Origin of the sequence: Hungatella sp. SB206 (assembly GCF_051132295.1) — a bacterium.
GTDB classification, from domain to species: Bacteria; Bacillota; Clostridia; order Lachnospirales; family Lachnospiraceae; genus Hungatella; species Hungatella effluvii.
This window is the reverse complement of the sequence record NZ_CP096603.1, coordinates 1,034,215-1,149,557: the sequence shown is the minus strand read 5'-3', so window position 1 is coordinate 1,149,557 and position 115,343 is coordinate 1,034,215. Positions and strand designations below refer to the sequence as shown.

The following is a 115,343-nucleotide window of genomic DNA, read 5'->3' as shown; positions in this document are numbered from 1 at the left end:
TCCCAGCAACGTCCAGGTAAACGCTGTTGCGTGCGGCGCCATTGATACGGAGATGAACCGTTTCCTGGAAGAGGACGAACTCATTGCCCTGATCGAAGAGATTCCCGCCGGACGCCTTGGACAGGCGGAGGAGGTGGCCGATCTGGTCTACCACCTGGGATATAAGAATTCTTATCTGACCGGACAGATTATTGGGTTGGATGGGGGATGGATTTAGAGGTGTAAGGGAAAAGGAGTACGGCGGCATATTATTTGCGCGGTACTCCTTTTTTAGTATTTTTTCATGTTTTTCATGTAATACCTGGTATAAATTCCTCTTCCTCTTGCTGCTTGACTTTTAATACTCACAACCTGCGTATGAGTATTCCTTTCATGTAATCGGTTTCGTTATGTGTTTGGCAAACAATGTCCTTTTCAGCTTCTGTACAGCCAATCAGGATTTTTATTTCCGAATCGCGTTTCATTAAATCAACAATGCACATGATTGCATCAATTTGCTTTCTTTCATCTGTTCCCACCCATACATCGATGCCTCCTCCATCCATTGAAGATGTATTCTCTAAATAACCGTAATCAACTCTGTAAATAAAATCGGGAAACCTCGGATGAGCCGTTCCTTTTGGTCTATCTATAACAATTTTTGATTCACTCACGATTTTATCAATCGCATTCCAAAAACCATCACTTGTTTCCATCGTCCCACCTCGCAGCATCATGTTTTCTTAGATCACTACTTTTACGCTAACTCCTTCTTTAAGTAAACCATATCCACAAGCTGTATCCCATCCTCAAACATCGGATGGTCATAGTTGTCTGTAAAAAAGTTATGAATCCTGTGAGAAAGGCAAAAACCATTTTTTTCGTAAAAATGCAGAATAAAAGGAAGATCACCGGTTCCCACAATCATGGTCTTATACTTATCTTTATAAAATTCTGATATATACTGAATGAGCCTGCTGCCATATCCCTTACCGTGCCACGCTTCATATGTAGCGATATTTTTAAGTTCACATGTATCAGGGTTCTCACCCGTGACCACGCATATGCTTTTCAAGCCGTTATCGTACAGGGCAAACAGATCTCCTCGTTCCAGGTATTTATCTATCATGGACTCCCTCATAAACTCATTTGCTTAAGTCTCCAAGTATCTCCTTCTCTGCAAATAACGCTGTAGCCCCGCCCGTATGCCAGAACACCACATTACTTCCGGCCGGAACCTTTCCGGTCCTGATGTAATCCAGCATGCCCGCAAAGGCTTTTCCCGTATAGACCGGGTCTGTGAGAAGCCCTTCCTTCACCGCCAGAAGCTTAATCGCCTCGGATGCCGCCTCGTTGGGAATCTCATAGCCAGGCAGATAATAGTTTAAATCGGTGCAGATATCCCGCTCCGCATCCACCGTGATTCCGGCTCCGATCAGCTTTAGGCTCTCATTGGCCAGAACGGCCGTCCGCTTCGGATACTCCGGGTCCTTGGCGCTGACATTGATGGAAATGATCCCGGTCTCAGAACCGACCAGGTTCCGTCCTGCAGCCAGACCAGCCATCGTACCGCCGGTTCCGGTGGCATGGAAGACGTAATCGGCCTGGATATCCATGGCGGACAGCTGCTTCTCCAGCTCCACGTATCCCTCGATAAATCCCACAGATCCCACCGGGCTGGCTCCGCCCATGGGTACCTCATAGCAGACGTGTCTGCCGGCTTCCTTATTTAAGCGGGCCATGTGTTCTCTCGCAAGAGTGACGGCCCGGTCTTCCGCCTCTTCCTCTGTCTCTCCCGCCTGAATCTCCACGATGTGGACCTCGGCGTCCATGATGCGGTCCAGAAGCAGGTTGGCCCTCAGATCATCCTCATCCGGCTTCACGATGGCGACCAAATACAGCACCGGTTTTAAACCGCAGCGCCGACACGCGGCCGCCGTCTGCATAGCATGGTTTGACTGAGTTGCCCCAAAGGTGAAGACGTACTCACAGCCGCGGCTCATGGCGTCCCCCATCAGATACTGGAGCTTGCGCACCTTATTTCCCCCAAACAGACTCATGCCGGTAAAATCGTCACGCTTGATATAGAGGTTCACTCCCAGTTCCTTTGAAAGCCGGTCCAGCCTGTAAAACGGCGTTGGGAAAAATCCCAGTTCCGCTTTGGGAAGTTTTTCAAATAATTTCTCCGCTTCTTTTGCTGTCATACTCATTGCTTTTTTGCTCCTTCCATTCTGGCAATAATCTTTTTAAAAGATACGCTGAACATGGCCACGGTAACACAAACAGCGCAGAAATCCGCGACCGGTTCGGCTAAGAACACGCCCATAGTCTTATTCTCCATAAAACGCGGAAGAATGAAGATCAGCGGGATCAGTAAAAATACCTTGCGCAGCAGCGCCAGAAATACGGATACCTTGGCATTTCCCAGCGCAATAAAGGTCTGCTGGCAAGCCACTTGTGCACCGAACATCAGGGAAACCGCCATATAAATCCGGATCGCCCAGCGCGTATATTCCGTCAGCGCGGCATCGCTGGTAAAGATCATGATGAAAATCTGCGGGAAGAACATGGACAGCGCCCACAGAAGCGTGGAATAGCCAATACAGCAGAGGAACAGGATCTTAAACGTCTTCTTCACGCGGTCCGCGCTGCCAGCCCCATAGTTAAAGCTGACGATGGGCTGGGAGCCCTGGGTCAGTCCCTGAAGCGGAAGCATGGAAAACTGCATGACACTGCTCAGTATCGTCATGGCGCCTACCGCCACGTCTCCGCCGTAGCGAAGCAGGGATGAATTGAAGCAGACGGACAGGATGCTTTCCGTAAACGCCATGATAAACGGCGATGTTCCCAATGCCATACAGGGAAGAATAATGCCTGCCTCCAGCTTCAGGCTCTTCTTTTTGATGCGCAGCGAGCTCTTCTCCGAAGTGAGGAAGCGCAGCACCCAGATGGAGGAGACCGCCTGGGAAAGGATTGTCGCCAGCGCGGCCCCCTTCACGCCCATATTCAGACCGAATATAAAGACAGGGTCCAGAATGATGTTGCAGACAGCTCCGATCAGCACGGTATACATGCTGGTCTTGGCGTAGCCCTGGGCAGTGATAAAGGCATTCAGCCCCAGCGCCAGCTGTACGAAAATGGTTCCCAGCGCATATATCTTCATGTAATCCCAGGCATAGCCGATCGTATTTTCACTGGCCCCGAACAACAGCAGGATGGAACGCCCGCAGAACAGGAAGACCGCAGTCAGGATCAGGGCAAGCACCACCAGCATCGTGGTACAGTTACCCAGGATCTTCTCCGCCTTCTCTTTCTCATTTCTCCCCATCATGATGGAGGAACGCGGCGCGCCTCCCATACTGATAAAATAGGCAAATGCGGTGATCGCCATGATGACCGGCATCGTAACACCGACTCCCGTCAGGGCTGCCGCTCCGACTCCGGGAATATGGCCGATATACATACGGTCTACCATGTTGTACATAACATTGATCACCTGTGCCGCAATGGCAGGCATAGACAGCCGAAAGAGCAGCTTTCCGACGCTCTCGGTCCCCAGTTCATTCTCTTTTCCTTTTTTCGGTTCCATTTATTTCATTCCTTTCAAGATATTGTCAAGATTCTGATTGATTACCTTAGTCGTACGCGCCATGGCCTCCATATCTTCCCGCGGTACGCCATCATACAGCTTTCCTGCAAATTCCTGGCGGCATTTTCTGAGTCTCGTCACAATGTCGTCGCTTTTCTCCGTCAGGGACAGATGAATGAGTCTCCTGTCCTTTAAATCCTTTCCCGCCTTTAGATAGCCTCTCTCGCATAGTGTCTCCACGGATTTCGCCACAAGCCCCTTGGAAATATTGCGGAAATGAGCGATATCCGACGCGCTGTCATAACCGGGATTGTTGGCCAGAAACATCAGTACCACGATTTCGTTGGGGGTAAAACAGTATTCCGCCACTTCCAGTGCACACAATTTTCTGTATACCTTGTCTATCTTTGCATAGTAGGCAAAGTAGCCCTCATCTTTCTGCTCCATGATTTCACCTTTCTAATATTGTTCATTTTTGAACTGTTCACTTTTGAATTATATACAAGAAATTCTCTTCTGTCAAGGAAAAAGACCCCGCCTTCCCGATACGGCCCATAAGCGGGGCTTCCATCGGGAAGACAGAGTCTTCCTGCCATTGCTGTTTTATTGTATTTCGTCCATTTCCACTTCCGCGCTCGGGACGTTTACCTTGACGCTGCGGATTCCGTTCCGGCAGCTGGCCTTCGCGGTGTATGCCTGGGATTCCAGAATCATCTGCCCGCTCTTTTCAAGGAGCCGGAAGCAGTATCCCCCCTTCTGATCCTGGTAAATCTCAAATTTCGGATTCTTCTGTGCCAGATATCCTCTGACGGTCTGGTCTTCAATCTCCGCCGCCTCTGCGCACCGAATCACACTCTCGATGCCGTCCACGCATGCGTCCTTTTTCGTATAGATCTCCGAGGTCCCGATCGTCTCCCCGTTGGCGGCCTTTAAATGAAAATCGTAGCCGGTATTTTTCCTGTAGATTACAAATTTCCCCATTGCTGGACCTTCTTTCGTCCTTTTTTATGGGGATTATAGCATACGTGAGCGAAGGCCGGCATCTATTTACAGAAAACATCTTATTTTTACCGTTTTGTTATCTTCCGGTCTCCCGGTACAACTGTCACTCGGTGACAGGAATACCACCTCTGTCGATTCCCCATACCTTTCGCATTTCCATCAGCCGGTCAACCTGACTTCCGTTCAGAGTTCCGCTGCTTCCCAGCATTCTCAAATACAGCTGAATTCTGGCGCACTGTTCCACGGATTCCATGAAATAAAAAGACTGGTACACATCTTTCCCCCAACTCAGCGCCCCATGATTAGCCAGAAGCACGGCATTGTAATCATGAATAAACGGGGCGATGGATTCCGGTACTTCTTCCGTTCCCGGAAGGGCGTACGGTGCAACCGGGACCACCCCCACTGCCATCACGGCTTCCGTAAGAATTGCCCGGTTTAAGGGAATCCCTGCCGCCGAAAACGCGGTCGCAAACGGAGGATGGAGATGCGTAACACCATGAATCTCCGGATCCTCCCGGTAGATTCTCAAATGCATCTTCATCTCTGAGGAAGGTTTCCCCTCTGTCAGCACTCTGCCGTCCAGCGATACCTTCACCATCATATCGTCCGTCATATACCCTTTGGAGACACCGGAGGGAGTAATCAGAATCGTATCCGCTGAAATCCTGCAGCTGATATTGCCGTCATTGGCCGCAACATAGGCACGCTCATAAGAACGCCTTCCTAAGTCTGTCAGTACGCTCCTGGCTTCTTTTTCTGTCATATACCCCATACTTACTGCCCTCCCATTTCTATTACAGCCTTATTTCTTCTGAATCGTCCGATCAGCTCAATGGTGAACTGGATCATATAGCCATTTACCAGCATGGAGACCACCGTGGCGCCTCCCAGCTTTCCTCCCAGAAGAAAACCGGTGATGGAAAGCAGAATATCGATGGTTATTCTTGTCACATTGACATTCTTTTTAAGCTTTCCGGATAAATACATCATCATGGCATCCATTCCTGCTTCGCCAAGCCCCGCCGCCACATACGTTCCGATCCCCACCCCCATGAGAATCAGACCAGCCAGCAGGCACAAGAGGCGCCCCGACGCAGTTCCTCCTCCCGTACAAATCGCCGGAGAAAACCACTTGATAAATGCACCTACCAGCACGCTGTTTAAAATAGAACCGATTCCGATCCGTTTCCTGTCGATAAAGAACAGAAGGATGATGATGGAAATCATCAGCACCTGGGATGTAGTCCCCAGAGACAGGTGCAGAACGCGTCCCAGTCCCGCCTGAAACAGTGACAGCGGATCCAGCCCAAAGTCTGCCTGGACAAACAGATCAATGCTGGCTCCCATCATCATGGAACCAACGATGACCATCAGAATTTCTTTCCATTTTTTAATCATATCATGTCCTCATCGCGCAATGGCTTCGCCGCAGCGCCGTCTGATGGCAGCTTCGGCGTCCGGATATCCGGCGCACAGCGTTTCCATATCACCATGTTCGTAATCCTCCGGCAGATACGCCGGGGCCATCGTCGTTCCCGCCAGACAGTATTTCCCGCCGTGAGCCACAACTGATCCCTGCCATACGCCTGCCGGAACACGAAACTGCGGGACTTCCCCATCAGACAGACGTGTCCCCAGAACTTTGATCTCTGATGTTCCATCCGGATACAGGAGGAGAAGCTCCAGTCCATCCCCCATATAGTAATGGTAGATTTCATCGGTTTTCAGCCTGTGCATATGGGAAAAGGAGTATTCCGTCAGAAGATAGTAGATGGAGCTGTAAGACTCCCTTCCCGCAGCGTCCTTCTCACCAGCGTAGAGATACCGGTACATGCCGCCTTCTCCAGTGAGCGGTACGAGTTTCAGTTCCTTAATTATAGATTCTATCATTCGACCACAACCCACTTTCCATCCGAATCCGCACTCTCAAGCATCGCATTACAGAGCTTCACAATATCCCTTCCCTCAAAAAAGGTAGGATAAACCGGCGCTTCCGACACACACCCCCGCTTTACATCATCATAAAAGCTGTCCACAAGACTTCGGAAGGTATCCATAAAACCGTTGCCAAAACCGAATATCTCCGAGTTTACACCGCTTCCCTTGACAGCAGTGTTCAGGATATTGTTGTCCTCGGAATTCCACCACAGATTCTTCTTTTCTCCTGTCACCTCCAGGGTGATCCGGTTGATTCTGCCCTGGGACACTTCTGATAAGAGCACCGTTCCTATCGCTCCGTTGTCAAATTTCAAATTAATGGCTGCCGCATCTTCGGAGCAGACCTCAATCGTCTCCGTCCGTTTTCCATCTCCGGAATCCGGATACATGATACGGTCTTCCACATACCGGTTCGGGTAAAAACGCCCGAAGTTGGCGGAAAGCGCCTTCACCTTCCGGCCGGAAATATACTGGGCAATATCCAGCCAGTGCGTCCCGATCTCCGTCACTGCGCGCATCCGGCCCGCAAGAACCGTGTTGTATCTCCAGTCCACAGGCGCAGGAAATGCATTGAACTCCTGCAAATAGTTACCGTGGATCACATTCACACGGCCGAATTCTTCCGATTCCACCAGTTTTCTTGCCTTCTGACATGCCATATGGAATCTGACGTTAAAATTAATTGCGCAGACTACTCCGCACTCTTTCGCACGCCTGGCCAGTTCCTCCGCCTGGCTGTCCTCAAAGCACAGAGGTTTTTCACACAGTACGTTCTTCTTATGATCCAGAAGCTCCATAACCATATCGTAATGGAGGTTGGGCGGTGTGCACACATGGACGGTTGTAATCTCATCATCCAAAAGAATGGAAGAATCCGTTCCCCACTTTTCAATGGAGAATTCTTCGGCAAATGCCTTTGCCTTCTCCTCACTGACATCGACGATAGCTCCAATTAAAATTCCGCTGGCCTTCAGCGCTTCCGCATGGGTATGGGCAATGTTGCCGGCTCCCCAGATTCCTGTCTTCATATGATTCTGCCTCCTTATACTTCCACCTTAATAATGCTTTCCAGCGCAATTGTAATCTCATCTTCCACGGCCTTCGCCATCTTCTCCGGATAGTGATTAAACTCCTCGGAGCCTACGAATTCAAAGCATGGGCCATCTGCCGCTACAATACAGCCGGCTTTTATGCCTCTCACCGATGCGATAACGAAGAGGACCGATGCTTCATTTTCCATAGCCAGAACTCCGGCTTCCGAAAACAGTCGGTTATTTGTAGGCATCAGACCGGTATAGAACAGACCCGATGTCGTGATGATTCCGGTTCTCGCTTCCGGATTAATTTCCTTTGCGGCTTCCTGCATGGCCGCTACCACATCCATGGACGCAATCGCCGGATAGGAAATCGGAATAAACTGAGGCGTGATCCCGTCGTCCCGGCACGCGGCCGTGGCGATAATCAGCGATCCCTGGGGCATATCTTTCTGTAAAGTCCCACAGGTTCCGACACGGATAATAACTTTTGCTCCGCCCAGAATCAGTCCTTCAAAGCTTACAGAGGCTCCGTTTCCCCCCACGCCATGGGATGATACCGTCACAGGCACTCCCTTGTAGGTTCCGTTAAAGGTCCAGTATTCCCGGCTCTTTGCCACTACTTCCACGTTTTCCAGCCGTTTTGATATCTTTTCCGCCCGCGCGGGATCACCGCAGGCGATGACTCTCTCTGCAATTTTGTTATAGGGAATATCTATAATTGGTACAATCTTCTCCATTTTTTATCTTCCTTTCTCATCAGGCCGCTGCTGCTCTTCTCTTATCATTCATTTTTTTATAAGAGTAAATTACAAGTACAATTACTGTTACAATATACGGAATGGTGCTGACCAGCTCCGTCGGAATTCCCATATTCTGCGTTCCCGGATTGACCGCGAAGGCATCTGCAACTCCGAACAGCAGGCAGACAAGCAGTGTCGGCACCGGTTTGTTGCCTCCCAGCGAGGCGGCGGCAATCGCAATAAAGCCTCTGCCTGCCGTCATATCTTTTACAAAGTACGATACGTAACCCATGGACATGTAGGCGCCCCCCATAGCTGCCAGCATGCCGCTGATTGCCAGAGCAATATATTTCACCTGCAGCACATGCACGCCCACAGACTCCAGCGCTTCCGGATTCTCGCCGCAGCTTCTGATATGAAGCCCCAGGGAGGTCTTATATAAGAATATACTGAGTACAATGATCAGCAGAATAGCCACATATGTCAGTACATTGTGCCCGGACACCACAGTTCCCAGGACCGGAATATCCTTAATCACAGGAATATTCACCTGAGGAAGCACACCGCTCTTTAAAGACGAAGATATCCCTTTCTCCCCTACCGCCAGATACAAAAGAAATACGGTTCCTCCAGCGGCCGTCAGGTTATAGGCAATGCCTGTGATGGTCGGATCTGTTTTTAGCTTAGTAACAATAAAGCACATTAAAATTCCCAGCAATGCGCCTACGACGACGGCCGCCGTAAAGCCGAGAAATGCATTGCCTCCAAACGCAGCGCTGGCTACTACGCCAATCAGGGCGCAGGTCAGCATCATTCCCTCAATTCCAATGTTTGTAACACCTGCTAAATCAGCTACCAGATAAGACATGGACGCATACAGAATCGGTGTCGTCATGCGGATGATCGAAAACAGGAAGCTGACCGATGTAACAATCTCCAATAATTTCATTTTGCCCTCCTTTATGCGTCAGCCGCTTCTCTCGTCATTTTCACAGTCAGTTTCTTCTTATATCCGGCAAGGAAACCGGTAGCTGCAATCAGGATAATGATCACGCCCTGTATGATGGACACCACTTCATTCTGCACATCGGTTCCACGGCTCATGATATCGGATCCGATTCTTAAATAAGCGAGAAGAAACGCTCCAACCGGAACAAACTTCGGGTTGTTTCTCGCAATGATAGCGATGATCAGACCATCCCAGCCATATCCTGACCGCCACTCCCAGTTAAAACGCTGCTGTGATCCCATCATATAGGCTGCTCCGCCCAGACCGGCAATGGCTCCTCCAATAATCTGGGACAGGAGTATCGTCCCCGTCACTCCGATGCCAGAATACTTCGCAAAGTTTTTGTTCTCCCCACACATGCGGATAGCATATCCCCATTTTGTATGGTACAGGAACAGCCATGCAGCAATCACAAGGACCACCGCGATCACAAGTCCGAAATGAATTCCTCTGGTAAATTCAAACAGCCTTGCCGTCTTCGCAAATTTCAGGGAAGCTACGTGTGTGCTCTTTGGGTCCTTCATATAAGTCTTTAAGAGGAAATCACCAATATAGAAGGTAATGTAATTTAACATCAGAGAGGAAACAATCTCGTTTGCCTCAAACTTCAGTTTTAAAATCGCCGGCAGAAATGCGATCAGTGCTCCGGCGGCAAGTCCTGCAAACAGGGCAGTAAAAGCATGAATTCCAGGTCCCATCTTAAGCAGGGTCGCCGCCAGGGCAGCCGCAAGACCTCCCGCATAGAACATGCCTTCCACTGCAAGATTGTAAACCTTCGTCTGGAGAATGAATGTAACCGCCAGTCCCGTGAACAGCAGCGGAGTCATAAGCTCAATAATATTGGCAATATAACGGAAAGAAGTAAGCGGGGCCACAAAGAATTTGTAGATGGCCTCCAAAGGCTGACTGCTCACCAAAAAGATAATTACCACCGCAAATACAACGGCAATTCCGACAGCCAGAAGGGTTCTTAACAGTTCAAACCGGGACATGATTTTATTCTTATTCTTCACAGCAGGCCCTCCTTAAGTCTTCCTCCGACTGTTGCTTCACGCCGAGCATATAATATCCCAGCTCTTCTTCAGTCATTTCCTTGGCCTGGGGGAAGTATCCTGATATTTTCCCCTGGCACATGACAATAATGCTGTCCGAAAGTTCCAGTATTTCATTCAAATCCGCGGAAACCAGAAGGACCGCGCAGCCTCTGTCACGGATTTCCACAATTTTTTTGTGAATAAACTCAATCGCGCCCACATCGACGCCGCGCGTCGGCTGATCTGCAATCAGAATCGATGGTTCTGCAGAAAACTCCCGCGCTACGATCACTTTCTGCATATTTCCGCCCGACAGCATGCCAATCTCATCAAGAGGACTTCCGCAGCGAATATCGTAATCACGAATCCCTGCCTCCACCCAGCGGTCGATCTTCTTTTTATTCAGAAACAGCCCGGAATTCACTTCCTCGGAATCACAGATACTGGAGATCATATTTTCCCGAATAGTCACGTGTCCCGCGGCCCCATAGACCATGCGGTCCTCCGGAATATAGGACATCCCCTTTCGCCTGATCTCCTTGACGGAACAGCCCGCCGTCTGGTCCGTACCGATCATCACTTCTCCATTTCGTTTGTCCAGATGCCTCATACCGGTAATCAGTTCCACCAGTTCTTCCTGGCCGCTGCCCTCCACTCCGGCAATTCCCAGAATTTCTCCTGAGCGCACGGAGAAAGAGACACGGTTAAGCACCTGTCTGCCCACCTCATTTTTACAGCTTAAATTCCGGACAGACAGTCTCGTTTCCTTCGGTTTCGCCGGTCCTTTTTCCACCTTCAAAATAATGTCACGGCCCACCATCAATTTCGAGATGTCCTCCACTGTCAAACCTGTAACATCATAAGTACCCACGCCTTTTCCATGGCGCATAATGGTGATCCTCTGACAAATCTCTTTTATTTCATTCAGCTTATGAGAGATAAAGATAATGGTAAGGCCCGATTCCTTCAGCTTATTTAACTGCTCAAACAGTTCCTCCGTCTCCTGAGGTGTCAGCACCGCCGTCGGCTCATCTAGAATAAGCAGCTTAACTTCACGGTACAGCGCCTTTAAAATCTCGACCTTCTGCTTCTTTCCAACCGATAAATCACTGACGGCTGCCGTCGGGTCTACATCAAACCGGAAACGCTCCGAAAGTGCTCTGGTAATTTCAACTGCCTTTTTCCGATCCAGAAAACCGTTCTTTTTCGGTTCCTTTCCCAGCACAATGTTCTCTGCCACAGTAAGGGAAGACACCAGCTTAAAATGCTGGTGCACCATCCCGATACCGAGACGCAGGGCATCATCGGAGGAAGCGATCTTCACCGGTTTTCCGTCCAGCTCTATCGTACCTTCATCCGGTTGTTCTATTCCGAACAGGATCTTCATGAGCGTCGATTTTCCGGCTCCGTTTTCCCCCATCAGGGCATGAATCTCTCCTCTGTTTACAGAAAAATCCACATGAGAGTTGGCCAAAACTCCGTTGCCGTATACTTTTGTGATGTTCTTCATGCTTAATATTTCTCTGGCCTGCTCCATCCGTATCACCCCTTTTTCGCTTATGGCTGAACTTCGCCCTTTAATGATGCGATTTCCTCATCTGTCATATCGAATGCGCTTCTAATTGTAGTTTTTCCGTCAATGATATTCTGCTTCGCTTCCGCTACCTTTTCTCTCGCTTCCGCAGGTACGTTCTTCTGATACCAGCTGTTGTCCGTGATTTCAATACAACCGTCGGACAGTCCATACGTCTTTACTGTGCCGAATTCCAGTTTTCCGTCCAGATAATCGCCAACTGCCTTGTCGATGGAGATATCAACCCGTTTTAAGATAGATGCATAGATGGCATCCGCCTTCTTTTCGTCACTGGAGAACAGTTCTGACTGATCTGAATCCGTTCCAATTGCATGATTGCCGGTCTCCTTGGCCGCATCCAGAACGCCCAGACCTGCGCCGCCTGCCGCCTGAAATACGATGTCGGCTCCAGCATTATATAATGCAATACCGATCTCTTTTCCCTTGGCAGCGTCCGTAAAGCTGTTCATATAGCCTGTGTTAATCTTGATATCCGGGTTTACCACCTTCGCGCCTTCTATGTAGCCTACCAGCCAGTCATTAATGAGGGGAATGTCAAATCCGCCGGCAAATCCCAGCTGTCCTGTCTTTGAAGCAGAGGCGCCCAGCACACCCGCCAGATAACCGCCTTCATAGCACTTATATGTCATGCAGTAAATGTTGGAATTAGCTCCGTCGGAGAAATCTACACTCTCATCATATAAGATAAACTTCTGATCCGGATACTCCTCTGCCGCTTCCTGAAGCGGCTGGGATATATTGACGCCGCCCGTGATAATGATGTCCCAGCCTTCATTAATAACGTCTTCCAGTGTGGCGGAATACTTGGTGATATCCGTTCCCATCTCCACAACCTTTGTGCTGGCACTGTAGTTCTCTTCGATCAGTGCCAGACCGGCATTGGCGGAATCAAAGAAAGATTTGTCTCCCAGAGTACCCGGAACGAGCAGAAGCACGCTTAAATCCCCGTTTTTCTTTTCCTCTCCGGCAGTTGTCTCTGCCGATACGCTCTCCCCAGCCGTATCTGATGTCTTTGCGCCGCCGCATCCTGCAAGCAGTCCTGCCGTTAAAGCTGCCGTTAAACAGATTGCCCATACTTTCTTCATGATTGTTCTCTCCTTCTCCTTTTGCTGTATCTTATCAGACACAGTGAATACGTTTGTTGTTCTTTCTGCATTCTTCCGTAAATTCTGTCACATACTCTTCTTCCGAAGCATCTACAATCAGCTCCGTAATCTCTTCCAGGTCACAGACCTTGTAAAAAGCTCTGCTCGCCAGCTTGTGATGATCCATCAGGAAATACACTTCCTCGCTGGCCTTAATCATCGCCTTCTTAACCTCTGCCTCATCTCTCGTGGCATCGGAAATACCATGCTTCTCATCCACCGATTTGGAGGAAAGAAATGCCTTGTCCACGTAATAATTATCCAGCATACGGACCGCCTCGATCCCTACCAGCGACATAGCGCTCTTTCTCAAACTTCCTCCGATCAGGATCACGTCAATCTTCTCTTTGTCCTTCAGCTTCATGCATATACTGATGTTATTGGTGATCACCGTGGCGTGCACCTCTAAGTAATCCGCCATGGCATACACCGTGCTGCTGGCATCCATGAAAATGGATTCTCCTTCACCCACCAAAGATGCCGCGTATCTGGCGATCCTGTCCTTCTCCTCTGCATGAAACTTCACCCGCTTGTCCACCGGATCTTCATACGTGCCTCCCGGTATGCTTCTCGCGCCTCCCAGCACTCTCACCAGGCTGTTGTCCTCTTCCAACTTCTTTAAATCTCTCCGGATTGTCATCTCAGATACCAGCAGCGTATCCTTTAGATAAGTGATGTCCACGAACTCATTTTCCTTCACGTAATCCAGAATAAACTTTTTTCTTTCTTCTGCGGTAAATGTCTTCATACCTGCCTCCATTCATGTAAACGCCTGCATTTTGGCGTTCCCGGTAGAAATGAAAGGCAGCTTTCTTTCACCTCTTCCCTATTTTTTCATTAGTATCTCTAAATTGTCACGGAAAGGAGGATACACGATTCCTTTCTCGGTTACAATGGCCGTAATATACTCGGCCGGTGTTACATCAAATGCCAGATTGTATGTCTTCACTTCCTTCGGGGCAATGTATTCCCCGTTAATGCGAAGGACCTCCTCCCTGCTTCGCTCTTCGATCGGGATCTCTTTTCCGGTTGGACACTCCATATCAATCGTGGTTGTCGGCGCCGCGATATAGACCGGTACGTGAAACTGATTGGCCAGAACGCTGACACTGAAGGTTCCTATCTTGTTCGCCGTATCTCCATTAGCAGCTACACGGTCGCAGCCTACGATAAGAGCATTGATTTTCCCCTGTGATAAAACTACTGCGGCCATATTGTCACAGATCAGCGTCACATCCACCCCGTGTTCTACCAGTTCAAAAGCGGTTAAATTGGCTCCCTGGAGCCTTGGTCTCGTCTCATCTGCAAAGGCCTTGATATTCATTCCCTTCTCCTGAGCCATATAGAATACAGACAGTGCGGTTCCATATTCCGATGTTGCCAGACTTCCCGCGTTGCAGTGGGTGAGAACAGTGTCCCCATCCTTTAAAAGGCTGAGCAGATTCGTTCCAATGTTCCGGTTTGTCTGCTTGTCCTCTTCATGAATCGCCACAGCTTCCGCTTCCAGTCCCTTCCTTACAGCCTCAAGAGGCTGTCCTTCACTGGCAAGCGCTTCTGCTCTCTCTACCATTCTGTCTACGGCCCACATTAAGTTCACCGCGGTAGGACGGGAAGACTTTAAGTATTCTCCCTGCTCCCTGTAAAAATCCATAAACGCAGCCGTGTCCGTTCCATCAAAGGCATTGGCAGCCAGCACCATACCGTATCCGGCCGATACGCCGATAGCCGGTGCGCCTCTGACAATCATGGTCTGAATCGCCTGATAGACATCCTCCAGGGTTTTACATGTTGCATATGTAACCGTATTTGGCAGGAGTGTCTGATCTAACAGAAGCAAATTCCCTTTCTCCCATTTTAATGTGATAATTTCTCTCATGTTATTTCTCAATTCCTTTCCTTTTTGTTTGTTTCCAACATCTATAACGAGATATTACCACATTAAATGTTTGAAGTCAACATTTATTTTGTTATTTTTAAACATAATTTTACTGTAAGGGGGTGGCCTATTGGGATATTTTACCCCGTTTCTACAAAAATGGCAAGTTTTTTTGTTTGATTACCTCAAATTGGCAGGATTTGGTTGTTATTTTTTAACATTCATGTGCGAATAGACATCAGGCCAGAGATCCCGTTCCCTTAACGCGAAAAGAGCTGGCTGCCGAGAATCAATCTTTTGATTCTCAACAGTCAGCTCTTTACACTGATTCTACTTTTTCAATGCGGTCTCTTAAACCTCCGGCTTCTCCACCTGAACGATGGCAGCCTTCTGCATCGGAATTCTGCAGTTCTTGTTATTGCCGAACTCTACGATCACGGTATCATCAGTCATATCGATAATAACGCCATAGAAACCACTGGTAGTCAAAACGCTGTCACCAATAGCAATGCTTGAAAGCAGTTCCTGCTGTTTCTTCTTTTCCTTCTTCTGCGGTCTGATTGCAATAAAATACATAAAGCCGAAGATTACCGCGATATAAATAATCCAGAATCCCATGCCCATGCCGCCGCTGGTTGCTAATGCCATAAATCATTTCCTCCTTATATAACGATCCGCCGCCTCGCTACGGTATCATTGTCCTTACTTCTCTGCTTGTACCGCCGTCATGCCGGCAAGCTTTTCCGCTTTATACTCTGCATAACGGTGCTGTTCGATTGCGTCGCGAATCTCTTCCATCATTGTATTATAAAAGTACAAATTATGCAAGACACATAATCTCATCCCGAGCATTTCTTTTGCTTTTAACAAATGCCGGATATAAGCTCTGCTGTAGGAACGGCAGGCCGGACACCCGCAGCCCTCTTCGATGGGGAGGTGATCCAGCTCATACTTGGAATTAAATAAATTCCGTTTGCCCTGATTGGTATAGACATGGCCATGGCGGCCGTTTCTGGATGGATAGACACAGTCGAAGAAATCCACACCCCGATCCACCGCCTCCAGGATATTGGCCGGCGTTCCGACGCCCATTAAATAGGTTGGCTTATGTTCCGGAAGGTACGGCACGGTTTCATCTAAAATACGGTACATCTCCTCGTGGCTCTCGCCGACCGCCAGGCCGCCCAGCGCGTATCCGTCCAAATCCATGGCGGAAATGGTCTTCGCGTGTTGGATGCGGATATCTTCATACGTTCCGCCCTGGTTGATGCCGAACAACAGCTGTTCCTGATTGATGGTCTCCGGCAGACTGTTAAGTCTGGCCATCTCCACCTTGCAGCGCTCCAGCCATCTGGTGGTCCGGTCAACGCTGTTCTGCATATATTCCCTGGTCGCCGGGTGGGGCGGACACTCGTCCAGCGCCATAGCGATGGTGGAACCCAGATTCGACTGGATCTGCATACTCTCCTCCGGCCCCATGAAAATACGGTGGCCGTCGATATGAGACTGGAAGTAGACGCCTTCCTCTTTGATCTTCCTTAAACCGGTTAAGGAAAAGACCTGAAATCCGCCGGAATCCGTGAGGATCGGACGGTCCCAGTTCATGAACTTATGGAGTCCGCCGAATTCCCGGATTAACTTATCACCGGTTCTCACATGAAGGTGATACGTGTTGGACAGCTCTACCTGGGTCCTGATCTCCTTTAAATCATCTGTGGAAACCGCTCCCTTGATGGCGCCAACCGTACCGACATTCATGAATACCGGAGTCTGGATGGTTCCGTGCACGGTGGAAACCTCCGCCCGTTTTGCACGGCCATCCTTAGCAATAATTTTATAATTCATTCTGATTCCTTACTTTGATTTTTTTTGAGCTCTTCGCCGCTGCCTTAGCCGCTTTTTCAGCAGCCTTTTTCTCTTCCATATGCTTATTCTTGTAGATCGTCATCACATACCATAAGGAACCTGTGATGCAGACGGAAGAATACGTACCGCATACGATACCAACCATCAGAGGAAGTGCGAACTCACGAATCGAGGACACACCGAGAATAAACAGCACGAATACCATGACGAACGTGGTCAAAGAAGTATTGATACTTCTTGTAAATGTCTGTGTAATACTTAAGTTTACAATCTCGGAAAGCTCCATCTTGCTGTTCACCTTTAAATTCTCACGGATACGGTCGAAGATAACGATGGTGGCGTTGATGGAATAACCGACTATAGTCAGCATACATGCGATGAAGGTGGAGCCGACAGACCATTTTAACAGAGAATAGAAGGTCAGCACAACGAACACGTCATGAAGCAGCGCCAATACGGCACTTCCTGCAAACTTGATATCTTTGAAACGGAACCAGATATACAGCAGCATACAGATGGTGGCGATGATAACAGCGATAAATGCATCCTGCTTCATCTCCTTGCTGATCGCACCGGAGATGCTCTCCGCCGTAATCTTCTCGGCTTCTACGCCGAAATTATCTACCATTGCCTGGTCTAAGTTCTGTCTCTCCTCAACGGATAACGTCTTTGTCTTAATGATTACTTCGTTGGTTCCCGCAACCTTCTGTGTCTGAACCTGTGCGTCGCCGGTGACATTTTCAACAACCGGAACCACCTTGGAAGAGATGTCCTCCAGTGACATATCCTCGTTAAATGTTACATTTGTAGAGGTACCGCCCTTAAACTCCATGCTGTAGTTTAAGATATCGCCGGTCTGTGTCTTGTTGACCACAAGGCCGCCAAGACCGATTACGATTACCAGTAAAGAGACTGCAAACCAGATCTTCCTCTTTCCAAGGAAATCGATGGTCTTCTTGTCCGTCTTCGTTCCGTAGAACTTCGGATCCTGAAATCCCAAGTTAAACAGGGCATTCAGAATGAACTTGGTGATGAACAGCGCGGTGATCATGGATAACACGATACCGATGGCCAGCGTGGAAGCGAAGCCCTTAACGGTACCGGAACCTCTCCAGAACAGTACGCCGGCTGCAATTAAGGTGGTCACGTTGCCGTCGATGATGGCGGACAGCGCTTTGTTGAAGCCGGACTTGATGGCGGACTGAACCGTCTTTCCAAGGCCGATCTCTTCTTTGATACGTGTAAAGATAATAACGTTGGCATCAACCGCCATACCAATGGAAAGGATGATACCGGCCACACCCGGAAGTGTCAGGGTCACACTGAACGCGGAAAGCAGGATCAGGATCAGGCCTACGTATAAGGAAAGTGCGATCACGGCCGCAAGACCCGGCACTAAATATACAATAATCATGAATACGGCTACGATGCCGAATCCGATTGCCCCCGCCTTTAAGCTGGTGGAAATAGCTTCCTGGCCAAGCTTCGCGCCTACAACGTTGGAACGAAGTTCTTCCAGCTCCAGGGAAAGAGAACCGATACGGATAGTGGAAGCCAGCGTCTCCGCCTCTTCATAGGAAGTCATGCCACTGATCTGGCACTGGCCCTGTGTAATTGGCTCATTAACAACCGGGTTGGAGTAGATCTTGCCGTCATAGATGATGGCGATTCTCTTGCCCACGTTCTTTGTCGTCGCATCTGCGAATACGGTTTTTCCGTCGTCGGTAAAGGTTAAATCAACCATATACTTCTTAATACCGTTTTCATCGGTGATAACCGGCTTCGCGGTGGCAACCTGGTTGCCGTTTAAGATGGTCTGCCCGGCTTCGTCAACGAAGATCAGGGAACCAGGCTTGCCCAGCTCTTCCAGGATCGCGTTGGCATCCGATACGCCCGGAATATCGACGTTGATACGGTTGCTGCCTTCCTGATAGACCTCAGCCTCTGTACTGTAGTTCTGAACCCTCTGCTGCAGTTTGTAAATGGTATCCGACATATCCTCGGCACTGGGGTTCTCTTCCTTTGCCTGGTACGTAATGCTGACACCGCCTGCCAGATCGAGGCCCAGCTTAATGTCATTCATGGTAGTATATCCGAAATATCCGAACAATCCTACCAGAGCCAGAGCAATAATCAGCCCGATCAGGCCTTTGCCTTTGTTACTTTTCATGACTTTTCTCCTTTAATTTTAGTCTTCAGCCAAAGCCGCTTTAATCATGATGGCGCATTCGATCCTCTTCTTCTGCATTGCGCAGCCGATGTCATACGCATCGGTAATGCTCCCATGGAAATTATAAGAATTGGCCGCGCAGCCGCCGCTGCAGTAGAATCTCGCGAAACAATCCCTGCACTTGTCCTTCGCATAGACGTTGCAGAGCTTGAATTCATCGCGGATACGTTCGTTGGTCACACCTGTATCGACATTGCCGAGAAGGAATTCTTCCTGGCCGACAAACTGGTGGCAGGGATAAAGATCACCCCACGGAGTCACCGCTAAGTACTCCGTTCCGGAACCACAGCCTGAAAGCCTCTTGGCAACACATGGTCCCTGATTTAAATCGATGTTGAAATGGAAGAAATTAAAGCCCCGGCCCTCTTTTTTCCGTTTGATGTACTCTTCGGCAAGATGGTCATACTCTTCCATGATCTGCGGGAGATCTTCCTCCCTGATGGCATACTCTTCCTCCGGCTTTGCCACCACCGGTTCGATCGACATACTGCGGAAGCCCAAATCTGCAAATTCCGTCACGTCTTTGGAGAAATCCAGATTATGACGGGTAAATGTTCCGCGGACGTAATAATCCCGGTCGCCTCTCATCTCGGCAAACTTCTGGAACTTGGGCACGATTAAATCGAAGCTTCCCTTACCGCCCCGGAACGGACGCATCTTATCGTTGACTTCCTTGCGGCCGTCGAGACTCAATACGACGTTGCTCATCTCACGGTTGCAGTAATCCATGATTTCGTCGTTTAACAAAACGCCGTTGGTCGTCATGGTAAAACGGAAGTTCTTATTATATTCTTTCTCTTTTGAACGGCCGTATTCAACCAACTGCTTTACAACTTCCCAGTTCATTAAAGGCTCGCCTCCGAAGAAGTCCACCTCTAAGTTTCTGCGGTTCCCGGAATTCGCAATCAGAAAATCCAGCGCCTTCTTTCCCACCTCGAAACTCATAAGCGCCCTGCGGCCGTGGTACTCGCCCTCTTCCGCAAAGCAGTACTGACAGGCAAGATTGCAGTCATGGGCAATATGGAGACAGAGCGCCTTGACTACGGTCTTACGCTTCTTGAAATCCACCACGTAATCGTGATACTGGTCCGTGGTTAAAAGCTCTTCCGCGTCGATTAGGTACTGGATCTCATCCAATGCCTCCTGAACCTCGGCTTCTCCATATGTAGGGGATAGACGCTCCATCACTTCCCGCGCCACTTCTTCCGAAAGCTTCTCTGGTTCGGCAAGCTCCGGTACGCGCTCCGCCACAATCGCGACCGCGTCATACATCACTGGATCGACGCTGTGAACAGAACCGCTGTTGACATCCATGATAATATGGAAGCCATTATTGATATATTGATGAATCACTGAAATGTTCTCCTTGTCTTAACAATATTTTAACGCCATAAACGAGTTTTGGGCAGACAAGCGAAGTAACCCCTACCGTCCTTACGACCGTAGGGGTCTTTTCACTCATCTGCCTCATATTCCGGCATACTATCTATTGCTGTTCTCGCAGCTCTGGTTGCCCACCGTACAGGATGTCTTGCAGGCTGACTGACAGGAAGTCTGGCACTCGCCACAACCGCCTTTTTTCATAGATTCCTTTAATGTGCTGGAATTTAATGTCTTAACGTGTTTCATTCTTACACCTCCTGTATTTACCTAATTCTTTGAGATTATACCACATGTTTTTAAGGAGTGCAAGGTAAAACGCCCCCGGGATTACGGGGATTTCTGAAAACAGGCAAGACAGATTCAGCACCATCACACTCCCCCATCACTCTTTAACCACACGAAACGCCTCGTCCAGCGCCTCGGCTCCATGAAACCCGACAAATTCCTCCGGCACGGGCATTTTCGTCATATGCCCCACGAGTTCCACCCATTTTTCCATCTGGAACACGTAGCTGCTGTCCTTCCAGATCGCCTCCGCCTCCTCTTTGGAGATATCCATATATTTCAACAGATCCTCCGGGAAGTTCTGTTCCTTGCCGTAGATCTGAAATTCCGACTCAAGAATCCACGGCCCGTTGGCTGCGGCCCTCTCATACGCATGTTTCTGATCCGCGTCAGAGTAGGCCACCATCAGTAGGTCTCCGTCAAACTCATCGTAAAGAATCACCTCCGACTGAAAGATGCGCGCCACCGCCTTCGCCGCCTCTTTGGTACAGTTCTGCTGGAGTGACGGACAATCGATCCCCAGCCACTTGCTTTCCGGCGTTCTGACCGCCAGTGCGTCCCCTGACAAAGGATAGGCCCCATTACGGATCTTCTTCACTTCCCTGAGCTTCTCTGCGATCTCCTCATCACTCATGGCATGATCCATCAGCACGAGACAGCTGGTCATATAGACATTATCGCCGTAGTATCCGTGAAATATCTTCTCTTCCATGGATCTGCAGATTCCCACCGATGTATCGGCGGCCCGGAAGGAATCCCGTACTGCTCTTGCCGTCTGCAGGCTCACATCATCTTCACGTTCCGGCGTAATGCTCAGGGAATAATACCGTTTCGGTCCGTAGACATCGAGTCCGATCACGTGCCGGACACCATCCCCGTCTTTACTCCGTATTTCACGGCTCACGATCGTCCACTCCCCGGATTTTTCCAGGTTATAATCGATCACCTCCACCTCCGAATCGAAGGCCGCGGCGCCACCGTAAGTCTTGGCAATATATTCCGCCTTTGACTTCGGCAGCATCTCCGTTACGTCATACCCCTCATATGCACTGGACAGCCCGCCTGTCACACTGACCTGTCCCCAGTCCGAACGCAGGGCATCGAAAGAATTATACTGGTCCTGACTGATCTCCCAGCCGCCCCCGGGAAGAGTGATCCGGTAGAACATTGACGAAGATACAAAGGAGCCATCCTCCGTAACTGCATCAAATACCGCGTCATCCGGGATAACCACGAGCAGCTCACTGCCGCTTACTTCTCCGGAATCAGCCGCCCTCTCTCCGGAGCCTGTCATCGGTGCTCCAAAAACTGACGTTTTTATTCCTCCGCTCCCATTCACACCATTCAGCGCCCCTAAAATCATGGCGCCTGCTGCCACCGCCGCCACACCGCATATCGCCGCCGCGGCCTTCCCCGGAATATTCCATCTCACCGTAAGCGGCACAGACTTCTTTTTCAGGCGAAACGCGGGATTGTTGAATCGGCATCGGGCGTCACAGACACGCATCAGCGCCTCGGCCCCCTCCATTCCTCCCAGCGCGCCAAGAGGCAGCAGCAGGCCTTCCCCCTCTTTTTCCGCAAGATACAGCGTCTGTTTTGTGTAAAATACACCGGTGATGTTCTCATAAGGATGAATCACAGCCGCGCGTTCCGTAATTTCTATCAGACCTCTCCGTCCTGCTGCCACCATCTGCTCCCCAATCATGCGGTACGGAAACGTGCCCAGCTTCCTTAAGTGTTCCATCTCCCTTCTGCTGACGCGCAAAAGGCCATACTCTGCCTTCACTTCCTCAATCTGCCTGATATACCGGCAGGGTGCAAATCTGCTGTCCGCGCAGATATCGGCCGCCTCCTGAAAGGAAATCCGCATCTTCCCCATTTCCTTAATCCGGCGCTCAAAATCCGCCCGCCATGCGATTGCCTCTTCTTCTCTTCCCAGCAGACGCTTCGGCACCGCCCAAAAGCGCATCATATCGTAAAATACGAAAAGCGTTTCCAGCTTGTAAAGCCGCTCTATGGCGCCGTACAGAATATATGCTTCACACGCACCGCTCCTGGCATGGATTATCTCTTCCTTCACGGTCATCTCCACAGGTTCCTTCAGACAGGAAAAATCATTTCTTCCCGGCCCTGCTTTTCGCATTTTCACATACGTTCCGTGAAACCAATGGATAAACTCTTTGTACTCTTTATCACTCAGCTCATAAGTCAATTTATCGTTCATGTAAAATCCCCCTGGTAAATTAACTTCATTATAAGCAAAAATCGGGGCAAATGCCATACTTTCTTCCTATCGTTTGCCAGAAATGCAGAATCTCCCACACAAAAGGGCCAGTTAAGGAAGAACCGGCAGCTGAAGCTCCCGCTGATATTCTTCCAAAACTGGTCCTGTCTTCTTTTCGATTATTTCCGCACGTTTTTCAGCAAAGAGAGGATTTCCTCCCTCTCCGGCATGGATGGTGCCGTCCCGATCCGACCAACCGACAGAGCGGCCGCGGCGCTGGCGAATACGACCGCCTGCGTCAGGTCTTTCCCCTCGGATAACGCGGCTAACAGCCCGCCATTAAAGGCGTCCCCGGCCCCTGTCGTATCCACTGCCGTCACGCAGAAGGGCGGAACCATCTGTCCGGCTCCATTAACAGAGAGGTAGGCACCTCTGTCCCCCATGGTGATAATGACATGACGGACGCCCCGCCTGTGAAACCACTGTGCGGCCTCTTCTGCGCTCTCCCCGGAGCAGACGGGTATTCCCGTGTAATACTCTGCCTCCACCTCATTCGGCGTCACGATATCGATCCATTTCCACACATGTTCCGGAACCGCAGCCGCCGGAGCGGGATTTAAGATGACGCGCTTCCCGTTCAGGGCCGCATGTTCCGCCACGTCATACACCGCGCCGCTGTTCGTCTCCAACTGCATCAGCACATAATCGCAGCCTTTTTCATCGGTCAGACGCTTCACCGTCTCCACCTCCGGCTCCGAAAATGTGAGGCAGGCTCCCGGCACCACCACGATCTCATTCTGGCCGCTGTCCTCTCCCACAAGGATCAGCGCACAGCCTGTATCGCACTCCTCTGTCACAAATACGCCCGACCGGTCCATGCCCAGCTGTTTCATGGTATTCTCCGCTATTTCGGCAAAGTGGTCCGTCCCCAGCTTTGTGACAAGCTTCACGTCCGCTCCCGCCTTATGTGCAGCCATAGCCTGATTGAAGCCCTTGCCTCCCGGACCGATCTTAAATCCATGCCCCATCACCGTCTCCTTCGGTGCAGGCAAATGGGGCGCCCGTGCCATGATATCTGCCACAAAGCTTCCAAAAACCAATGCTTTCCTTCCCATACCGGTTCTCCTGTCACTCTTCCCTGAGAAATTTTACTTCCTGTCTCCATTTTTACATTCCTGAACCAGAATGCCCTTGATCAGCTCCGTTCCGCGTTCCTTCGGACAGCTGCATAGAATCCGGACCGCCTGCATCAGGAGTCCAAGTCTCTCTTCGGGCCGGTCCGCAAACTGGTCCTTCACCCGGCAATAGGCGTACATAAAACGGCTGCATTCCGGTTCTCCCATGCCGATATCCTCCACCGACATGATGACGATCCGTTCCCAGAGATACGCCTCCATCTCACTGCCGCTTATGAAAGCCTCGTACGCCAGCATCAGCGCTTCCCGCTCCAGCGCCCGGCGGATGCTCTTTTGAAACGCCGACTGAAGGAGCTCCAGATTGAGACCATGAGGCGATTCCATCTCATAGAAATGATTATAGGCGTCCGAACGGAACGGCCTCGGATGTTCCCCGCCGTAAATGGGCGTCAACAGCTCGATCAGCCGTTTTTTATACGGCTCCGCTCCCTCTGCCTCCGGCACCACTCTGCTCCCTCCATCGGGATACAGGAAATCCAGCGGCGTATGGCCCAGTTCCCTTCCCGCATGGTTGTGGTGATCCTTCGCAAAATCAGGAATCTCCGCGTACACGCCGGCCTGACAGGAATCCTGGACTCTTTTAATCTCCGCCTCCAGAGACGGCTCCTTCTCACAGGCGCACAGATACCGGATGGCCTGGATAAAGCTCAGCGCCTGCATCCCGCCTGCGTCCGGCATATACGGCTCCGTGTGATAGCAGATGCATCTCAAATTGTATACATAAGCCAGCGCTCCCGGCTCCGCCAGACCCACGGCACAGACCGCCGCCGTCTCCAGCTGCTTCCAAAGCTCCTCCAGCATGACCGGACTCGTTCTGTATAGATCAAAAGCGGTGGAAACCGCCTCATCCGTATCCCCCTTCAGGATATCGTTATACAGCTTTTCAAACGCGGCGCCCACGTTCATCCCGCCTCTCGTTTTGTATTCTGTTATTTTAATCCTGTCCATCTGTATCTCCTTCATCCTTCTCCGTTTTTTCTGCTCATCACGTTCTGGTGCTCATCCCCATTTACACCTTCTGTTACTCCTTTACCCCCTCTGTTGCTCCTTTTACATCCTCTGTTACTCCTTTTACACCCTCTGTTACCCTTTTACAACGCCGCTGCAGATGCTGCTCTCCACCTTCTCCTGCGCAATCAGATAAAAGACGACCGTCGGAATTATGCTGATTACAATCGATGCAAAGCTCACGGCGTACAGTGTACCGAAATCCCCCTTCAGGTTTAACAGCGCCACCGATATGGGTTTTAACTGCGGCTTCGTTATCAGGACATTGGCAATCGGCAGCTCGTTATAGATAAACAGAAACGATGTAATTGCACACGTGGAAAGGGCCGGTTTCGCCACCGGGACAATGACCCTCAGAAGCGTCTGAAACAGGGAAGCACCGTCTATCATGGCCGCCTCGTCCAGCTCCTTCGGGATTCCTTCGATGTACCCCTTCAGAATAAAAAACACCATCGAAAGATTGATTCCGGCATAAATGACCATCAGCACAAACAGATTATTCCTCTGTCCGATGGCGCTGACCATCTGGACAATGGGAACAATGGCGCTCTGAATCGGTATCATCATGGCCGCGATCAGGAAGAGCGTCACCCCCTCGCTTCCCGGTATCCGCTTCCTGGCCGTCACATAGGCGCCCATTATGGATACGCCCAGCATCAGGCAGATCGAACCGGCCGACAGGAGAAGCGAGTTGGCAGTGGCCCGCAGGATGTGGACCATCTTCTCCGCTGAAATATAGTTATCCAGCCCAAACCGCTGCGGCAGCGCGAAGAAATCGGCAAAAATGGTCTGGTCGTCCTTAAACGAGGACAGTATCGCAAAGTAAAGCGGAAAAATCGTGGTAATCAGCCATATGCCCGCGGCGCAGGCATAGATGAGCCCACCCGGTGTAATTTTTCTCTTTTTCACGGTTTTCCCCCTATTCTCCTGTCCGTTCAGCAAACACGCGGTTCGTCACGACCGTGATCACGAGACAGAGCACAATCATAATCACAGCGATGGCGTTGGCATATCCGAATTTACTGTAGGTAAATGCATTCTTATACAGCAGCGTATTAGGCACATCCGTGGCATACCCCGGGCCGCCGCCCGTTAGTCCCATGATAAAATCAAAGACCTTGAACGCGCCTGTCAGCACAAATACCACCACGATCTTAAAGGTCGGCTTCAGCTGAGGAAGCGTGATATAGATCAGGCGCTGCCACGGAGTAACGCCATCCATGGCCGCCGCCTCATACACGTCTTCTGAAATAGCCGCCATGCCCGAGGAAAAGATAATCATCTGAAATCCCACGTTGCTCCACATGTTCACCAGCGCCACTCCCCACATGGCGGTGTGAATGTCGTTAAACAGATTAAAATGCTCCGCGATCCCCAGCTCCTTTAACAGCACCGGGACAGGTCCCTGTCCCGGCAGCATGATAAAGGTAAACATCAGGCAGATGGCGATTCTATTGATCACGACCGGCAAAAAATAACACGTTTTAACAAATCTGATTCCAAAAAACTTTTTGCTCACCACCGTCGCCAGAAACAGCGAGACGGGAATTGTCACAAACAGGCCTGTCACACACAGGATTCCCAGATTGATAAACGCCGTCTTAGTCGTATAGTCCTGGAAAAATGTCACGTAATTTCCGATTCCCACAAACCGGTACGGATCGGCGGGAATTCCGTTCCATTCGAAAAACGATGTAAACACCATATTGCCGAGCGGATAGATAATTACGAAGGTGTAGAGCAGGATAACCGGAGCGATCATAAAAAATGCTTCCGGCCGGTACTTTTTGCCCCGGACTTTTATTAACAAATCGATCCCCCGCCTTTCTTACTGCGGAAACAGTTTTGCGTACTCTGTGTCGAGTGTCTTTGCGATATCTTCCACCGGCCGCTCCACAAACATGGTCTGAAGCTCCGTATTCGTAATATTAATCACGCTGGCATCATCCAAATAGGCTGCCATAATATCGGTTGTATCACTTCTCGTCGCATACCCCTCCATAAAGGTCTTCATGGGATTCGGAGACTTCGACGTGTCGTAATCGATATCCACTGGATAGACGCCTCCTCCGGCCACTTCCGCATATCCCTCAAAGGTCTCCTTGGAGAGCATGAAGCTCATCAGCTTACAGGCCGCGTCATACTCCGGCGTACCCGGTTCCGCGGAAATACAGAAGCCCTCGCTGGTGGAAGCAAACCAGATGTCCTTATTCTCCGGCGCGCTCTCGAGATACGGGAAATTGACGCAGTCAATCTGATCCGCAAAATCCATTCCGTTGAAACGGTCGAAGTAGTAGCTGGCCGTAAAAAGCATGGCGATCTTTCCTTCGCCGAAGGATGTGATATTATTCTCTACCTCATAGGAGATCGCATCCCTGCCGAATACGCCTGCATCGATGAATTCCTTCATTTTATTCAACACGGCCATCATCTCGGGATCACTCCACTTCACCTCATGGTTGATAAATCTGTCCCTGAATTCCAGGCCATTCATGCGAACCGCCAGTTCGCTGAAGAAACGGCCTAAATCGGCTTTCGTCTTTGCAGCCATGGAGAACGGAACGATCGATGGATCGGCTTCTTTTAATTTCTCCGTCATCGCCAGCACGTCTTCCCATGTCTTCGGTGTCTCGATTCCATGCTCTTTTAACAGCTTCGTATTGACATAGACAGGGGAACCGATAACGGAATTCGGCACTCCGTATATGCCTTCCAGCCCTTTTCGTTCAAAGGAGAAGGATCCGAAGACGCCTTCATCTGCAGGTCCGGTCCAGTCAGCAGATTCGATCATGGGCGTCAGATCCTTGATGACACCGTTTTTCGCCCAGTCGTAATGCGGGAATGCGTCGGAACAGATAAAAAGTGTTGGCGGGCTGCCTGCTGCGACAGACGCCTTTAAGCTGCTCTTATACGATTCCGCGTCGGCGATCGATACATCCTCCACCTCGATATCCGGGTTAGCCGCCCGGAATTCCTCCAGCTTCTCCATGTAATACTTGGCACGCGGCAGCTCCGGATTCGTAAAACGCGATAAATAGGAAATCTTCACCTTCTCCCCTGCAGCCTGGCTCTCCTTGCCATCCGCAGACGCTTTCGTCCCCTCCTCCTGCTTGGCCTCGCTGGAGACGGCCGCTGCCGAAGTGTCCTTCACTTCCGTGGTCTTCTGGCTGCATCCGGCCACCGCCGCTGCCATGGCCGCTGTCAGAAACAGCGCTGTCATTCTTTTCTTCATAAGTAATCCCCCTTCTTCTTCACTTGTTTGTTTTTTGCTTACTAAAGTTTATCATAAGCGGCGCTCCGCTCCCATAGTTCTTTTTGAGTTTTTATCTGGAAATTTTTGCACAGACGGCATCCCGCCGCGCTTCCCCTGCATACCTGCCGTCCGAAGCTCCGGGCCAGGCATGTAATATTTTGTCATTTCTGGACTTTTTTGCTTTTCCTGCGTCCATGTTGACTTTGCAAAACCCGTGCAGTATCATTTTCTTATTAACACTGTGTACCACGGATAAGGAGGTTTTCGTGACCGGAAAAGGATATTTTTCAAGGCTGGAGTCAAAATTCACCTTTATGTACACCATCATTCTCATCGTTGTCATCACCTGCATCGCGTGTTCCATCGGACAGTACAGCAATTCCATCCTGAAAAAGAAGTCGCTGGACAGCTGTATCCAGAAGCTGGACTTTGCCGGAGAACGCTTCGAACAGATACTCGACCGAATTGAAAATGAATCGCTGCTTCTGACCCTGAACCAGGCCGCCCGCTACGAGGCGGCAAAGAAAGGGGACAATTCCCCCTATGAGGAACACATGGAGGCTGCCTCCTTTTCCTCCTATCTCGTGGAATTTCTTTCCACCCAGAGCGCGGTGGAATCCATCAGCTACTACAGCTGGGATGGCTCCTTCTTTTATCAGGACAACTACGGGGCGCAGCCCTCTGTCAAAATCGAGGTGCCCCAGGAGGTCCGGGAGGAATTCTTCCATTCCTCCCAAAAATCTTTCTGGTATATCCACGAGCCCGCGGCCCCGTATCCAGGAGGCAATTTAACCTTTACCTGTCTAAAGAAATCCTATGCCTTCACCGGCGAACCTCTGGGATTTTTTGCACTGACCGTATCGCCGTCCCAGATCCGCGAGATCTACAACGGCTTCTTCTCAGAGGATGAAATCTTCATGATCACAGATAAAAACGGACTCATCTGCGCCGGTACCAAAGACGGCATGCAGGGAAATATGGTGACAGACGTCTTTGCGGACGGCGCTCTCTTAACGACAGGCAGCACCATCACACTGGATTCCACCAGGTATTTATGCACCTTCCAGCCGGAAAAGGACTTAAACCTGTTTGCCCTCACGCCGGAATCCCTGGTTTACCATGATTCCCGGTCTCTCGTGTCCGTTATCCTTGCCATCGGGATTATTTCCAGCATTTTTACGTTCTTTCTGTTCCGGTACTCCACCAGAAAGATCATGCTCCCGGTCAACCAGATCATCTCCAATGTCCGTTCCATGTCGGACGGCGACTATAGCGTGCGGATCTCCACCCAGGAGGGGCGTACCGATGAAATCAGCCTGCTGGCCGGGCAGATCAACCAGATGGCCAGGAACACCCAGGACCTGCTGTCCCGCGTCCACCGTGAAAATGAACGAAAGCGGCGCTATGAGCTCTCCTATCTCCAGCTTCAGATGCAGCCTCATTTCTTATACAATACGCTGGAAACGCTCTGCGGCATGATCGAGATGAACAACAAGAGCGAGGCCATCGGCCTTGTCAGCCTTATCTCCAGCTTCTACCGGGACACGCTGGGCAAAGGCAAGGAGATCATCACGCTGGAGCAGGAATTAAAGATCACCTGCGGTTACTTAAAGATTATGCAGAAACGGTATCCGGGCTGTTTCTATTTTGAGACCAGCCTGGAGCCGGAGGTTCTCTCCTGCAGCATTCCGAAGCTCACACTCCAGCCCCTGGTGGAAAATTCCATCATTCACGGGCTGCAGCTGTTCACCTCCGACCGGGCGGGTCTGATTACAATCACCGGATATCAGGAGGACTCCCTCATCTGCCTGCGGATCGCGGACAATGGAAGCGGAATGGACGAAGAGACTGTCGTCCGGCTGAACAGCCAGATATTCTCGGAGGAACGGAGTTCCTTTGGAATTCAGAGTATCAAGAAACGGCTGAAGCTGTATTTCGCCGTGGCAGACATCCTGGTTACTTCCCGGATTTCAGAGGGGACCGTCATCACGATACGGATCTCACAGCAGCCGGAACCTCCCCTTTAGAAAGGATTTATCATATGACCTATCAATTCTTAATCGTCGATGACGAGTACTTTGTCAGGCAGCGGATCAGGCTCTGTATTCCCTGGAAGGAGTACGGCTTCGAATGTGCCGGCGAAGCTGCCAATGTCGATCAGGCCCTTCGTTTTCTGGAGGCGACACCTGTCGATCTGGTTATCCTGGACATTTCCATGCCGGGCGCCAACGGGCTGGAGCTTCTCCGCATGATGAAGGAACAGAACAGCCAGATTAAATTCATCATCCTGTCAGGCTTCGCCACCTTCGAATATGCCAGACAGGCCATCGCCTGCAATGTGACCAATTACCTGTTAAAGCCGATCGACACGGACGAGCTGATCCGGTCCATCACGGAAATCAGGGAGACTCTCGATAAGAACAACCACATAAAGCAGGAGCGGCTGGCCTGGCAGGAGGCTAGACTCATCGCGGAACACGCCGAAAAGAACACATTTTTCCAGAACATCTTCTCCGGCCATGCCTCCGTCTCCGAGAGCGCCCAGTTAAGAGAATTCGGAGTGCTTCAAGACGTCCCCTGCACCGTTATCGTCTCAGACGGCCGGCCCAAGGTTATTCACAGCCTTTCCTGCCAGGAGCGCGCCGCCTTTCAGACAGCACTGGGCAACCTCTCCGGCTGCCTTCTGTCCGGCAAATCCGGATGCATCCAGGTGACGGATGCTTACAGCCATCAGGTCCTTATCCTGCCGCAGGCGCAGCTGTCCGCCGGACCGGATCATTTTCTGGAACGCTTATCCTCCGCTGCCCGGGAGAATTTTTCCAGAGACATTGTGTGCGGCTACGGATATGGTAATGACGGCCTGGCGCCCTCGATCCATTCCGCCTACCAGACTGCGCTTCAGTTCTTCACCTTCCGGACCGTCTATGAGTCGGATGGCGGCACCTTTCACACCCGCCTCCCGGAAAAACAGGCCCTGGAACAGCTGAACACCGCCATACGCGGAATCTCCTGCGGCCTTTTAAAGAAGGATCACGAATTCATTGTAAGCAGTCTCCGCACCGCCTTTCAGATCATCGGACAGGAGCAGTTCTCCCTGCCCGCGCTGGAATCCGCACTCTCCGCCCTGCTCTCTGCGGCCATCGAGTACGCGGTCCACAACGGAATCGGGCTCTTCGAGGAAGACAGCGGCTCCGCCTACACCGCGGCGGGAATCATCTACCATGGATGCAGCCTGGGAGAAATCGAGGAGAAGTTTATGAATCTCTTTCTCTCCCTGCCCGGCAGCCAGGAACTGGACGATATCCCCATGATTCAGCAAATCGTGGTCCAGGCGGCGGAACTGATCGAGCGCGAATACAGCAATGCAGACATGGGACTCCAGTATATCGCATCGGCCCTGTTAATCAGTCCCGCCTATCTAAGCCGCAATTTTAAGCGGATCCGGCAGTACTCCGTCATGCAGTACATTACGAAATGCCGCATGGAACACGCCTGGGACTTACTTGCAGGCGGCCGCCTCTCCATCGCAGCCGTGGCCGAAAAGACGGGTTACCAGGACGCCTTTTACTTTTCCAAATGCTTTAAACGGTATTTCGGAATATCGCCTTCGCAGGTTGACCGATAATTTTCTATGAATAACCCCCTCTCCCCCAGAATATACTGAACCAGAAGACAAGATTGGGGGAAAAACAAATGGAAAAATCAAAGCTGCAGGCTACCTTAAAAACCCTGCTCATCTCGTACATACTGACCGGAATTCTCCTGGTTGTTCTGGCCTTTGCCCTCTATAAATTCCGCTTAAAGGAGGGACAGATCCGCATCGGTGTCAACGCGGTCTACATCATCACCTGTTTAGTCGGCGGACTCATCATGGGAAAGAGCATACGGCAGCGCCGCTTTTTCTGGGGGCTGACGCTGGGACTCGTCTATTTCCTGGTGCTTCTAGCCGTCTCCTTCCTGTTAAACAAGGGGCTGAACGGAACGATGAACCAGATTCTCACCACCATGGCTATCTGCGCGGCCAGCGGGACCATCGGCGGGATGATCAGCTGATTATCCCCGTTTTGGAGAGATACGGGGCAGCGCATGAGCGAAACTTTACCGTTTCACTAAAAAAAGAGTGCCGGAGACATCGGCTTATGGAGCTTAATCTGCTCCACGGGCCGCGTCTCCGGCACTCTCTTTTTTTGTTATGGCCTGATATAGGCATACCCTTCGGCCTGCCTCGCCGCCAGTTCCACCACGCCGGCCGGAACCACGGTGATAAAATCAAAGATATCATCCTTCGTCATGGCGTTCCCTTTCAGGGCATTGCTGCAGGCGGCGAATACCACGCCTTCTCCTGCCAGGGCCTTCATGGCGTCTTCATGCTCCGGTGAAATCACTGCATACCCGCTCACCGCGGCCGAGTTGGCCAGCACTTCGATGGTGTAGCTCTCCTTCTGCTCATGATAGTAAGCGGTCATGTTCCTGACATTCCCAAGCACCAGGGGCCACCGGTCCATCTCATCGATATGATAAATCACCTTCATACTGCTGCCTCCCTACGCGTCAACGTTCTGCTCCTTCGGAAGATACATGTGCACCCGGTCGATCCGGTTCTTGTCCAGCCTGTCCACAACCAGGCGGATTCCGTCACAGACGACGCTCTCGCCTTCTTCCGGAAGGCGGTCCAGCTGCCCGATAATCAGGCCGCCGATCGAATCATAGTCCTCGGATTCCAGTTCCAGATCCAGCTGGTCGTTTAAATCATCCAGCTTCATGGAGCCTTCCACCACATATTCTCCAGGGCCGACTTCCACCAGCTCCTGTTCTTCATCCTCGTCGTACTCATCCCGGATCTCACCGACAATCTCTTCCAGTAAGTCCTCCAGCGTAATCATACCGGCCGTAGCGCCATACTCATCCAGGACGATGATCATGTTGTTGCTGGTCTGGCGCATCTCCACCATCAGCTCCGCCGTGTTCTTATACTCATATGTATAGAGCGGTTCACGGAGCAGGTCACGGACATGAAATTCTTCATTCCGATCGATGAGGAGTACATCCTTCATGTTGATGATACCGATTACGTTGTCCGTCGTCTCCTCGTATACGGGCATACGCGTATATTTTTCCTCACGGAAAATATCAATCAGCTCATCGTAGGTGGCGCCGACCTCCACCATGGCCATATCAATTCTCGGAACCATGATGTCCTTTGCCACGGAATCGCCGAAATCAAACACATTATTAATAATCTTCTTCTCTTCCGATTCGATCACGCCCTCTTCGTGGCTCACTTCCACGATGGTACGCAGTTCATCCTCGGTGATGGCCTCCTGTTTCCGGTTGGGGTCCACATGGACAAGGCGCAGAAATCCGGAGGACAGCACATTAACCGCATAAATCACCGGTGTCATGACTGTCATGAACATATAGATGATCTTCGCATATTTTAATGAAATCTTCTCAGAATACAGAGTGGAAATCGTCTTCGGTGATATCTCACCGAATACCAGAATAACCAGCGTCAGAACGCCGGTTGCAATACCAACCGCCTTATTGCTCCAGATATTCATGGCCAGTGTCGTGGACATGGAGGAAGCGGTCAGGTTCACAACGTTGTTACCGACAAGAATCGCGCTCAGCATCTTACCCTGATCCTCGAGAACCTTCGTCAGCGTAACGGCGCTCTTGTCGCCCGCCTCCGCCAGGTTTCTGATCCGAATCTTATTCACCGTGGTAAGCGCAGTCTCCGCGGAAGAGAAAAATGCAGACAATCCAATTAACAGAATCAAAATAAGCAACTGTATATAGTCACTTGAATCCAAAAAAATCAACTCCTATTGTTTTATATTTTACTGTTGATTCTACAATAGAAAAGCGGCCGTGTCAATAAGGCGGCCGCTTTATCCCTTAATTTAGCGTTCTTTCCAGGCTCTTATCATCTCCAGAACCAGCATCATTCCCGCTCCGAAGAAGATAAACATATCACCTAAGTTGAATACAACCCGTTTTAATCTGCCACACTGAATACTGAAATAGTCCACCACATAGTCTCTCACCAGGCGGTCGTATAAGTTGCTGACAGCGCCGCCAAGCGTCACTGATAAGGCAATCTTATCCGCGAGGTTTCCCTTCTTAGGCAGCATCCACGCGAGGCCGCCGCCGATGAACGAAGCCACGGCGAGAGGAACCATCTTCACATATTCCGGTCTCTCTTTTAAAAATCCAAAGGAAAACCCGGGATTGTGGTTCTTGTGCAACATAATTTTGCCTCCCGTTCCGTTCAGTTCCTTTGGAAAGGAGGATTCCTCCTGCTCTTCAATCGCCTTCTTTATACAGAGATCCACTGCTGCCAGCAGCACGATGATACCGATAAATACCATGACGCACACTCCTTCCGTCTTTATTATCTCCATTTTACTATGTTTTTTATCCATAGTCCAGTAATTCCCGCCCCTGAACCTGCATACATTACTAAAAAGAATGTGGGAGTTTTTTTCATGCCAGTCTGTGATTTTAATCCCGCCTCAGAAGAGTACGGGGACTTTATCATCCGTCACAACAACAGTTCTCCGGAAGATATTCGGCTTCAACAGGAGGCGGGCTGTATTGATTATGTAGATCAGGAATTTGCAGTTGTATATAGTCCACTGGAACCGCTCCTTCCTATCACCACAAAAAAATATACGTATTTTGCCATTCCTACGCTCTATACCCTGCTCGATACTACAAGCATGGAAGCCTCCGGCATTATCCAGAATTTTGAGCAGCCGACACTGAATCTCCGCGGGGAAGGCACCATGATCGGTTTCATCGATACCGGAATCGACTATCGAAATCCACTGTTCCGGCTTCCGGATGGCACCTCCAGAATTCTCGGCATCTGGGACCAGACACTTCCCGCACCCACGGGGACTACGGATGCTCCATTTGGAATACCGGCCACTCTGCCGGCCATGAGCTTCTCCTATGGACAGGAATTCCTAAAATCCCAGATCGACGAGGCGCTCCGTTCTCCTGATCCGCTCTCCATTGTTTCTTCTATGGATACGTCAGGACACGGAACCTTTATGGCAGGTATAGCGGCAGGGGGTGCAACTGCTAACGAGGACTTTACAGGCGCTGCCCCAAACTGTTCCATCGGCGTCGTAAAACTGAAACCTGCCAAACAGTACCTCCGCGATTTCTACTTACTTCCCGAAGATGCCATAGCCTATCAGGAAAATGATATCATGATGGGAATCAAATATCTGGAGCTGTTAGCCCTTCGGCAGGGCCTTCCCCTCGTCATTTATATCGGCCTGGGCACGAATTACGGGAGTCACGACGGTACTTCGCCTCTCGGGCTGGTCTTAAACAACATTGGACGCATCGTGGGGGTCTCCGCCGTTCTTCCAGCCGGCAACGAAGCTGGACTCCGCCACCATTATATGGGACGGCTGCTGAGCAGCCAGGAATACGAAGATGTGGAAATTCGGGTGGCCAGCGGAGAACGCGGCTTTTTTCTTGAGCTGTGGGCAACGGAGCCGGAGCTCTATACAGTTGGCTTTGTCTCCCCTACAGGCGAAGCGATTCCCCGGCTTCCGATCGGCCTCGGGGAAGAGATCACCGTCCCGTTTACGCTTGAACAGACTGTCATTACAGTCAATTACCGAACCTCTGATATCGGTTCCGGCAGTCAATTTGTCCTGATGCGCTTCGACGCGCCGACCGCCGGAATCTGGCACGTCCGCGTCTACAATTCCTTATTCATCACCGGAATCTTTCATATGTGGCTTCCCGTACAGGGTTTCATCAATGAGGATACCTTTTTTTTGCGTTCCGACCCTGACACCACGATCACGGAGCCGGCCAATGCGGCGGTTCCCATCACGGTCAGTACTTATAACCACACAAATAACAGCATCTACATCCACTCCAGCAGGGGATATTCCCGGGGCGGTTTAATTAAGCCGGACCTGGCCGCCCCTGGTGTCAACGTCTACGGTCCCGGACTGTCGCCGGGAGGAACCGGTGACACCTTCCCCATGACACGGCGCACCGGCTCCTCCGTGGCTGCGGCCCATGTAGCAGGAGCGGTGGCCGACCTCTTCACCTGGGGTATCGTCCGGGGCAACAATCCTGCTATGAGCGATGCCAGTGTACGCGCCTATTTAATCCGGGGGGCAAACAGAAATCCAGCCTACACCTATCCCAACCGGGAGTGGGGATACGGTACGCTGGATCTCTATCAGACCTTTTTACGTATCAGAGAGTAAATCAATAATAGCCTCTCATACGTATGAGAGGACCTCCGTTTTTATCGAGGTATGCTCTCGTAATGACGACGGAACCGATCTCGGGGTCCTTCGGGATTTCATACATGATATCCAGCATGAAATCCTCGATAATGCTACGAAGGGCCCTGGCTCCGGTTTCTTTTTTCATGGCCTGCTCTGCAATCCATTCCAGTGCGTCGTCTTCAAATACAAGCTTTACTTCATCCAGTTCCAGCAGCTTCTCATACTGCTTTAATATGGCATTTCTCGGTTCCTTTAAAATTCTCACCAACAGCTCCTTTGTCAGCGACTGCAGGGTAACCGTAATCGGCAGACGGCCCAGGAACTCCGGAATCATGCCGAATTTTCTCAAATCCTCGTTCACCACACGGCCTAAAATATTAGGATCCTTATCAAACTTATCCTTAAGCTCTGCTGCGAATCCGATGGAAGACTTATTCGTCAATCGCTCCTTAATAATGTCCTCCAGATCCGGGAACGCTCCGCCGCAGATAAATAAGATATTATCCGTGCTGACGGTGGTCATGGGTGTGAGGGCATTCTTCTGGTTGGAGCCAACCGGTACCTCCACATTGCTGCCCTCGAGAAGCTTTAAAAGCTCCTGCTGAACCGATTCACCGCTCACGTCCCGGCTGTTGGTATTTTTCTTCTTCGCGATCTTATCAATCTCATCGATAAAGATGATGCCGCGCTGCGCCCGGTCCACATCGTTGTCGGCCGCGGCCAGAAGCTTGGAGACCACGCTCTCGATATCGTCGCCTATGTAACCGGCCTCCGTTAATGAGGTGGCGTCCGCGATCGCCAGAGGCACGTCCAGAAGCTTCGCCAGAGTCTTTACAAGATACGTCTTTCCGCTTCCTGTCGGCCCGATCATCAGAATGTTGGATTTCTCGATCTGTACGTTTCCTTCGTCATCTCTCTTGTCGGAATCTACCAGGAAAACACGCTTATAGTGGTTGTAAACCGCAACAGAAATCACCTTCTTGGCCTGTTCCTGTCCGATCACGTACTCATCCAGTCTCTGTTTGATCACATGGGGCGCCGGTATATCCTTTAAATCAAACTCCGGCTTCTTCGCCTCGGGAGTCCTTTTTTTGATCTTCTGCTTCTTCGGAATCTCCACATCCTGATTATTCAGATTGCCAAACTCACTTAAGTTTAAGTTCATGTAAGGCATATTCTGAATCTTCGACAGGTCAAATCCTCCCTGTGTCACCGAGTCAAATGCCTTCTGCATACAGTCATGGCAGAGATTCATCCCGCCCATGGTAACCATGGGGCCGGTCTTACTCTCCGGTCTGCGGCAGACGTAACAGATCTTCTCATACTCGTCATCGTCCTTTACAGGCGTCTTTCCCGCTTCTTCCGAAACAGCCTTGCCGCCCTCGTCTCTGTCCTTTGTCTCTTCCAGATATTCTTTATCTTCCAAAATTTATTCTCCTTTTATATGTTAAGTTATATGTGATTGTTATATGTTGTCGTTATATGTTATCGCTATGTGTTATCATTATTCGTTATCGTTCTGTCCGCCGTATTTCACTGCCGGCGCACCTGTTCATTATAAATCATTTACTTTCATCCTACAAGAGCACTGCCGCATTTTAGACTTTTTTAACAACTTCCTTCCATTCTTTTCCGTAACATGGTAAAGCGCTGGGACAAAAAGTTCGACAAACCGGACGCGCGCCGGAGCACAGTCGCTTCAGCGGCCATATCTCCTTAGCGCGCAGTGTGCATCCCCGAAAGGTTTTATTTCATAAGACGAATTTTCCCAGCCAATCAAAAAAACGCGCGGGGAAGACTCTTTCAGCCTTCTCCGCGCGCCTGCACGCTGTCACTTTTCTGAACCATCCGGTCTCTCCCTTATCAGTTCACGGAATTTTCTGCCGGTTTCTTATCCAGTGTAATATCTACATTTCTCTCCACATACTGACCATTTTCCAGAGACTGTACCGTTACGGTAACGGTTGTTCCACCCTCATAGTATTTCAGCATGTTGGTTAAATCATCGTATGTTTTGATGCTCTGTCCGTCAAATTTTGTTATGATATCTTTTTCGCGGAGGTCAGACTTGGAAGCTGCGCCGCCTTCCACGATCTTATAAATGAAAACGCCCTGCGGCATGCCAAGCTGCTGGCTGGTTGCCGCGTCAATATTCTTGATCTGGACGCCTAAATATCCCTGCTCCGTGTCTGCCACCTGAGTCCTGGTCTTCCTTGTCATCAAAGTGTCAATAATATTTTGAGCTTTGGAAATCGGAATTGCATATCCCATGCCTTCTACTTCTGTCGAAGAGTATTTGGCTGAGTTAATACCAACTACTTCACCCTGCATATTTAAAAGTGCGCCGCCGCTGTTGCCCGGGTTGATGGCTGCATCTGTCTGAAGAAGATCCCTGCTCACGCCGTCTTCTGTCTGTACAGTACGGTCAAGTGCGCTGATATATCCGACTGTTACGGACTGACCGTAACCGAGTGCATTACCGATTGCCACAACGCCCTGGCCTACCTTGATGTTATCGGAGTTGCCGAGGCTGGCAATGGCGATCTGACTCAGTGTATCGGACGGAATGTCCTTAAGTGCTACTGCAATCACTGCTAAATCGCTGTCGGCGTCTGTTCCTTTGATCGCGGCATCCACAGGAGTCTGGTCGATAAAGGTTACCTTCAACTCCTCGGCACCCTGTACCACGTGATTATTTGTCACGATCAGAAGTTCATCATCATTCTTTCCTACAATAATACCGGAGCCGCTGCCTACGCCCTCTCTCTGCATCGGGCCGAAGAATGTCTGGCTCTCATAGATTACCTTGCTCGTAATGGCAACGACTGACGGCATTGCCTTATCAACAATCGCGGATACGTCCATATTGGCAGCCGTTCCACTTACCTGGCCTAATGTGCTGTCTGAAGATGCGGCCGCTGAACCATCTGATGACGGGAGCGTCTCAGCCTGGCTGATTTCCACCTGATTTCTCTGATTATAGCTGCCAGCCGCCCAGTTGATTCCAACCATGGTACTTCCGGCTACCACCCCGAATACCAGGGCTGCGCCCACAACCGCTGCCGCTCTCTTTGCAAAGCCTGATTTCCTCTTCGGCGGCTTCGGTCCTTCCGGAACGGGTCCCTGTGCCATTCTCTGATACTGGTGTTCCTGATAATGTGGAATTCCCTGCTGCCCGCCATAGGACTGCTGATTCTGTGACGTCTGCTGATAACCATAGGAGGAACGGTATGCGTTTTGATTTTGACCGTTCTGGCTGCCCTGATATGCGTTCTGTTCGCTCTGGCTGCCCTGATATGCGTTCTGTTCGCTCTGGCTGCCCTGATATGCATTCTGGCCGCTCTGGCTGCTCTGATATGCATTCTGGCCGCTCTGGTATGGGTTCTGTCCCATCGGCTGCGAAGGTCTGTATGCCTGCTGATTATGAGTCTGGTTCATTCCCTGACTCTGATTCATTCCCTGACTCTGGTTTTCCGTATACGGCTGCTGTCCATATACGGAACGGCTCTCCTGTCTTGTGTACTCCGGCTGAGTTCCTTTACTCTCATAGCTGCTTTCACGTGCTGCTTCTTCCGGATCCGGATCTCTCATTGTAAAGTTCGTTGTAATAGGTTCTTCTTTATGTTCTTCAGGAGTCGTACGGCCCAGATCGTTGTTTTCATTTTCGTTATACATAAAACTATCCCCTTTCCTGTTTCCTTTGTTTTCTTTTGATATTTGAAGTCTATCAATGAAATGTGACTATTTTGTGATAAAATTATATTGAATATGTGAAAATCGCAAAAAAAGACATCTTCCGGGCTTCTAAAGTCCTGAAAGATGTCTTTTTTAATGTCTTAAGTATGCTTTATGCTGCGTTTGGAGGTGGTACCGTGATTACATCATCGTTCCCTGAACCCCCCGGCTGTACGGTTCCTCCGCCTCCTGGCCCTGCTGAACCGCCCGGTCCCGGAGATGTCGTCTCCGGTGCGCTGGTGGACTCATGAGGCGCCGTCGTAGGCTTTACACCAGGTCCCGTGCTGGAATCTGACGATTCCGTGGTCTCATCTCCCGGTGAGGAAGGTTTAACCGCCGATGTCGTCTCCCCCGGTTTCGTCGGACTGGTTGGCTTCGTGCCATCCGCCGTGGTTTCTCCCGGTTTCGTCGAACTGGTCGGTTTCGTGCCGTCTGCCGTGGTTTCCCCTGGTTTCGTCGGCTTCGTACCGTCTGCCGTGGTCTCTCCCGGTTTCGTTGGCTTCGTGCCATCCGCCGTCGTCTCTCCCGGTTTCGTCGGCTTTACAGGATCTCCGTTCTCATCCGTCTCCTCAATCGATATGCCCTCTGATGTGGACTCCCGCTCGTCAATCTCATCGGATTCCTTCGTCGATTTCTTTGTCTCATCCGTCTCCTTCGTCTCTTTTGGAACGTATCCCTGATCCGTCGGAACATGATCTACACTGACTCCCTTTTTATACATACCGGAATCAGCCGAGATCTTTGCACTGATCTTCTTAACCAAATCGGTTGTCTGATACCCCTCTTCTCCATACAGGAATTTGTGGAGTTCCGTTACATTCGACTCCAGCGTCTGAGGAATAACACAGTCTCCCTTCTTACCCATAATCATGGAATCCCGGGCAAATGGGAAGCCGCCGGTTTCACCGATATGGTATTTGCCGATATCGAGAATCAAGCTGGTTAAATCGCTGAATGACAGTGATGTCTCGACCTGTTCCACTTCCATCAGAAGAATCCGGTTCAAAAGGCCGAGATCGGCCTGTTTTGCTTTTTCAAATGCCTTCTGAATAACCAGACGCTGGCGCTCAGTTCTGGCATAGTCCGTATCCATCAGACGGAGACGGCCATAAGCAACTGCCTGGATTCCATCCAGATGCTGGACACCCGCCGACTTAAGCTGAGTGGACGGCACGCCGGTCTTTTGTACAGTCTCAGTAATAAAGGAATTGATGTAGCGGAATTCTGCCTTACTGATATCGATTCCATCGATACCGCCCAGCATATTGATGCCATCTGCCACAGATTTCCAGTTAAAGGTCACATAGTCTTCGATATTTAAATCCAGGTTCCGGTTCAGTGCCGCCAGCGCCTGCTCGGCGCCGCCGTTCGCATAGGCGGAATTGATTTTATTATAAGTTCCGCCGCTGCTGGTGTTTAAATACGTATCACGGAAAACGGATACCAGCTTAATCTCTCCCGTATCGCGGTTGATGTTGCAGAGCATGATCACGTCGGTATTCGTTCCCTTATGTACGTTTCCATCTCTGCTGTCTACACCAAACACAGCAATTGTCATATATCCCTGCATATGCTCCGTCTTAGCGACAGGCAGTTCTGTATTCTTAACCTTGCTCTTGTCAAAATCATTGGAATGAATCAGGGAACTATTTAATCGCAGCGCATAACCATAAAACCCAATGCAAATCAGTGTCAGCACTTCCGCGACTGCCGTAACAATGATTCTTCTGATTTTTTTCTTCTTCGCTGCCTGTGCCGCCGAACGGCTTGCTGCTGTCCGGTTTGCTGCGTCCTGAGGCTTCCTTCCTCCCATTCCGCCTGAACCGCTTCCGCCGTCACCGATCTGAAGCGAGGTTCCCTGAAGCGTCTGACGCCTCGGCTCATAGCCGGAGGTTCCTGAGGATCTCCCGGCGCCGCCCTGAGGCTGTCCATTCCCGGAAGGTCTTCCAGTTGTTCTCGACATTCCGCCCTGAACCGGATTTCCTCCGTCCGGTCTTCCGCCTTCCTGTCGGGCCCTGCCATTTCCATTACCCGCCGCTTGGGCCTGTCTCATACCACCCTGGGTCTGTCCGTTTCCTGCATTCCTCGATCCGTTTCCTAAACTGCCCTGCGACGCACCGTTTCCTGCATTCCTGGCAGTTCCGCCCTGGGATACGCCATTTCCGGATTGCCTGACGTTTCCGTCCTGCATTCCGCCATTTCCTGCGGCTCTGGAGTTTCCTCCCTGCATTCCGCCATTTCCTGCGGCTCTGGAGTTTCCTCCCTGCATTCCGCCGTTTCCTGCGGCTCTGGAGTTCCCTCCCTGCATTCCGCCGTTTCCTGCGGTCCTGGAGTTTCCTCCCTGCATTCCGCCGTTTCCTGCGGTCCTGGAGTTTCCTCCCTGCATTCCGCCGTTTCCTGCGGCTCTGGAGTTCCCGCCCTGCATTCCGCCGTTTCCTGCGGTCCTGGAGTTTCCTCCCTGCATTCCGCCGTTTCCTGCGGTCCTGGAGTTTCCTCCCTGTGCACCGGCACTTCCTGCTGTTCTGGCGCTGCCGCCCTGCATTCCGCTGTTGCCCTGAACTCTGGAGTTCCCGCCCTGCGGTCCGCCGTTTCCTGATGTTCTGCCGGTACCTGCGGAAGGCCGGCCATTTCCCTGCGCACTCTCAGACGGGCGGCCCATGGGTCTTCCCGTCTGCTGTCTTCCATATGTGTCACCGTCCGCATCGCTATATCCTGCGGTACTTAAGTCATCATCCAGATAGTAAGCATCTTCCGAAGTTCCGTGTTCACTGTTTCTGGCCCTGCTCCGCCCATTCGGGCCGGAAGCTCGGTCTAACTCATCATCGTATTCCTTGCTCATGTAAATAACCTCATCCTCTGGTGCCTGCTGTACTGGCATTACATTGCAGACATTACTCAGTACGCATTTTTATTGATAAACCCTTTGAACACAGTAAGAAACAAAATCTTAAAATCAAATCCAAGGGTCCAGTTCTCGATGTAATATAAATCGTGCTCGATTCGTTTCGTGATGGAGGTATCTCCACGGTAGCCGTTGACCTGCGCCCAGCCGGTAATTCCCGGACGGACCTGATGCTTAATCATATACCGCGGTATCTCCTCTTTAAACTTCTCTACAAACAGCGGACGCTCAGGTCTCGGTCCCACCAGGCTCATATCGCCCATCAGAACATTGAAAAACTGAGGCATCTCGTCAATACTGGTCTTTCTGATAAACCGGCCGACCGGTGTCACACGCGAATCGTGGGGCGTCGTCCATTTGCTCTTCTCCTCAGAAGGCGCCTGAACCACCATGGACCGGAACTTGTACATCTTAAATGGTCTGTTATGAAGTCCCACCCGTTCCTGGCTGTAGATCAGCGGTCCCGGGGAAGTCAGCTTGACAAGCACGGCCGTCACCAGCATCACCGGTGAAAACAGCACAAGCGCAACAATGGCGCCGAAGATATCAACAATCCGCTTCATGATGGCGTTGACCGGATCGGTCAGCGGCACATGCCTGATGTTGATAACCGGCAGCCCCTGTAAATCCTCCGTATAGGGACGGGTCGGTATGATATTATTATAATCGGGAATAAATTTGGTATGGACACCTGATTTTTCACAGGAAGCCACGATTTTTTCCAGGTTTGCATATTCGTCAATGCTCAGCGTGATGGCAATCTCATCGAGAGAATTAAGCGCCAGAATCTCATCCAAATCGCTTACCGTGCCGATCACATGGATCGACTTATACTCGGTTCCCCATTCCTTATGGTCATCCAGGATGCCCTTGACCTGATAGCCCCACTCCTGATTCTGCTGCACCCGGTCGATAAAACCTTCCGCGGCGCGGCTGTAACCTATGAGCAGAATATGCTTCTGATTATAACCCTTGGAACGCATGGAATGAAGTACGTAACGGATCAGATTCCGCTCCAGCGTTTCCAGTATGATGTTAATCGCGAAGAAATAAAATACCATTCTCTTCGAGAAGTTCCAAAAGTATGGATTCTTGTTAAGAAGAAACAAGACCATGGTAACAAGCAGAAACCCAATAAGATTGGCCTTACAGATATTGGCAAACTCATATCGTCTCTGCTGCACCCGTTTCGGCGCATAGAGGTGGAATATGCCGTAAAGCAGCAGATATCCCGGTACGATTATGATGAGTGCAGCAAAATAATACTGCGGTGCCAGCAGCTTCTTTTCTGGGCTGAATAACCGGTTTCCCATAAGCAGGATAAACCACGCCAGAGCATAGGAGGCGATAATAACCAGCCCATCCAGCACTACATGAAATCCGTTCAGTTTTTTCTGATTGTCCTTTATCATAGCAGCATAACCTTCCTGTCGTACGACGAAAACCTAACTTGTCCATGATAATTTCTCGTATATTATACATGATAATGTACCATGATGCCATTAAATAATTCTTAAATCGCCGTAAGTTTTTTTAATCTTCTCTTGAGAAATTCCCACACATAGAGAAGTGTGCCGGTAAAAAGTTCCCATTCAATCTGCAGATAATTCCCGATATGTTCTGGCCGGAACGGCACTTTTTTACATTTTCCCAGGGTCTTAATTCCCTCGGAAAAGCCTTCCGCGTAATCGGCAGCAAAACCCATTTTTTTGAAAAACAGGTATTTAATACCGGTCCCAATCAAAAGGAACGGCAGATTAAACAACAGCTGAAGAAGCGGCATGTTCTTATAATTCAAATAGAGATTGTTTCTCGCCGCCAGTTTTACCTTAAAGGAATTGTACTTGGAACCGCTGGTTCCGCTTCCCACGTGGTAAAGTTCTGCGGCAGGGCAGTAAACATTGTCATATCCGTAGATCCGCGCCCGGTAGCCGACATCCACATCCTCTAAGTAGGCAAAATGTGACTCGTCAAAGTATCCAATCTCCTCGAAGACTTCCCTCCGGTAGATCGCCGCCGCCGCGCAGGCCGCAAACACCCGGCAGGTTTTTTTATATCCGGCAACCGGCTGTCCGACGCCCCTCTGGAACGCCCAGCCGAGCAGGCTGTACATGTCCCCCGCATCGTCCATTAACTCCTTATGATGCAGCTGGATGATCCGGCTGCTCACAGAAAATATCTTCGGAGACCGCTCGATCATCCGGATCATTTCCCGGATATAATCCGGCTTCGGCTCCGTATCGTTATTTAACAGGATGACGTAGGGCGTCTCCGCTTTTTTGATTCCAATATTGACTGCTCCCGGAAATCCAATATTCTCAGGAAGAAATACCGAAGGAATTCCACTCTCCTTCAGCCATTCAACGCTTCCATCCGTCGAACCGTTGTCCACCACCAGCACATCAAAGTTTTTCTCACTCTGTGCCTCCAGTGCTGCAAAGCACGGTTCCATAAATTTAAGGCCATTATAGTTTGGAATAACGACTGTTACTTTACCTGCCATCTTATACCTCCAGCCGATAAGGCTCCCCGATTTTCTCCTTACGCAGGTCGCGTAAGGCAAAGTTGGATTTACGAAGCGTCAGGTTAGGATTGTAATATGGATCCCCGTCCTTTAAAATATCCGGCCACCTGTCCGCAAACAGCTTAATCTCCCGGTTAAACCGTTCCACCTTCTTCGGCGTATCCTCCAGCCCCCGCGATTTGGACTCATAATGGTAGAAAAGCGCATACGGCGCATATACCACAAGCTTGCCCAGGGACCGGATCTTCATACAGTAATCGATATCATTAAATGCAACGGCTAACTCCTCCGTGAAGCCGCCAGCCTTTTCAAACAGTGATTTCCTGCTCATCATGCAGGCCGCTGTCACCGCGCTGTAATCCTGGGCACACATAGCCCTGTTGAAATAGCTGCTCTCCGCCCGGTGAAGGCCGATAAAGGTATGACCGGCGATGCCGCCGAATCCCACGACCACTCCCGCATGCTGAATCGTATCGTCGGAATAGAGAAGTCTGGCTCCCACGATACCCACGTCATCTCTCTGACAGAAGCCCAGCAGCTCCTCAATGCTCTCGGGATTAATCAGCTCCGTATCATTGTTTAAGAACAGGAGATACTCTCCCGAGGCCGCCGTCACCCCGAAATTATTGATTGCGGAATAGTTGAATTCCCGCTCCCATTTTACCACATGTATGAAATCAAACTCTTTCTGAATCCGCTCATAATATTGGAAGGTCTCCGGTTCCACGCTGTTGTTCTCCACGATAATGAATTCCAGATTTTTATAGGTGCCCTTCTCAATCAGGGAACGCATGCAGACATCGAGATCCGCGGTATGATCCTTGTTCGGAATGATGACTGAGACCAGAGGATTCCCGGTTATCTCGAATTTCGTATGGTAGATTCCGTAGTCCACGCCCTTTTCCACAGACAGCGCCCGGATTCCCATGCGTTCATAATGAGCCTGAATAGCCCGCGCCCCCGCCTCGAAGGCGTAGAGCTTGCTCTCCGGATTGCTGGAGGTGGAATTCTGATGGCAGCGCCAGTGATACAGCGCCTTCGGCACATGGTAAATCTTTCTGGCCTTCTCCGTGCAGCGGAAAATGAAGTCGTAATCCTGGGCTCCGTCAAACTCTTCTAAAAAGCCCCCGACTTCATCTAATAATTCCCGGTTTACCACGAATAAATGGCAGATATAGTTCACACTCGTCAGCAGATCCGGATTAAAATCAGGCTTGAAATGCGGTTCAAACAATTCCCCGCCGTCAATATCCAGCTTATCCTCATCCGTATAGACCACGTCGATCTCCGGATCACGGTTGATCGCCTTCACACACTCAAACAGCGCATCCGGCGCCAGCGTGTCGTCGTGATCGGCCAGAACGATGAAATCGCCCTTCGCCATATCGATGGCAGCGTTGGTATTTCCCGCGATTCCCTTATTTTCACCCAGAACCACGTAGCGGATTCTCTCGTCCTTCATGGCATACCGCTTAAGCACGCGCTCCGCGCTCTCGCCTCTGGGGCTTCCGTCCGCCACGCAGACCTCCCAGTGCTTATAGGTCTGTGCCCTTAAGGAATCCAGCATGGCGGCCAGATACCGCTCCGGCGTCTTGTAAGCCGGAATCACCACGGACAGCTTCGGCATATAATCGAATTCCACCAATTTCTGCGCCTCCAGCTCTTCGTCACTCGTCTTAGTCAGCTGGTACCATTCCGGATAATCGTAATCACTGTCAATCCCCTGAAGCTTGTGGCTCGATTTCAAAAGAAACGCTTTTAAGCCGTTTTCCTTCCAGAACTCGATGGCCGAATGGAGCGTCTCCTTATTCATCATACTCTTTAGCTTCGCGTGCTTCTTATGCGCGGAGCTGTTGTGCTTCTCGATGATCTCCGTGTTCAGCTTCACCCTGGAGGTCTTCCCGTCGCACCGAATCACCAGGAAACGGTCCTCATTATTATCTCTCACATAAGGAATGCGGATATCAAATCCGAAGTCCTTCTCATACACGGTCTTAAAATAATTCTGGCTGACGTCATCGCGGCGCACCGGGACGTACTTAAACTCCACGTTCTTCTGATTCTCATCCTGGACCAGGAATTCAGCCTTCGCCTCCGGGCTGCTTCCGATCACCCAGCCATTTAATACGATTGAATTTTCGCGGATACGCGCCACATCGATCTTGTATTTCATACGTTCTCTCCATCCTCTAAGGAAGCCGCGAAAAGGTCCGCGTCCTCACAGTTTTCCAGGCCGTCTTCCTCTTTTTCCGCCGCATTTCCCGCCGCAAAATTAAGCCTCTCTTCCTCAATGACGAGCGGACGCTTCATTACCCTCGCATTGATGGACAGAATGTATTCTCCCATAAGGCCGATAAAGAAGATCTGCACGGACCCGAGGAAACACATGCCTATGAGCACCGGCGCCATACCTGCCGGAAAACGGTCCCAGTACATCAGCTTCATGACCAGATAGACCACAGCCACCACCATGCTGATGAGAGAACAGATGCTTCCGAAAATAGTCGCCAGACGAAGTCCCGCCTTCGTATAGGAAGTAATACTGAGCATTGCCGCATCGTAAAGCTGGTAAAAATGATTTTTCGTCTCACCAGCCCGCCGTTTTGGCTGCTCATAAGGAATCTGTTTAATCTTGAAACCCAGCTCCGCGACGATACCTCTGAGGAACGGGGTCGGATCGTCCAGATTCCGCAGCACTTCGATAAAATCCCTGTCATAGAGACCGGAACCGGTAAACTGCTCGATCTGCTCCACGTCAGACAGCTTCTTCATCATCTTATAGTAACAGCCCCGCAGCCAGTACATCAGCCGGTTTTCCTTGCTGCTGGTCTTGATTCCTATGACAATTTTATATCCCTTTTCCCACTCATGGACGTACTGCGGAATCAGCTCCACCGGGTCCTGGAAATCCGCTACCATCTCGATCACGCAGTCTCCCGTGATCTGAAGCATCCCGTAATACGGGGAGTTAAACTGCCCGAAATTCCGTGCATTGAAGATCGCCTTAATCTTCGGATTCTCATCACACAGCTGTCTGATTAAGCTCCTTGTATGATCCTGCGAGTCATTGTCGATGAAAACAAGTTCGTAATCGTACTCCGGAAGGTCCTTCTGAAGCGTTTTAATGACCGCCTCGCTGATCGGTACGACATTCTCCTCCTCATTGTAACATGGAATCAATACGCTAATTTTCTTCATCCTGGTGCTCCATTTCTCTCTTTATCATTTCCGTAATGCCGCGGCCAAACGTATAGCGCTCTTTAAATCCGCCCGTCATGGCCTCCATGCGGCTGACATCCGGGCGTATGGACAGCGCGCCTTCCTTTGCCTGAACAAAGGTGCCGAACTCCAGCGTTCCGCGCTTTCCGGCAAGTTCAAAAACCTCTTCCACAAAAGATTTGAGTACCCTTGTGTCACGGCTGGCAATATTGACTGCCGCGCCCTTTTTGCAGGGCTTGTCCTTCACCTGCTCATACAGGCGGCCCACCGCCTCCACGGCATCATCGATGTACATAAAATTCCATTCGTGGCGGCAGGCGCTTAAACTCACCCGGCCTCCACGCGACAGTTCCCTCACAAGCGTGGATATGATGGACCACGGATGGTCCCCGTACCCATAAACGCTGAAGAATCGCAGATGGCAGAAATTCATGCCATACCTTTCACAGACCGGCACTGCCTGCCGGAAAAAATCCAGCTTGGCCTTCCCGTATTCATTGACAGGACTGCATTCCATCTCTTCCGTCATAACACCGCGGCCATCTTCGATCACTCCGTATTCCACCCGGGAGCCCGCATCCATGAATACGCGGCATCCCAGCCGGTGCGCCGCTTCCACACAGGCCAGAGATCCTCTTATATTCCCCGCCTGAACCTCCGGCGAGTCGATCTCTTCCCGGTTCACCCCGCCCCAGGCGAAATGAAACCACGCATCTGCATGGCCGATTTCTTCCACGCAGTCCGCCGCCTCTTCCATGGTTCCGTACACGGGAATCAAATTCCTGTGCTCCGGTAAATACTGTAATTTAGCCGATCCCGGCCGCACCAGGGCATAGACACGGTCTCCCTGCTCCAGAAACCACTGGGCCAGATGGCCCCCTAAAAATCCGGTAGCCCCGGTGATGACGATATTCTCCATAAACGTAATACGCTCCTTTGGTTATTCACAACATTGTCTCAATATGTCTGCTCCGCAGGGTCATAATTTCCACATTGCTTCCAAATCTTTCTCTTATGATTCCCGCAATCTCCTCCGTATATCCCGGAGCTACGATCAGAATGCCATCCACAGGCTCTTTTTCAAAATGATCCGGAGCTACGATGGGAATGTGAGATGCCGGAGCAAAGCGCCCCTGTTTAAAGGCTGCCGAATCGATCATATATTTCGCACGGTCCTTAAGCCCGGTGGTCGCCGCCAGGGTAAATCCCTGATGGCTGGCTCCCCAGATAGCCAACTTCCGGCCTGTCTCATCAAACTGATTTAAAATGCGGTCCACTTCCAGATTCAACTCCTGGCGGCTCTCCACAAAGCCTGCAATGGCAGAGGAAATGCCGCGGACTTCCGAATCCTCTACGACGTGATCCGCGTCCCCAGTCTTTCCAGTCGTCCTAACTTCCGTCTCGGCGCCCTCCGTCACCGGCCGTTTTTTCACAACCACCGACAGCGTATCCCGGTTCACCATCTCCTCTTCCAGCACATCGAAGCCTGCCTCCGCAAGAACAAAACGCAGGGTGTCGAAGGTGTAATAGGCGAGATGATCACGAATCAGCTCATAATATCCGTCGTATTTCAAAATGTATTCCAGACTCGGCACAGTCAGAAGTCCCAGACCGCCTTCCGTCAGATTGTTATAAAGACATTTCAGCATCCGGACCGGATGGGCCTGATGCTCCAGGAAATTAAAGGACAGAAATACATCGTAAGGCCCGTGACAGCCGTCTTCCGTATTCTCCAGAACCGTATTCTCATCTTCCGTAAACTGTCTCCAGACCTTTAAGCCCCGGCTCTTCGCCAGCTCCACCAGGTCTGCCTTATGCTCAATGCCATAAGCCTCCACCGGAAACTCCGTGAGTACGGACAAGAATTCTCCCTGACCGCATCCGGCCTCAATGAATTTCTTTCCCTCTAAATGATACGTCTCAATCAGGGCTTCGTACTGTCTTCTGCGCAGATTCACCATGGTGGTAGAAAATCCGCCGGAGCGGATAACGTCCTTATAATAGCCGACAGGCTCACAGTCAAACTGCACCAGACCGCAGAAATCGCACTGGTGCAGATGCAGGGATATCCCTTGGTCCTCATTTCTTCCTTCCGCATCAGGGATATCCTGTGCGGAGGCCGGCATGCCATCCAGAACAATCAGCGGTCGTTTTGGAAGTGCTTTCCCGCATGCAATACAAATCTTATCTCTCATACCATAAAAACTCCTGTTTGTCAAATATTTTTGTTTCATAGGAAGGTTCGTCCTATGAAACAAAAACCCTCCGGGGGCTGCGCACTCCGCACTAAGGAATTCTGGCTGCTGAAGCAGCCGCGCTCCGGCGCATGAGTCCGGCTTACCGGACTCTTTACTTTGAATCAGACGCTGTATTCCCTCCTGAAAGGGTATTTCCTGCCTCCAGTCTGTGGCTTCCATCAGCTTTTTCACGTCCGGAATCAGATTGGCCGGCCCTTCCGCATTCTGAGGCCGCCTGCCGTAGCTGTAGCATCCATGACAGCCGCACGCCTCATACATCAGACGGACGTAATCTCTTAAAGGCCTCGTCTCCCCACACTCTCCCGCGACGTTAAAGATACCTTCCGCGCCGCTTAACCAAAGGGCGGTGAGCGCTTCCAGCAAGTCTTCCAGATACAGAAAATTCCACATCTGCGTGCATTCGCCAAGAGAAAGGTATCCCCCTGCCGGAAAAGTCTTAAGACAGCTTTCCACCAGGGACCACGGATGATCTCCCGGTCCATAGATGCTGAAAATTCTGGCATGAATGTACCGAAAATGATCGCTCGTACGCTCTGTGCACGAGTCACCGTGACAATCATAGCCTTCCTGTCTCCAGCGGCTGACCGCTTCCATGGCCTGCCTGCCAAAATCCACCTTCGCTTTCCCATATTCCGATACGGGATTCAGCGGAGTGTCTTCCGTCATCGCTTCCCGGTGGATCCCGTACTCCGCCTGGGAACCGCTGAACAGAAAGGTCCGGCAGCCCAGCTTTCTCGCACCTTCCAGCGCTTTTAGGGAGTCTGACGCGTTCTTCTGCTGCACCTCCCGGTTCATCCGGTTTTCACTTCCTGCGCCGTCCCAGCCAAAATGAAAAAATGCCTCGCACGGCACCAAAATCGCGCCGTCCAGGCGGTCGGCCTCCTCTAAATTCATCTCAATCACATGGAGGCGTTCCCTTCCCGTATCGAGCCTTGCAATATTCTTTGACGCAGGACGCACGACTGCATAGACATCATGTCCCATTCCTATCAGTTTGTCAACCATGGGCGCGCCGATAAAACTCGTCGCGCCCGTCACTACTATATTCAACGTTTAAACGTCTCCTTACTCTTCACACTTTCGCTGCTCATTTATCACAATTTCATCATTCACTGATCCGCGGAATCATCATATTCTCATCCATCTCCTCATCCGGAAGGAATGGAGACAAATCTTCCAGCGGCGGAGACACCATGGTTCCATCGGGAAGGCGTTTCGCGGCTGATTTCGGTTCAAAATTCTGATCGCGGCTCACGAAGATCTCACAGATCACAGGACCGTCCGTCCGGAGGGCTGTCTCAATGGCCGAAACCAGTTCTCCGTTATGGCATGCCCTGCAGTAAGGATATCCGTAGGCGCCAGCCAGCTTCTCCATATCCGGGAAGCTTAAGTCGTGGCTGTCCACACCGATTCCCACCAACGGCTCGCCGAAGAAATTTTTCTGCGTCTGCCGGATCGAATGGTAGCCTCCATTATTAATCAAAAAGATCTTGATCGGCATCCGGTGATGAATGATCGTCTGAAGCTCCTGAAGATTCATCTGAATGCTGCCGTCGCCGGTGACCAGAATAATATCGCTGCTGACGAACTGCGATACAGGTTCCTGCATGTGGCCTTCCTGCGCATCCCGTTCCTGCATACGGCCTTCCTGCGCACCGTTTTCCTGCATATGGCCTTCCCGCACGCACCGTTCCTGCACGGCCATGCAGGCCCCGATGGCCGCCGGCAAATCGTATCCCATGGAGGCGATGGCTGAATTCGAGATAAACCGCTGCCCCTTTTTTATGATACACGCATGCCCTCCGACAACGCAGGCGGAACCGTTGCCTACAACGATCACCTGTTCTTCATTCAGACGGCTGCTCATTTCCTTCATGAACGCATAGACATTGGCGTCCTCGTCTTCCCCGTGGTCATAATGCTTCGGAAGGACAACCGGATATTTCTCCTTCCACATGCGGCAGGTCTCCGTCCATGTTCTGTCCTTAAGCCCGGTGCCGCCGGTAAACACAGGCTGTCCGGCTCCGTACTCTTCATCCAGAACCAGCTCCAGCTGTTCCAGCAAATCCTTCACATCCGCATGGACCGCCATGTCGATGTGAACGGATGGCTTCTTCAGCTCCTCCGGATCAATGTCGTTGACAATGGTATAGGCGGCTCTCGCCCATGTACTATAATTATATCCCACCTGGCGGATGCTTAAGCGGCTTCCGAGAGATAAAACCAGGTCACTGTTCTGTATGGCAAAATTGCCCGCGCGGTCTCCCATACCGCCGCCGCGGCCTGTGTAGAGCGGATGGTCATCCGGCATACAGTCCTCGCTGTCCCAGCCGGTCACGACAGGAACGCCAAGCTTTTCCACGACTCTGGAAAAGACAGCGAAGGCATGTCCGATTCGGATTCCATTTCCTGCGTTGATTACAGGCCGTTGGGAGTTTTTAATCTTTTCAATAATTTCTCTGGCCGTTTCCCGCGTCACGGATGGCGGAAGCACCTGACGCTTCTCGCCCTGCCCCGCATTGTCGGCCTCTATCTTTGGACACTGGCTCACACGTTCACCGCACGAATCGCCGTGACAATCGGAAGGCACGGCCCAGCCATCGCCTCCCGCTTCATAATCTTCCGGTGAGAAACCGATCAGTTCCTCTGTCTCAATATAAGCGCCCTGAACGTTCAGCGGAATGTCAAGCCACGCCGGACCCGGGCGGCCGGAATAGGCCAGATAGATGGCCTTCTCCAGGCAGTAGCGAATTCTCATGGGGTCGATGACCATCTCGCTGTACTTTGTCATACAGTCGATTGCCTTCGTGATGTCAAACTCCTGGTCTCCCATGGCTCTGATTCCCACTCCCGACCACCTTGCCGTCGTGTCGTACCGAACCTGTCCGGATAATACCAGCATGGGTATGGAGTCCAGCCATCCTCCCACAACCCCGGTGATAGCATTGGTGCCCCCCGGGCCTGTCGTAACACAGACGGCCGCTATGCGTCCCTGAACCCGCGCATAACACTCTGCCGCGATGGCGCATGCCTGCTCGTGATGATTATAAAGGCAGGTAAGTCCCTCCTGATGCCCCAGTGCATCATTTAAGTGCATCGCTCCGCCTCCGGTCACGGTAAATACCTGTGTGATACCAAAATCCACAAGTTTTTGGGAGATGTAATTGGATACTTTCATTCGCATGATGGATTCTCCTTACATAAAAAATAATAATTGTCTGTCTAAGTACGAAAATACCTCGCTAAGTACTCATAGTATACCACACCCCTTATAAAATGCATATTGAAGTTTTTCTTACTTTTTACCCCCTTTTCTCACCAGTCTACTACCTGGTCTACAATCTGCTGTTGTTCGGAACTCGTCCTTCTCAAGTAAATCCTCGTTGTCTCGATGCTTTCATGCCCCATTAAGTCGGCCAGAAGCGCGATGTCTGAGAATTTTTCCAGGAAATTCTTCGCGAACCGGTGGCGAAAGGAATGGGGATAGACCACCTCCACGGGGATCCCGTACCGGGCGGCAAATTTCTTCAGCTGCCCGGCAATTCCCCTCGTGGTGATACGGTCTCCCGAACGGTTTAAAAAAAGAAAACCACTCTCGATTCCACGGTATTTAATCCACTGCATAGCCTCTTCCCGCAGGGCGCTCGGTATGTAAATACGCCGAATTTTCCCTCCCTTGGAATAGAGATCCAAGTAGCCCGTCTGCACATGTTCTGCCTTAATCTGAACCAGTTCGCTCACCCTGGCTCCTGTGGCGGCCATGAAACGGATGACAAAATACCAGAACCATTCCCCGTCCCTTCTTAAGCACTCCTTAAAATACATATAATCTGCGTCGCTGATTACATTTTCCAGATACGTCTTCTGTTGTACCTTTACAGAAGATAATGCCAGTTTTTCCTTGCCGATTGCTTCCAGATAACAGTTTACTGCCCTTATCCGCAGGTTCACGGTTTTCGGTTTGTAGTTTTCAAGCAGAAACAGTTTGTACTTTTGGAGATTACTTTTCGTCACTTTGTCATACCGGCCGCAATACTGTTTCACCGCATATACATAGGCTTTTATCGTATTATCGGCCAGATTGCTTCTACGGAGGAACCCCTCAAATTCTACATCCATCTCCATATTCTGTTATCTCCTTCCATATCTGCCATCAACCCACACTTTCACTACCCACCTAGCGTACGTTATAATCGCAGAGTAATGCAACTATGGATTTTCGGCCACGACAAATCAAAGTGAGAAAAAAGGAGAGAAATTTTTTATGAAAAAGAATTTAAAAATGATGGCTGTATTATCCGCTGCGGCAGTAATGACCGTAGCAGCTCCAGAGATGGGCTTCACCGCAGGTTCTTCCATCGCATATGCAAAGACAATCGGCTGGGTAGAGGAAAACGGTTCCTTCAAATATTATGAAGAGGACGATTACTTCTTAACAGACACCTGGAAGAAGCGCGGCGAAGACTGGTATTACTTAAATGAAGAAGGCGAAATCGCCACAAATGCACAGATTGATGAATATTACGTTGATGAAACCGGTAAACGGGTTATGGACCAGTGGATCTCCATTGAAAATGAAGACGCATGGGACTCCCCTGACGCTGCCGAGTACCACTGGTACTATTACGGAAAGAACGGCAAGGCCGCAGTTTCCAAATGGCAGAAAGTCGGCGAAAGCTGGTATTACTTCAACGAAGACGGACAGATGATGACAGGAAAGGTAGAAATCGATAACGCGACATACTACCTGGGTGAGGCAAACGACGGCGTGATGAAGACTGGCTGGATTCAGCTGGAAAATGAAAGCGACGATCCTGAGATGACCCATTCCTGGTACTATTTTGACACAAACGGAAAAATGGTAGAAAATCAGGTCGATAAAAAGATCAGCGGCGACTACTATACCTTCGTAGACGGCGTAATGCAGACAGGCTGGTTTAAGCTTCCTGCAGAAGAGAATGCAGAAAATGCAACTCCTTCTGATGCTGCAGAAAATACAGCAACAACCGTGGCCGGATATCAGTACTATGAGCCGGAAAATGGAAAACGCGTAACCGGATGGAGAACCATCGAGGGCGTGGAAGGCATCAGTGAAGAAGGCGAACTTTATAACTTCTACTTCAAGAACGGTAAGCCGTACCATGCAGATAACGGACTTCAGTTATTCACTGTAGAGTCTAAGAAATATGCGTTTAATACAAAGGGTGAAATGCAGACTGGTTTAAAGGTTGTCAATCTGGAAGATGGAGAAGTTGCCAACTTCTACTTCGCAGAGGACGGTGTTATGAGAACCGGCAAGCAGGTTATTTACAATGAAGATTTAGATGAGAATCAGACATGGTTCTTCTATACCGACGGCTCCAGAAAAGGCCAGGGCTTCCACGGGATCCGTGACAACACACTGTACGAGTATGGTTTAAGAAAAGACGCAGACTCTGATTTAAGACTGGCTCCGATGAATTACGACGGAAATCAGTATCTGGTGAACACAAGCGGTTCCATCCAGAAGGCGTCCTCTTCCTCCAAATCCGCTACAAAGCCGGAACTTGGAAATGGCTTCAAAGATTATAAAGATTCTAACGGCAAGACCTGGGTTGTGGACGTAAACGGACGTATCCAGTAATGCTATAAAAAAGAATAAATAAAAAGCAATAAAAGTTTCATCCGTTCAAACCGGCAGGCTGCCCCTTGGGGCAGTCTGTTTTTTTACTGTATCAGTGATAAGTGTACACAGTTCTTACGTTTAAAATTAAAAATTACAAGATTGCATTTTTTGCTCCATATTTAGAGCAATAGTGTTAATAAAACATAAAATTTTGGAATTTTCTACAAAAAGACGATATTTCGCGTTACAATTTCATTTATTTTGCGTTATATATATAGAAGAGTACTGCCATTTTGACAGGAAAAGCAAAAAAGGAGGACGCTATGAGAGAGCTTTCCGTGTACTATTGTTCGAAGTGCGGGTATTATGGATACTACCAGCTTCCTAAAAATGCGGTATGCCCCAAATGCTCCGTGGACATGGTACCTTTGTCCATCAGTTTTCAGGACTTTATGGATTTAAGCTGTGAAGAGCGGGACGATTTACTGTCGAAACAGATTATTTCTGCTTCTTCTCCTTACGTCAAACGCCTGATGGCGCCGCACAAGGCCTATAATAACCGGGAGGTCATCGCCCGCATGAGCGATCGCATCGTCGAACTGGAAGCCGAAAATAAAAAGCTGAACGAGACCGTTGAATGGATGCATCAGACAATCTGGGATCTGGTGCGTAAAAACAAAGGAATCGAACCATCCGGCAAGTCTCCTATTCCACCCTTTGGTGAAAAAGCTTCCGGAGGCACTGATAATTCCGAAAATCCGGAATAGCGATAACAGAGAGTTTTATTGGGAGTGCGGGGCACTCCCCAATACCCTCGGTCATGCGATCCTGTCAGAACTTATGTAATGTTCGATCAGTCTGTTAAGTGTCTGGTTTAATTTCGATATCACTCTGCGCAGCTTAACATTTTCTTCCATTAACCTCATATTCTCCATTTCCATGAACCTCATCTTTTCAGTATCAGTCATGTGGAAAACCCTCCTTTTTTTGCTTTTCTTGTAACCACTATAAGACGTTTCCGGCCGTTTGAAAAGCAAAACATATCGCAATATTCGACAAAACGGCAGACTTATAAAAAGTCCGTAAACACGCGGCTAAGTCAAAAAAAACCAGCAGTACCATATGTATCCATCTTCTCCGAAAGGAAGTACCAGATATATGAAAAACGATGTCATTTACGATTTCGACAAAATTATTCTGATCGATCCAAACCCTCCGGCAAAAAATGTGCAGCAGGCCTGCTATGGTATGATTCCCAGAGCCTCCTACCGTCCCGGCGCTCTAAAAAACATTCTGGAAAACCGTTTTGAGAACAAACGAATCATACTCCGTGCCGCCGGAGATGAGCGGGTTATCAAAGAGGCGCTTTGGGTGTTGGGGGCATGTGGGTATTTCGATAAGATTGTGATTGAGGGGGAGGGGGAAGAGCGGTAAAGAGGGATGCGTGATGTGGTTTTTGGCGGGGTGGTTGATGTATGTGGTGATATTGTTTGTGGTAGATTTTTGATACATTTTTTTATTGATTTCCTGATTGATTTTCTGATTGATTTCCTGATTGATTTTCTGATTGATTTTCTGATTAATCCTCTGATTGATTTCCTAATATCGTTTCCGATGCATTTCCTAATAGAATCCCTGATAATATTTTCGACTCATTTTCAATTGCATTTTTTTATAATTTTTATATTTCCAAAATAATTCACTTGATTGCTTAGTGCTTTTGAGTACCTCTAAATCTATCCCAACCATTTGTCCTCCAACAGAGGACACCTCTGTGAATCATAAAAGGAGACTTTCTAACTCGGCCGCCCCCTCTGTTCCGTAACTGACTCAAACCATATCGTCAAATTTCCCTGTTATAGAAGGAAGCTGTTTATAGAAGCTAAACAAGTCGTTTAAGTCTTCCTTCCAGATCTGTAATACGACTCAAAATATCCGTTTTATAGGTCTGTCCGGTAATAGAACACAATAAACATTCCTTCTACAACATTATCTAAAAAATACTCATATACATTTTATAAACCAGTTGCTGTTTATTATTGTAACAATAATTATCCGTCAGATACGACCAGTCTGTTAATCAGAAAAGCACCTGAACTGCCGATTATTTTCATTATCCTTCGCTCACATTTCTTTACTTCATACCCCGTATAATTGTTTGTATTTTTCATTCAATTTTGTCCGCATATAGCATACATATGAGTGTCCGTCAGTTCCTCACAATCTGCTTCTGCAAAAATTCTTGTCAACGCTTCTGCAGCTGCGAAAACCAGCCACTACCATTCCTTCTTCTTAAAATCTTCACTGTGCAGATGCGGTATTCTGAGTGATCCTGAATATTATAAACTCAGCTGGCTTCACAGGAGCCGCGCCAATGATACAAATCAGGTGTCCATTATCAATCTCTTCCTGTGTCATGGTGCCACGCCCAATATTTACATAAAATGCCTCTTCCGGAGATGATCCGGCCAGGCCGCCGCTTCTCCATACCTCCCTCAGAAACACTTCTATTATTCCTTGTACCCGCCTCCATAGCTCTTCGTTATTTTCTTCAAATACTACCCAGTCCGTATTTTTCTTTATGGATTCCTCTAAAAATATAAAAAGTCTGCGCACGTTGACATATTTCCACGTTCCATCGCTGCTTGCAGTTCTTGCTCCCCATACCCGGATCCCCTGACCTGGGAACAGCCGGATCAAATTTACCCCCTTGGGATTCAAAATGTCCTGCTCACCTTTGTCAAACTGCACATCCAGTCCCACACAGGCCCGAACCACTTCATTGGCGGGCGCTTTATGGACGCCGCGGGAATTGTCACTGCGGGCATAGATTCCCATCACAGATCCGGAAGGAGGAATTGCTATATTTTTCTTATCGAGGGGGTCAAACACCGTCACCCATGGATGATAGAAAGCCGCATAGGATGTATCAAAATTTTCCCTGTGCCTGATGATGTCCTGTACCTCTTTTGCCTCCCGTGGAATATCGAGAACCGAAAATCTGTTCTTTCGTTCACACTGAGCAGTCAGAGAAAGCTGGACCTTCTGATCTGTGACACCAGGAACGGCCATAACAGAAACCATATCATTGTCCAGAAATGCCTGAATTCCGGTTCGATTTCCCGCTCCATCGTCATTTCCAATAAAATCGGAAGCCTCCATGTCCAGAATATTACCATTCGTGCCGCCTGAAAGCTTAACAGTCACGGTATCCTGAGCGGAAGACGCAAGACATTCAAAAGGAGGCCGAAGTACTTCCTTCCCTTTACCAACATATTCCACACAAATCAGATCTGATTTTGAAACCTGTGCTTCCACAAACTGTGGAATATTACTATTAAAAGAAAGATTCTCGTAGATTTCTACGAAATCGCCGGACCTGACCTCCAGCCTGAACTCACAGGTGGATATAATCTTATCCGGCAATAGATTCTTATCCGTTACATCCACATCAAATTCATGTTCAAAGGAAATAACATTGTCTTTACTCTCCACCACCCGATTATAAACCGTAGTATTTCCATCTGAAAACGCTACAATATCACCATCAAAAAATCCGACACTATTTTTAACCGAGTACCGCCTGCCCTCTGCCGCCTCCAGCACGTCAAAGACCTGAGTCCTTGCCTTGCTCGAAGGAGATATAACTATATTCAGCCCATTCCCCCACGCCCCCGGATTACTGGCTGTAAACTTCAGGACGTAATCTCCTGTATTTGGCACAGCTCCCTTCGCACAGGATGCGTCCGCCGGCGCGACCCTGGCCACAAAACAGCGGGACCCTCCATTGATAAAAAAATGCTCTACTGCATAAGCCAGAAAACGATAATTACCACATTCCCTTTCGGAAAGATAAGTTCCATAAACCTGCTTGAAATCCGAAAAATTAGTCGCCATCCGCGGTACGCCTCCGACCGGTCCTTTCTCCGCCACCCCAATAAAACCGGCGATACTGGTGCTGGCCCCTTCCACAGGTACCCCCCCTGAATCAAATTCCTCCACGTATACTCCAGGTGATAAATACTCCGCCATAGTCTTCTCCCTTCATAATATTTATCTGCTTTTGCTTTTCCAGCCTGGTTATCAGGTGTCTATTTCTTCTACATATTAATTGATTTTTTATAAGCGTACTTTTATTATAAATTTTTTCATTGTAATTAACAATGTATTTTTAGTTTTTTATTCTGGTATTGACATAATCTAAAAAATTTGATATTTTAGAATTAGAACATATGTTCGATCGCAAAGGAGGGAGACTTATGAATCATATAATCTATTGTCCGGTATGTCATCATCGCCTGTTTGACATTAAACCGCCGACCGCCGGAAGCATTGAGATCAAGTGCCCGCGCTGTAAAAAAGTACAGCACATCCATTTAATCGAACCGGATTCACAAAAAACAACTACAGAAAAAACTACCTAGCAAAGGAATAATTCATTACCAAATAGCAGGAGAAAACGAAAAGGCCACAGCGCCGCACTCGTTTTCTCCTGTTTTATTTGCACAACCAGGAAAGAAGGGGATCACTATAAATTATTACATTAAAATCGAACAGCAAAGTATTCCTGTCAGTGAGGAGATCTATAAGATTTGGCAGCATGGAGAGCGAAAGGATCGTTATTTCAGAGAAGGGGATATTCGGAATGGCGTCTTCTCCTACGATGCTCTGGATGGAGAAGGCCTAAACGGAAGTGAATTATTTGCAGAAAAAGACAGAAATCCTGTAGAACATCAGGCTGAACGCGACCTCCTGATAAACACGTTAAAACAGGCATTAAACACACTGAATAATGAAGACAAAGAACTTCTGGCACACATTTACTGCCAGGATGAATCGCTGCGCAGCATAGCACAGAATACAGGAGTTCCGTTTACTACGCTGCAGTATCGCCATAAAAAGGTTATTAAAAAACTAAGACTATTTTTCGAACAAAATTTCTTATTATTGGATTAATACTGTAACCCATCAGCATTTTGAGCTCGCCTTTTACCTGTCGTTCATATGAAGAAAGATCCACGTCGAAGAAAGGAAAATGTACAATCTCAGGTTCTCGCACACAGGTTTGTTAAAACAGACCTGGCCACTGGCAGATGGGCGTTAATCAGGTTCTCATATGGCCTTCCCCGCATTGTTGTGGCGCGTACAGGGCGTTGCTCCCCTATCACCCAGCAATATTCCGGGACAATTCTTTTTGTGAGTTTTGTCAATCCCATGCTTACTAATGACTTTGGTGATTATTCTCTCCGCGAAATCAAATCTGACAGGGCAGACGCTATAAAAACCGTCTGTCCTGTGCTTGCCCTCTCAGTCCGAAGTCTATATAAATCATAAAACTGCCGTAAATTACAAATGGAGTCCTCGCGCCTGCTTTTATATATCGTATGCCTCTGATTCCAGTCTCCAGAATTCTTCTGGTTCCAGATTCATAATTAAAGCAATTACTTGATCAATAACAGCATACTTCATCCCTGCACAGCTATACATATTCGTTAACCGGTTCATATTACGCAGTAAATAAATATCTGGTATTTCAGTTCTATTATATCCTGGGATGATTTCCCGCAGAAGCGAATCGGACTTGGAATCATCTGCAACAATTACCATCTTTTCCAGTCCAAAGTAATGTTCATCAAGATAAAAAGATTTAATCAGATTAAAAAGCCACCCCATGTAATCTTTTTCAAATGCATCGCTTTCAATTAATTCACAGTTATCATATCCTTCAAACATACGCGTCATATGATAGCCATCAACTATAATATCTTTATTCTTATCTTTAATTATAATTACTCTCCACTTATCAAAATCATTATCCACAAAATGGACTGATTCAAAAGAATCATCTAAAATCAGATGTGGAAACGGATTAATAATTTGGGTTAAATCCATTTCCTCTATATACATTTCATGATGAGGTTTATAAAGTTCAAATTTTTCCTTAATTTCTCCAAACAAAAATTCGAAATCAATGATCATCATATTATGATATTTTTTGATGCTTTTCTTAATACTATTAAGCGCAGATTTATCAAATCCTACCATTTCAAATTCATTAAATTCAAAATCCATCTCTGGGTTTTCACGTACAAACCCATCATCCTTTTGTTTAATGATACTGGCAATATCTTTATAATCAGCGTGATCATCTACATTTGCTACCACTTCAAGCACAGTCGGAAGGCGTTCCATAGGGCTTGCATGCTTTGAAAAAAACTGCACAAACTGGGGATCGAATGTATACACATAATCTGTAGCTTCATTCCGTCTTCGGATCCATCGCTTAAAAAATGGCTTCTGTGTCGATCCATTCAATTGAGTGAATACTGCTACGTTATCCACTCTACTATAAAACATTTGATAGAACATATTTTTTTCGGAAAGAATCTTTATCATCGAACGCTGTAAATAAGGATTTCTTTCCAACTCACTATCAAAATATTCATTCAGCAGCATTATAGTACTTCCTGTCAAATCAGAAGAAGTGAATACACTATGTCCCCGCGCTATAACAGACATCGTATCGGGTTTTAGAATATCGTCATCAAACAAATAATATTCCATATCTCTGAACCAGTGAATCTTTGAATCCATTACAATCCCGGTCACCGTACCGCCAACACCATACTGAAATGTTTGATTGTTCAGCATATAGCACTGCATCACTCCCATAACCATTCCTAAATAATAGTACTTATCTATACCTGCCTTATGAAATTCATTTACTATACCAGTCATATCACGGCTAAAATATTCTAAATCCTTACCATTTCCGATTTCTGCCTGGTTCACTTTATCACAGTGACTTCCATTGAAATAATAAATATCATTCTCATTCTGACCATTGGATTTTAAAAGTATAAACTCGATATTCGCGTTATTATAAGAATTCTCTATAAGTTGTATACATTCCTTAAACGGTACCTCATCAAGCAGTGTATGCAAATGTTCTTCTATCTCATTCCCAACATCAACGTCTCCAGCAAAGCATACTGCAATGTTATCTCTAAGCTGCCGAATCTTTAAATGCCCCTCTTTTACATAATATTTCTTATAAACTCTATGCTCTTCACCAAAAGTACTCTCTGGTGAAAAATCTTCTTCTTTTATTTTAGAAATAGCAGAGTCTGCCACCATATAAACTTTTTCTTCTTTCTTCCATGCTCTACAGTATGTCATTGAAATTTTAGCCAGTGAAGTAAAGGCAGCCTTTCATTTATTTTATTATATATTTTCTCACTCCATTACAGGCATAACAAATAAAACAGCCTATGGACTTCCACCACGAAAATCCCATATATCGGTATACCTTAAAAGTCATTTTCGCAGATTTGAGCTTACTCCCGGATTTTCCCTGACTACTTAAGCGATACTTCAGCAATGGCTCATTGATCGCACAGGCATATTGATATTTTTGCAGTATTTTCAGCCAGGTTATATAGTCCTCATGGCTATCTTCGTGCTCCATTGGAAATTCCTCTGCCACCTTCCGTTTCAATAATACAGAAGAACAATTAATCCAATTCTGTTTGAGCATCATACTATATGTGATCGTCTCCTTCACGGGAATTTCTCTCCCAGTGAGGTTTCCATTTATGTCAACCAATTCTCGTCCTGTCGAACAAAGGACTTTCTTCTCTTTTTTTATTAGAGCCAACTGCCTGCTCAATTTCTCCCTCTCCCACCAGTCATCAGAATCCAGAAATGCAACGTACTCCCCCATTGCCATACGTACCCCTTCATTTCTCGTCCTGGCCACCCCCATATTTCTGTCATTTTTAACATAACGGATCCGCTGATCAGAAAGATATTGTTGTATCACTCTTTCTGTTCCATCCGTTGCACAATCATTAAGAATAATCAATTCTAACGAAACATTCTGTACAAGAACTGACTCGATCGCCTTTGCTATGAACTTTTCACAATTGTAAGCAGGCATAATTACTGAAACAACTGGCTTTTCCATGTCAATACCTTTCTGTATTTATTCACATTAAATTATATCATCCTGGAGGGGATGTGCTCAACTTAAATTTTTTGTGGGGGTTTTTTAACGGATTTGAATGGTAATTTCCTATAAGCGCGATTATGGGAAGTACCACAGAAAGGGCTTAAATGGCTGATATCACGCAAGAAAGTACACAGACAGACTGTATTCGGGTTCTGCACTTTGTTTCCACTCTGAGCCGTGGAAGCGGCGTTATGAGCGTCATAATGAATTACTACAGGCATATAGACCGGGATAAAGTCCAGTTTGATTTTTTGCACTTTATTGCCTGTGAGGATTCTTATATGGAAGAAATCCGGGAATTAGGCGGAAAAATCTACTGCATTGACAAGCCAGGAAGTTCTTTCCAGTCTATAAAGCAGCTGAATTCATTTTTTCGGTTACATGCCGGAGAATATACCTGGCTGCATAACCATGAAGTGTATTTGACATTTTTGCTAAGGCCTATAGCTAAAAGATATGGATTGGAAAAGTTTATTGTTCACTGTCATGCTACGAAGTACTCAGATAAGACGCTTAATGCAGTGAGAAATCGGATATTGTGTCTGCCGATTCGTTTTATGAAAGTAGAGCGATTTGCATGTTCAGAAGCGGCAGGAAAGTTTTTGTATGGAAAGCGTCGCATGAATAAAGGAGAGATATTCATTCTCCACAATGCCATTGATAGTGAGAAATTTCAATTTGATCCGATTAAACGAAAACGAATAAAATTAGAATTGAAATCGCAGGATAAATTGGTTATCGGACATGTGGGACGGTTCGAAAGGCAAAAAAATCATGAGTTTTTAATTAAGGTGTTTGCAGAATACCAAAAACAGAGGACTGATAGTGTTCTGGTGTTAATTGGTGATGGCTCGCTACGAAATAAAGTTGAAATGCAGGTAAGAAATTTGGGATTAGAGAAATCTGTTCTTTTCCTAGGTCAGAGAGACGATGTAGCCGATTTATATCAAGGCATGGATCTATTTATTCTGCCTTCTCGATATGAGGGAGTTGGTGTAGTCCTTCTGGAAGCCCAGCTTGCGGGTTTGCCCTGTATAGCATCTGATTGTATACCCGAAGAAGCTTCTGCAGGACAAACCCTTTTTGTGCCTTTAGGTGATTCGATTAAAACGTGGACAGATACTTTGGTTAAAAAAACAGCTGTTACTGAATTGAGTGGTCAAATAGAAGTACGTCTGGCACAATCTGTAGCGGTTCAGCAATATTTAAAAAACTCAGGATACAGTATAAAGGAATCCGGCGTAGTTCTTCAAAATAAATATCAGGTAGGTTTTTAAGATGAGTGTACTGGTACTGATGTCCACCTATAATGGAGAAAAGTATATTCGAACACAGCTTGAGAGCATATTAAAACAGAATTATGAAGAAGTCACTGTCCTGATTCGTGATGATGGTTCCACTGATGCCACCCCTTCCATATTGGATTCCTATACGTCATTATACCCGCAGATTCAATGGTATCCAGGGCGTAATATTGGTGTTTGTCAAAGCTTTTTTGAATTAATACGTAAAGCGGACTTATCCTATGATTACTACTCTTTTGCTGATCAGGATGATCAATGGCTTCCGGAAAAAATCAGTCGCGCAGTTTCAATATTAGATACGTATCCACACGAAACCCCTGCGCTCTACTGCAGCGATAAAATCATTGTAGATGAACATTTGGTACCAATTAATGTGACTGTAAGCAGAGTTATGAAAAAAGCTACATTTGGCAACGCATTAGTTCAGGATATGTGCACCGGCTGTACCGCTGTGATGAATCGCAGGCTCCTGGAAATTATTCGGCATCAAACTCCGGAATTTGTCATTATGCATGATTGGTGGTTTTATCTTACAGCAACTTGTTTTGGCGAAGTTTACTATGATCAGGAGAGTTACATTAAATATCGGCAGCACGGCCACAACACGTCTGGCGCCATGTTATCGAGAAAAGATCTACTGAAGCACCGTATTAAAGAATTGAAAAAGCCCAGAGGTGAAATCTATCGTCAGGTAGAGGAATTTATTAGAATATTTGATCCGCAACTGAATAATGAACCTTGTCAGTATCATTCCTCTTCTCTGGTATGTAATAAAAATTTAGCTGAAAAATTGCTGAAATCCAGGGATTCTTTTATATACAGATTAAAGGTTGTATTTGATACTGGAATTTACCGTCAAAAATTCAGCGATACCATAATATTATATCTGGTGATCCTGATTGGAAAACTATAGGAGTGTACTATGTCCATTTTACAAAATAAAGTTGATATTATCATTCCGGTTTATAATGCATTTGAAGACTTAACCATTTGTTTAAAAAGTATTTTAGATGTTACGGACTTAGAAAATCATCGGCTGATTCTGATTAATGACTGCAGTTCAGATAATAGAATCCTGCCATATCTGAACACTGTACAGAGTCAAAACATAACGAAAAATATTCTTGTATTCAACAATACAAAAAATCTGGGGTTTTCCGGAACTATTAATCAGGGGATATTACAATCGGAAGAACACGATGTGATTCTTTTAAATTCAGATACAATCGTCACGAAGGATTGGATCAATAAAATAGTCACATGCGCATATAGTGATGAAAAAATCGGTACAGTAACACCGCTTTCCAATAATGCTACGCTCTGTTCTGTTCCGGAATTCTGTGAGGAGAATCCGATACCTGCCGGATTTACGGTAATCTCCTACTCAGAGGTGATATCAGAATGCAGTTTGCGGTTATACCCCAAAATTCCAGTATCCAACGGTTTTTGCATGTATATTAAGAGAGAATTGATTAAAAAAATTGGGTTGTTTGATGCAGATACTTTTCAAAAGGGGTATGGCGAAGAAAATGATTTCTCCTATCGGGCAGAGCAGGTTGGTTATCACCATGTGATTTGTGATGACTTATTCATTTATCATAAGGGCACTAGCTCATTTATAAGCGCAGAAAAGAAAAAGTATATTGATGACCATGAGAAAATATTGCGAAAACGGTACCCTGCGCAGGTTCAGAAATTTCAGGAATTTTTAAGCTCAGATCCTAACCGGATTATTAATGAAAATATCAAGTTGTATCAACTTTTACAAAATGGTCGAAAAAATATTTTATACCTGGTTCAGGCAGACTTCAGGGCTGATTCCGACGATAACATAGGTGGAACACAGTTAAATGTGAAAGACTTAACCTCAGCACTGAGAAGCCGCTATAACATCTTTGTTGTCGCTCGGGACAGGAATTATTTAAATGTAACGGCCTATTTGAAAGATGAAGAAGTTTTTTTGAAATATTATGTGGATTACGAACCGGTATTTCCGGAATTTCGGAGTGCGGCTTTGGGAAAAGTCTATGCGGCTGTTTTGGATGCCTTTCGTATTGATTTGGTTCATATCCATCATACAAAGGGACTTTCTTTGGAGATGTATTATCAGGCCTCCGACAGACAAATACCAATTGTCACCACACTGCATGATTACTATTATGCATGTCCATCCATAAAATTGTTGGATAGCGCGAATTCACTTTGCATAGGGAAAGAGTCCCGTTCGAAATGTACGGAGTGCATGAATGCTCAAAAGGGGTATTCTAAGCAGATTGATTTTATTTCTGTTTGGAGAGAAGAAAGCAGAACCGTATTTCAATTAGTAGATCAGTTTATTTCTCCCACTGATAGCGGAAAGAAAGTGATATGCCAGTATTTTCCCGAAATAGAACATAGGGTTACCGTCATAGAACATGGAAATGTAGAACTACTGCCGTGTCATGTGCAGCACCATATGCTGTCAGCCGAGATTAATATAGCCTTTATCGGCGGTCTGAGTCCGGAAAAAGGCTGCGATCTTGCAACAGAGATGATAAAGAATGGCCCGGATAATATCAATTGGTATGTGTTCGGCATGATGGGTTATAACTCTTTAAATCTCCTGGAAAAAGAAAATTATAAAAAGACCGGACCTTATCGTAGAGAAGAGCTTCCAGAATTATTTGAAAAACACAGAATAGATTTGGTATGCATACTGTCAGTATGGCCAGAGACATATTGTTATACTTTATCAGAAGCTTTACAGTGTCGGATCCCTGTTATTGTGACAGATATCGGAGCATTGGGAGAACGGGTAAGAGCAAACAGCTGTGGTTGGACAGTCCCCTTTGGAGCTACGGCGCAGGACATCCTTTCCCTGATCAGCCATATTAGAAACAATCAGGAAGATTACGAAGAAAAACTGGTCAATATTGAGAAAAACAGCTTAAAGACGATAGAGAAAATGGGAAATGATTATGCTGATCTCTATAACCGGTTCCTTCTCGATGAAAGAACAAAAAAGTTTCAGGATTGGGATAAGAAATATATTCTGAACGGATACTTATTGGCGAATAATTTATTGAGCATCAGCGGCGGTGATGAAGATGTATATAAAAGGCTGCATGAAGCTGAAAATGAATTGCTGAAAATCCACAGATCCGTTGCATATAAACTCGGATTAATTATATGCCAGATAAAAATCCCATTTAAAAAACAATTAAAAGCATTTTTATTCCGCTTTTATCAAAGGCCACAACATTAACAGGAGTCGTTATGATAAAACAAATTTATTGGTTTATAAAAGATATTGTTACAAATAAAAAAATGCTCTTTGCATTGGCTAAAAATGATTTAAAAGCTAAATTCGCAGCGTCTTTTTTAGGCGTTATCTGGGCTTTTATTCAGCCATTAGTGACAATACTTGTTTTTTGGGTTGTATTTCAGTTGGGGTTTCGTAATCCCCCTGTAGATGATGTACCCTTTATCCTATGGTTTATACCTGCATATTTAGTGTGGACGTTTTTTACGGAAAGCCTGCTTGCATCCACAAATTGTTTGATGGAATATAGTTACCTGGTTAAAAAAGTCAATTTCAGGGTCAGCATTATTCCCATTGTAAAAGTGCTGTCGTCTCTATTTGTGCATCTGGGTTTTATCCTGTTCATTTACTTTATGTATGGAGTATATCGAATTCCTGTCAGTATTTATAATGTTCAGATTATTTACTACTTATTTTGCACATTAGCTTTATTAATAGGCTTGGCCTGGCTGTTGGCAGCTTTGGCCCCATTCATTAAAGATACATCAAATATTGTAAATGTTATTATTCAGATTGGTTTTTGGATGACCCCCATTTTCTGGGATCCCGCGCAAATGGACCCGGTTATAAAATTATTTTTACAATTCAACCCCATGTATTATATTTGCCAGGGATACAGAGACTGCTTCATATACCAGGAATGGTTTTGGGAAAGAGGTGCTATTAATCTCTATTTTTGGATCTTAACCATAGGAATATTTGTTATTGGGGTTGTAACATTTAAGCGCCTGCGGCCATATTTTGCAGATGAAATATAGAGGTATAAGATGAGTAATAATATTTCAATAAAGATCGATAATGTCAGCAAAATTTACAAGTTATATGACAAACCCATTGATAAGGTGAAAGAAGCTTTAAGCCTGTCACGGAAAAAAAGATATGAGGAATTCTATGCGCTGCGTGATATAAGTTTTGAAGTTTATAAAGGAGAAACCTTTGGAATCATCGGCACAAATGGTTCAGGCAAGTCTACGCTGCTTAAAATCATTACCGGTGTCGTAAAACCCAATCAGGGGAACATACAGATTAATGGAAAAGTTTCAGCACTGCTCGAGTTAGGCGCAGGGTTTAATCCGGAATACACGGGTATGGAGAACATATATCTCAATGGAATAACCATGGGCTATTCCAGAGAAGAGATGGAACAGAAGATACCGGAAATTTTGTCTTTTGCTGATATCGGTGATTTTATAAATCAGCCGGTAAAAAATTATTCGAGCGGTATGTTTGCAAGGCTGGCCTTTGCTGTGGCAATCAACGTGGAACCCGAAGTATTAATTGTGGATGAGGCGTTAAGCGTAGGCGACGTCTTTTTTCAGAACAAATGTTTTAAAAAATTTGATGAGCTGCGGTCAAAGGGCATAACCGTACTATTCGTTTCACATGACCTGGGAAGCGTCAAACAAATGTGTTCTCGAGTCTTATGGATTGAACATGGCGTGCAGCAGATGTGCGGCGAAAGTGTTGAAGTATGCAATGCCTATTCAAACAGCATTCGGAAAAACAGCTTTTTCGTTGACAAAAGCAAATTATCAGACTTTTATGAAGTCCAACGGATGAATCTTCAGGCTTATCCTCCGGTTTCTTATGCGAAAGAAAGTAAATGTAATGATGCAGTGATGATAAAATCAGCTTTCTTTCAGAATTCCGATGGGGAAATTGTGACAGAACTGGAATCAGGGAAGAAATATACCTTTGTAGAGATCATAGAAAGTCTTCGGCAAATTGAAAAATGTATTGCCGGTTTTACGATCGAAACACTAAAGGGCTTATGGGTTATCAATTGTAATACCGCTATCTGTGCCCTAAAAGAGCCGTTTCGCGTAAATGCAAATTCAATTGTTCGGGTTGAATTCAGCTTTGTCATGCCGCCTATTATGAAAGGGAATTATATTGTTGGGGCGGCAGTTTCGGAAGGTGAAATAGAAGAATTTGAAGTATTGACCTGGCTGTATCAAGTACTGGATATTTCGGTAGTCAACCAGGGCGCCAATAGCGCCATCATTGACATAAATCCTGAAATTGATGTTTATTCGACAACTAACTAATGGATCGCAGATGTTTGATAAGGTGGTAATATGAATAAATATAATTTTGGTTATGATTTGACAACGGATCATTCTAATTTATGGGCATTCAAAAAAGTCAGCCCCGAAAGCCGGGTCTTAGAAATTGGGTCCTCTAACGGTCGCTTAACGAAACATTTAAAAGAAGATTTAAACTGTTTAGTAGATATTATTGAATATAATGAGGAAGCTGGTTTGGAGGCGCGGACCTTTTCCAGAAAATCGTTTCTGGGAAAATCGCAAGGCAATATTGAAAATCCAGCTGTAATCGATCGATTACCAGAGAACGAATATGATTATATCATTTTTTTAGATGTTCTGGAGCATTTGCATAATCCCCAATATGTTTTAAATGCACTGAAAGGAAAATTGAAAGAGTCCGGTCATTTGCTCATCTCTATCCCTAATATTGCACATAATTCGGTCATAATAAATTTACTTCATAATAAGTTCGATTATACAAAACTCGGCCTGTTGGACGATACCCATTTACATTTCTATACAAATTCGTCTGCTCGCCAATTGATCAAAAATGCTGGTTATTATATTTCAGAGGAAAGTGCTACTCAAAAGAGAGTTGGTGATATAGAAATTCCGTGCACTTACGAAGAAATCCCTAGGGAGATATCTTCCTTTCTGCGAACGCGGAAATATGCAGATGTATATCAGCTGCTTTTCGACGCAATAAAAACACCGATGGAGGCGGAGCCTGTTCTAGAGACACGTAACCTTGATTACACCTTATATAAAACACAGGTGTTTGCTGGAAAAACTGAAAAAGATGCAAATGTTTTTTTTACTGACCCTTCAAGCATTAGCATTAAAGTTGATCTAAGCGACTACGATTGCACGAAGGCTTTGCGGGTTGATCCCATCGAACATAACTGTATTCTCAGAATAGAAAAAGCAATAGGGTTTTTTGAAGGCGAGGAATATAATTTAGCGGTTGAATTAATGAATGGGATTGATTTACAGAATGGCGAATATCTTTTTGATCATGACGATCCGCAGATCTATTTTCGGTGTAAGCCTAAAACTGAAAAAGTGATTTTTAAACTTTGTTGTGCTGCATTTGATACCGATCTCATTCCTCATTTTAAGAAGTATCTGGGTGAAATGCTTGAAACCCGTTCAGAAAGAGATGATTTTGAGAAACAGCTTGTGACTGCAAAGCACATAATCCAGGATAATGTAAAAGAAATCACTTTAAGAGATAAAGCAATTGAGGAATTAAAGGAAGCAATTATTAATCTTAATAAGCAACTGGATATCATTAATAAAGTGAATCTGGAAATTAAAGAACAGAATATTTCGATTGCTAAATGGAATAATGAACTGCTGGCTGAAAACAACAGTTTAAAAGAAAATACAAATTAAATAATATGAAAGCATATGGAGGACTATTCCCATGCATTTTTATACTAGTATTAATAATAATTATTTACCCAAGGCACGGGTACTTGCTAAATCCCTAAAAAAATATTGCCCACATTCAAAATTTTCTATAGTTCTAGCTGATGATGTACCGGAAAACATAGATATCAGTAAGGAGTATTTTGATGAAATTATATGCATTGAAGATCTGGTCATTCCCGTTAAAAATCTCAACTTATGGATCTACATGCATACAGTCGTAGAACTTTGTACGGCCGTCAAGGGGCAGGCTTTAGTAAAGTTTTTGGAGGACGGCTCTGATAAAGTTGTTTATCTGGATCCGGATATTGCAGTTTTCGACGATTTGTCAGATCTGGAGAAGCTGTTAGATCAGTATGATGTGGTTGTAACTCCGCATCAAACAATCCCGGAAACAGAAAAGCAGGATGTAATTAATAATGAAATATGTTCTTTAAAGCACGGCATTTATAATTTTGGTTTCTATGCGGTTAAAAACAGCGAAAATGGACTTCAGTACGCAAGATGGTGGAGAGACCGCCTTGTCGATTTTTGCTATGATGATATTCCAAATGGACTCTTCACAGACCAGAGGTGGGGAGATCTTGCCCCAGCCATGTTTGATGGGGTTTATATTTGGAAAGATCCCGGCTGTAATGTATCAACCTGGAATCTTACCAAAAGAAACATTATCAAAAAAGACGATATTTATTATGTCAATGGAAGTAAGCTGAAATTTTATCATTTTTCAGGATTTGATTCGGGCGCTCAAAAAATCATGCTTGATTTGTATGGGAAGAATAATCCTTGCCTCTATGAACTGCGCCAGTGGTATATCGATGAGCAGAATCAGGAAGGCCAAAGGGTCTTTGGAATCGGTTACGGAAAATCAAAATATAATTATTATGATAATGGGGAGGAAATACCGAAAGAGGCCAGAAAATTAATGCGCAGCCGTATGGACCTCTTGGAATACTTTGGTAAAGTCAATCCATACGTGACAGAACAGGATAGAAGTTATTACTACTGGTATCAGGCGGAAATGACAAAACTCGCTAAAGTGTCGGTTACAGGAGAGGATATTTTAGACGCTGTAAAGGGGGATAAAGAGCTTCAGGATAAAATGAAGACAATTTTGGAAGATAATAAGAGGCTTGTATTGGAAATTGAAAATATAAAAAAGACAAAAACCTGGAAAATCAGAGGAGCTCTTTTGAAATTCATAGGGAGATAAAAGTATGAAAAAAAACGAAGGGGTAACAGTTATTGCCCAAGTTGAGAATGCAGATTTATCCACTTTAATTTGGCTGAATAATCTAGTAAGTAAATCTAATATTATTAAGAAGGCTTTTTTAGTATGTAGGGAGTTATCAATTGAAGCCCATACCCAAGATGACTTATTAGACGATTTGGATGTCATAACTAATCATGATAGTTGCCTTGATGAATATGAATATAACCCTTCAAATGACCTTCTGGTAATCAGCCCGTTTATAACCATCACTGATGACGCTATTAATACGGCAAGAACCCTGGCCTACGAAAGACCGGAAATAGGATCCGTATCTCCAGTCTGCTTTGAGTGTGAGGATAAACAGCTTCCGGACTGTTTTTGGGGACTGTCGAAATATATTGCTACGGAGGCTGATAGGGTTACTGCTCAATTTCTTTATCTGAAATCAGAGGCAGTTTTGCCGTTGAGAACTAGGCTCCGATTTATGGATTTTATCCCTCCCCATATAGAGGGACTATTAAAAGATATGACCATCCTGGGATACAAATGTATTGTTTGCGATGAACTCGTTCTGACTGCTCCTATCAGTTCACAGGACTTAAAACAAGAGGATTTCTATCGAAATGTAGAGTTACAGCAAAAAATTCATAATAAGCGAAAAAACCTGCTCTATGTGATACAGGCGGATTTTCGTACGGATGCCAGTAATAATATTGGCGGAACTCAGCTTCATGTAAAAGACTTGGTCTCAGCAGCCCGACGAGAATATAACGTATTTGTGGCAGTGCGCAATCATGAATTTCTGCAGGTCACCGCATATCTGCCGCATGATATACTCACGTTCAAGTTCTATATTGGTCTAGCCCCTGCATATCCGGAATTTTATAATACGAAACAGTCAAATGCATTCGAAACAATATTAAAAGGATTTCAAATTGATCTTATACACGTACATCATACATATACTCTGGCATCGGATGTGTTTTTCCTGGCAAAAAATATGGGGATTCCGGTTGTTTTAACGCTTCATGATTTTTATTATCTATGTCCTACCATTAAAATGTTTGATAAAAACGGCAGATGCTGCATAGGAAAGGACAGTGATGATGTTTGTAGGGATTGTCTAAAACATGTGATGGGGATTACTCCAGAAATGGCATACATGAAATATTGGAGAGACCATAGCCGAAAAATCTTGCATTTATGTGATATACTTTTAACCCCTTCTGAAAATGCCAAAAATATTATAGGAAAGTATTTTCCGGATATCCTTGACAAAATAAGAGTAGTTGAACACGGATATGATGGCGTATATGACGCCTTGAAATGTGATATTGCACCTGAATTATCATCCGAGTTTAAATGTAATATTGAAAAGATAGACAAAAATAATGGTTATTGTATCTCTGTGGAGGGCTGGGCTTATGTATACGGCCGTGATAATTCCGGTGCGCGTATTTTAGTAGAAGCAACGGACTCCCAAAATGATACTATATATATTCCTGCATACCGCTATGAACGACAGGATGTGGCCAGAGATTCTAAAGAATATTTAAAATCCGGTTTTCAGGCCTATCTGCCACAACATTGTTTCGCGGATGGAGAAGTAAAGGTGAAGCCGATTGTGGAGGTGGATGGGAGCCGGTATTGTGGACCAAATTGTCAAAGCGTCCATTACCATTCCAGCAGGGATCAAAATTTAAACATGGCATTTATTGGAGGTTTAAATCCTGCGAAGGGAAGCGGCGAGATTTTTAATATCATTACACAGGGGCCTTCAGATGTTAATTGGTTTATTTTTGGCGGAATTGATGATCCACGATTGGCAAAGCTAAAAATAAAAAATCTGGTTAAAACCAATTTTTATCAAAGAGATGAATTACAGACCTACTTGGATCTTCACAGCATTGATGTCATTTGTATTCTATCCTTATGGCCGGAAACCTTTTGCTATACTCTGTCAGAGGCGGTGGCTTATAAGCGTCCAGTCATCGTTACGGATATTGGGGCCTTGGGAGAGCGTACCAAAGCTATGGGATGCGGTTGGACTGTTTCCCTCCAAAATATAACGGAAGAAGTATTGCAAATAGTAAACCGTATAAAAGACAAGGGAAAGGAATTCGAAGTAAAGAAAACAACTGTAGAGCAAATTCAACTGCGCTCTTTATCAGATATGAATGCGGTATATTCCAAGTTATATTTTTCTCTTTTAAAAAAGGAAAGATGCATGAGGGAATATGACAGCAAAGCGCTTTATCTATCTTGGGAAAAGCCCAAAAAGGACGGTGAGAATCAAAAAAACAGACAGATCACCGCCGAAGAATATCAAAACTATATCGTACAGTTGGAGCAGGAAATAGAACGCATTAAAATCTCCCGTTCCTATAAAATAGCACAGATTTTATCTAAAATTTGGAGTAAATTCAACTTTTTACGTAGAATAAGAGGTTAAAAATGCATTTTTATACCAGTATTAATATCAATTATCTTCCCAAGGCAAGGGTATTGGCCAGATCAGTAAAGCGGTATTGTCCGGATGCATGGTTCTCACTAGTGTTTTCGGATCAATGGCCTGCAGATATTGATCCGGAAAATGAACCATTTGATGAAATTATACGAATTGAAAACTTGGGAATCCCAGTTGACAATTTACCATTTTGGATATATCAGCATACGGTTGTAGAATTATGTACTGCCGTAAAAGGACAGGCCCTGGTCAAGTTTTTAGAGGAAGGTTCTGAGAAAGTTCTATATTTAGATCCGGATATTGCTGTTTTTCACCCCCTTGATGAGTTGGAGCAGATGCTGGATACAAACGATATTATTTTAACCCCGCATCAGACGTTTCCGGAAAATAATAAGAAAGATATCATTAATAACGAGATATGTTCATTGCAGCATGGCGCTTATAATTTTGGGTTTTATGCTGTTCATAATACGGAAAGTGGAAGGAAATTTGCCAAATGGTGGAGAGATAGGCTGATCGATTACTGTTATAACGATATCCCTAATGGATTATTTACAGATCAGAAATGGGGGGATCTTGTACCATGTATGTTTGATGGGGTACATATACTTCGTGATCCCGGCTATAATGTGTCCACGTGGAATTTATCGAATAGAACTATTTCAAAAGGGGATAAGGGGGAAATATTAGTAAATCAAAGGCCATTACAATTTTATCATTTTTCGGGTTTTGATTCTGGAGCTCAAGCAGTAATGCTGGAGCTATATGGAAATGATAATCCCATTCTTTTAGGACTTCGCGAATGGTATATAAAGCAGCAGGATCTGGAAGGTCAAAAAATATATGGATCAGCAAAATCAAAATACAATTATTATGATAGTGGCGAAAAGGTTGATAATTTAGAACGAACGCTGTTACGGAATAGAAAGGATTTAATTCAGCAATATCAAAATACAAATCCATATATTACTGGACACAAGCAAAGCTATTATAAATGGTATAAAGAAAAAGGCTATAAAGCTAATTCTGAGGTTTCGGAATTGGAAAGAATTTATCATTCGCGCTCTTGGAAAATAGCCTGCTTTATTTCAGGTGCATATATTAAATGTAAAAAAATATTATATAGAGGCGGATCATCTGAAAAAAGGAGTACAGATATTGATGAGAAATAAAAACATAGAGGCTCTTAGAGGGGCAGCAATTTTAATGTTGCTTTTTTACCATTATTCTGTATCACTTGGATATTTTAAAACCCCATTTTTTGTTATGTTAGATGAAACAATCTGCCAATTTTCCATGATTATTTTCTTTGTAATCAGCGGATTTGGAACGTATTTGCACTATAAAAGGTCAGAAATTGATCAAGTGAGCATTACATATGGAGCTTACGTAAAACAGCGCTTTAAGAAAATTGCACCAGCATACTATTTTTGTATGATTTTTATTTTACTATTTACCACCGGTGGAGGATATTTATCTGCCAATGGATTGAAAGCGATTCTTATATATGGAACTTTTACACAGAATTTATTCCCGTCTGTGAGCGGAGATATAAATGGGGTGATGTGGACGATTGCATTGTTTATGCAATTTTATCTCATATCGTATCCCTTATATAGAGCAATTGAAAAATGGGGAATCAGAATATATCCATTTTTTGTAATTTTTTCAATTATATGCAGCAAAATATTGTGTTCATTTGTAGCGGCAAATTCATATCCGGATATGTATTATGTTATCGCATCAATACGACAAATATTCACAACAATAGATATATTTGTCTTAGGTATGATAACAAGCCGTTTTTTGAATAAGAAAAAATTACGGTTTTTTACTGACAGGACCGGCACCTCCGTAAGTATACTTATCATGGCAGCTTCCGTGCTTTTGTTTATTATCTGTTCATTTAAAATAGGGGCTTTATGGGGAAACGGTATTAAGTATTATCTTTGGAAACCGGCAGTAGCAATAGTGATTGCTGTTATAATAATCATCATATCGCCTCTCACATTTAAGTATGACACATTATTAGGCAGAACAATCCAATTTGTATCTAAAGTGGAGTACAACACTTACTTATGGCATATGGTGCTATTTCAAAATATAAAGAATACATCATATGGGTTCAATGCTATTGCGGAAAAGTATCCATTATTAACCATAATGTTTATGATGTTACTGGCTGTTTTAGTCGGTTATGTATCTACACTGCTGACTGAAAGTCCAAATTATAAAATGCTATTTACTGGTAGAAGTCCAAGCCATGGTTGCAGAAAGATAAGGGAAAAATAATGAAAAATTTATTAAAAAGCATATTTATAATTTTTATAATTTCTTGTTTTCCTATAATATTTTTATATGCAAATAATCCGAAAGAAATCTCTTTTTATGAACTGACAATTACGGCTCTCTGTTTTTATTGTGTCGGATTAATTATATGGTGTTTATTAAGAATTTTAACTAAAAATAGTAACAAGGCATTGGTATTAGCAGCAATGGCCATCATTGTTTTTTCTAATTATCACCATATGGAACTTGGGATTAGAAAGGTATTTGGTTTTATGGAATACTGGCATCTGGTTCCGATTATATGTTTTCTGCTCTTTGTTTTTTATAAATTTGTGAAGCATAATATGAAAGATACGACAGCAAATGCAGTGGTTTTAGTTTTTGCCATTTCATTCAGTGCTCTTTTTGCAGTAAATGTTATATTATGCCTTCCATACGCATATCAGTCACTGAAGGAACAAGAAGTCGACAATAACTTTAGCGTAATTATTGATGAAGCAACGCCAAAAAAAAATATTTATTATTTTGTTTTTGATGAATATAGTAACTTTCCAATTATAAAAAAATATTATGACTACGATAATTCGGGGTTTGAGACATATTTAAAGGATTATGGATTTTCGATCTCTTATGATAGCCACAATGAATGCTATTCTACAACTACTATACTTACCAATATTTTAAACTTAAATTACGTTTCCACTCCAGAAACAGCAGAGGACACGAAACTGAAAATGAGAGAGCAAGCCAAAATATATGATATTTTTAAGCAGGCAGGATATGAAATAATCGGGGTCGGTAAAACTGCTAACAGTATGGGAGTTGAATCAAAAAGTCAAAGCAATTCTAAAGGGGGCGGACAAACAGCAAAAGGGGAATCCTTCTTTCAAATATTAGTCCGGAATACTGTTTTTTATCCTTTTGTAAAAATAGATAACGATCAGAGGGCTAAGGATATCCTCAATGGAATCAACTATTTTAAGGATAAGGATAATTATAAAAACAAAACCTCCGTTTTGACAGTTTCATATTTTGAATCCCCACACGAACCATTTCTTTTTGACAACAATGGAAATGCTGTATCCCCTCAACACTATTATGACTGGGACGAGAAAAAATACTATCTGGATCAATATAAGTTCATAACTGATTGTATGAAAACTATAGTGGCTAATATCATAGAAAACGATCCTGACAGCATTATTTTCCTATCATCGGATCACAGCGCACGTTTCAGAGATGAATTTGAAGAAGAGGATAAACGCAACCCATTTCATGCGGTATATGCAGGCAAAAACAGAAAATTCAACATAGCAGGGAAATCAGGTGTTAATACCATGCGGACAATCATAGAGGAAGCACTCGATATAGACATGGGTGAAGTGGAGGTGCCTACCTATGATTAAATTTTTAAAAAAACACAAATCTATATCCATCCTTTTTATGTTGCTTATTATTTATTTGATGAATGCCAACGATCTCATTATAAATTTAGATAAAAAAAATGACAAGTTGTCAGAGATTTCATTTGAGCAACTCACTGCGCAGGATCAAGTAAATTTCGCATTAGATGAGCCTGTATTAATGGACGATATGTTAAAAACCATGTACATATCAGGTTGGGCCTTTTGTGAGAATGATTTAGTACGGCCGGAACGAGAAATATCTATAGTATTGGCTTCTGACAAGCACAGCTATTTAGTGAGTAACAAAGCAACTTTGAGACGGGATTTTTATGTGACTTTTACTGAACAGATTGATAATGTAATGTCTGGAATAGAAACAAAATTTTCAACAATAAATATCAAAAATGGTATCTACCGTTTATATATTTACGTAAGCGAAAATGAAACTCGTACAGGGCTTGCCTACACGGGAATGCAGTTTGAAAAAAAACACGGAACCCTTAAAAGAATAGAGAATAATTAAATTACTTTTATACGGAGGTATAACCATGAATTCAATAAGCAGAAAGCTAAAATTCACCTACTTTTTTACCCTTTTCACCCTACTCTTCAGCATGACCGCCTATGCCTACATCGACCCGGCGACCACTACCTACTTAATTCAGATTGTAGCCGGTGTCTTTATTGCGGCTGGCGCTACCATCGGTATCTTCTGGAAGAAAATAAAATTATTTTTCAGGAGAAAGAAAATGGAGCACTTGGAGAAGTCATTGACAAAAAAGGCAGAAAAGAGGGAAAAGTAAACTTAAGAGTATATGACCTACTATACGCCGCACGCATTGCGAAATCTTTAGATGATAAGGGAAGATCGGCTGCTACCGATCGTACAGGTATTAGATATGAACAATTTTTTAAACTTTACAGTTGGTATCCCATTAGGGTTTCTGATGTACTTTTGCTATTTAATGACAAAAAATTATGGGGTGGCAATTATTGTATTTACACTCCTGACTAAAATAATTCTATATCCATTAAATATTATGGTGCAAAAGAACTCAATCAAGATGGTGAAGATTCAGCCTGAGTTAAACAATATTACGGCACAGTTTCCAGACAACCCGGATCGTGCCTCAGAGGAACAGCTGAAATTATATAAGAGAGAAAACTATCATCCTCTGGCAGGCTTAATCCCCATGATGATACAAATCCCCCTGGTGCTCGGTGTAATGCAGGTTATATACAATCCGCTGCAGCATCTTTTGCGGCTTCCAGGAGGTGTGATTACGGCATTTTCCAGCCATACAATGGAACTTTTAGGGCTTACAGAGGCTGGTAGTTCCATTCAGGTGAAGGCGATCAATCTGCTCCAGCATTCGGAGTTTGTAGAGTCCTTTCGCAGTCTTAATGTTCCTGGTGTCGATTTGGATGCGGTAATCCAGACTATTCAGGGATTCGATATGACTTTCTTCGGAATCGACTTGTCAGCTGTACCGTCGCTTAGTAACTGGAATATTCTGTTGGTAGTACCTCTGATTGCTGGGGCCAGCTCATTACTTCTGTGTATTTGTCAGAATCATGTTAATGTACTGCAAAAAGAACAGGGATTTCTCGGCCGGTGGGGAATGGCCGTCTTTCTGGTCCTATTTTCCCTTTATTTCGCAATGATCGTTCCAGCGGGCGTGGGACTTTACTGGACAGCCAGCAATCTGTTCGCGATTCTTGCCATGTATCTGGTCAACTGGATGTATAAGCCCAAAGACTATATCAATTATGATGCATTGGAAAAGAGTAAAGAGGCTTTAGCTGAGAGTAAGGAGCTTGCCAAAAAGCTCCAGCTGTCCCGTGAGGACAAGATTCGCGCCAAAACCTATTACAAGGCTTTTTGCAAGGATGAGCAAAAAGAAGTTATATTCTACGCAGAAAAGAGCGGATTTTATAAATACTTTAAAAATGTAATCGAGTATATTCTCGAACATTCTGATATTAAGATTCATTATGTCACCAGTGATCCCAAGGATGCTATTTTTAACAAGATCCATCCTCAGATCATCCCATATTTCATAGATGATAATCGGCTGATTCCGATGTTTATGAAAGTCGATTCTGAAATTATGGTGATGACGACACCGGATCTTAATACTTATCATTTGAAGCGTTCCTATGTAAAAAAGGACGTGGAATATATCTATATGTTCCATGGCTTATTAAGTACTAATATGGTGGTAAATAAGGGAGCTTATGACCACTTCGATACGATTTTTTGTGTGGGACAGCACCAGATTGATGAGATTCGGGAGACTGAAAAAATGTATCAGCTGCCAGAGAAAAATTTAGTACACTGCGGTTATGGCCTTTTCGATGATATGCTGGCTGATTATCAAAAGATATCGAGATCGGAAAAAGACCATAAGGAGATATTGATTGCCCCATCTTGGCAGGAAGACAATATCTTGGAAAGCTGTATTAATGAGATGGCGGCCCAGCTTGCTTCTTCTGACTGTCACGTAACGATCCGTCCGCATCCCGAATTTATAAAACGTTTTCCTGCAAAGATGAACCGTGTCATATCAGAACTGGGCAACGGTAAATATGCCAATGTTGACATCGAGACCGATTTTTCCTCCAATAAGACCGTTTTTGATGCTGATTTACTTATAACTGACTGGTCCGGCATCGCATATGAATTCTCATATGTAACAAAAAAACCGGCACTATTCATCAATACAAAAATGAAGGTTTTAAATGAGGATTATATCCATTATGAACACCAACCGCTTGATATCACGCTTCGTGACAAAATCGGGATTTCATTGGAGAAGGACGAGATTTACAAACTGAATGAAGCCATCAAGAGATTGTTGGGAAGCGAAAGCGTTCACTACGAAAAACAGATTCAAAATCTGGTGGATACCTATGTATTCCATATAGGAGAAAGTGGAGAAATAGGAGGCCAGTATATTATTGATAAAATTATGGAGAAACGGCAAAAACACACATATTAGAAAAACGGAGGATAAAAATGCAAGCGATTATATTGGCTGCAGGAATGGGAAAGCGTCTAAAAGACCTCACTGCTGGTAATACCAAATGTATGGTGAAGGTCAATGGTGTTACCTTAATTGAGCGTATGCTAAGCCAGCTGGATAGTCAGCAGTTGAGTAAAATTGTTATTGTGGTGGGATATGAAGGGAATAAGCTCATTAATTATATTAGCACGCTGAACGTGGTTACTACAATAGAGTTTATTGAGAATCCGATTTACGATAAAACAAATAATATCTATTCTCTCGCGCTGGCGAAGGAGAAATTGCTGGAAGATGACACTCTGTTACTGGAATCGGACTTGATTTTCGAAGATGCAGTTCTTGATACGCTGGTAAAAGATCCGAGAGAAACCCTGGCATTGGTAGATAAATATGAGGGCTGGATGGATGGCACAGTTGTGAAAATCGGTGAAGACGATTCTATTAAAGAATTTGTTCCCGGTAAAAAGTTTAGATTTGAAGATATTCCATTCTATTACAAAACAGTAAATATTTACAAATTCAGCAGACATTTTTCTAAAACCCATTATGTTCCCTTTTTGGAGGCCTATTCTATGGCGCTGGGAAATAACGAGTACTACGAGCAGGTTTTGCGTGTGATTACCATGCTCGACGAGCCGGAAATAAAGGCGAAACGTCTCGATGGGCAATTATGGTATGAAATCGATGATATTCAGGATTTAGATATTGCCTCCTCTATGTTCGTTCCGGATGAGGAAGAAAAATTAAAACTGCTTCAGGTGAGGTATGGTGGGTATTGGAGATATCCTAAGCTGAAGGACTTCTGCTATTTGGTAAATCCATACTTCCCTCCGCAAAAGCTAATCGATGAAATAAAAGCGAACACAGAAAAGATTCTGACTCAATATCCATCAGGGGCATCCGTAAATTCTCTTCTAGCTGCCAAAAACTTTGGTGTTCATCAGGAACATATTGTAGTTGGTAATGGGGCGGCGGAATTAATAAAAGATGTCCTGAGTTTATTCTCTGGCAATATTGGTTTTATACGCCCTACTTTTGAGGAGTATCCCAATCGCTGTCAACCGGATAAATGCATTGTCTACATTCCTGATCCAGTAGATTTTACATATAACAGCAGTGATCTTATTACGTTTTTTGATAGCAAGAACCTCCAAATGCTGGTTTTGATAAATCCTGATAATCCATCCGGCAACTATATAAACAAAAGTGAGCTTTTAAAGCTCTGCAATTGGACTGGACAGAAGGATATCCGATTATTGATTGATGAGAGCTTCTGCGATTTCGCCGAGGAACAGGATAATACGCTGATTACAGAAGAGATTTTAAGGGAATACCCACATTTACTGGTAGTAAAAAGCATCTCCAAATCATATGGTATTCCTGGTGCCAGACTTGGCATTTTGGCTTCAGGAGACGAAGAATTTATCCGCACTATAAAAAATGGGCTGACAATTTGGAATATTAACTCTTTCGGAGAATTCTATATGCAGATAGCCGAAAAGTATAAGAGTTCTTATAAGTTGGCACTGGATAAGTTTAAGGACGAGAGAAAGTATCTCTGGGACGCGTTGAGGGAAATTCATGACATCTGCGTGTTTCCGTCTCAGGCAAACTTTTTTATGATTGAACTCAAGGGAGACATGACTTCAGCTAAACTGGCAATTATACTTTTGATAAAATACGATATATTCATAAAAGATCTGTCGAATAAGATACACTGCGACGGCAGACAGTTTATCAGGGTCTCTATAAGAAATCATGAAGATAATGAGGCGTTTATCCAGGCTTTAAGACAAGTAATGGATCACGAATGATACAAAGAGAGGGGACCGCATATGAAAGTTATATCCTTTGATAAGATTACAGAAATGGCTGTATCACCTTTACAATGTTATGAGTGGGTCTCTGAAACAATTAGTCATAAAAAGACAGCCCTGCTTCCTCCAAAGATCAGTCTAAAACCGGAAATACCAGGCGTTTTTTATAATACTATGCCGGCAATCCTTCCTCATGCAAACTGGGCTGGAGTGAAACTTGTTACCAGGTATCCGCAACGGGCTCCCAGCCTCGACAGTCAAATATTGTTATATAACCTGAAAACAGGTGAAAATTTAGCTTTACTAGATGGAAATTGGATTACAACTATGCGAACAGGTGCAGTTGCTGCGCATGCCATTAAACTACTTGCCAAAAAGGACTTTAAGGAAATCGGCATCATCGGGCTTGGCAACACGGCGCGGGCTGCTCTGAAAGTTCTTCTGGCACTATATCCGGAAAATAACTTCACTATTAAATTGAAGAAGTATAAAAATCAACACGAGTTATTTATCCGGCGTTTTCATGGGTATAGCAAAATTCAATTTGAAATTTTAGATACTTATGAGGAGGTTGTATGCAGCAGTGATGTCATAATATCTGCGGCCACAGTTTTTGATCACGACGTCTGCCCGGACGAATATTTTAAAGAAGGTGTTCTGGTTGTTCCCATACATACCAGAGGGTTCACAAATTGCGACCTTTTTTTCGACAAAGTATATGCTGATGATATCGATCATGTAAAGGGATTTAAGTATTTTGACCATTTTAAATTCTTTTCAGAAATTACTGATGTAGTGAACGGCATCACCCCGGGAAGGGAGGATGACAGGGAGAGGATTCTCGCTTATAATATCGGAATTGCTGTACACGACATTTTCTTTGCGGGCAAGCTGTATGAAATGATTGGTGAGAAATGCCAGGAGATTTCTTTGCATGCACCGGTGGAGAAATTTTGGATTTAACTTTAATGCCAGGTGAGAATAATCCGTTAATCATTAGTAGTCTGAGAAAGTTTTTTGTAATTTAAGATTTATAAGGTCTTCTATGATAAAATAAAAATCATAGGAGGCCTTTTATTATGGCGAGAGATTAAAAACGTACACAGAGTACAAATGACTGAAGGAAGCCGATGAATTGGCCAATGCCCAGAAATATGAGCGTTCTGCCAGGCGTCAGGGTTACCGTTCAGGACGCTATAAGAGGAATTTCCAGATAACTGCCGGAGAAGCGGAATCTAATGTCCCTAAGCTGTAAGGGGGCCCTTTTGAAACAGCCATCATTGAGCGCTACCGCCGCAGGGAATCCTCCGTAGAAGAAGCCCTGTTAGAAATCTACTTGGCAAGTGTCTCCTAGTACCATCAGTAACTTGAATAAAAAGGCTTATGAGCATATTTAAATATATCGCAGCCGCCCGTTAGAAAGCCTGGTTTATTGCTGAAAAGCTCCGAGAAATGAAATTCTCTTCCATTGCCAGGAAACTTGACAATGGCATCGAAGAAACGCTTTCATATATCTATTTTCCTCCAGCACTAGACGAGGATTCGTACCAACAACACTCTAGGGCGGTTGAACCATGAGATCAAGCGCAGTACGAAAGCAATTGGCGTATTCCCTGACGGACAGAGTGCCCTGATGCTTGTATGCGCCAGACTCCGTCATGTAGCCCGAACTAAGTGGTGAACCAAACGCGATATGAACATGGACCGTATCCGTGGGATGAAGGCGGAGGCAAATTCTAATGACATGGCCGTATGACTGCCGGCTGCCAGTCGGCAAAATTTAAATTTGCGGAAAACAACGCTTGACACTATCTAATTATACGGCATCGACATTTACATTCTATTATTATTTCTATCATACTGCAATAATAATACTTCCCAAAACGATTAAGACAATCCCTATAATTTTTTTTTGTGTAATACCTTCTTTCAAAAAGCAATAGGATAATACAAACGTCCATATATATGTAATCGAAGTTAAAGGAAGTACCACAGAATAATCCAAGAACTTCAAAATGTAAATATTCAATATTGCTGATATCAGATATAATAAACCACCTAAATAAAATGCTGGCGTTATAACTAATATTTTTATTTTTTTTGCATCTGATGCCTTTTTTAAATAGAAGCTTCCACAGGCACCTAAAATAGTCATGATGATTAAAACGATATAATACTTCACGACTCATCACCTCCTGCAATTAATATGACTCCAGAGATGATAATCAAGACACCGATACATTTGAGCAGAGTAATAGTTTCTTTCAGGACAAAGGCTGAAAGAACGATACTAAAAACATAATTTAGGCTTAACATTGGCTGTAAAACAGATAAGCTGCCAAAACGATAAGCTACCATCATAACAAGTGCGCCTAACCCATACAATAGGAAACCAACAAAAAGGAACGAGGTCTGCCCTCCGGTAGAAAGTTTCCAGAAAAGCTGTCCTAGACAGACGCAGACAGATGAGCAGCACATGAGAAGTATTCCAGTTTTATTTTTTTTAATTGATTCTATCATAGCAGGCTCTCACTTTTGTGGATTATATTTTCCAAGCATATTAGAAAATAGTATTTTTAACAGTTCTGAATTTCCTTTCAAAAAACTAATTTTAGTAGGGACTTTTCCTTTTATAGGGTAAGCTCTTGTCACTGGCACTTCACATACACGCAATCCTATCTGAGATGCTCTGGTCGACAAATATGCAAGTAACTCATATGTATTGAAAATATCCCGTAGTGGTTGTACCTTGGGATTGGTTAAATAATTTCTTGAATGTCCGCGAAACGCATTGGTAGTATCGGTAAAGTGATGGTGGGCTGTTAGTGAAATAACCGGAGCATGAAGCAAACGTACCGATAAATATCGAAGAAAAGGGGTATTAATTGCTTTTCCCCCTTTGATAAAACGTGATCCCTGAATAAAATCATAGCCAGCTTCTAATTTTTCTATAAATTTAGGTACATCCTCAATACTGTCTTTGTTATTTCCGTCTATAGTAATAATGCCTTTATAGCCTCGTTCCAGTGCCCACCAGATCCCCATGCGCAGTTGTGCCCCCTGTTTGCCCGGCCCTTTCTTAATGAGCAGAGTATTGACCCCCAATGCTTCCAGTAAGGTATTGTCTGTAGAACCATCAATTGATCCGCCATCACAGATAATAATATCGGCAATCGTATCAATCTTATATTTTCTGGCCCGCTTCAACTCATCATGTATTCTTTGGCCTTCATTAATAATAGGGATGCATATACAATAGTTTGATTTTTTTTGTACAAATTCCTCAGAAACAAAATTGGGTACACCTGGTATACTGTTATATTTCATAAAATACCTCTTTCACATAGGATAATGCATCAAACACTCGTTGCAGATCCTCCTGTTTTCCCATTTCTATAGATATAAATTTAGAGTATTGGCCCGCTAAAATACAAGCCAATTGCCTATGCAGTTTTCTTTTTTGTATACCAGCCAATCCTGGTTCGCTAATATGGATGTGGTTAATTAAATCTATATTATCAGCAATTATATCTAAAGGCTCTTCATTGTAAATCATAGTACCAATATCTAAATTGACAAGAAATCCTTCGGATTGTACCTCTTTTACCATTGAAAAGGCTTCTGCAGTCGAAGTTATGAAATTGGTATTATATATAACCGGATTAGCCTCCAATGCAATAACCGTATTTCTATTATGAGCATATTCTCCTATTGCTGAGAAAAAATCCACTGCTATATTATAATCACCAGAACAATTTATACTTCTGTTTTTAGGGCACCCAAAAACAAGATTATGGCATTCTAATGCAGCCGCAAAATCAATGGCCTTTTTTGTATATTCCATAAGCAGCTTTCTTTCTTTTACAGATTGAAACATTTTCTCTGTCTTTCCGTACCAGATAGATTGCATAGAGGAAATCTTCAAATGATAGGATTTTGATAAATACTCTTTGAAATCATGTGCTTCTTTTACACATTCGTATGGATTATTTGGAAAAACTCTGGTAGGTGCTATTTCAAGGCCCTGAATATTATTATCAAAAAGGTATTTGTAAATCTCCTGATCGTATTTTGAATCCCAACTAATGTTTGATATTGATAATTTTAACATGATTGCTCCTGTATAAATGTTTTGATTTCGGCTAAAACATTATCCTTATCAAAAATATAACCTCTTTTACCGCCCATAAGTGTATCATGCTTAGTCTTGAAATCATAATAAGGTGGATTATTTGATATTATATTCTGAAACTTTTTACCTTCCAAATAATGATATAACTCCGCAATGCCGATTGGTTCAGTGGCTAAATTTAAAAGATAAAGATCATTTTCTAATGCATACTGAATATGATTCCACAGATGTTTCAAATTGTAGAACTGAAATACACCACGGCTGTCCGTAAAATTAAGTGCAGAAAATCCCAGTTCTTTAAAAATAGTTCTAAGTGCTTCTTTTTCTTCACAAGATATGTCACTGCATTTATAAAATCCATTATTCTGCAATTTGTAATAGTTATTAAGTTCAGGTCTGACAGTTGCAAGTTTTCCAAACTTTTCATTTTGGATCATGGACGGAATATAATGTATATAATCATATATAAAATTCTTTTTTATATTTTTACCAAAGAGGCCTGGCAGTCTAATAATTAAAGTTTCTGGTAAATAATCTCTAACTTTCTGTTCCAGATAATAACGATTGGCTCCATAAGGTTGCAAATCTTCAGAAATTATGGGAGTATCCTCATTAACGTTTATTGGACTTTTATAAACATCAATAGTAGAAATCAATACTAGCTTTCTAGGCTGAATTTGCTGAATATTATAAAAAGCATTTTCAATATTGCTCAAATCTTTATTGGAGTCTTGATTTGCAAGAAATTTTTCAGCACGAATTCCAGCATAGATTAATAAATCAGGTTTACATCCATATGCATGTTTAATATTTTTAGAATTATACCTTTCTGTAAAATTATATTGGCAAGATAAATTGGAACCAACAAAGCCAGTATAACCAACTAACATCGTTTTCATATAGCAGATCCTCTTTAATTAGTGATTTTTTCAATGGATTCTATAATATATTTTTGTTTATTAAAATTTATTTTTAGTATTAAGGACATATACTTTATGATGATTGTTAATATTACAAAGAGACTCAAAAAAGCAAAAGACAGGAAAAGCATTGTAGTTGTCCAACCAACTACAGGACGTCCTCCAATATAAATACAAACTGTATAAATTCCTGTAAGGGTAGTAATAAGCATCATAATATAAGCAAAGATCATAGAAAAACGGTATGCAATATCTGTATAAAGTATCATAGCATCCAAAGCAGTATCCTTTTGCTTATGAAGGGTATCTTTATCTTGAAATGACAAATAGCTCTCATTATCATATGTAATTACATCCGTCTTTAAACCACAATTTGCATAAACAGCCTTCCGGTATGGAATTGTCCTACTCATGGAATGAACCCTGTTAATTCCGCGTCGTGACAAAATTCTGAAAGATTCTGTACGCAGAAGATACTGAGTGTGAGACAAACGATTAAAAACGGCATAAAAAATTTTTGAAGATGTACGTTTCCCATGAAGTGGTGCGGCTGCGACGATATCATAGCCTTGTAGAGAACGCTGGTAAACATCTATAATCAGGTTAGAAGAATATGATGCAAGCGGTAGATCAAATTCAAAGACAAAATCCCCGATAGCCAGATCAACGCCAGCATTCATTGATAGTTCAAGGCCCTGATAAAAACTCATATTTAATATGCTGATTACATTCCCTTTGACCGCAGATGCATATCTTTTTATTTCTTTTATACTCCCATCTGTAGATGCATCATTAACACATATAATTTCATACTTTTCAAAACTATTACGAAGAGTCTCATTAACTAATTCAAGAAAACGATATATCTGCGTTTCTTGATTATAGACATATACAACAGCCGATATAAAATTTTTTTCTTTATTTAGCAGCATTGTTAAGCACCTCATCCAAATCGTAGACTGTATTAATTTTTCCAGATAATACACTGATGAAAGTAGGATCTGTAGAGTATTGTTTTATCACAGTTGGACGCGAATCATCAATCTCGGAAACTTTTAAAATTGGCTTCATTGAGAAAAGGGAATGTGAGTATTCAAAACCATACTCTTTTTTTAAATATTTTTTCGCTAAACTAGACATAAATGGCCAAGCACTTTCTGGTTTAGCAGGACAATCATTACAATTTCCCAATTGTTTTGGAGAACATTTTTCTTCGCTTCGTTTTTGACAGTCGAAAGTGGGTACCGCCTCATAGCTGGTAATATGAGGCGTAAAAGTCACGGCAGTTAATGAATGATAACCAGTTTTTCCAAATGGCATAATGGAAAAAAATGGTCCATCCATAACAGTAATTCCTACATTTTTTAACTTTTCATTTACGTTACACAGAATAATTTCACATAATTCATACTTGATTTTAAAAGGTTCGTACCCTAGCATTCTGCTAATTTGATTTGTAGAAGCATAAGTAGCATTTAACAAAAAATCAGTTTCATATGTAGTTCCATTTTGCATATTTAATTTAAAATATGTATCTTGTTTAATTATTTCTGAGATACTTGCATTATAACAAATTTCTACGTTAGGAAATTTAGACAGTTGATTTAGCAAATATTCCTTTAGTATACCAGCATCATATGTATATTCTTCTGTCATAAACGCACCGTCGCACATTCCTGGATTAAAATATTTGTCGGGATTAACATCATCGCACCGAATGTGTGTGTTTTTACAAAAATTTCTAAATTGCGATGCATTCGTCCAAGAAAAATCTGCAGAAGTTGCGTAAATCTGATCAAACTTTGTTAGTACACAAAAGGAATAGTCTTCCATAAACCGATTAAAATAGTGAGCAGATTTTATAGCTGTTGAATAGGATCGTGGGTAATGGTATCCCATATGTACGCGAGCTTGATTTATGTAAGTTGCTCGACGAAAAGGGGTTGGATCATGTTCTAGCACTAATACCCTTTCTTTTTTATTACACATTTTCCCTAATGCATTAGCGGAATATAAGCCATATAATCCAGCGCCTAAAATTATTTTGCTATAACGCATTTATTACCTCCTGGTAAGTGAAACTTAAATATCTTATTTTCTGTGCTATTAATCGAATTTAAGCTAATCATATTGCATGCCAATAATAATGGTAAAAGAGGATATTGATACCTGGGACTTATATAGATAAGGCAATGGAGAAGCATAATTCCACAAAATGGCAATTGAAAAAACAATTTATCTGTTATTGATGATTTAAATGCAGTTGACAAAAGAAAAGTATTTAAAAGAACCAGATAAATTATATTGGATAAACTCCCCCAACTCCAGATAATGGCTGGTATGTTACCACTTAAAATTTGTTCAGGCGAATTAACAAAAATATATTGTAAATCTCTATATGTACCATCTCCACGTCCTAAAAGTATATACATTTTTTCAAGCACTAATCTTATAATAGTTTTTAAATCATATGAAGATATATTAATAAGAGCTTTTTGTAACATTTCTTTCTGCACATTGTCAACCGAATTACTATTTCTGACCTGGGTTAAGGTAAGCGCTGCCTTTTCAGACCATGATCCCCAATTTGTAATATCCGTTCCCAAATATAAAGGCCAGCCAAAGGTGGGCGTAGACATTCCTCCTAACAGTTGTTTTACATAATACAGATATCCGTATTTTACTAGGTTATAGAAAACTAACATCACAACTAGTTGAAGAATATCATCCATAAGTTTTTTCTTGCTTTCTATGTTGCAGATTATCAAAATTGCAAAAGTTATTATAAATATAGTTGTAATAGATCGTAGTTGTTCAGATAATCCTAAAAATAATCCTGATAAACTTATAAATAGCCACTTATAATGTGTGAATGCTGTTTTACATTTTATGTAAAATAATATTCCGCTAAAAAGAAATACTAAAAACATAGGTTCAGATAGCATGTAAACAGAATTTAATATATTTTCTGGCCAAACGGCTAAACATATTGCACCTATAAAAGATAACTTTTGCCCTACAAAATTATTACATATTTTGTAAAACAAATATGTATATAAAAATGTGAAAAATATATTAAGCATAAGAGGAGCGAAAACATTATTTCCCCATATTAAGTAACTTATAGAAAAAATTTTAGATATCAATAATTGATTCACAGCTACTGTTGCCATATAATTTTTTAGTTCATCTGAAATTGGATATCCCCTAAACAACGCCTGTGATATTTCCCAATACCCCTCATAATCGCTGATCTGCAAAACAGAAAAATTAGATATTAGTATATAGCGAGGTAAAAAAACAATAAGAAATAGCAGTAATACTAGTTTACATTCAGAAATACTTATATTTCTTGTATTAAAACTATGTGTTTTAAACCATCGAAATATAAGGAGTACTGCAATCCAAGCTATAAAATAGGTTAGGATACCATCAAGCCTGAGACAGCCCCCATCTATAATTGAGTCGTAATTTCTTTTAATTTGTATTATAATAATCCATAAAACAATCCATAAAGAAACTAATAGCGCTATTAATTTTTTTAAGTGTTGAGATAGTTTCATCTATGTAAGGCTCCTTTTTAATTAATACTCACCCTTCCAACTGACATGGCTAATGGTTATACATTCACAAATATTTTATCTAAAATTATAAGTAAAATATTAAATTTTATTATACAGATGACTTCTCCTTCATATATGCCGTAATTCAGAGTTATGGATTATCTCCATAACTCTTCAGTACAACATCTTTTTCTGGGACTTATATGATCAGAAGGAAGCTTAATTATAGAGATCTATATATATCTTTAATAGCCCCCAATTAGTAATTACAAAATATTTACTTCTGAATTTGTGTCCCAAGTAATCCCTTTACGTTTTTTATGCATTGTCCATTTTTTACCCCATTTTTTTTCAAAACGTTCTTTATTTTGATCATATATATCATGAAATTTTTTATCCTCTAACTTTTTAAAGGAAGCTCCTTCAAAATGATGAATAAATGCATCCTCTGCGATAGCTAACTCATAGCCCTTTTGCTTTACTGCTTCTGCATAATCATCATCTTCGAACATACCAACTTCATACATTTCATCTAATAGACCGCAGGAATCAATAACATTTCGCTTTATCATAGTACAGAATAATGCAAGAACATTAGGATTTTTATATTCGGAATTGAGATGATCAGTCGTATAACGATAAGCGAAACTGTACATTTCTTTTACAGAATGATAATTAACCTTTATTTTTGCTTCGTTACCAATAGAATTAGTAACAGGTCCACACATACCAAGCTTTGAATTGTTCTCTAAATGCTTTGCCATTGCAGTAATCCAGCCTCTTGTTACGACTGTATCATTATTAAGCAGCAAAACATATTCTCCAGAAGAAGCATTTATTCCAACATTGTTACCACCTGCGAACCCCTTATTTTCTTTGTTCAAAATCAACTTTACTCTGGCATCGTCCCTTTCCAAAGTTCTTAGATAGTCTGTGGTTCCATCTGTAGAACAATTATCAACCACAATTAATTCATAGTTGGCATAGGCCGTATTATGAAGTATACTGTTCATGCATATTTTGTTTATCTCTAGATTATTATAGGTTAAGACTATTATACTTACTTTAGGAACAGCACGCCTACATACTTCATAAAAATTTTCATATCTAATCTGCCAATCATTTTTTAATGCAAATGCCATTTTTTCAGTGTCGCTAGCTAAGCAATCTTTATTTTCCAGACAAATTTTAATGTATTCAAGGAATTGATGATTGTCATTTGATAAATAAACATATTTGTCCTTAAAGGGTTCCAGCTCAGGAATATCTGTTGCAACTATTTTTTTTCCAGCACTAAGATATTCATAAAATTTTACCGGATTAGTAGCTTTTATTAAATCCGTTGAAGTATCAAATGGAATAAGGCAGACGTCAAAACATTCTAAATATTTCGGTAATTCATTATAGGGTATTTCACCCAGTAACTTAATATTGTTATATTTGGACAACTGTTTTTCACCTGCTGTAACACGTCCAATAATTACAACATCACAGTCAGGCATATTTTGAGCCACATAAATTACCTTTGAATAATCAAACCATTCAGCAACAGCACCATAATAGCCAATAATTTTTCTTTCATTCTTATGTTCAACTGCCGCCTTATGGAAATGTGCATACTCGGTTCCATTTCTAATGATCTCAATATTTTTATTAAATTTTTTTGCTATATCATAAAGAAATTCAGAACTGGCAACAACATAATCAGATAATTCCAACAGTTTCTTACAGTTTTCTTTTACTAAACTTTCTGCTGGATTCAAAAAACCAGTGAAATCATCCATGTAATCAGTTATTATTTTAAATCCATACAAATTTCTTAAATGTTCAGCCGTAAAAATCCAATTGGGATAATCGACAATTACTACTGCATCACGTATACAATAAGTATTCATTATTTTATCTAATTTTTCATGAAGTAATGATAACTGTTCATGCCAATCAGTCAAATGTATTGCAGTCGACTGATCATTATATATATTAATTACATATAAATCATTACATATTCTAACTACTGAATCCGGATTAAAATGGTTGGCATTTACATAGAACACTCTATGCCCATTTTCTGCAAAACGACTTGCAAAATGCTGCGGCCTCTGATATCGATAATCGAAATCTATTACTCCCAATAAAATGACATCAAAATTTTCATAATCAGAGTTCAGAATGTTTTGCAATTCCTGATTAAAAACATCTTCCATAATTTTAATGCGAGAATTCCAAGTGTTTTGCAATGCAATTAATGGTCCATTTTCAATGGCTAAATCGTGGCATTTTTTTGTTACCATTTTATCTAAATAAAATAAGAACTCATCAACACCATTCGCACAAGCTATAAAATCACATACAAAATTATCCATTTCTTTCATGGAGGAGGTAACTACAGGAAGACCAAGTGCACAATACTCAAAAAATTTAATTGGTGATACACAATCCATTTTATCATTGATAATAAAAGGAATTGTTGCTACATCGAAATATTTCGCATAATCTGATAATTCTTTATATGGTTTTAAACCCAGCAAATGGACATTGGAGAGATTATCAATTTCTGATGTATCATAAATTGCTTTACCGATAAAAACAAATTCATAATTTGGTCTGGCAGCTGCGAGTTCTCTCACTAATTCATAATCCAGCCATTCGGCTAAATATCCATAATATCCTATTATTTTATGTTTTTTAGAAAGTATTGGCTTCATATCCTCTGGAACATAATTATTATGTATATTTAAAAAATCCTCTGGATTAACAGCATTAGGTAAATAAATAGGGTCCCTTCTATTTTCCAAGCAGTTTAACAACGGAGAAGCCACATAACTCACAAAAGAAGCTTGCCGAACTATTGTAGTGTGTAATTTATCATAATATTTATCGTAATATGGAAACAGATCCAACTTATCCAGTATATGGTACCATATTTGCTTGTTGGCAATTTGATTGATGAACGACAACGAACCTAACCAGGTTAGGAGAACAAAAACCTCTCTGTTATCTATAGCCTGCAATAACTCCTTTTCATGCACTATGAATAGACCAGGATAAGCCTCCCGATAAATATTCTGAAGGCTCGGATGCTCACAAAAAAAACATAACCAGCCATTATTGGCAAAGGCCTTCAACAACTGCTGTGGAGTCTGTAAAGGTTCCCAATATACAACATGCGGATATATCATAATCCTCATATCCTTATTAGAATTCAGTACTTCCTTAATAGCCATATATTCATTTGAATTCAAATCTATGTTTGATACCAAACGCTGTTGCTCTTCTTGAAGATGCTTTGCTAAAGGAGCATTGCTAAGCATTATATCATCAGTCACCTTTAGAGTAGAATTTATTTTAGCTCCACTAACTTCATCAAGAATACTTATCACATTCCAAATCGGGTTATACCTGCGCTCAGAGTCACCGCCTTTTTGACAGAGTTCAGATTTCAACCATTTACCGAAACTCTTCCTTTCATCTTTCGTGCCTTTCAAAAATTGATATTTAAGACGAAACATAAAATGAACAGTACGGAATGTTTTGGTAGAAGCCATATAAACACATTTTTGTTTTGCTCTATAAATAATGCTTTCTTTATTTTGAAGCTCTTTATCTAACTGTTTTTTTTCTAAAAGTAGAGTAGCATATTTTTCTTTTATGCTTTTTAGATCTTTAATTTCTTCCTTTAATAAATTATAGTTATTTCTATATTCTGCCAGTTCCTTTGCAATCTCCTCATTTTTTTCAGCGTAAGTAGCCAACTTTTTTTTATGACTTTGAATTTCATCTTGAAGCGAACTATTTGCCTTTGTAAGTTTTCCAATGGTCTCATTGTTTTCTTGAGTTAAAGAGGTCATTAATTTCTTCTGGTTTTGAATTTCCTCCTGAAGTAAACTATTTGTTCTGATTTGATCTGTAAGCTGTTTTGACGAGGTCTCAATTAATAATCCGCGTTTGTTGAACTCATCACTTACTAAGGAATAATCAGTATTTAATTTTTCTAGTGTATTTTTAAGTTCTGCTATCTGAACATTATAGTATTCTTCGATTTCCTTTTTTTGATTATTCCATTGAATTAAATCAGAATTTTTTATTCCTTTGTAGATATCATCAATTCTTGCAGTTATAATATCCTCCTTATGTGAAGAATATACCAGCAAAACTTGCTGGTCAGGATAAAGCGTACCCGGAATTTCACTTCCATTTACTGTTTCCAGATTCACCAATGTAAATTCACCTATCTGTAAAGGAATTATATTTGTATCAAATTTAAAAAAATGCTCATCAATAGTAAGTTGTTCCCGAAAAGGCATTTGTAGAATAAGATAATGCTTAGTGACCATTGCCATCTTTTCAGCCATATCCCATGGCGTATAAAAATGCTCTAACACATTAGAACAATAAACTATATCAATTTTTTTTCCTGTATCCAGAGTTGAAATATCACCCTGTTCAAATTGATAGATGGGATATTTTTTTTTCGCAATCTCTATGGCGCTATTAGCAAAATCCATACCACATACTTTCGTATTTAAATATTGTGACAGTATATTTACAGCCTCTCCACAAGCACATCCCATATCACAAATTATATATTTATTCATGCGTATAGATTTTACTAACCAGGCAGGAAGAAGACGGCAGGTTATTTCGGCAAAAAATTCTGTTTGTTCTTCTCCAGAATATTTATCCCAATCAGTCTGAAAACGCTTGTCCCAGTATTCTTCACTATTAATTAATTGATTCAAATCATTTCCTCCATTCTCTATATAGTCCTAATGAGCCGCTTTTTCTATTTTTATTCCATCAACTTCCCAGACATGTTTCAGACTTAAGATTCCAAATTCATTAATTACCGGCGATGTAATACGAAACTCAGAAACGCTACAGATTGTGTCATAAGGTGAATAATCGGCATTTTGAGCGCCGATATCCAAATAATATTTTCCCGGCAGCAGAGTATTATTTTCAAGGATAATTCGTGTGATTCCTGTTTCATTTGCAGTTATAACATGGTTGGAATCTAGCAATATGCTGGATCCATAACAATATACACCATCATCTCTGGTAATACCAATTGTAAAATTAGTAGATACCTGTGACTGATGGCTGATATAAGTCATTTCAATAATAATAGTTTCTCCGGTTCTAAAAACTTCAGCAATATCATTACTGGAATTCCTAATAAAAACATTTGTAAACTCAACAACCTTATTTCCTCTTCGTACAGCTTTAGGTCCACAAAATTCAGGAAGCTCCGGTAAACTTTTAACATCTTCTTTCGTTTCTGCTTCAGTTATTCTGACTACTGATTCTTCAGCTTTTTTCCCCTTTTTGGCAATCTTCTCCTCTTCAATCCGATCCAAACGTTTTTCTTCCATTAAGGTTAAATAATGATCGTCGACAAATTTAGGTATACCTTCTTCTCTAATTAATCCATTTTCAATCCAGATACATCGATCACAGATCTGCTCGATCTGCCCCATTGAATGAGATACTATAACTATAGTAGTACCGCTAATCTTGATATCTTTCAGCTTTTCAAAACATTTCGCCTGAAAGCTGACATCTCCTACTGCCAATATTTCATCAATTAATAAAATATCTGCATCAACATTAATTGCTACTGAAAAGGCCAGTCTCATATACATACCAGAAGAGTATGTTCTTACCGGATTATCAATAAACTCTTCTAACTCAGAAAAAGCTATAATATCATCAATTCGTTCATTAATCTCTTTTCTAGTTAGTCCGAAAATCGATGCATTGGTGTAAATATTTTCACGGCCGCTCATATCCGGATGAAAACCTGCGCCTAACTCCAGTAAACTAGATACTCGTCCTTTTACTTCAATGCTTCCTTCTGTGGGGTACATGATACGGCTTATTAGTTTCAGTGTAGTACTTTTACCGCAGCCATTCTTTCCGATAAGTCCTACAGCCTCACCTTTTTTAATATTTATGCTAATCCCTTTCAGAACCCAACGTTCTTCATAGTAGTTTCTTTTTCGAAACAGTAGTTTCTCCTTTAAACTAGTTCCTTTATCATAAAATACTTTAAATTTCTTTTTTACATTTTTTACTTCTATAACATTACTCTGTTCCATTTATAACTCCTCCACAAAGTTTCTCTGCAACCTAGAAAATACAGCACTGCCTATTAAAAGCATAAGAAGCCCCAGTATAAACGCATGTAAAAGTGTGGAAATCTGCGGAATGGTTTTATAATATAAAATATCTCTGTATACAATTATGATTGGTGTCATAGGATTCAAATTAAAAATTGGAAGCAATTGTTCTGGTACCAAATCTACAGAATACATGACAGGCGTAAGGTACATCCAAGCCATAGTTACAATTCCCAAAATGTATTCCAGATCTCTAAAATATACTGTTAATGCTGCTGAAAGCAATCCAATTCCTAACGCCAGAATATACTCTACTATCATGACCACCGGAAGATAAAGCAATGCGTTTAAATTGATACCAAAACCAGTTATAATTAGTACACAAAAAATAACGAGAAAGCAAAGAAGCATATTTACAAAGGAACTGGTAACATAAGAGATGGGTAATACTTGCCGTGGAAAATAAATCTTCTTAACCATATCCTGCTGACTTAAAATTGAAGTTGCGCCTCCGGTAATAGCAGAGCTGAAAAATATCCAAGGTACCAATGCCACAAATAAAAACAAATAAAATTTATCTATACCCGCTCGCATAATAACGGAAAAAACAACAGTGTATACCATCAATTGCAGTAAGGGATTAATAAAAGTCCATAAAAAGCCTAAGACTGAACCTTTATAGCGACCTCTCAAATCTTTTCGAACTAAACTAACTATCATTTCACGGTATGCATATAGTTCATTTAACAGCTTCACTTTTGCCTCCATTTATGAGTAATTTACAAATGACTTTCTAAAATATCTGCAATTCTTTTACATGCAAATCCATCCCCATAAGGATTGCTTGCATGACTCATTTTTTCATATTCTATATTGTTATTTAATAATAAGTTGAATTCCTTATATATCGTATCTTCACTAGTTCCAACCAGTTTTAAGGTTCCTGCTGAGATACCTTCTGGTCGTTCTGTTGTATCTCGCATGACAAGGACAGGCTTACCAAGAGAAGGGGCCTCTTCCTGAATTCCACCACTATCTGTCAGTATTAGATAGGATCGTGATAAGAAATTATGAAAATCCAGAACATCCAAAGGCTCAATAATATGAATTCGTTCATCGCCCCCCAAAATCTCCATTGCTGCCTGACGTACTGCTGGGTTCATATGGATTGGATAAATAACCTTAATATCTGAATTCTCATCTACTATCCGCTTAATTGCCCGGAACATATGATGAAGCGGCTGGCCTAAATTCTCTCTTCGATGTGCTGTAAGCATAATCAGCCGGCTTCCCTCTGCCCAGTCCAGTTCAGGATGAGTATACTTCTCGTGTACTGTCGTTTTCAGCGCGTCAATAGCAGTGTTACCAGTGACAAAAATATTAGCTTCTACCTTACCTTCTTTTAATAAGTTTTGCCTAGATTTTTCTGTAGGAGCGAAGTTAAACTGAGATACGATTCCGGTAGCTTGGCGATTAAACTCTTCGGGATAGGGGGAGTAAATATTATACGTTCGAAGCCCGGCTTCTACGTGTCCTACAGGAATCTGAAGATAGAAAGCTGCCAGGGCAGTTGCAAAAGTAGTAGTGGTATCTCCATGGACTAGCACCACATCTGGTCCTTCTTTCTCCAGAATAGGTTTGATTTTTTCAAGTATAGAAATCGTTACATCGAACAACGTTTGGCGATCTTTCATAATTGCCAAATCATAATCAGGATTAACTTTGAATGCCTCCAGAACCTGGTCAAGCATCTGACGATGCTGACCGGTTACACATACAATTGTTTCCACAGACGCTCTTTTTTTTAGTTCATTTACTAAAGGACACATCTTAATTGCTTCCGGGCGAGTTCCAAAAACTAACATAACTTTTTTCATTTTAAGACTCCTTAACTTCGTTTATTATTTGTTCTATTTGTTCTACTCTGGTGATCCAGCTGTTCTGTTCCAGAAAATTTTTATATTCTACTTCAGACTTAAATGGAACGTTCAGTTTTTTATGAGACATTGAGACCATTTCATCATAAGTATCGTATATGTATATTAGTTTTTTAAATTCTTGTATCTCGTTGCTATTTACAGCAAGTACCGGTTTATTATAGGCAAGGTACTCATATATTTTCACAGGATTAATTGTATCTAACAGTTCTGTTTGTTTAAAAGGATAGAGACAGACATCAAAAGAACAAATCCAGTCAGGCACCTCTTCCTTAGGCACTGTACCTGCATATTTTATATTTGGCATCTTGCATTTGGAAATATCACATGGTCCAACCAGAATTATGTCGCAATCGGGGTTCGCAACAGCCAATCTTTTTACAGCCTCAGTATCAAACCAATGACTAATTTTTCCTATATAACCAAATACTTTTCTACTGGTACGGTATACTTGTTGTGCATGCATTGGCTGCAGATATTGAAAACCATTTGGTACAAGGTACACATTAGAATATGCCTGCATTCGATCAAGAAATTGCCGGGCTGTTACAAAAATTAGATTACATTTTTTTAGTAATTGTTTTTCACAATTAGTAAGATATTTCCTTATGATACTATCAGAAGATAATTTAACATTATCATCCATCTTGTCATATACAAGCATCTTAGACACATCTAAAGGTAATAGTCTTTGCCATACCTCATAACCAATCCAGATCATATCACATGTTTTCAGAAGATTAGAAAGTTGTCTTCTTTCGAATATTGTATTTATACGTAGTGGATCCATAAACTGCATACGAAGTGGAAGCGAAAATCGCCCATCCAGTTTCAGTATATGCAGTGTAGGAGATATATCATAGCTGTCCGTATAACAACTAAGTGCTTTATTTTTAAGAGTGCCAATATAACTAATGGTTGGCTCTATATACCATACATCATGTCGTTTTGATAATGCCTCTGCAATTTCTTGGGGGCGTTGCTTTAAATCATGAAATGCCAACGGGGAAAAATAAAGTATCTTCATTTAAACTCTCTCTTATAATTTGCCAATTAAAATAATAAACTTTAGTATAATATTATCTAGCACTTTCTGACGGTATAACTTTGAGGTTAGTGTAAGCTTTATGCGGTATAAGAATTTTTGACGCGATTTAAGTAAATCCTTAATAAGCTTCATGTTTTCTATCGATATCTTAGGAAGATCGATATCTTGGTTATTGGAAGACAAATCATTATTTCCAAACACTGTTAAAAAATTAGACGCTTGATAGTAAATTTCACCTCTAGGCTTAAATAACTGCTGAAGTCTATAACGGAATAAATTGTTTTTGTTTATCATTGCACCAGAAGTATTGCTTCCATGTTGACGGTAAAGTATATAGCTTTCTTTATCATAATACACCTCGCCAAAACATGTAGCTGTTAGATAAAACCACCAATCATGCATAATTGTAAACTCTGGTATTCTTACACGCATAATATCTAATAATTTCTTATTCATTACAGCAGTACAACCAGTACACATGTCCTGTACTAACGCATTTCCAAAACTTGTTTTTTTCATTACTCGACTAACTGTAACTTTTATTGGCTGTAATTCTTCATCTACAATTACCTTGTCACTGCAATATAATACAGGCATACTTTTTGAATAGTCTTTTAATATAGAAACAGCCCTGCTAATTTTCCCAGGCAACCATTTATCATCCTGATCAGCAAAGGCGTAATAGTCTCTTTCTAAATTTGCTTTCAAAATTAAATCAAAAAAGCTTTTCTGTACCCCTATATTTTTCCCAGAGTACCAGGTAATGCTAGAATACTTTTTTGCATATGCACTCAGAATCTCACGCGTCGAATCGGTAGAACCGTCATCACGGATGAGGAGGTCTATCTCTTCGTAATCTTGAGCTAAAATACTGTCTAATTGAGTTTTAATATATTTTTCGCCATTATAAGTGGACATTAATACTTGGACCTTCATTTTTAATTAACCAGATACAAACGCTGCAGTTTTTTCGCCTGTTGCTGAAGCGTTATGCCTTTTTTATTCATTTTTTGAATTGCGTTATCAGAAACTATACTACGCGATAAAAGATCATTATCAAAAGTTTTAATTTTTTTTAAAGCACCATTAACCCAGGAAAACTTTGAATTTTTTAATGGCAGATACATTACATTTCCTAACGAAGACTCCTTCGGAACGTAATTAGAGACCATACACTGAATTCCAGCTGTCTGTGCTTCAAAAAGTACAATTCCAAGTCCTTCAAATCTTGATGGAAGTAGAAATAGATCTATTATTTGCAATAAATCTCCGACATCATCCCTTTGTCCTAAATAAACAACATTTTTTTCAACATTTTTTTCAACAACCAAATATTTTATCTTGGATTCCAGCGATCCCTGTCCCACCAATAGTAATATGCTTTCCGGCCTCCGCTTCTTCACCTCAGCAAACACCTCAATCAAAAACTCATGATTCTTCTGCCTCTCAAATCTCCCCACATGTCCAATCACAAACTTTCCATCCAGCCCCATCTCTTTCCTGAGCCGTTCCCTCACCTCAGGCCGGAAACGGAACTTCTCACAATCTATCGCATTGTGCATGATAAAAATCTTCCCGGCCTTCAGCATTTTCTCGCCATACAAGAACTTTCCTGCCGCTTCTGAACATGCAAATCGCTCTACTTTCATAAGACGAATCGGCAGACACAATATCCGATTTCTCACTGCATTAAGCGTCTTATCTGAGTACTTCGTAGCATGACAGTGAACAATAAACTTTTCCAATCCATATCTTTTAGCTATAGGCCTTAGCAAAAATGTCAAATACACTTCATGGTTATGCAGCCAGGTATATTCTCCGGCATGTAACCGAAAAAATGAATTCAGCTGCTTTATGGACTGAAAAGAACTTCCTGGCTTGTCAATGCAGTAGATTTTTCCGCCTAATTCCCGGATTTCTTCCATATAAGAATCCTCACAGGCAATAAAGTGCAAAAAATCAAACTGGACTTTATCCCGGTCTATATGCCTGTAGTAATTCATTATGACGCTCATAACGCCGCTTCCACGGCTCAGAGTGGAAACAAAGTGCAGAACCCGAATACAGTCTGTCTGTGTACTTTCTTGCGTGATATCAGCCATTTAAGCCCTTTCTGTGGTACTTCCCATAATCGCGCTTATGCGACCTAAACCTTCGGATAGTATACCACCTAATCTCTTATTAATCAACTTTTCAAACAAAATGTGTCAATTTACTTCTTACATTTTTTCCATTAACAACCATATGATCCTAAATCAATCCTTTATGCTTGACGCTGCCGCTTCCTCTCTGGCAGATTGTTCAGCCGGACTTTCCTTTACTCCCTCTGTACTTTCTTTCAAAAGCATAATTTTAGGAGTCATAAGAATCAATTTCAAATCCAGAAAAACCGAATACTTCCTTATATAAGTAAGATCGAGCTTCAACTTATCATACGCAGTCGTATTATACTTTCCATATACCTGCGCGTATCCTGTTAAGCCAGCTTTAACCTTAAGGCGATAGGCGAATTCCGGAATTTCTTTTTCAATTTCAGCAGCAAGCTCCGGACGTTCCGGACGTGGCCCTACAACTGACATTTCCCCCTTCAATATATTGATTAACTGGGGAAGTTCATCTAATCTGGTCATTCTGAGGAAACGTCCCACGGGAAGAATTCTGTCGTCAGATTCTGATGCCAATCTGGCGACGCCATCTTCTTCTGCATTTTGTACCATTGTTCGAAATTTATAGATCTCAAAGACCTTTCCGTCTTTAGTCAAGCGCAACTGCTTATAGAACACAGGCCCCCGGTCTGAGCACTTAATCATTAAGGAAATAACTGCCCAGAATGGGAAGGTAACAATCAACCCCAAAGAGGAAAAAAGTATGTCTATCAGCCTTTTAAAAAACTTCTGTTCAACCTTTAAATCCTCGTTCCTGGAAAGGTATAACGGCGAATCAAAAATATTTAACTCAGCCGATGAACTCAAAAGAATATCCGAGATTTTAGGAACCGTATAGCTCCTTATTGATGACCCAAAGCATTCCTTCATTAAGCAGTTTCTTTCATGTGATGGAACATCTCCGATAATTACAGCATCATAATCTTCTGCCATTTCCATAATCCGTTTTATACCAATTCGGATATGTACTGCTCCACATATCTGGTACTTATCTTCCCGTGAATTAATCTTTTCCTGTAAATGGAACGCCGGAATATCTCCATATACAAGCAGCATTCGCTTTTTAGGAAACATCTTCTCATATACAGATTGAAAAATCAGTGCCCATAAAACTATTAATATAACGTCAGTCAACGTCATAAGAAACATTACTCCTACCGGCGGAAAACCTAACGCAAGTAATGCGATCTGGAGGTACGTAATAATATTGACAAAGATAATTGACAGTATTTGTGAATATATCACATTACCTGTCTTGTAAAAGCCAATCTTCAAGCCTCCATAGGTTTTTAGGAAAAATAGTAAAAGAATTCCGTATACTGCTACCATTAACCAGTTGCCCCGTCTAAAAAATGGGGCTATTATAAGATTATTGTAATAACGGTGCCATACAATCCAATAGGCCCCAACTTCCAGCAGTACGATCACAGAAGATGAAAATAATTTTATCAGCCTCTTATATTGCTCGTAATTTCTCATTTTCCTTTATCCTTACTTCCAACCTGTCTGCAGTGTTCTCTTATCCCCAACTCTCCCAGCATTAAAAACATCCACATAATCGGAGTTGCAATCGGTAAGTTCAAATTGACAAATGCCTGCGTACTGTAACATATCACTGCAAAAAATGCCGCTGCGATATATTGATTTTTTCCAGCTTTACGAATAACTCGAACTATGAAAGAGATTATAAAGACAAGGTACGCAATTAATCCTGTTATTCCTACAGTAATAAGATAATGTAAATACTCATTATGAGCATTATCAAAAATCTGACCATATATATTCCCCTGCGTCTTATCTAATAAAACAATTCCAAAAGTATCAGGTCCAAAGCCAAATACTTTTTTCATCATTGGAAACTGTTCGAAGCATTCCATAGCATTACGCCATATGTAGCCTCTGTGAGTCCCCCAGTCATCATTAAACAGCAGGTATCCACCAAGAGCTCCATATCGTTCCGTATTCCCCTGGACGTTAACATCAAATAATGCATATCCAACTCCTAAAATACAGATTATCACTATCGCCAGCCAAATTATCCGCAGTACCCCACACCCGGTCCATTTCTTCTCATCTCCTTCAGAATCATGAATGTGGATATCTGCATCCTGGTTTTTCTTTTTTGTATTTGCATAATCTAGTCCATAAACAATAATACAAATAACCCAAAGGAGTATTACAATCGATAACAGTCCATCATATTTAACTATGATATTAAAGGCACTTTCAATCCCAAGTACCCTGTCACCCATTCCAGCATTGATCCAATCAATACATTGGATTACCGAAAAAAAGGCAGCAAGCATCATTAAGTATGATTTCACTTCCTTCTTATCTTTAAACAGATAAAGTGGAAGGAGGCCAAATAAAGCTGCTAATGATAAATAGGCATTATCACTGATTCCCATTACTAAGGCAAAAAAACTAATCACTAGGCTTGCAAAATAAAAACACTTTTTTTTCCATTTGTTTTCTGCAGCAAACAGTACTGCCGATACTGCTGTCACCATCCCTACCAGTGCTGTGTACGTATTAATGTTACCGATCGTTGAGGTAAACATAAATTTCTGTTCTTCCAGCATTCCCACTTTAAAATGTAAAAGGTCCATCTTAAAGTAATCAGTAATCCCAAATATACAGACGAGTAGATTTGCAATTAAGAATGCGTCCAAATACCATGTTTTCAATTTCCCTAATCTGGTAACACAAAAATACGCCACACCATACAAACAGAGTAAGAAGAGCCCTGAATATCGCCCTTCATTTCCCCAAAAAGATTCATATACGTAATCGGAACTTATCGTTGATATACCCGCGATGATTAGAAAGACCAGCAATGCGACATCAGTGACAGAAAATTTCTTTATGAACTCGTTCCACTTAAAAGAAGTAAAATACTGTTCCAACCTATTATGTTCTAAACAACCGGCAAAAATAACAGCCACCACTAAAAGGACCACCGAGCCAATATAAAAATAATATTTGGCCTGTAGTATATTATAATATCGATCCATTACAAAAAGCGGAAACAAACATAAAATCAAAAATGTAAAAGTATCTATTGTATGCGATAAAAGTGCAGAATCGCTTTTGCTGTTCTTTCTTTTATCAGTTTTTACTGACGACATAGTTATCCCTCTCCATACTGCATATTACCATAAATCATCAATTTATGGTTTACTTTTATTACACAGTATAACATTTTAACTCAGATACCGCAACCGCATCCCTCATGAAAAAGCTGGGATATTATTTAAGATTTTATGAATTTTTGCGACTTTTATTCCCAGATTTTCAACGTATTTCCGCACCTTCCAATGCTGCCCATAATTTCCCTTATAGGAAGTATAATTACCTCGTAATGCAATTAGGAATTTCAAAAAGTATTTCAAAAAGAAAAAGGAGAGTGCATTAATTATGAGAAAGCAGACAAAATTAGTTGCAGTATTATCTGCAGCAGCTCTGTTAGCTATCGGTGCCTCCATGACCTCCTTCGCAGCTCAGGGCTGGCAGGAAGAGAATGGTACATGGGTTTATTATGACAAGGATGGTTATCAGGTAAGTGATCAGTGGCAGAAATCAGGTAACAACTGGTTTTATTTAAACAGTGATGGAGAAATGGCCACTGATACAATCATCGAGGATGATGACTACACGTATTATGTAGATGCAAATGGATCAATGGTTACTAATCAGTGGATTCAGGTTGAAAATGAAGATAGCTATGGCGATGATGATCCTGATTACTTCTGGTATTATTTCCAGAGTAACGGTAAAGCATACAAAGCTCCGACTAGCGGAAAAACTTCCTTCAAGAACATAAATAGTAAAAAATATGCTTTTGACAGCGAAGGCAAAATGCTGTATGGTTGGGTAAATGAGTCTTCTGAACGTCAGACAGGTGATGATGCTTGGACAAATGGACTTTATTTCTGTGGCGATGAGAATGATGGTGCTCAGGCTAGCGGCTGGGCTCTGATTGATGTCGTAGATGACAGCCAGGATGATCCTGATCAGAGTTATTACTTCTACTTTGATGCCAGCAATGGAAAGAAAGTAAAAGCTACTGATGCCAGTGAATTAAAGAGCAAAACAATCAACGGCTTAAAGTATAGCTTTAATGAATATGGTAAGATGGTATCTGAGTGGGCAATGCCGAAGGCATCTGATGATGCAGCATCTGTTAGCAGCTATCATTACTTCAACTTACCAGAACAGGGCTGGAGAGCTAAAGGCTGGTTTAATGTAGTTCCTGAAGAAGATGTAAATAAGAGCGCTTATGATGATGACAGCACAAAGTGGTTCTATGCAGAGAATGACGGTGATATTGTTAAATCTAAGATCAAAACAATCAATAGCAAGAAGTATGCTTTTAACAATAAGGGTGAAATGCTTAGTGGCGTTCAGGCACTGGCTATGACTTCCAGTTCTGACATTGTTGGAAATAAGGCTATTGATGATGCTGATTTAGTTGATGATTTAAAAGATGGCTCTTTAACATTTGATGGTTATAACGGAAAGCCTTGCACGATTGGCACCGACGTATATGTTTATTACTTTGGCGCAGGTAGTGATGGTGCTATGAAGATTGGTAACCAGAATGTTGACATTGACGGAGATTCTTATGCATTTTCATTCGGCAAAACCGGTTCTAATAAGGGCCGTGGTTTAAATGAAGCTGATGATGTTCTTTATGTAAATGGTCTCAGAATTAAGGCAGATTCTGATATGAGATATCAGGTTTATGATCTTACAACAGGTAAGTTCTTAGATAATCCAAAGGCTGCTGTAGGAGTTGACAGTGCATATGTAGTAAATACTTCTGGTTCTATTATGAAGAATAAGAAGAACCTGAAAGATACAGATGATTATTATTACTGTACAGACTCTAAGGGACATGTAACTGGTTATGATGAGACTAAATGTGGTACTAAGAGAGATGATGGTACAGTTTATACCTGTAATAACCCAAAACATAAATAATATCTCTTTTAGTAAGATTTAGAAATTCTAATTGCCGAAAAGAGGCTATCGCATTATTCCGCGATAGCCTCTTTAATATTATAGAGAACACTTACTCATTTAATAATATATCTGGACTATTTCAGTCTACCCTAGCCCAATTTTCATCCACACAAAACCCATCAGGTGTCAGCGCCTTTGCAGCCATAGAACCGTTGTCTTGTAAATAATACCATTTTTTATCAGTATCCTGGAACCATCCAGTCTTCATAGAACCGTCCCGATTAAAATAGTACCACTTATCTGTTATAAATGCCCAGCCTGTTACCATGGATCCATCAGGACGCAATAAATACCATATGTCGTTTATTTGAGCCCAACCAGTGACCATATTGCCTGTATTATCTATATAATACCATATACCTACCGGATCCCATAACCAGCCTGTCTTGAATCGACCATTTGGATCCAGATACTGCCATAATCCATTATCGCTTTGTCGCCAGCCAATATCATTGCTTTCAATGGTATTATACTCATTAGAAGTAAAGGTATTATCTATACCGGGGCCACTACTTGTGTTGCTATTATTACTTCCGCCCGAATTTCCACCACCAGAACTACTTCCACCACCACCAGAGCTACCCTCACCATCGTTGTATGATCCTGATATTATTTTATATACTAATGGAAGTGGAGAGATTCTCCCTCCCATTTGGCAGCCATCCTTAAATTCAAACACCAAGTCAGATAATAGATAGTTACCATTGTAAGCATTGGGGTTCTGTTTAGCCTTTTCCTTTATATCATCAAAAACGGATTGTTTCATCTGTATTTGAAAGGTTACCTTTTTATTTCCATCAATAATACTCTGATCAAACGTATGATCTGTAAATTCGAAATTTCCGTTTTCATTTAATAAAATACACCCGAGTGAATCATTGTTAACTTCTACCCCCATATCATTAGGCACGTTATTTATATCTAAAATGTAGGGGGTAAATGAAATAGTCATAATAGGTGGAATTGAACTTCTAAGATTTATATTTCCAATATTTTTATAAAAACTGCCGCCTATTCGAATTTTTGTCCCAGAATAACGATCAATATTGTTAGTATAATGTTCGTCATAAAATCCATCAATACAATAAGTAACATGAATCTGACCCAATATCTCGTTTTCTGATAAAATATTAATATATCCGCTATCAAGCGGCGGCTTATTCAATGTATCCAAATTCTTATCAATAAATGCAACCTGAATATTGACTTGCTCTCCTGGCTCTATTGTATCAAAATAAACTGGTGTAACTGACAATTTTTCTGTCATATTATCTGATATTTCAAAGTGAATATTAGTTTTAGTGCCGGTTAGATTGTCCAATCCAATAACCACATTAATTGGTTGAGGTAAGTTATAGGTATTATTTAGCTCATGATGGATGTCAAAGACTATATTTGCAGGCGATACATTAATAAGAGTGTTTTCAGACTTATCAATATCTTTTTGCAGTGATGCATTGCTGTCACTGGCCATTATTGGTACATCGGGATATTTGATTGAACCTATTAAGGCCTCGGCTTTTGCTGGAAATATATTAAAAACTGCTGTAATCAAAAAAACAAAAAAAATTGCAGTTAATTTGTAATAAACTTTTTTCATATAATCTCCTTTAACCTTTTAAAGCGGACGAAGAATAATCTTCGTCCGCTTTGGCAATTAGAATTTCTAATCAAATATTAGTGAATGTTGTTCTTGTCATGCTTAACGCCATCTTTGCTGTCACATTTTTCAGAACCATAGTAGGTAACTCTTCCGGCGCCGTCTGTGCAGTAATACATGTCATTACCGTCTTTAACATTCTTCTTATTCTTCATCAGAGAACCTGAAGAGTTAAGTAAGAATAAAGGTTCTTCTTTGTATCCTTCGCTTCTTGCTGATACTTTAACACCAACCGCGTCAAATGCTTCGTATTTAAGATCACTATCAGCCTTGATCTTTCTACCCTGAACATACATTGCGCTCTTATCGTAGATAAAGGTTTTCACAACTGTACCATCACCAAGTACCGTATCGGAATAATTACCTACAGTTGTAGAACCAAATCCTTTACCCTTGTTATTGCCACTCTTACCAAAGAAGTAAGCATAAGTATCACCATCTACGTCGACATTCTGAACTCCAGTCTTCATAGAACCATCGTCAGAAGATCCGAAATAATATACATCAACATTTAATTTGATGTTATTCTCATCTACGTAAGTGGCTCTCTCGTCGCTTAACGGAATACCAGCCTTAGCATCTTCTTCCTTCGGAGCCCAGTAGGATTTAACCTTAGACTCACTGTCAATCTTTTCTGCACCCCAAATCAAGTTATCATCGTCTACGCCTAAAGCATATAATCCGCTTAACATTTCACCTTTGTCGTAGAATGCATACTTCTTACCATTGATGGTCTTTAACTGATTTACTACTAAATAGCCATCATTGTTGGCATAGAACCACTTCTCTTCATCATCCTGATTTGCTTCTTTGTTAATCTTATCTGTTGGAACTGCCTTAAACCAGCCTTTTCTTCTGGAACCATCTTCAGAAGTGCTGTAGTTCTGGTAATTAGAAGCAGTTGGGATTTCTCCAGCAGTAGCCTCTGTCCAGCCAGATACCATCTTGCCCCAGCTATTAAAGCCGTATTTTCTTCCGTTGATTGTTTTGTTGGTAATGGAATCTCCATCTTCAGCAAAGAGCTTCTTACCATTTGCTTTGAAGTAGAACCAGTAGTCCTGATCTTCATCATCTTCATCTTTATTAATTACATGAATCTGTGACCAGCCAACTCTCTGTGCACCATCATCTTCTGTACCACAATAATAAAGCGTAGTGGACTCTTTCCAGCCTTCATCATCAGTTATTCTGTTAGATGTGCCATCAACCCAGCCATATAACATTTTTCCTTCATCATCAAAAGCATATTTCTTGCCGTTGATAGTCTTGAAGGAGGTTGAGTCGCCAGCTTTATATGCTTTTCCAGATGCCTGGAAATAATACCAGTAGTTTGCTGGTGCATCGTCACTGTTATCGTCATCATTAGCTACCTGTACCCATCTGTTAGCAGCCATAACACCATTTTCATCAACATAATAGGTATAATCGCCGTCTTCAACCAGAGTTTCTGTTGCCATCTCTCCGTCGTCATTAAGGTAGAACCAGTTATTTCCTGACTTCTTCCATTCGTTGCTTACTTTGTAGCCATCGTTATCGTAATATACCCATGTACCACTTTCTTCCTGCCAGCCCTGAGCTGCGAAGGAGGTCATGGAGGCACCGATAGCTAACAGAGCTGCTGCAGATAATACTGCAACTAATTTTGTCTGCTTTCTCATAAAAATGCACTCTCCTTTTTCTTTTTGAAATACTTTTTGAAATTCCTAATTGCATTACGAGGTAATTATACTTCCTATAAGGGAAATTAGGAGGAAATAAGTCTTGACAAAACAGCAATATTATAGCTTTTTTATTTATTTTAATTAAATACTAATTAAAATTTGTCTTACACATATTTTTAAATTAAATTATTATATAATTATTTTTCGTGAATAAATATAAAAATGGTTGTATTAATAATTTGCTTTATAAAAAACAAACATCATGTATTTAAAAGAAATGGTGGAATAATTATGTATTGAAAGTTTTACTATAAGATGATATACTATATGTGCTCATAGTATACTGTCTAATAGTAAAGGGAGAGAATTATATGTTTATTGGAAGAAGAATCGAATTGGATGAATTAAATAAGTTATATAATAAATCCACGTTTCAAATGGCAGTTATCTACGGACGTCGAAGAATAGGTAAAACCCGATTGATACAGGAGTTTATGAAAGATAAATCAGCCGTCTATATGACTGCGGTAGAGGCCGGTATAGCCATTAATTTAGAACTTCTTAGCACCTCTATCTACCTGGCCTTTTTAGGTGAAGAAGAGGCGGCAATGATGCCATCATTTAAGGATTTCAGAGTGGCGTTGCAGTATATTACAAAGAAAGCAAAAGAATCAAAAATATTACTTATTATTGATGAATATCCCTATCTGGCTCAGGCAGATAAAAGTATTTCTTCGATTCTTCAGGCTATGATTGACCAGGAGTGGAAAAATAGTAATATTATGCTTATTTTATGTGGATCGTCTATGAGCTTTATGGAGAATCAGGTCCTGGGATATCAAAGTCCCCTATATGGAAGAAGAACCGCTCAATTTCGTCTGGATCCTTTAGACTACTATGAATCTTCTTTATTTGTTCCCCGTTACTCAGCAGAAGAAAAGGCTTTGGTCTATGGCATTACAGGCGGAGTTCCTCAATATCTGGAAATGGTCGATGACTCTATTTCAATTAAAGAAAACATTTTGGAAATGTACTTGAATCCTAATGCCTATCTTTACGAGGAACCGGCAAACTTAATGAAACAGGAATTGAAAGAACCTGCCAATTATAATGCAATTGTAGAAGCAATTGCGAAAGGGGCAACAAAATTAAATGAAATATCCAATAAAGTACAGATGGAAAATTCAAATGTTTCCACATGCCTTAAGTCATTAATCTCTTTGGCATTGGTTGAAAAAGAAAGTGCTGTTACAGAAGAAGATAATAAGAAGAAAACCGGCTATATTTTGGCGGACCAAATGTTTCGTTTCTGGTATCGTTATGTACCACAATGTATGCTGCTAATTAATACCGGGCGACCAGAAAGGGCTTATGAAAAGATCATTGTTCCCGATTTACAAAATTATATGGGAAAAGTATTTGAAAAAATGTGCCTCCAACATCTGGCTAAGCTTAATGCACAGGAAAAACTACCTTATGAAATATTAAAGTTGGGCAGATGGTGGGGAAATAATCCGTTGTTGAAACGGCAGGAAGAAATTGATATATTGGGCATAAATGATATTGATAAAACGGCGGTATTTGGCGAATGTAAATATCGAAATGAGGTTATTGATCTGGATACGGCGGAATTATTGATCCAGCGCTCTGAACTTTTTCCCAAATATTCAAATAAGGGGTATATTTTATATTCGAAAAAGGGATTTAGCAATAGTGTATTAAATTTAGCTTCTCAACCGCAGACGTATATGAAACTCTTTAGCCTTGAAGAACTTTATAATTTGGAATAAGCTGCAGGCACTTGTTCTGTGTCGACAGGCCTGTAATGAATCTAATAAAGTATGGATTAAAGTATTTAAGAGCAAGCCTTATTATAATATTAGCATAATAGGCTTG

At 43.5% G+C, this 115,343-nt stretch carries 91 protein-coding genes and 2 pseudogenes (1 of these 93 running past the window's edge); 27 read left to right on the top strand and 66 right to left on the bottom strand.

What is annotated here, in order from left to right; translation table 11 throughout:
- On the top strand, positions 1 to 217 hold the 3' end of the coding sequence (ymfI, locus tag M1L66_RS05015) for an elongation factor P 5-aminopentanone reductase (RefSeq protein ID WP_117634494.1). It extends 515 nt beyond the left edge of the window; 217 of the gene's 732 nt are visible here — the last part of the coding sequence; its start codon lies beyond the left edge, outside the window; it ends in the stop codon at positions 215 to 217.
- A gap of 127 nt (positions 218 to 344) precedes the next feature.
- Here the strand turns inward: ymfI and M1L66_RS05010 are convergent, their stop codons facing one another.
- The 28 genes from M1L66_RS05010 to M1L66_RS04875 form a co-directional block, all read right to left on the bottom strand.
- Positions 345 to 695: an inorganic pyrophosphatase gene (locus M1L66_RS05010; RefSeq protein WP_117634524.1), complete on the bottom strand. Its 351-nt coding sequence runs from the start codon at positions 693 to 695 to the stop codon at positions 345 to 347.
- A 41-nt stretch (positions 696 to 736) separates the two neighbouring features.
- Complete coding sequence (locus M1L66_RS05005; protein WP_434059470.1) at positions 737 to 1,108, bottom strand: GNAT family N-acetyltransferase; 372 nt, start codon at positions 1,106 to 1,108, stop codon at positions 737 to 739.
- 16 nt (positions 1,109 to 1,124) lie between these two features.
- The gene (locus M1L66_RS05000; RefSeq protein WP_117634491.1) at positions 1,125 to 2,189 is read right to left on the bottom strand and encodes a 1-aminocyclopropane-1-carboxylate deaminase/D-cysteine desulfhydrase; all 1,065 of its coding nucleotides are present in this window, start codon (positions 2,187 to 2,189) and stop codon (positions 1,125 to 1,127) included.
- On the bottom strand, positions 2,186 to 3,568 hold the full coding sequence (locus M1L66_RS04995; protein ID WP_025530119.1) for an MATE family efflux transporter: 1,383 nt from the start codon (positions 3,566 to 3,568) through the stop codon (positions 2,186 to 2,188). Before M1L66_RS04995 ends, M1L66_RS05000 begins: the two co-directional genes overlap by 4 nt.
- Positions 3,569 to 4,015, bottom strand: a complete 447-nt coding sequence (locus M1L66_RS04990) for a MarR family winged helix-turn-helix transcriptional regulator (RefSeq protein ID WP_110325020.1) — start codon at positions 4,013 to 4,015, stop codon at positions 3,569 to 3,571. It lies immediately after the preceding gene.
- A 156-nt stretch (positions 4,016 to 4,171) separates the two neighbouring features.
- Positions 4,172 to 4,549 (bottom strand): YegP family protein, encoded by a 378-nt coding sequence (locus M1L66_RS04985; RefSeq protein WP_117634489.1) that lies wholly within the window; start codon positions 4,547 to 4,549, stop codon positions 4,172 to 4,174.
- Between the two features lie 124 nt (positions 4,550 to 4,673).
- Positions 4,674 to 5,345: a class II aldolase/adducin family protein gene (locus M1L66_RS04980; RefSeq protein ID WP_002601538.1), complete on the bottom strand. Its 672-nt coding sequence runs from the start codon at positions 5,343 to 5,345 to the stop codon at positions 4,674 to 4,676.
- A 2-nt stretch (positions 5,346 to 5,347) separates the two neighbouring features.
- Entirely contained in the window at positions 5,348 to 5,971 is a 624-nt protein-coding gene (locus M1L66_RS04975) for a YczE/YyaS/YitT family protein (protein ID WP_117634487.1), read from the bottom strand.
- 9 nt (positions 5,972 to 5,980) lie between these two features.
- Positions 5,981 to 6,463, bottom strand: a complete 483-nt coding sequence (locus M1L66_RS04970) for a cupin domain-containing protein (protein ID WP_117634485.1) — start codon at positions 6,461 to 6,463, stop codon at positions 5,981 to 5,983.
- Positions 6,460 to 7,539 (bottom strand): Gfo/Idh/MocA family protein, encoded by a 1,080-nt coding sequence (locus tag M1L66_RS04965; RefSeq protein WP_117634483.1) that lies wholly within the window; start codon positions 7,537 to 7,539, stop codon positions 6,460 to 6,462. The genes M1L66_RS04970 and M1L66_RS04965 overlap by 4 nt, the downstream gene beginning before the upstream one ends.
- A 14-nt stretch (positions 7,540 to 7,553) precedes the next feature.
- Entirely contained in the window at positions 7,554 to 8,285 is a 732-nt protein-coding gene (locus M1L66_RS04960; RefSeq protein WP_117634481.1) for a nucleoside phosphorylase, read from the bottom strand.
- A 19-nt stretch (positions 8,286 to 8,304) separates the two neighbouring features.
- The gene (locus M1L66_RS04955; protein WP_117634479.1) at positions 8,305 to 9,237 is read right to left on the bottom strand and encodes an ABC transporter permease; all 933 of its coding nucleotides are present in this window, start codon (positions 9,235 to 9,237) and stop codon (positions 8,305 to 8,307) included.
- A gap of 11 nt (positions 9,238 to 9,248) precedes the next feature.
- Positions 9,249 to 10,310: an ABC transporter permease gene (locus tag M1L66_RS04950; RefSeq protein WP_002601544.1), complete on the bottom strand. Its 1,062-nt coding sequence runs from the start codon at positions 10,308 to 10,310 to the stop codon at positions 9,249 to 9,251.
- The gene (locus tag M1L66_RS04945; protein WP_117634477.1) at positions 10,300 to 11,868 is read right to left on the bottom strand and encodes an ABC transporter ATP-binding protein; all 1,569 of its coding nucleotides are present in this window, start codon (positions 11,866 to 11,868) and stop codon (positions 10,300 to 10,302) included. Before M1L66_RS04945 ends, M1L66_RS04950 begins: the two co-directional genes overlap by 11 nt.
- A gap of 20 nt (positions 11,869 to 11,888) precedes the next feature.
- The gene (locus tag M1L66_RS04940) at positions 11,889 to 13,010 is read right to left on the bottom strand and encodes a BMP family lipoprotein (RefSeq protein ID WP_117634475.1); all 1,122 of its coding nucleotides are present in this window, start codon (positions 13,008 to 13,010) and stop codon (positions 11,889 to 11,891) included.
- A 34-nt stretch (positions 13,011 to 13,044) separates the two neighbouring features.
- On the bottom strand, positions 13,045 to 13,818 hold the full coding sequence (locus tag M1L66_RS04935; RefSeq protein ID WP_117634473.1) for a DeoR/GlpR family DNA-binding transcription regulator: 774 nt from the start codon (positions 13,816 to 13,818) through the stop codon (positions 13,045 to 13,047).
- Positions 13,819 to 13,896: 78 nt separating this feature from the next.
- Complete coding sequence (gene mtnA / locus M1L66_RS04930; protein ID WP_117634471.1) at positions 13,897 to 14,946, bottom strand: S-methyl-5-thioribose-1-phosphate isomerase; 1,050 nt, start codon at positions 14,944 to 14,946, stop codon at positions 13,897 to 13,899.
- A gap of 351 nt (positions 14,947 to 15,297) precedes the next feature.
- A complete protein-coding gene (gene yajC, locus M1L66_RS04925) occupies positions 15,298 to 15,594 on the bottom strand; it encodes a preprotein translocase subunit YajC (protein ID WP_002601549.1) in 297 nt (98 codons plus the stop codon).
- Between the two features lie 54 nt (positions 15,595 to 15,648).
- Complete coding sequence (tgt, locus tag M1L66_RS04920; RefSeq protein ID WP_117634469.1) at positions 15,649 to 16,791, bottom strand: tRNA guanosine(34) transglycosylase Tgt; 1,143 nt, start codon at positions 16,789 to 16,791, stop codon at positions 15,649 to 15,651.
- Positions 16,781 to 18,982, bottom strand: a complete 2,202-nt coding sequence (gene secD, locus M1L66_RS04915) for a protein translocase subunit SecD (protein ID WP_117634467.1) — start codon at positions 18,980 to 18,982, stop codon at positions 16,781 to 16,783. The genes tgt and secD overlap by 11 nt, the downstream gene beginning before the upstream one ends.
- 18 nt (positions 18,983 to 19,000) lie before the next feature.
- On the bottom strand, positions 19,001 to 20,395 hold the full coding sequence (scfB, locus tag M1L66_RS04910) for a thioether cross-link-forming SCIFF peptide maturase (RefSeq protein ID WP_002601552.1): 1,395 nt from the start codon (positions 20,393 to 20,395) through the stop codon (positions 19,001 to 19,003).
- Between the two features lie 129 nt (positions 20,396 to 20,524).
- Entirely contained in the window at positions 20,525 to 20,671 is a 147-nt protein-coding gene (gene scfA / locus M1L66_RS04905) for a six-cysteine ranthipeptide SCIFF (RefSeq protein WP_002601553.1), read from the bottom strand.
- Between the two features lie 136 nt (positions 20,672 to 20,807).
- On the bottom strand, positions 20,808 to 22,934 hold the full coding sequence (locus M1L66_RS04900) for a hypothetical protein (protein ID WP_243008341.1): 2,127 nt from the start codon (positions 22,932 to 22,934) through the stop codon (positions 20,808 to 20,810).
- Positions 22,935 to 23,113: 179 nt separating this feature from the next.
- Complete coding sequence (rbsK, locus tag M1L66_RS04895; RefSeq protein WP_434691334.1) at positions 23,114 to 24,049, bottom strand: ribokinase; 936 nt, start codon at positions 24,047 to 24,049, stop codon at positions 23,114 to 23,116.
- A gap of 33 nt (positions 24,050 to 24,082) precedes the next feature.
- Positions 24,083 to 25,078, bottom strand: coding sequence for a hypothetical protein (locus M1L66_RS04890; RefSeq protein WP_117634461.1), 996 nt, complete (start codon positions 25,076 to 25,078; stop codon positions 24,083 to 24,085).
- Between the two features lie 135 nt (positions 25,079 to 25,213).
- Positions 25,214 to 26,047, bottom strand: a complete 834-nt coding sequence (locus M1L66_RS04885; protein ID WP_055654928.1) for a carbohydrate ABC transporter permease — start codon at positions 26,045 to 26,047, stop codon at positions 25,214 to 25,216.
- Positions 26,048 to 26,057: 10 nt separating this feature from the next.
- Positions 26,058 to 26,948, bottom strand: coding sequence for a carbohydrate ABC transporter permease (locus M1L66_RS04880; RefSeq protein ID WP_243008340.1), 891 nt, complete (start codon positions 26,946 to 26,948; stop codon positions 26,058 to 26,060).
- Positions 26,949 to 26,966: 18 nt separating this feature from the next.
- Entirely contained in the window at positions 26,967 to 28,370 is a 1,404-nt protein-coding gene (locus M1L66_RS04875) for an ABC transporter substrate-binding protein (RefSeq protein WP_117634457.1), read from the bottom strand.
- A gap of 287 nt (positions 28,371 to 28,657) precedes the next feature.
- Here M1L66_RS04875 and M1L66_RS04870 point away from each other — a divergent pair, with 287 nt between their 5' ends.
- From M1L66_RS04870 to M1L66_RS04860, 3 genes are all read left to right on the top strand, one after another.
- Positions 28,658 to 30,418, top strand: a complete 1,761-nt coding sequence (locus M1L66_RS04870) for a cache domain-containing sensor histidine kinase (protein ID WP_243008339.1) — start codon at positions 28,658 to 28,660, stop codon at positions 30,416 to 30,418.
- Positions 30,419 to 30,432: 14 nt separating this feature from the next.
- Positions 30,433 to 32,016: a response regulator gene (locus M1L66_RS04865; protein ID WP_117634455.1), complete on the top strand. Its 1,584-nt coding sequence runs from the start codon at positions 30,433 to 30,435 to the stop codon at positions 32,014 to 32,016.
- A 68-nt stretch (positions 32,017 to 32,084) separates the two neighbouring features.
- Positions 32,085 to 32,444, top strand: coding sequence for a TIGR04086 family membrane protein (locus tag M1L66_RS04860; protein WP_002601577.1), 360 nt, complete (start codon positions 32,085 to 32,087; stop codon positions 32,442 to 32,444).
- Between the two features lie 137 nt (positions 32,445 to 32,581).
- On the opposite strand, the gene M1L66_RS04855 is transcribed toward M1L66_RS04860, so the two are convergent.
- The 3 genes from M1L66_RS04855 to M1L66_RS04845 all read right to left on the bottom strand — a co-directional run bounded on the left by M1L66_RS04855 (position 32,582) and on the right by M1L66_RS04845 (position 34,762).
- Positions 32,582 to 32,923, bottom strand: coding sequence for a DsrE family protein (locus tag M1L66_RS04855; protein WP_117634454.1), 342 nt, complete (start codon positions 32,921 to 32,923; stop codon positions 32,582 to 32,584).
- A 12-nt stretch (positions 32,924 to 32,935) separates the two neighbouring features.
- Positions 32,936 to 34,204 carry an HlyC/CorC family transporter gene (locus tag M1L66_RS04850; RefSeq protein ID WP_110325042.1) on the bottom strand — a complete coding sequence of 423 codons (1,269 nt, stop codon included), beginning with the start codon at positions 34,202 to 34,204 and terminating at the stop codon, positions 32,936 to 32,938.
- A gap of 90 nt (positions 34,205 to 34,294) precedes the next feature.
- Entirely contained in the window at positions 34,295 to 34,762 is a 468-nt protein-coding gene (locus M1L66_RS04845) for a signal peptidase II (protein WP_002601580.1), read from the bottom strand.
- A gap of 117 nt (positions 34,763 to 34,879) precedes the next feature.
- Between M1L66_RS04845 and M1L66_RS04840 the strand changes: the two genes are divergently transcribed.
- Positions 34,880 to 36,637, top strand: a complete 1,758-nt coding sequence (locus tag M1L66_RS04840; protein ID WP_117634452.1) for a S8 family peptidase — start codon at positions 34,880 to 34,882, stop codon at positions 36,635 to 36,637.
- A 1-nt stretch (position 36,638) separates the two neighbouring features.
- On the opposite strand, the gene clpX is transcribed toward M1L66_RS04840, so the two are convergent.
- From clpX to M1L66_RS04780, 12 genes and pseudogenes are all read right to left on the bottom strand, one after another.
- Positions 36,639 to 38,087, bottom strand: coding sequence for an ATP-dependent Clp protease ATP-binding subunit ClpX (clpX, locus tag M1L66_RS04835; RefSeq protein ID WP_117634450.1), 1,449 nt, complete (start codon positions 38,085 to 38,087; stop codon positions 36,639 to 36,641).
- 437 nt (positions 38,088 to 38,524) lie between these two features.
- On the bottom strand, positions 38,525 to 40,336 hold the full coding sequence (locus M1L66_RS04830; protein WP_270467509.1) for a trypsin-like peptidase domain-containing protein: 1,812 nt from the start codon (positions 40,334 to 40,336) through the stop codon (positions 38,525 to 38,527).
- 172 nt (positions 40,337 to 40,508) lie between these two features.
- Positions 40,509 to 43,235, bottom strand: a complete 2,727-nt coding sequence (locus M1L66_RS04825) for an LCP family protein (protein WP_434691324.1) — start codon at positions 43,233 to 43,235, stop codon at positions 40,509 to 40,511.
- A 56-nt stretch (positions 43,236 to 43,291) separates the two neighbouring features.
- Entirely contained in the window at positions 43,292 to 44,710 is a 1,419-nt protein-coding gene (locus tag M1L66_RS04820; protein ID WP_117634444.1) for an undecaprenyl-phosphate glucose phosphotransferase, read from the bottom strand.
- Positions 44,711 to 44,811: 101 nt separating this feature from the next.
- The gene (locus M1L66_RS04815) at positions 44,812 to 45,801 is read right to left on the bottom strand and encodes a glycosyltransferase family 2 protein (RefSeq protein WP_117634443.1); all 990 of its coding nucleotides are present in this window, start codon (positions 45,799 to 45,801) and stop codon (positions 44,812 to 44,814) included.
- Between the two features lies 1 nt (position 45,802).
- Entirely contained in the window at positions 45,803 to 47,995 is a 2,193-nt protein-coding gene (locus M1L66_RS04810; protein ID WP_434691321.1) for a glycosyltransferase family 2 protein, read from the bottom strand.
- On the bottom strand, positions 47,992 to 49,020 hold the full coding sequence (locus tag M1L66_RS04805; protein WP_055654904.1) for a glycosyltransferase family 2 protein: 1,029 nt from the start codon (positions 49,018 to 49,020) through the stop codon (positions 47,992 to 47,994). The genes M1L66_RS04810 and M1L66_RS04805 overlap by 4 nt, the downstream gene beginning before the upstream one ends.
- Positions 49,007 to 49,960, bottom strand: a complete 954-nt coding sequence (locus M1L66_RS04800; protein ID WP_434691317.1) for an NAD-dependent epimerase/dehydratase family protein — start codon at positions 49,958 to 49,960, stop codon at positions 49,007 to 49,009. Before M1L66_RS04800 ends, M1L66_RS04805 begins: the two co-directional genes overlap by 14 nt.
- Before the next feature lie 25 nt (positions 49,961 to 49,985).
- On the bottom strand, positions 49,986 to 51,236 hold the full coding sequence (locus M1L66_RS04795) for a class I SAM-dependent methyltransferase (protein ID WP_434694192.1): 1,251 nt from the start codon (positions 51,234 to 51,236) through the stop codon (positions 49,986 to 49,988).
- A gap of 228 nt (positions 51,237 to 51,464) precedes the next feature.
- Positions 51,465 to 52,283: pseudogene (locus M1L66_RS04790) on the bottom strand (NAD-dependent epimerase/dehydratase family protein); the annotation flags it as partial.
- 121 nt (positions 52,284 to 52,404) lie between these two features.
- Entirely contained in the window at positions 52,405 to 54,483 is a 2,079-nt protein-coding gene (locus M1L66_RS04785; protein ID WP_434691315.1) for a thiamine pyrophosphate-binding protein, read from the bottom strand.
- Between the two features lie 131 nt (positions 54,484 to 54,614).
- On the bottom strand, positions 54,615 to 55,424 hold the full coding sequence (locus tag M1L66_RS04780) for a tyrosine-type recombinase/integrase (protein WP_207643198.1): 810 nt from the start codon (positions 55,422 to 55,424) through the stop codon (positions 54,615 to 54,617).
- Between the two features lie 139 nt (positions 55,425 to 55,563).
- On the opposite strand from M1L66_RS04780, the gene M1L66_RS04775 reads away from it, so the two are divergent.
- Positions 55,564 to 56,922: an N-acetylmuramoyl-L-alanine amidase family protein gene (locus M1L66_RS04775; RefSeq protein ID WP_187023011.1), complete on the top strand. Its 1,359-nt coding sequence runs from the start codon at positions 55,564 to 55,566 to the stop codon at positions 56,920 to 56,922.
- A gap of 305 nt (positions 56,923 to 57,227) precedes the next feature.
- Complete coding sequence (locus tag M1L66_RS04770) at positions 57,228 to 57,671, top strand: hypothetical protein (RefSeq protein WP_187023010.1); 444 nt, start codon at positions 57,228 to 57,230, stop codon at positions 57,669 to 57,671.
- A gap of 51 nt (positions 57,672 to 57,722) precedes the next feature.
- Here the strand turns inward: M1L66_RS04770 and M1L66_RS04765 are convergent, their stop codons facing one another.
- A complete protein-coding gene (locus M1L66_RS04765; RefSeq protein ID WP_002601597.1) occupies positions 57,723 to 57,872 on the bottom strand; it encodes a hypothetical protein in 150 nt (49 codons plus the stop codon).
- A gap of 190 nt (positions 57,873 to 58,062) precedes the next feature.
- Between M1L66_RS04765 and M1L66_RS04760 the strand changes: the two genes are divergently transcribed.
- The gene (locus tag M1L66_RS04760; RefSeq protein WP_187023009.1) at positions 58,063 to 58,338 is read left to right on the top strand and encodes a hypothetical protein; all 276 of its coding nucleotides are present in this window, start codon (positions 58,063 to 58,065) and stop codon (positions 58,336 to 58,338) included.
- An 867-nt stretch (positions 58,339 to 59,205) separates the two neighbouring features.
- Here the strand turns inward: M1L66_RS04760 and M1L66_RS04755 are convergent.
- From M1L66_RS04755 to M1L66_RS04745, 3 genes are all read right to left on the bottom strand, one after another.
- On the bottom strand, positions 59,206 to 60,936 hold the full coding sequence (locus tag M1L66_RS04755; protein WP_187023008.1) for a phage tail sheath family protein: 1,731 nt from the start codon (positions 60,934 to 60,936) through the stop codon (positions 59,206 to 59,208).
- A gap of 1,341 nt (positions 60,937 to 62,277) precedes the next feature.
- Positions 62,278 to 64,041 (bottom strand): hypothetical protein, encoded by a 1,764-nt coding sequence (locus M1L66_RS04750; protein ID WP_187023007.1) that lies wholly within the window; start codon positions 64,039 to 64,041, stop codon positions 62,278 to 62,280.
- 79 nt (positions 64,042 to 64,120) lie between these two features.
- The gene (locus tag M1L66_RS04745; RefSeq protein ID WP_187023006.1) at positions 64,121 to 64,870 is read right to left on the bottom strand and encodes a glycosyltransferase family 2 protein; all 750 of its coding nucleotides are present in this window, start codon (positions 64,868 to 64,870) and stop codon (positions 64,121 to 64,123) included.
- Positions 64,871 to 65,019: 149 nt separating this feature from the next.
- Here M1L66_RS04745 and M1L66_RS04740 point away from each other — a divergent pair, with 149 nt between their 5' ends.
- The 17 genes and pseudogenes from M1L66_RS04740 to M1L66_RS04660 form a co-directional block, all read left to right on the top strand.
- A complete protein-coding gene (locus M1L66_RS04740; RefSeq protein ID WP_434691308.1) occupies positions 65,020 to 66,192 on the top strand; it encodes a glycosyltransferase family 1 protein in 1,173 nt (390 codons plus the stop codon).
- Position 66,193: 1 nt separating this feature from the next.
- Positions 66,194 to 67,132 (top strand): glycosyltransferase family 2 protein, encoded by a 939-nt coding sequence (locus M1L66_RS04735; RefSeq protein ID WP_434691305.1) that lies wholly within the window; start codon positions 66,194 to 66,196, stop codon positions 67,130 to 67,132.
- A gap of 9 nt (positions 67,133 to 67,141) precedes the next feature.
- Positions 67,142 to 69,463: a glycosyltransferase gene (locus M1L66_RS04730; protein WP_434691303.1), complete on the top strand. Its 2,322-nt coding sequence runs from the start codon at positions 67,142 to 67,144 to the stop codon at positions 69,461 to 69,463.
- Positions 69,464 to 69,474: 11 nt separating this feature from the next.
- On the top strand, positions 69,475 to 70,278 hold the full coding sequence (locus M1L66_RS04725; protein WP_002601608.1) for an ABC transporter permease: 804 nt from the start codon (positions 69,475 to 69,477) through the stop codon (positions 70,276 to 70,278).
- Positions 70,279 to 70,287: 9 nt separating this feature from the next.
- On the top strand, positions 70,288 to 71,568 hold the full coding sequence (locus tag M1L66_RS04720) for an ABC transporter ATP-binding protein (RefSeq protein ID WP_434691299.1): 1,281 nt from the start codon (positions 70,288 to 70,290) through the stop codon (positions 71,566 to 71,568).
- 30 nt (positions 71,569 to 71,598) lie between these two features.
- The gene (locus M1L66_RS04715) at positions 71,599 to 72,963 is read left to right on the top strand and encodes a class I SAM-dependent methyltransferase (RefSeq protein ID WP_434691297.1); all 1,365 of its coding nucleotides are present in this window, start codon (positions 71,599 to 71,601) and stop codon (positions 72,961 to 72,963) included.
- 31 nt (positions 72,964 to 72,994) lie between these two features.
- Positions 72,995 to 74,212 (top strand): glycosyltransferase, encoded by a 1,218-nt coding sequence (locus M1L66_RS04710; protein WP_434691294.1) that lies wholly within the window; start codon positions 72,995 to 72,997, stop codon positions 74,210 to 74,212.
- A 4-nt stretch (positions 74,213 to 74,216) separates the two neighbouring features.
- Positions 74,217 to 76,664 carry a glycosyltransferase gene (locus tag M1L66_RS04705; protein ID WP_434691291.1) on the top strand — a complete coding sequence of 816 codons (2,448 nt, stop codon included), beginning with the start codon at positions 74,217 to 74,219 and terminating at the stop codon, positions 76,662 to 76,664.
- A gap of 2 nt (positions 76,665 to 76,666) precedes the next feature.
- Complete coding sequence (locus M1L66_RS04700) at positions 76,667 to 77,851, top strand: hypothetical protein (RefSeq protein ID WP_434691289.1); 1,185 nt, start codon at positions 76,667 to 76,669, stop codon at positions 77,849 to 77,851.
- Positions 77,841 to 78,971: an acyltransferase family protein gene (locus M1L66_RS04695; RefSeq protein ID WP_434691286.1), complete on the top strand. Its 1,131-nt coding sequence runs from the start codon at positions 77,841 to 77,843 to the stop codon at positions 78,969 to 78,971. Before M1L66_RS04700 ends, M1L66_RS04695 begins: the two co-directional genes overlap by 11 nt.
- Positions 78,971 to 80,374 carry a sulfatase-like hydrolase/transferase gene (locus M1L66_RS04690; RefSeq protein WP_434691284.1) on the top strand — a complete coding sequence of 468 codons (1,404 nt, stop codon included), beginning with the start codon at positions 78,971 to 78,973 and terminating at the stop codon, positions 80,372 to 80,374. The genes M1L66_RS04695 and M1L66_RS04690 overlap by 1 nt, the downstream gene beginning before the upstream one ends.
- Positions 80,367 to 80,897 (top strand): hypothetical protein, encoded by a 531-nt coding sequence (locus M1L66_RS04685; protein WP_434691281.1) that lies wholly within the window; start codon positions 80,367 to 80,369, stop codon positions 80,895 to 80,897. The genes M1L66_RS04690 and M1L66_RS04685 overlap by 8 nt, the downstream gene beginning before the upstream one ends.
- 25 nt (positions 80,898 to 80,922) lie before the next feature.
- On the top strand, positions 80,923 to 81,177 hold the full coding sequence (locus M1L66_RS04680) for a hypothetical protein (protein WP_434691278.1): 255 nt from the start codon (positions 80,923 to 80,925) through the stop codon (positions 81,175 to 81,177).
- Positions 81,178 to 81,228: 51 nt separating this feature from the next.
- A complete protein-coding gene (yidC, locus tag M1L66_RS04675; RefSeq protein WP_349768948.1) occupies positions 81,229 to 83,376 on the top strand; it encodes a membrane protein insertase YidC in 2,148 nt (715 codons plus the stop codon).
- Positions 83,377 to 83,393: 17 nt separating this feature from the next.
- Complete coding sequence (locus M1L66_RS04670; protein ID WP_187022997.1) at positions 83,394 to 85,214, top strand: aminotransferase class I/II-fold pyridoxal phosphate-dependent enzyme; 1,821 nt, start codon at positions 83,394 to 83,396, stop codon at positions 85,212 to 85,214.
- Positions 85,215 to 85,235: 21 nt separating this feature from the next.
- On the top strand, positions 85,236 to 86,180 hold the full coding sequence (locus M1L66_RS04665; RefSeq protein WP_187022996.1) for an ornithine cyclodeaminase: 945 nt from the start codon (positions 85,236 to 85,238) through the stop codon (positions 86,178 to 86,180).
- A gap of 157 nt (positions 86,181 to 86,337) precedes the next feature.
- Positions 86,338 to 86,895: pseudogene (locus M1L66_RS04660) on the top strand (transposase); the annotation flags it as partial.
- Between the two features lie 177 nt (positions 86,896 to 87,072).
- Here the strand turns inward: M1L66_RS04660 and M1L66_RS04655 are convergent.
- The 17 genes from M1L66_RS04655 to M1L66_RS04575 all read right to left on the bottom strand — a co-directional run bounded on the left by M1L66_RS04655 (position 87,073) and on the right by M1L66_RS04575 (position 108,229).
- Positions 87,073 to 87,399, bottom strand: a complete 327-nt coding sequence (locus M1L66_RS04655; RefSeq protein ID WP_349768947.1) for an EamA family transporter — start codon at positions 87,397 to 87,399, stop codon at positions 87,073 to 87,075.
- Positions 87,396 to 87,737 carry an EamA family transporter gene (locus M1L66_RS04650; RefSeq protein ID WP_187022995.1) on the bottom strand — a complete coding sequence of 114 codons (342 nt, stop codon included), beginning with the start codon at positions 87,735 to 87,737 and terminating at the stop codon, positions 87,396 to 87,398. The genes M1L66_RS04655 and M1L66_RS04650 overlap by 4 nt, the downstream gene beginning before the upstream one ends.
- Before the next feature lie 9 nt (positions 87,738 to 87,746).
- A complete protein-coding gene (locus M1L66_RS04645; protein ID WP_187022994.1) occupies positions 87,747 to 88,544 on the bottom strand; it encodes a glycosyltransferase family 2 protein in 798 nt (265 codons plus the stop codon).
- Positions 88,534 to 89,328, bottom strand: coding sequence for a sugar phosphate isomerase/epimerase family protein (locus M1L66_RS04640; protein ID WP_187022993.1), 795 nt, complete (start codon positions 89,326 to 89,328; stop codon positions 88,534 to 88,536). The genes M1L66_RS04645 and M1L66_RS04640 overlap by 11 nt, the downstream gene beginning before the upstream one ends.
- Positions 89,322 to 90,248, bottom strand: coding sequence for an NAD(P)-dependent oxidoreductase (locus M1L66_RS04635; RefSeq protein WP_187022992.1), 927 nt, complete (start codon positions 90,246 to 90,248; stop codon positions 89,322 to 89,324). The genes M1L66_RS04640 and M1L66_RS04635 overlap by 7 nt, the downstream gene beginning before the upstream one ends.
- A 14-nt stretch (positions 90,249 to 90,262) precedes the next feature.
- A complete protein-coding gene (locus tag M1L66_RS04630; protein WP_434691271.1) occupies positions 90,263 to 91,201 on the bottom strand; it encodes a glycosyltransferase in 939 nt (312 codons plus the stop codon).
- Positions 91,188 to 92,327 (bottom strand): NAD(P)-binding protein, encoded by a 1,140-nt coding sequence (locus M1L66_RS04625; protein WP_434691269.1) that lies wholly within the window; start codon positions 92,325 to 92,327, stop codon positions 91,188 to 91,190. The genes M1L66_RS04630 and M1L66_RS04625 overlap by 14 nt, the downstream gene beginning before the upstream one ends.
- Positions 92,309 to 93,832 (bottom strand): ArnT family glycosyltransferase, encoded by a 1,524-nt coding sequence (locus M1L66_RS04620; RefSeq protein WP_187022989.1) that lies wholly within the window; start codon positions 93,830 to 93,832, stop codon positions 92,309 to 92,311. Before M1L66_RS04620 ends, M1L66_RS04625 begins: the two co-directional genes overlap by 19 nt.
- A gap of 266 nt (positions 93,833 to 94,098) precedes the next feature.
- The gene (locus M1L66_RS04615) at positions 94,099 to 98,571 is read right to left on the bottom strand and encodes a glycosyltransferase (protein WP_434691266.1); all 4,473 of its coding nucleotides are present in this window, start codon (positions 98,569 to 98,571) and stop codon (positions 94,099 to 94,101) included.
- Positions 98,572 to 98,598: 27 nt separating this feature from the next.
- Positions 98,599 to 99,930 (bottom strand): ABC transporter ATP-binding protein, encoded by a 1,332-nt coding sequence (locus M1L66_RS04610; protein WP_187022987.1) that lies wholly within the window; start codon positions 99,928 to 99,930, stop codon positions 98,599 to 98,601.
- The gene (locus M1L66_RS04605; protein ID WP_187022986.1) at positions 99,931 to 100,707 is read right to left on the bottom strand and encodes an ABC transporter permease; all 777 of its coding nucleotides are present in this window, start codon (positions 100,705 to 100,707) and stop codon (positions 99,931 to 99,933) included.
- A 23-nt stretch (positions 100,708 to 100,730) separates the two neighbouring features.
- The gene (gene wecB, locus M1L66_RS04600; protein ID WP_187022985.1) at positions 100,731 to 101,828 is read right to left on the bottom strand and encodes a non-hydrolyzing UDP-N-acetylglucosamine 2-epimerase; all 1,098 of its coding nucleotides are present in this window, start codon (positions 101,826 to 101,828) and stop codon (positions 100,731 to 100,733) included.
- A 1-nt stretch (position 101,829) separates the two neighbouring features.
- Positions 101,830 to 102,915, bottom strand: coding sequence for a glycosyltransferase (locus tag M1L66_RS04595; RefSeq protein WP_187022984.1), 1,086 nt, complete (start codon positions 102,913 to 102,915; stop codon positions 101,830 to 101,832).
- A 12-nt stretch (positions 102,916 to 102,927) separates the two neighbouring features.
- Positions 102,928 to 103,854: a glycosyltransferase family 2 protein gene (locus tag M1L66_RS04590; protein WP_187022983.1), complete on the bottom strand. Its 927-nt coding sequence runs from the start codon at positions 103,852 to 103,854 to the stop codon at positions 102,928 to 102,930.
- 20 nt (positions 103,855 to 103,874) lie between these two features.
- A complete protein-coding gene (locus tag M1L66_RS04585) occupies positions 103,875 to 104,951 on the bottom strand; it encodes a glycosyltransferase (RefSeq protein ID WP_434691260.1) in 1,077 nt (358 codons plus the stop codon).
- Between the two features lie 240 nt (positions 104,952 to 105,191).
- Positions 105,192 to 106,580 (bottom strand): sugar transferase, encoded by a 1,389-nt coding sequence (locus M1L66_RS04580; RefSeq protein WP_187022981.1) that lies wholly within the window; start codon positions 106,578 to 106,580, stop codon positions 105,192 to 105,194.
- A complete protein-coding gene (locus M1L66_RS04575; protein WP_187022980.1) occupies positions 106,577 to 108,229 on the bottom strand; it encodes an O-antigen ligase family protein in 1,653 nt (550 codons plus the stop codon). Before M1L66_RS04575 ends, M1L66_RS04580 begins: the two co-directional genes overlap by 4 nt.
- 289 nt (positions 108,230 to 108,518) lie before the next feature.
- Here M1L66_RS04575 and M1L66_RS04570 point away from each other — a divergent pair, with 289 nt between their 5' ends.
- Entirely contained in the window at positions 108,519 to 110,084 is a 1,566-nt protein-coding gene (locus tag M1L66_RS04570) for a hypothetical protein (protein ID WP_187022979.1), read from the top strand.
- Between the two features lie 121 nt (positions 110,085 to 110,205).
- On the opposite strand, the gene M1L66_RS04565 is transcribed toward M1L66_RS04570, so the two are convergent.
- Positions 110,206 to 111,726, bottom strand: coding sequence for an N-acetylmuramoyl-L-alanine amidase family protein (locus M1L66_RS04565; RefSeq protein ID WP_434691257.1), 1,521 nt, complete (start codon positions 111,724 to 111,726; stop codon positions 110,206 to 110,208).
- A 77-nt stretch (positions 111,727 to 111,803) separates the two neighbouring features.
- The gene (locus M1L66_RS04560) at positions 111,804 to 113,444 is read right to left on the bottom strand and encodes a hypothetical protein (protein ID WP_434691254.1); all 1,641 of its coding nucleotides are present in this window, start codon (positions 113,442 to 113,444) and stop codon (positions 111,804 to 111,806) included.
- 374 nt (positions 113,445 to 113,818) lie between these two features.
- Between M1L66_RS04560 and M1L66_RS04555 the strand changes: the two genes are divergently transcribed.
- The gene (locus tag M1L66_RS04555) at positions 113,819 to 115,237 is read left to right on the top strand and encodes an ATP-binding protein (protein WP_187022976.1); all 1,419 of its coding nucleotides are present in this window, start codon (positions 113,819 to 113,821) and stop codon (positions 115,235 to 115,237) included.
- Positions 115,238 to 115,343: the final 106 nt, after the last annotated feature.

What these genes read in the sequence shown, in the direction of transcription:
- M1L66_RS04750 (WP_187023007.1), bottom strand. Translation starts at nt 64,041, where the DNA reads ATGGTGGCAGACTCTGCTATTTCTAAAATAAAAGAAGAAGATTTTTCA.
- M1L66_RS04740 (WP_434691308.1), top strand. Translation starts at nt 65,020, where the DNA reads ATGGCTGATATCACGCAAGAAAGTACACAGACAGACTGTATTCGGGTT.
- M1L66_RS04745 (WP_187023006.1), bottom strand. Translation starts at nt 64,870, where the DNA reads ATGGAAAAGCCAGTTGTTTCAGTAATTATGCCTGCTTACAATTGTGAA.
- M1L66_RS04820 (WP_117634444.1), bottom strand. Translation starts at nt 44,710, where the DNA reads ATGATAAAGGACAATCAGAAAAAACTGAACGGATTTCATGTAGTGCTG.
- M1L66_RS04985 (WP_117634489.1), bottom strand. Translation starts at nt 4,549, where the DNA reads ATGGGGAAATTTGTAATCTACAGGAAAAATACCGGCTACGATTTTCAT.
- M1L66_RS04810 (WP_434691321.1), bottom strand. Translation starts at nt 47,995, where the DNA reads ATGAAATACAAGATCGATGTGGCGCGTATCCGCGAAAATTCAATCGTA.
- M1L66_RS04845 (WP_002601580.1), bottom strand. Translation starts at nt 34,762, where the DNA reads ATGGTATTTATCGGTATCATCGTGCTGCTGGCAGCAGTGGATCTCTGT.
- M1L66_RS04695 (WP_434691286.1), top strand. Translation starts at nt 77,841, where the DNA reads ATGAGAAATAAAAACATAGAGGCTCTTAGAGGGGCAGCAATTTTAATG.
- M1L66_RS04710 (WP_434691294.1), top strand. Translation starts at nt 72,995, where the DNA reads ATGCATTTTTATACTAGTATTAATAATAATTATTTACCCAAGGCACGG.
- M1L66_RS04935 (WP_117634473.1), bottom strand. Translation starts at nt 13,818, where the DNA reads ATGAAGACATTTACCGCAGAAGAAAGAAAAAAGTTTATTCTGGATTAC.
- M1L66_RS05000 (WP_117634491.1), bottom strand. Translation starts at nt 2,189, where the DNA reads ATGAGTATGACAGCAAAAGAAGCGGAGAAATTATTTGAAAAACTTCCC.
- M1L66_RS04955 (WP_117634479.1), bottom strand. Translation starts at nt 9,237, where the DNA reads ATGAAATTATTGGAGATTGTTACATCGGTCAGCTTCCTGTTTTCGATC.
- M1L66_RS04975 (WP_117634487.1), bottom strand. Translation starts at nt 5,971, where the DNA reads ATGATTAAAAAATGGAAAGAAATTCTGATGGTCATCGTTGGTTCCATG.
- M1L66_RS04685 (WP_434691281.1), top strand. Translation starts at nt 80,367, where the DNA reads ATGATTAAATTTTTAAAAAAACACAAATCTATATCCATCCTTTTTATG.
- M1L66_RS04700 (WP_434691289.1), top strand. Translation starts at nt 76,667, where the DNA reads ATGCATTTTTATACCAGTATTAATATCAATTATCTTCCCAAGGCAAGG.
- secD (WP_117634467.1), bottom strand. Translation starts at nt 18,982, where the DNA reads ATGAAAAGTAACAAAGGCAAAGGCCTGATCGGGCTGATTATTGCTCTG.
- wecB (WP_187022985.1), bottom strand. Translation starts at nt 101,828, where the DNA reads ATGAAAAAAGTTATGTTAGTTTTTGGAACTCGCCCGGAAGCAATTAAG.
- M1L66_RS04795 (WP_434694192.1), bottom strand. Translation starts at nt 51,236, where the DNA reads ATGAGAGATAAGATTTGTATTGCATGCGGGAAAGCACTTCCAAAACGA.
- M1L66_RS04755 (WP_187023008.1), bottom strand. Translation starts at nt 60,936, where the DNA reads ATGGCGGAGTATTTATCACCTGGAGTATACGTGGAGGAATTTGATTCA.
- M1L66_RS04865 (WP_117634455.1), top strand. Translation starts at nt 30,433, where the DNA reads ATGACCTATCAATTCTTAATCGTCGATGACGAGTACTTTGTCAGGCAG.
- M1L66_RS04560 (WP_434691254.1), bottom strand. Translation starts at nt 113,444, where the DNA reads ATGAGAAAGCAGACAAAATTAGTTGCAGTATTATCTGCAGCAGCTCTG.
- M1L66_RS04620 (WP_187022989.1), bottom strand. Translation starts at nt 93,832, where the DNA reads ATGAAACTATCTCAACACTTAAAAAAATTAATAGCGCTATTAGTTTCT.
- M1L66_RS04765 (WP_002601597.1), bottom strand. Translation starts at nt 57,872, where the DNA reads ATGACTGATACTGAAAAGATGAGGTTCATGGAAATGGAGAATATGAGG.
- M1L66_RS04860 (WP_002601577.1), top strand. Translation starts at nt 32,085, where the DNA reads ATGGAAAAATCAAAGCTGCAGGCTACCTTAAAAACCCTGCTCATCTCG.
- M1L66_RS04650 (WP_187022995.1), bottom strand. Translation starts at nt 87,737, where the DNA reads ATGATAGAATCAATTAAAAAAAATAAAACTGGAATACTTCTCATGTGC.
- M1L66_RS04830 (WP_270467509.1), bottom strand. Translation starts at nt 40,336, where the DNA reads ATGTATAACGAAAATGAAAACAACGATCTGGGCCGTACGACTCCTGAA.
- M1L66_RS04855 (WP_117634454.1), bottom strand. Translation starts at nt 32,923, where the DNA reads ATGAAGGTGATTTATCATATCGATGAGATGGACCGGTGGCCCCTGGTG.
- M1L66_RS04565 (WP_434691257.1), bottom strand. Translation starts at nt 111,726, where the DNA reads ATGAAAAAAGTTTATTACAAATTAACTGCAATTTTTTTTGTTTTTTTG.
- M1L66_RS04590 (WP_187022983.1), bottom strand. Translation starts at nt 103,854, where the DNA reads ATGTCCACTTATAATGGCGAAAAATATATTAAAACTCAATTAGACAGT.
- M1L66_RS04785 (WP_434691315.1), bottom strand. Translation starts at nt 54,483, where the DNA reads ATGCGAATGAAAGTATCCAATTACATCTCCCAAAAACTTGTGGATTTT.
- M1L66_RS04670 (WP_187022997.1), top strand. Translation starts at nt 83,394, where the DNA reads ATGCAAGCGATTATATTGGCTGCAGGAATGGGAAAGCGTCTAAAAGAC.
- M1L66_RS04645 (WP_187022994.1), bottom strand. Translation starts at nt 88,544, where the DNA reads ATGAAATATAACAGTATACCAGGTGTACCCAATTTTGTTTCTGAGGAA.
- M1L66_RS04690 (WP_434691284.1), top strand. Translation starts at nt 78,971, where the DNA reads ATGAAAAATTTATTAAAAAGCATATTTATAATTTTTATAATTTCTTGT.
- M1L66_RS04890 (WP_117634461.1), bottom strand. Translation starts at nt 25,078, where the DNA reads ATGGACAGGATTAAAATAACAGAATACAAAACGAGAGGCGGGATGAAC.
- M1L66_RS04630 (WP_434691271.1), bottom strand. Translation starts at nt 91,201, where the DNA reads ATGCTGCTAAATAAAGAAAAAAATTTTATATCGGCTGTTGTATATGTC.
- yajC (WP_002601549.1), bottom strand. Translation starts at nt 15,594, where the DNA reads ATGGCATTAGCAACCAGCGGCGGCATGGGCATGGGATTCTGGATTATT.
- M1L66_RS04715 (WP_434691297.1), top strand. Translation starts at nt 71,599, where the DNA reads ATGAATAAATATAATTTTGGTTATGATTTGACAACGGATCATTCTAAT.
- M1L66_RS05010 (WP_117634524.1), bottom strand. Translation starts at nt 695, where the DNA reads ATGGAAACAAGTGATGGTTTTTGGAATGCGATTGATAAAATCGTGAGT.
- M1L66_RS04815 (WP_117634443.1), bottom strand. Translation starts at nt 45,801, where the DNA reads ATGGCAGGTAAAGTAACAGTCGTTATTCCAAACTATAATGGCCTTAAA.
- yidC (WP_349768948.1), top strand. Translation starts at nt 81,229, where the DNA reads ATGATAAGGGAAGATCGGCTGCTACCGATCGTACAGGTATTAGATATG.
- M1L66_RS04760 (WP_187023009.1), top strand. Translation starts at nt 58,063, where the DNA reads ATGAAAAACGATGTCATTTACGATTTCGACAAAATTATTCTGATCGAT.
- scfA (WP_002601553.1), bottom strand. Translation starts at nt 20,671, where the DNA reads ATGAAACACGTTAAGACATTAAATTCCAGCACATTAAAGGAATCTATG.
- M1L66_RS05005 (WP_434059470.1), bottom strand. Translation starts at nt 1,108, where the DNA reads ATGATAGATAAATACCTGGAACGAGGAGATCTGTTTGCCCTGTACGAT.
- M1L66_RS04965 (WP_117634483.1), bottom strand. Translation starts at nt 7,539, where the DNA reads ATGAAGACAGGAATCTGGGGAGCCGGCAACATTGCCCATACCCATGCG.
- tgt (WP_117634469.1), bottom strand. Translation starts at nt 16,791, where the DNA reads ATGAATTATAAAATTATTGCTAAGGATGGCCGTGCAAAACGGGCGGAG.
- M1L66_RS04580 (WP_187022981.1), bottom strand. Translation starts at nt 106,580, where the DNA reads ATGAGAAATTACGAGCAATATAAGAGGCTGATAAAATTATTTTCATCT.
- M1L66_RS04980 (WP_002601538.1), bottom strand. Translation starts at nt 5,345, where the DNA reads ATGGGGTATATGACAGAAAAAGAAGCCAGGAGCGTACTGACAGACTTA.
- M1L66_RS04840 (WP_117634452.1), top strand. Translation starts at nt 34,880, where the DNA reads ATGCCAGTCTGTGATTTTAATCCCGCCTCAGAAGAGTACGGGGACTTT.
- M1L66_RS04595 (WP_187022984.1), bottom strand. Translation starts at nt 102,915, where the DNA reads ATGAAGATACTTTATTTTTCCCCGTTGGCATTTCATGATTTAAAGCAA.
- M1L66_RS04780 (WP_207643198.1), bottom strand. Translation starts at nt 55,424, where the DNA reads ATGGAGATGGATGTAGAATTTGAGGGGTTCCTCCGTAGAAGCAATCTG.
- M1L66_RS04805 (WP_055654904.1), bottom strand. Translation starts at nt 49,020, where the DNA reads ATGAAGAAAATTAGCGTATTGATTCCATGTTACAATGAGGAGGAGAAT.
- rbsK (WP_434691334.1), bottom strand. Translation starts at nt 24,049, where the DNA reads ATGGGAAGGAAAGCATTGGTTTTTGGAAGCTTTGTGGCAGATATCATG.
- M1L66_RS04775 (WP_187023011.1), top strand. Translation starts at nt 55,564, where the DNA reads ATGAAAAAGAATTTAAAAATGATGGCTGTATTATCCGCTGCGGCAGTA.
- M1L66_RS04970 (WP_117634485.1), bottom strand. Translation starts at nt 6,463, where the DNA reads ATGATAGAATCTATAATTAAGGAACTGAAACTCGTACCGCTCACTGGA.
- M1L66_RS04960 (WP_117634481.1), bottom strand. Translation starts at nt 8,285, where the DNA reads ATGGAGAAGATTGTACCAATTATAGATATTCCCTATAACAAAATTGCA.
- M1L66_RS04720 (WP_434691299.1), top strand. Translation starts at nt 70,288, where the DNA reads ATGAGTAATAATATTTCAATAAAGATCGATAATGTCAGCAAAATTTAC.
- M1L66_RS04575 (WP_187022980.1), bottom strand. Translation starts at nt 108,229, where the DNA reads ATGTCGTCAGTAAAAACTGATAAAAGAAAGAACAGCAAAAGCGATTCT.
- M1L66_RS04585 (WP_434691260.1), bottom strand. Translation starts at nt 104,951, where the DNA reads ATGAGCGTCATAATGAATTACTACAGGCATATAGACCGGGATAAAGTC.
- M1L66_RS04800 (WP_434691317.1), bottom strand. Translation starts at nt 49,960, where the DNA reads ATGGAGAATATCGTCATCACCGGGGCTACCGGATTTTTAGGGGGCCAT.
- M1L66_RS04735 (WP_434691305.1), top strand. Translation starts at nt 66,194, where the DNA reads ATGAGTGTACTGGTACTGATGTCCACCTATAATGGAGAAAAGTATATT.
- M1L66_RS04635 (WP_187022992.1), bottom strand. Translation starts at nt 90,248, where the DNA reads ATGAAAACGATGTTAGTTGGTTATACTGGCTTTGTTGGTTCCAATTTA.
- M1L66_RS04625 (WP_434691269.1), bottom strand. Translation starts at nt 92,327, where the DNA reads ATGCGTTATAGCAAAATAATTTTAGGCGCTGGATTATATGGCTTATAT.
- M1L66_RS04555 (WP_187022976.1), top strand. Translation starts at nt 113,819, where the DNA reads ATGTTTATTGGAAGAAGAATCGAATTGGATGAATTAAATAAGTTATAT.
- M1L66_RS04725 (WP_002601608.1), top strand. Translation starts at nt 69,475, where the DNA reads ATGATAAAACAAATTTATTGGTTTATAAAAGATATTGTTACAAATAAA.
- M1L66_RS04875 (WP_117634457.1), bottom strand. Translation starts at nt 28,370, where the DNA reads ATGAAGAAAAGAATGACAGCGCTGTTTCTGACAGCGGCCATGGCAGCG.
- M1L66_RS04945 (WP_117634477.1), bottom strand. Translation starts at nt 11,868, where the DNA reads ATGGAGCAGGCCAGAGAAATATTAAGCATGAAGAACATCACAAAAGTA.
- M1L66_RS04825 (WP_434691324.1), bottom strand. Translation starts at nt 43,235, where the DNA reads ATGAGCAAGGAATACGATGATGAGTTAGACCGAGCTTCCGGCCCGAAT.
- M1L66_RS04680 (WP_434691278.1), top strand. Translation starts at nt 80,923, where the DNA reads ATGAATTCAATAAGCAGAAAGCTAAAATTCACCTACTTTTTTACCCTT.
- M1L66_RS04730 (WP_434691303.1), top strand. Translation starts at nt 67,142, where the DNA reads ATGTCCATTTTACAAAATAAAGTTGATATTATCATTCCGGTTTATAAT.
- M1L66_RS04940 (WP_117634475.1), bottom strand. Translation starts at nt 13,010, where the DNA reads ATGAAGAAAGTATGGGCAATCTGTTTAACGGCAGCTTTAACGGCAGGA.
- M1L66_RS04995 (WP_025530119.1), bottom strand. Translation starts at nt 3,568, where the DNA reads ATGGAACCGAAAAAAGGAAAAGAGAATGAACTGGGGACCGAGAGCGTC.
- M1L66_RS04640 (WP_187022993.1), bottom strand. Translation starts at nt 89,328, where the DNA reads ATGTTAAAATTATCAATATCAAACATTAGTTGGGATTCAAAATACGAT.
- mtnA (WP_117634471.1), bottom strand. Translation starts at nt 14,946, where the DNA reads ATGAGAGAAATTATCACATTAAAATGGGAGAAAGGGAATTTGCTTCTG.
- M1L66_RS04900 (WP_243008341.1), bottom strand. Translation starts at nt 22,934, where the DNA reads ATGAACGATAAATTGACTTATGAGCTGAGTGATAAAGAGTACAAAGAG.
- M1L66_RS04610 (WP_187022987.1), bottom strand. Translation starts at nt 99,930, where the DNA reads ATGGAACAGAGTAATGTTATAGAAGTAAAAAATGTAAAAAAGAAATTT.
- M1L66_RS04770 (WP_187023010.1), top strand. Translation starts at nt 57,228, where the DNA reads ATGAGAGAGCTTTCCGTGTACTATTGTTCGAAGTGCGGGTATTATGGA.
- M1L66_RS04570 (WP_187022979.1), top strand. Translation starts at nt 108,519, where the DNA reads ATGAGAAAGCAGACAAAATTAGTTGCAGTATTATCTGCAGCAGCTCTG.
- M1L66_RS04705 (WP_434691291.1), top strand. Translation starts at nt 74,217, where the DNA reads ATGAAAAAAAACGAAGGGGTAACAGTTATTGCCCAAGTTGAGAATGCA.
- M1L66_RS04990 (WP_110325020.1), bottom strand. Translation starts at nt 4,015, where the DNA reads ATGGAGCAGAAAGATGAGGGCTACTTTGCCTACTATGCAAAGATAGAC.
- M1L66_RS04665 (WP_187022996.1), top strand. Translation starts at nt 85,236, where the DNA reads ATGAAAGTTATATCCTTTGATAAGATTACAGAAATGGCTGTATCACCT.